This window comes from Aeromonas sp. S16(2024) (genome assembly GCF_041403065.1).
Lineage (GTDB): Bacteria > Pseudomonadota > Gammaproteobacteria > Enterobacterales > Aeromonadaceae > Aeromonas.
In genome coordinates this window covers 1-111,891 of the sequence record NZ_JBGLQX010000011.1, presented here as the reverse complement: position 1 = coordinate 111,891, position 111,891 = coordinate 1, and the positions used below count along the sequence as shown (strand labels likewise).

111 protein-coding genes, 2 tRNA genes, 1 pseudogene and 1 other annotated feature (1 of these 115 only partly in view) are annotated in these 111,891 nt (G+C 61.1%); of the genes and pseudogenes, 78 read left to right on the top strand and 36 right to left on the bottom strand.

What is annotated here, in order from left to right:
• From ACB030_RS10540 to ACB030_RS10530, 3 genes are all read right to left on the bottom strand, one after another.
• A protein-coding gene (locus tag ACB030_RS10540; RefSeq protein ID WP_335847461.1) for a DUF932 domain-containing protein crosses the window boundary here: on the bottom strand, positions 1-273 show its 5' portion. It extends 678 nt beyond the left edge of the window; only the first 273 of its 951 coding nucleotides appear in the window; the start codon lies at positions 271-273; its stop codon lies off the left edge, out of view.
• 235 nt (positions 274-508) lie between these two features.
• Positions 509-585 (bottom strand) — tRNA-Arg (locus ACB030_RS10535).
• Positions 586-635: 50 nt separating this feature from the next.
• Positions 636-1,790, bottom strand: coding sequence for a flagellar assembly protein FlgT (locus ACB030_RS10530; RefSeq protein ID WP_025328012.1), 1,155 nt, complete (start codon positions 1,788-1,790; stop codon positions 636-638).
• Positions 1,791-2,075: 285 nt separating this feature from the next.
• On the opposite strand from ACB030_RS10530, the gene ACB030_RS10525 reads away from it, so the two are divergent.
• Both ACB030_RS10525 and ACB030_RS10520 read left to right on the top strand, forming a co-directional pair.
• A complete protein-coding gene (locus ACB030_RS10525) occupies positions 2,076-2,696 on the top strand; it encodes a FlgO family outer membrane protein (protein WP_371159599.1) in 621 nt (206 codons plus the stop codon).
• 20 nt (positions 2,697-2,716) lie between these two features.
• Positions 2,717-3,142, top strand: coding sequence for an LPP20 family lipoprotein (locus ACB030_RS10520; protein WP_139434191.1), 426 nt, complete (start codon positions 2,717-2,719; stop codon positions 3,140-3,142).
• A 491-nt stretch (positions 3,143-3,633) separates the two neighbouring features.
• Here ACB030_RS10520 and pheA read toward each other — a convergent pair whose 3' ends face one another.
• Positions 3,634-4,806 (bottom strand): prephenate dehydratase, encoded by a 1,173-nt coding sequence (gene pheA / locus ACB030_RS10515; RefSeq protein ID WP_319917122.1) that lies wholly within the window; start codon positions 4,804-4,806, stop codon positions 3,634-3,636.
• A gap of 38 nt (positions 4,807-4,844) precedes the next feature.
• Positions 4,845-4,967: a sequence feature (Phe leader region), on the bottom strand.
• A gap of 164 nt (positions 4,968-5,131) precedes the next feature.
• On the opposite strand from pheA, the gene ACB030_RS10510 reads away from it, so the two are divergent.
• The 20 genes from ACB030_RS10510 (at position 5,132) to galE (ending at position 22,702) form a co-directional block, all read left to right on the top strand.
• Positions 5,132-5,728, top strand: coding sequence for an HAD family hydrolase (locus tag ACB030_RS10510; RefSeq protein ID WP_371159596.1), 597 nt, complete (start codon positions 5,132-5,134; stop codon positions 5,726-5,728).
• Between the two features lie 149 nt (positions 5,729-5,877).
• On the top strand, positions 5,878-6,708 hold the full coding sequence (locus ACB030_RS10505; protein WP_106886016.1) for a hypothetical protein: 831 nt from the start codon (positions 5,878-5,880) through the stop codon (positions 6,706-6,708).
• A gap of 94 nt (positions 6,709-6,802) precedes the next feature.
• Positions 6,803-7,357, top strand: a complete 555-nt coding sequence (locus ACB030_RS10500) for a DUF3157 family protein (RefSeq protein ID WP_205641183.1) — start codon at positions 6,803-6,805, stop codon at positions 7,355-7,357.
• Positions 7,358-7,540: 183 nt separating this feature from the next.
• Complete coding sequence (locus ACB030_RS10495) at positions 7,541-8,170, top strand: outer membrane beta-barrel protein (protein WP_371159593.1); 630 nt, start codon at positions 7,541-7,543, stop codon at positions 8,168-8,170.
• 173 nt (positions 8,171-8,343) lie between these two features.
• Positions 8,344-9,288, top strand: coding sequence for a YbgA family protein (locus tag ACB030_RS10490; RefSeq protein ID WP_371159591.1), 945 nt, complete (start codon positions 8,344-8,346; stop codon positions 9,286-9,288).
• Between the two features lie 132 nt (positions 9,289-9,420).
• Positions 9,421-10,308, top strand: coding sequence for a MerR family transcriptional regulator (locus ACB030_RS10485; RefSeq protein WP_371159589.1), 888 nt, complete (start codon positions 9,421-9,423; stop codon positions 10,306-10,308).
• On the top strand, positions 10,305-11,729 hold the full coding sequence (gene phrB, locus ACB030_RS10480) for a deoxyribodipyrimidine photo-lyase (protein WP_371159587.1): 1,425 nt from the start codon (positions 10,305-10,307) through the stop codon (positions 11,727-11,729). Before ACB030_RS10485 ends, phrB begins: the two co-directional genes overlap by 4 nt.
• Before the next feature lies 1 nt (position 11,730).
• Positions 11,731-12,159 (top strand): nuclear transport factor 2 family protein, encoded by a 429-nt coding sequence (locus ACB030_RS10475; RefSeq protein WP_371159585.1) that lies wholly within the window; start codon positions 11,731-11,733, stop codon positions 12,157-12,159.
• Positions 12,156-12,890, top strand: coding sequence for an SDR family NAD(P)-dependent oxidoreductase (locus ACB030_RS10470; protein WP_371159583.1), 735 nt, complete (start codon positions 12,156-12,158; stop codon positions 12,888-12,890). Before ACB030_RS10475 ends, ACB030_RS10470 begins: the two co-directional genes overlap by 4 nt.
• Positions 12,887-14,146, top strand: a complete 1,260-nt coding sequence (locus ACB030_RS10465) for an NAD(P)/FAD-dependent oxidoreductase (RefSeq protein ID WP_371159581.1) — start codon at positions 12,887-12,889, stop codon at positions 14,144-14,146. The genes ACB030_RS10470 and ACB030_RS10465 overlap by 4 nt, the downstream gene beginning before the upstream one ends.
• A gap of 17 nt (positions 14,147-14,163) precedes the next feature.
• Positions 14,164-14,898, top strand: coding sequence for a DUF1365 domain-containing protein (locus ACB030_RS10460; protein ID WP_371159579.1), 735 nt, complete (start codon positions 14,164-14,166; stop codon positions 14,896-14,898).
• Positions 14,899-15,007: 109 nt separating this feature from the next.
• Positions 15,008-16,264, top strand: coding sequence for a class I SAM-dependent methyltransferase (locus tag ACB030_RS10455; RefSeq protein ID WP_371159577.1), 1,257 nt, complete (start codon positions 15,008-15,010; stop codon positions 16,262-16,264).
• Between the two features lie 2 nt (positions 16,265-16,266).
• Positions 16,267-16,746 (top strand): DUF2878 domain-containing protein, encoded by a 480-nt coding sequence (locus ACB030_RS10450; protein WP_371159575.1) that lies wholly within the window; start codon positions 16,267-16,269, stop codon positions 16,744-16,746.
• On the top strand, positions 16,743-16,961 hold the full coding sequence (locus tag ACB030_RS10445; protein ID WP_025327995.1) for a TIGR02450 family Trp-rich protein: 219 nt from the start codon (positions 16,743-16,745) through the stop codon (positions 16,959-16,961). Before ACB030_RS10450 ends, ACB030_RS10445 begins: the two co-directional genes overlap by 4 nt.
• Positions 16,918-17,460, top strand: a complete 543-nt coding sequence (locus tag ACB030_RS10440) for a chalcone isomerase family protein (protein ID WP_371159573.1) — start codon at positions 16,918-16,920, stop codon at positions 17,458-17,460. The genes ACB030_RS10445 and ACB030_RS10440 overlap by 44 nt, the downstream gene beginning before the upstream one ends.
• A gap of 14 nt (positions 17,461-17,474) precedes the next feature.
• Positions 17,475-18,017: a DUF3833 domain-containing protein gene (locus tag ACB030_RS10435; protein ID WP_371159571.1), complete on the top strand. Its 543-nt coding sequence runs from the start codon at positions 17,475-17,477 to the stop codon at positions 18,015-18,017.
• A gap of 130 nt (positions 18,018-18,147) precedes the next feature.
• Positions 18,148-18,615 (top strand): Dps family protein, encoded by a 468-nt coding sequence (locus ACB030_RS10430; protein WP_371159569.1) that lies wholly within the window; start codon positions 18,148-18,150, stop codon positions 18,613-18,615.
• 243 nt (positions 18,616-18,858) lie between these two features.
• A complete protein-coding gene (hcp, locus tag ACB030_RS10425) occupies positions 18,859-20,508 on the top strand; it encodes a hydroxylamine reductase (protein WP_371159565.1) in 1,650 nt (549 codons plus the stop codon).
• Between the two features lie 87 nt (positions 20,509-20,595).
• Positions 20,596-21,603, top strand: a complete 1,008-nt coding sequence (locus tag ACB030_RS10420) for an FAD-binding oxidoreductase (protein WP_371159563.1) — start codon at positions 20,596-20,598, stop codon at positions 21,601-21,603.
• A gap of 85 nt (positions 21,604-21,688) precedes the next feature.
• Positions 21,689-22,702 (top strand): UDP-glucose 4-epimerase GalE, encoded by a 1,014-nt coding sequence (galE, locus tag ACB030_RS10415; protein ID WP_371159561.1) that lies wholly within the window; start codon positions 21,689-21,691, stop codon positions 22,700-22,702.
• Positions 22,703-22,771: 69 nt separating this feature from the next.
• Here galE and ACB030_RS10410 read toward each other — a convergent pair whose 3' ends face one another.
• Positions 22,772-23,521, bottom strand: coding sequence for a DsbA family protein (locus ACB030_RS10410; protein WP_371159559.1), 750 nt, complete (start codon positions 23,519-23,521; stop codon positions 22,772-22,774).
• A 198-nt stretch (positions 23,522-23,719) separates the two neighbouring features.
• Between ACB030_RS10410 and ACB030_RS10405 the strand changes: the two genes are divergently transcribed.
• Positions 23,720-23,807 (top strand) — tRNA-Ser (locus ACB030_RS10405).
• A gap of 118 nt (positions 23,808-23,925) precedes the next feature.
• On the opposite strand, the gene ACB030_RS10400 is transcribed toward ACB030_RS10405, so the two are convergent.
• Complete coding sequence (locus tag ACB030_RS10400; protein ID WP_371159557.1) at positions 23,926-25,008, bottom strand: permease; 1,083 nt, start codon at positions 25,006-25,008, stop codon at positions 23,926-23,928.
• Positions 25,009-25,115: 107 nt separating this feature from the next.
• Between ACB030_RS10400 and ACB030_RS10395 the strand changes: the two genes are divergently transcribed.
• From ACB030_RS10395 to ACB030_RS10335, 13 genes are all read left to right on the top strand, one after another.
• Positions 25,116-25,412, top strand: coding sequence for a helix-turn-helix transcriptional regulator (locus tag ACB030_RS10395; protein WP_265435744.1), 297 nt, complete (start codon positions 25,116-25,118; stop codon positions 25,410-25,412).
• 87 nt (positions 25,413-25,499) lie between these two features.
• Entirely contained in the window at positions 25,500-25,868 is a 369-nt protein-coding gene (locus ACB030_RS10390) for a helix-turn-helix transcriptional regulator (RefSeq protein WP_025327981.1), read from the top strand.
• A gap of 3 nt (positions 25,869-25,871) precedes the next feature.
• A complete protein-coding gene (gene arsD, locus ACB030_RS10385; protein ID WP_371159554.1) occupies positions 25,872-26,300 on the top strand; it encodes an arsenite efflux transporter metallochaperone ArsD in 429 nt (142 codons plus the stop codon).
• Between the two features lie 68 nt (positions 26,301-26,368).
• Entirely contained in the window at positions 26,369-28,216 is a 1,848-nt protein-coding gene (gene arsA, locus ACB030_RS10380; RefSeq protein WP_371159552.1) for an arsenical pump-driving ATPase, read from the top strand.
• A 120-nt stretch (positions 28,217-28,336) separates the two neighbouring features.
• On the top strand, positions 28,337-28,834 hold the full coding sequence (locus tag ACB030_RS10375) for a tyrosine-protein phosphatase (protein ID WP_371159550.1): 498 nt from the start codon (positions 28,337-28,339) through the stop codon (positions 28,832-28,834).
• Positions 28,835-28,844: 10 nt separating this feature from the next.
• A complete protein-coding gene (locus ACB030_RS10370; RefSeq protein WP_371159548.1) occupies positions 28,845-29,861 on the top strand; it encodes an ArsJ-associated glyceraldehyde-3-phosphate dehydrogenase in 1,017 nt (338 codons plus the stop codon).
• A gap of 6 nt (positions 29,862-29,867) precedes the next feature.
• A complete protein-coding gene (arsJ, locus tag ACB030_RS10365; RefSeq protein WP_371159546.1) occupies positions 29,868-31,106 on the top strand; it encodes an organoarsenical effux MFS transporter ArsJ in 1,239 nt (412 codons plus the stop codon).
• A complete protein-coding gene (arsB, locus tag ACB030_RS10360; RefSeq protein WP_371159545.1) occupies positions 31,106-32,182 on the top strand; it encodes an ACR3 family arsenite efflux transporter in 1,077 nt (358 codons plus the stop codon). Before arsJ ends, arsB begins: the two co-directional genes overlap by 1 nt.
• Positions 32,179-32,610, top strand: a complete 432-nt coding sequence (arsC, locus tag ACB030_RS10355; RefSeq protein WP_371159543.1) for a glutaredoxin-dependent arsenate reductase — start codon at positions 32,179-32,181, stop codon at positions 32,608-32,610. The genes arsB and arsC overlap by 4 nt, the downstream gene beginning before the upstream one ends.
• Complete coding sequence (locus ACB030_RS10350) at positions 32,607-33,155, top strand: sigma-70 family RNA polymerase sigma factor (RefSeq protein ID WP_371159541.1); 549 nt, start codon at positions 32,607-32,609, stop codon at positions 33,153-33,155. Before arsC ends, ACB030_RS10350 begins: the two co-directional genes overlap by 4 nt.
• Before the next feature lie 172 nt (positions 33,156-33,327).
• Positions 33,328-34,764, top strand: coding sequence for a glutathione synthase (locus ACB030_RS10345; RefSeq protein ID WP_371159538.1), 1,437 nt, complete (start codon positions 33,328-33,330; stop codon positions 34,762-34,764).
• Positions 34,765-34,879: 115 nt separating this feature from the next.
• Positions 34,880-35,881, top strand: a complete 1,002-nt coding sequence (locus ACB030_RS10340; protein WP_371159536.1) for a permease — start codon at positions 34,880-34,882, stop codon at positions 35,879-35,881.
• Positions 35,882-35,894: 13 nt separating this feature from the next.
• Entirely contained in the window at positions 35,895-36,125 is a 231-nt protein-coding gene (locus ACB030_RS10335; protein WP_058051857.1) for a thioredoxin family protein, read from the top strand.
• A 38-nt stretch (positions 36,126-36,163) separates the two neighbouring features.
• Here the strand turns inward: ACB030_RS10335 and ACB030_RS10330 are convergent, their stop codons facing one another.
• The 4 genes from ACB030_RS10330 to ACB030_RS10315 form a co-directional block, all read right to left on the bottom strand.
• Complete coding sequence (locus ACB030_RS10330; protein ID WP_371159534.1) at positions 36,164-37,009, bottom strand: universal stress protein; 846 nt, start codon at positions 37,007-37,009, stop codon at positions 36,164-36,166.
• 19 nt (positions 37,010-37,028) lie between these two features.
• Positions 37,029-38,519 (bottom strand): SulP family inorganic anion transporter, encoded by a 1,491-nt coding sequence (locus ACB030_RS10325; RefSeq protein ID WP_371159532.1) that lies wholly within the window; start codon positions 38,517-38,519, stop codon positions 37,029-37,031.
• Positions 38,520-38,839: 320 nt separating this feature from the next.
• Positions 38,840-39,415 (bottom strand): DJ-1 family glyoxalase III, encoded by a 576-nt coding sequence (locus ACB030_RS10320; RefSeq protein ID WP_371159530.1) that lies wholly within the window; start codon positions 39,413-39,415, stop codon positions 38,840-38,842.
• A gap of 36 nt (positions 39,416-39,451) precedes the next feature.
• Positions 39,452-40,399 (bottom strand): ketopantoate reductase family protein, encoded by a 948-nt coding sequence (locus ACB030_RS10315; RefSeq protein WP_371159528.1) that lies wholly within the window; start codon positions 40,397-40,399, stop codon positions 39,452-39,454.
• Positions 40,400-40,612: 213 nt separating this feature from the next.
• Here ACB030_RS10315 and ACB030_RS10310 point away from each other — a divergent pair, with 213 nt between their 5' ends.
• The gene (locus ACB030_RS10310; protein WP_025327959.1) at positions 40,613-41,095 is read left to right on the top strand and encodes a YajQ family cyclic di-GMP-binding protein; all 483 of its coding nucleotides are present in this window, start codon (positions 40,613-40,615) and stop codon (positions 41,093-41,095) included.
• A gap of 102 nt (positions 41,096-41,197) precedes the next feature.
• Here the strand turns inward: ACB030_RS10310 and ACB030_RS10305 are convergent, their stop codons facing one another.
• The 6 genes from ACB030_RS10305 to ACB030_RS10280 all read right to left on the bottom strand — a co-directional run bounded on the left by ACB030_RS10305 (position 41,198) and on the right by ACB030_RS10280 (position 46,387).
• Positions 41,198-42,016 carry an outer membrane protein OmpK gene (locus tag ACB030_RS10305; protein WP_371159526.1) on the bottom strand — a complete coding sequence of 273 codons (819 nt, stop codon included), beginning with the start codon at positions 42,014-42,016 and terminating at the stop codon, positions 41,198-41,200.
• 156 nt (positions 42,017-42,172) lie between these two features.
• The gene (locus ACB030_RS10300) at positions 42,173-43,474 is read right to left on the bottom strand and encodes an MFS transporter (RefSeq protein WP_371159619.1); all 1,302 of its coding nucleotides are present in this window, start codon (positions 43,472-43,474) and stop codon (positions 42,173-42,175) included.
• Between the two features lie 187 nt (positions 43,475-43,661).
• Positions 43,662-43,991, bottom strand: coding sequence for a hypothetical protein (locus ACB030_RS10295; RefSeq protein WP_371159524.1), 330 nt, complete (start codon positions 43,989-43,991; stop codon positions 43,662-43,664).
• A gap of 110 nt (positions 43,992-44,101) precedes the next feature.
• Positions 44,102-44,653 carry a peptidylprolyl isomerase gene (locus tag ACB030_RS10290; RefSeq protein WP_106886050.1) on the bottom strand — a complete coding sequence of 184 codons (552 nt, stop codon included), beginning with the start codon at positions 44,651-44,653 and terminating at the stop codon, positions 44,102-44,104.
• Positions 44,654-44,668: 15 nt separating this feature from the next.
• Positions 44,669-45,241: a YajG family lipoprotein gene (locus ACB030_RS10285; RefSeq protein ID WP_371159521.1), complete on the bottom strand. Its 573-nt coding sequence runs from the start codon at positions 45,239-45,241 to the stop codon at positions 44,669-44,671.
• A gap of 12 nt (positions 45,242-45,253) precedes the next feature.
• On the bottom strand, positions 45,254-46,387 hold the full coding sequence (locus ACB030_RS10280) for a methyltransferase (protein ID WP_371159519.1): 1,134 nt from the start codon (positions 46,385-46,387) through the stop codon (positions 45,254-45,256).
• 219 nt (positions 46,388-46,606) lie between these two features.
• On the opposite strand from ACB030_RS10280, the gene ACB030_RS10275 reads away from it, so the two are divergent.
• The 9 genes from ACB030_RS10275 to nqrM all read left to right on the top strand — a co-directional run bounded on the left by ACB030_RS10275 (position 46,607) and on the right by nqrM (position 54,542).
• Complete coding sequence (locus tag ACB030_RS10275; RefSeq protein WP_041204526.1) at positions 46,607-46,915, top strand: BolA family transcriptional regulator; 309 nt, start codon at positions 46,607-46,609, stop codon at positions 46,913-46,915.
• A 440-nt stretch (positions 46,916-47,355) separates the two neighbouring features.
• On the top strand, positions 47,356-48,699 hold the full coding sequence (locus ACB030_RS10270) for a Na(+)-translocating NADH-quinone reductase subunit A (RefSeq protein ID WP_371159517.1): 1,344 nt from the start codon (positions 47,356-47,358) through the stop codon (positions 48,697-48,699).
• Positions 48,700-48,702: 3 nt separating this feature from the next.
• Positions 48,703-49,932: an NADH:ubiquinone reductase (Na(+)-transporting) subunit B gene (locus tag ACB030_RS10265; protein WP_371159516.1), complete on the top strand. Its 1,230-nt coding sequence runs from the start codon at positions 48,703-48,705 to the stop codon at positions 49,930-49,932.
• Positions 49,922-50,710: a Na(+)-translocating NADH-quinone reductase subunit C gene (locus ACB030_RS10260; RefSeq protein WP_371159514.1), complete on the top strand. Its 789-nt coding sequence runs from the start codon at positions 49,922-49,924 to the stop codon at positions 50,708-50,710. Before ACB030_RS10265 ends, ACB030_RS10260 begins: the two co-directional genes overlap by 11 nt.
• Complete coding sequence (locus tag ACB030_RS10255) at positions 50,703-51,335, top strand: NADH:ubiquinone reductase (Na(+)-transporting) subunit D (RefSeq protein WP_042654098.1); 633 nt, start codon at positions 50,703-50,705, stop codon at positions 51,333-51,335. The genes ACB030_RS10260 and ACB030_RS10255 overlap by 8 nt, the downstream gene beginning before the upstream one ends.
• 3 nt (positions 51,336-51,338) lie before the next feature.
• A complete protein-coding gene (gene nqrE / locus ACB030_RS10250) occupies positions 51,339-51,935 on the top strand; it encodes an NADH:ubiquinone reductase (Na(+)-transporting) subunit E (RefSeq protein ID WP_005330713.1) in 597 nt (198 codons plus the stop codon).
• 17 nt (positions 51,936-51,952) lie between these two features.
• A complete protein-coding gene (gene nqrF / locus ACB030_RS10245; RefSeq protein WP_025327948.1) occupies positions 51,953-53,176 on the top strand; it encodes an NADH:ubiquinone reductase (Na(+)-transporting) subunit F in 1,224 nt (407 codons plus the stop codon).
• Between the two features lie 3 nt (positions 53,177-53,179).
• A complete protein-coding gene (locus tag ACB030_RS10240) occupies positions 53,180-54,223 on the top strand; it encodes an FAD:protein FMN transferase (RefSeq protein WP_205641213.1) in 1,044 nt (347 codons plus the stop codon).
• Positions 54,224-54,317: 94 nt separating this feature from the next.
• Positions 54,318-54,542 (top strand): (Na+)-NQR maturation NqrM, encoded by a 225-nt coding sequence (gene nqrM / locus ACB030_RS10235; RefSeq protein WP_005330718.1) that lies wholly within the window; start codon positions 54,318-54,320, stop codon positions 54,540-54,542.
• A 73-nt stretch (positions 54,543-54,615) separates the two neighbouring features.
• On the opposite strand, the gene ACB030_RS10230 is transcribed toward nqrM, so the two are convergent.
• On the bottom strand, positions 54,616-54,828 hold the full coding sequence (locus tag ACB030_RS10230) for a hypothetical protein (protein WP_342058067.1): 213 nt from the start codon (positions 54,826-54,828) through the stop codon (positions 54,616-54,618).
• A gap of 200 nt (positions 54,829-55,028) precedes the next feature.
• Here ACB030_RS10230 and dinB point away from each other — a divergent pair, with 200 nt between their 5' ends.
• The 6 genes from dinB (at position 55,029) to rlmM (ending at position 61,638) form a co-directional block, all read left to right on the top strand.
• The gene (gene dinB / locus ACB030_RS10225; protein WP_139436603.1) at positions 55,029-56,081 is read left to right on the top strand and encodes a DNA polymerase IV; all 1,053 of its coding nucleotides are present in this window, start codon (positions 55,029-55,031) and stop codon (positions 56,079-56,081) included.
• Positions 56,082-56,148: 67 nt separating this feature from the next.
• Positions 56,149-58,284 (top strand): methyl-accepting chemotaxis protein, encoded by a 2,136-nt coding sequence (locus ACB030_RS10220; protein WP_371159508.1) that lies wholly within the window; start codon positions 56,149-56,151, stop codon positions 58,282-58,284.
• A gap of 282 nt (positions 58,285-58,566) precedes the next feature.
• Entirely contained in the window at positions 58,567-59,487 is a 921-nt protein-coding gene (locus ACB030_RS10215; protein WP_205641216.1) for a transcriptional regulator GcvA, read from the top strand.
• A gap of 4 nt (positions 59,488-59,491) precedes the next feature.
• Positions 59,492-60,130, top strand: coding sequence for an alpha/beta family hydrolase (locus ACB030_RS10210; RefSeq protein WP_371159506.1), 639 nt, complete (start codon positions 59,492-59,494; stop codon positions 60,128-60,130).
• Positions 60,131-60,164: 34 nt separating this feature from the next.
• Complete coding sequence (locus ACB030_RS10205) at positions 60,165-60,551, top strand: DUF423 domain-containing protein (protein ID WP_043130931.1); 387 nt, start codon at positions 60,165-60,167, stop codon at positions 60,549-60,551.
• Positions 60,544-61,638, top strand: coding sequence for a 23S rRNA (cytidine(2498)-2'-O)-methyltransferase RlmM (gene rlmM / locus ACB030_RS10200; RefSeq protein ID WP_025327941.1), 1,095 nt, complete (start codon positions 60,544-60,546; stop codon positions 61,636-61,638). The genes ACB030_RS10205 and rlmM overlap by 8 nt, the downstream gene beginning before the upstream one ends.
• A gap of 82 nt (positions 61,639-61,720) precedes the next feature.
• Here the strand turns inward: rlmM and ACB030_RS10195 are convergent, their stop codons facing one another.
• The 7 genes from ACB030_RS10195 to queF all read right to left on the bottom strand — a co-directional run bounded on the left by ACB030_RS10195 (position 61,721) and on the right by queF (position 70,804).
• A complete protein-coding gene (locus tag ACB030_RS10195) occupies positions 61,721-62,164 on the bottom strand; it encodes a hypothetical protein (RefSeq protein WP_371159503.1) in 444 nt (147 codons plus the stop codon).
• Between the two features lie 119 nt (positions 62,165-62,283).
• Positions 62,284-63,291 (bottom strand): isocitrate dehydrogenase, encoded by a 1,008-nt coding sequence (locus tag ACB030_RS10190; RefSeq protein WP_025327939.1) that lies wholly within the window; start codon positions 63,289-63,291, stop codon positions 62,284-62,286.
• A gap of 142 nt (positions 63,292-63,433) precedes the next feature.
• A complete protein-coding gene (gene xni, locus ACB030_RS10185) occupies positions 63,434-64,243 on the bottom strand; it encodes a flap endonuclease Xni (RefSeq protein WP_371159501.1) in 810 nt (269 codons plus the stop codon).
• A 132-nt stretch (positions 64,244-64,375) separates the two neighbouring features.
• Positions 64,376-65,731, bottom strand: coding sequence for a nucleotide 5'-monophosphate nucleosidase PpnN (gene ppnN, locus ACB030_RS10180; protein WP_106886059.1), 1,356 nt, complete (start codon positions 65,729-65,731; stop codon positions 64,376-64,378).
• Between the two features lie 158 nt (positions 65,732-65,889).
• Positions 65,890-67,485: a diguanylate cyclase gene (locus ACB030_RS10175; RefSeq protein WP_371159499.1), complete on the bottom strand. Its 1,596-nt coding sequence runs from the start codon at positions 67,483-67,485 to the stop codon at positions 65,890-65,892.
• An 85-nt stretch (positions 67,486-67,570) separates the two neighbouring features.
• The gene (locus ACB030_RS10170) at positions 67,571-69,841 is read right to left on the bottom strand and encodes a hypothetical protein (protein ID WP_371159497.1); all 2,271 of its coding nucleotides are present in this window, start codon (positions 69,839-69,841) and stop codon (positions 67,571-67,573) included.
• A gap of 114 nt (positions 69,842-69,955) precedes the next feature.
• Positions 69,956-70,804 (bottom strand): NADPH-dependent 7-cyano-7-deazaguanine reductase QueF, encoded by an 849-nt coding sequence (gene queF / locus ACB030_RS10165; protein ID WP_290030446.1) that lies wholly within the window; start codon positions 70,802-70,804, stop codon positions 69,956-69,958.
• A gap of 105 nt (positions 70,805-70,909) precedes the next feature.
• Between queF and syd the strand changes: the two genes are divergently transcribed.
• A complete protein-coding gene (gene syd / locus ACB030_RS10160; protein WP_202046948.1) occupies positions 70,910-71,458 on the top strand; it encodes a SecY-interacting protein in 549 nt (182 codons plus the stop codon).
• Positions 71,459-71,548: 90 nt separating this feature from the next.
• Here the strand turns inward: syd and ACB030_RS10155 are convergent, their stop codons facing one another.
• From ACB030_RS10155 to ACB030_RS10135, 5 genes are all read right to left on the bottom strand, one after another.
• Positions 71,549-72,334 (bottom strand): Zn-ribbon-containing protein, encoded by a 786-nt coding sequence (locus ACB030_RS10155; RefSeq protein WP_371159494.1) that lies wholly within the window; start codon positions 72,332-72,334, stop codon positions 71,549-71,551.
• Positions 72,335-72,343: 9 nt separating this feature from the next.
• The gene (locus ACB030_RS10150) at positions 72,344-72,640 is read right to left on the bottom strand and encodes a hypothetical protein (RefSeq protein ID WP_139745747.1); all 297 of its coding nucleotides are present in this window, start codon (positions 72,638-72,640) and stop codon (positions 72,344-72,346) included.
• Positions 72,641-72,840: 200 nt separating this feature from the next.
• Positions 72,841-73,077: a DUF2789 domain-containing protein gene (locus ACB030_RS10145; protein ID WP_025327930.1), complete on the bottom strand. Its 237-nt coding sequence runs from the start codon at positions 73,075-73,077 to the stop codon at positions 72,841-72,843.
• Between the two features lie 65 nt (positions 73,078-73,142).
• Positions 73,143-73,439: a DUF3301 domain-containing protein gene (locus tag ACB030_RS10140; protein WP_371159491.1), complete on the bottom strand. Its 297-nt coding sequence runs from the start codon at positions 73,437-73,439 to the stop codon at positions 73,143-73,145.
• 72 nt (positions 73,440-73,511) lie between these two features.
• Positions 73,512-74,540, bottom strand: coding sequence for a DUF3549 family protein (locus ACB030_RS10135; protein ID WP_163147691.1), 1,029 nt, complete (start codon positions 74,538-74,540; stop codon positions 73,512-73,514).
• Between the two features lie 212 nt (positions 74,541-74,752).
• On the opposite strand from ACB030_RS10135, the gene ACB030_RS10130 reads away from it, so the two are divergent.
• From ACB030_RS10130 to ptsG, 6 genes are all read left to right on the top strand, one after another.
• A complete protein-coding gene (locus tag ACB030_RS10130; RefSeq protein ID WP_025327927.1) occupies positions 74,753-75,088 on the top strand; it encodes a YqcC family protein in 336 nt (111 codons plus the stop codon).
• 58 nt (positions 75,089-75,146) lie between these two features.
• Positions 75,147-75,893, top strand: a complete 747-nt coding sequence (gene truC, locus ACB030_RS10125) for a tRNA pseudouridine(65) synthase TruC (protein ID WP_139745750.1) — start codon at positions 75,147-75,149, stop codon at positions 75,891-75,893.
• Between the two features lie 167 nt (positions 75,894-76,060).
• The gene (locus tag ACB030_RS10120; RefSeq protein ID WP_371159488.1) at positions 76,061-76,501 is read left to right on the top strand and encodes a flavodoxin; all 441 of its coding nucleotides are present in this window, start codon (positions 76,061-76,063) and stop codon (positions 76,499-76,501) included.
• A gap of 519 nt (positions 76,502-77,020) precedes the next feature.
• Positions 77,021-78,352: a maltoporin gene (locus ACB030_RS10115; RefSeq protein ID WP_371159486.1), complete on the top strand. Its 1,332-nt coding sequence runs from the start codon at positions 77,021-77,023 to the stop codon at positions 78,350-78,352.
• Positions 78,353-78,442: 90 nt separating this feature from the next.
• Positions 78,443-79,417, top strand: coding sequence for a MalM family protein (locus ACB030_RS10110; RefSeq protein WP_371159484.1), 975 nt, complete (start codon positions 78,443-78,445; stop codon positions 79,415-79,417).
• Positions 79,418-79,848: 431 nt separating this feature from the next.
• On the top strand, positions 79,849-81,279 hold the full coding sequence (gene ptsG, locus ACB030_RS10105) for a PTS glucose transporter subunit IIBC (RefSeq protein ID WP_371159482.1): 1,431 nt from the start codon (positions 79,849-79,851) through the stop codon (positions 81,277-81,279).
• A 181-nt stretch (positions 81,280-81,460) separates the two neighbouring features.
• On the opposite strand, the gene ACB030_RS10100 is transcribed toward ptsG, so the two are convergent.
• The 4 genes from ACB030_RS10100 to map all read right to left on the bottom strand — a co-directional run bounded on the left by ACB030_RS10100 (position 81,461) and on the right by map (position 86,507).
• Positions 81,461-81,844, bottom strand: a complete 384-nt coding sequence (locus ACB030_RS10100; protein WP_005330793.1) for a DUF3461 family protein — start codon at positions 81,842-81,844, stop codon at positions 81,461-81,463.
• 127 nt (positions 81,845-81,971) lie between these two features.
• Entirely contained in the window at positions 81,972-82,799 is an 828-nt protein-coding gene (dapD, locus tag ACB030_RS10095; protein WP_005330795.1) for a 2,3,4,5-tetrahydropyridine-2,6-dicarboxylate N-succinyltransferase, read from the bottom strand.
• 176 nt (positions 82,800-82,975) lie between these two features.
• Entirely contained in the window at positions 82,976-85,633 is a 2,658-nt protein-coding gene (gene glnD / locus ACB030_RS10090; RefSeq protein ID WP_371159480.1) for a bifunctional uridylyltransferase/uridylyl-removing protein GlnD, read from the bottom strand.
• 85 nt (positions 85,634-85,718) lie between these two features.
• Positions 85,719-86,507, bottom strand: coding sequence for a type I methionyl aminopeptidase (gene map, locus ACB030_RS10085; protein WP_106886071.1), 789 nt, complete (start codon positions 86,505-86,507; stop codon positions 85,719-85,721).
• Between the two features lie 358 nt (positions 86,508-86,865).
• Between map and rpsB the strand changes: the two genes are divergently transcribed.
• The 17 genes from rpsB to accA all read left to right on the top strand — a co-directional run bounded on the left by rpsB (position 86,866) and on the right by accA (position 106,070).
• Positions 86,866-87,594 carry a 30S ribosomal protein S2 gene (rpsB, locus tag ACB030_RS10080; RefSeq protein ID WP_025327917.1) on the top strand — a complete coding sequence of 243 codons (729 nt, stop codon included), beginning with the start codon at positions 86,866-86,868 and terminating at the stop codon, positions 87,592-87,594.
• 104 nt (positions 87,595-87,698) lie between these two features.
• Positions 87,699-88,580, top strand: a complete 882-nt coding sequence (gene tsf / locus ACB030_RS10075; protein ID WP_205641228.1) for a translation elongation factor Ts — start codon at positions 87,699-87,701, stop codon at positions 88,578-88,580.
• A 71-nt stretch (positions 88,581-88,651) separates the two neighbouring features.
• The gene (gene pyrH, locus ACB030_RS10070; RefSeq protein WP_025327915.1) at positions 88,652-89,386 is read left to right on the top strand and encodes a UMP kinase; all 735 of its coding nucleotides are present in this window, start codon (positions 88,652-88,654) and stop codon (positions 89,384-89,386) included.
• 96 nt (positions 89,387-89,482) lie between these two features.
• Positions 89,483-90,040, top strand: coding sequence for a ribosome recycling factor (frr, locus tag ACB030_RS10065; RefSeq protein ID WP_106886072.1), 558 nt, complete (start codon positions 89,483-89,485; stop codon positions 90,038-90,040).
• Between the two features lie 72 nt (positions 90,041-90,112).
• Positions 90,113-90,889, top strand: coding sequence for a polyprenyl diphosphate synthase (uppS, locus tag ACB030_RS10060; protein ID WP_205641229.1), 777 nt, complete (start codon positions 90,113-90,115; stop codon positions 90,887-90,889).
• A 27-nt stretch (positions 90,890-90,916) separates the two neighbouring features.
• Positions 90,917-91,774 (top strand): phosphatidate cytidylyltransferase, encoded by an 858-nt coding sequence (locus ACB030_RS10055; RefSeq protein ID WP_041206258.1) that lies wholly within the window; start codon positions 90,917-90,919, stop codon positions 91,772-91,774.
• Positions 91,774-92,970, top strand: coding sequence for a 1-deoxy-D-xylulose-5-phosphate reductoisomerase (gene ispC / locus ACB030_RS10050; protein ID WP_371159475.1), 1,197 nt, complete (start codon positions 91,774-91,776; stop codon positions 92,968-92,970). The genes ACB030_RS10055 and ispC overlap by 1 nt, the downstream gene beginning before the upstream one ends.
• A gap of 76 nt (positions 92,971-93,046) precedes the next feature.
• The gene (rseP, locus tag ACB030_RS10045; protein ID WP_371159473.1) at positions 93,047-94,399 is read left to right on the top strand and encodes a sigma E protease regulator RseP; all 1,353 of its coding nucleotides are present in this window, start codon (positions 93,047-93,049) and stop codon (positions 94,397-94,399) included.
• Between the two features lie 34 nt (positions 94,400-94,433).
• Complete coding sequence (gene bamA, locus ACB030_RS10040) at positions 94,434-96,857, top strand: outer membrane protein assembly factor BamA (protein WP_371159471.1); 2,424 nt, start codon at positions 94,434-94,436, stop codon at positions 96,855-96,857.
• A 147-nt stretch (positions 96,858-97,004) separates the two neighbouring features.
• Positions 97,005-97,517 (top strand): OmpH family outer membrane protein, encoded by a 513-nt coding sequence (locus ACB030_RS10035; RefSeq protein WP_205641234.1) that lies wholly within the window; start codon positions 97,005-97,007, stop codon positions 97,515-97,517.
• A gap of 3 nt (positions 97,518-97,520) precedes the next feature.
• The gene (lpxD, locus tag ACB030_RS10030) at positions 97,521-98,540 is read left to right on the top strand and encodes a UDP-3-O-(3-hydroxymyristoyl)glucosamine N-acyltransferase (RefSeq protein ID WP_106887881.1); all 1,020 of its coding nucleotides are present in this window, start codon (positions 97,521-97,523) and stop codon (positions 98,538-98,540) included.
• A 24-nt stretch (positions 98,541-98,564) separates the two neighbouring features.
• The gene (gene fabZ / locus ACB030_RS10025; RefSeq protein WP_010673414.1) at positions 98,565-99,026 is read left to right on the top strand and encodes a 3-hydroxyacyl-ACP dehydratase FabZ; all 462 of its coding nucleotides are present in this window, start codon (positions 98,565-98,567) and stop codon (positions 99,024-99,026) included.
• Between the two features lie 2 nt (positions 99,027-99,028).
• Positions 99,029-99,820, top strand: a complete 792-nt coding sequence (gene lpxA / locus ACB030_RS10020) for an acyl-ACP--UDP-N-acetylglucosamine O-acyltransferase (RefSeq protein WP_371159467.1) — start codon at positions 99,029-99,031, stop codon at positions 99,818-99,820.
• Positions 99,813-100,952 (top strand): lipid-A-disaccharide synthase, encoded by a 1,140-nt coding sequence (gene lpxB, locus ACB030_RS10015; RefSeq protein WP_371159465.1) that lies wholly within the window; start codon positions 99,813-99,815, stop codon positions 100,950-100,952. The genes lpxA and lpxB overlap by 8 nt, the downstream gene beginning before the upstream one ends.
• 80 nt (positions 100,953-101,032) lie before the next feature.
• A complete protein-coding gene (gene rnhB / locus ACB030_RS10010; protein ID WP_371159463.1) occupies positions 101,033-101,623 on the top strand; it encodes a ribonuclease HII in 591 nt (196 codons plus the stop codon).
• Positions 101,624-105,103 (top strand): DNA polymerase III subunit alpha, encoded by a 3,480-nt coding sequence (dnaE, locus tag ACB030_RS10005; protein ID WP_371159461.1) that lies wholly within the window; start codon positions 101,624-101,626, stop codon positions 105,101-105,103.
• Positions 105,104-105,119: 16 nt separating this feature from the next.
• Positions 105,120-106,070, top strand: coding sequence for an acetyl-CoA carboxylase carboxyl transferase subunit alpha (gene accA, locus ACB030_RS10000; protein ID WP_025327902.1), 951 nt, complete (start codon positions 105,120-105,122; stop codon positions 106,068-106,070).
• A 76-nt stretch (positions 106,071-106,146) separates the two neighbouring features.
• On the opposite strand, the gene ACB030_RS09995 is transcribed toward accA, so the two are convergent.
• Together ACB030_RS09995 and ACB030_RS09990 are read right to left on the bottom strand one after the other, a co-directional pair.
• Positions 106,147-107,553, bottom strand: coding sequence for an MATE family efflux transporter (locus ACB030_RS09995; protein WP_371159459.1), 1,407 nt, complete (start codon positions 107,551-107,553; stop codon positions 106,147-106,149).
• Positions 107,554-107,658: 105 nt separating this feature from the next.
• A complete protein-coding gene (locus tag ACB030_RS09990) occupies positions 107,659-108,561 on the bottom strand; it encodes a LysR family transcriptional regulator (protein ID WP_371159457.1) in 903 nt (300 codons plus the stop codon).
• Between the two features lie 497 nt (positions 108,562-109,058).
• On the opposite strand from ACB030_RS09990, the gene ACB030_RS09985 reads away from it, so the two are divergent.
• Both ACB030_RS09985 and yjeH read left to right on the top strand, forming a co-directional pair.
• Positions 109,059-110,351, top strand: a complete 1,293-nt coding sequence (locus tag ACB030_RS09985; protein WP_371159455.1) for an HAAAP family serine/threonine permease — start codon at positions 109,059-109,061, stop codon at positions 110,349-110,351.
• Positions 110,352-110,485: 134 nt separating this feature from the next.
• Positions 110,486-111,766: an L-methionine/branched-chain amino acid transporter gene (gene yjeH, locus ACB030_RS09980; protein WP_371159453.1), complete on the top strand. Its 1,281-nt coding sequence runs from the start codon at positions 110,486-110,488 to the stop codon at positions 111,764-111,766.
• 16 nt (positions 111,767-111,782) lie between these two features.
• Here yjeH and ACB030_RS09975 read toward each other — a convergent pair.
• Positions 111,783-111,891: pseudogene (locus tag ACB030_RS09975) on the bottom strand (IS1595 family transposase); the annotation flags it as partial.

The following is a 111,891-nucleotide window of genomic DNA, read 5'->3' as shown; positions in this document are numbered from 1 at the left end:
CACCTCGTGAGGCTGTACCACGTTGTAGCGACTTGAGACCACCGACAGGGGGGCGAGGGTATCGGAGCGGTAAAGTACCTTGCTGTCGCTGTAGGGTCGGATATGCAGTGCATCGGAGGCGACGTTAAACATCACGTCGCTCTGCTCGATGGTCCAATTCATCCCGGCTGCTTGCAGCCAGATATCGAGGGATTGTTGTGGGGGCAAGACATTGCCAAGGCCATGCCAAGGGGTTTGGCCGGTGTAGGCCATGGTGTCAATCAGGTGAGCCATATCTCCTCCAAGAATTGTGAAATGCAGACATTCAGCCTGCTAACTCATGGGGGGGATGTAGGTTTGAAAGTTTATTGAATAGGATTTATTTGCTATTGAATTCTCATTATTTTAAGGGGCTTTACAGCATGATGGTGTTGTGCAATGAACTGCACTGGAGGGGTACGGAGAGGGGTACGAGGCCAAAAACGACCAAGGGGTTAGCACCATGAAGATGCTAACCCCTTGTTTTATATGGCGCTCCCGACTGGATTCGAACCAGTGGCCTGTCCCTTAGGAGGGGACCGCTCTATCCTGCTGAGCTACGGGAACCTTGTGGCGGGCATTATACAAGAAGCATTGTGCTTTTAAACCCTTGATTCCTATTCCAATACGGCCAGATCGCCGATTTGGACATTAAACGGCGAATATTTGTTCTGACTGCTGATGATGGCGCCATCCTCGAACACCTGCACCACCTCGAACAGGCCGTCGGCGGGGTTGCGCATCACCCTGGACTTGCCGTAGGGATCGATGAAGTCGGCGCTGTGCTGGACCCGGAACTGATCCCCGAGCTTGACCCCGTTGCGACGACCCAGGCTGATGTGGGGGCCCCGTTCGTGCTGGGCGACGATGCGGGCGGTGACGGGGGCGCAGGCGAGCTCGGCGATGATGTCCTGGGCCGCCTCCTTCAGTTGGTAGCTCACCTCCTGGCCGTAGCTGGACTGCCAGAACTGGCCGCTGTTGCTGCCCACCTGCTCCCGCTTGGAGAAGGTCCAGTTGGCGCGGCCCTGATACTCCTTGCGCCCGAGCAGGCTGCCGTTGATGCCGTCGAACAGGTAGAGCTGCATGCGGAAGTTGCGGATCGGATCCTTATACCAGCTGGTCAGCTGGTTGCCCTGGGGCTCGAGGGAGAGATCGTCGATGCTGCCGAGCACCAGATACTGGCTGTCGGTGCGCAGGCTCAGGGCCTTGATCTCCTCGAGGGCGCTGCGATCTCCCTGCTGCAGGTGGAGCGGGTCTATGCGCAGGTTCTCGTCCAGCCACTGGCGAGCGACCACCCCCTGAGGCGCCGCCGCCAGGGTCTCGAACAGGCGGCGGGAGAGATCCGCCGGCATGTCGTCGAGGGCGCCCGTGCTCGCCTGATCCGGGTAGCGCATGCGCAACCGTACCAGCGTCAAATCCTTGGCGTAGTGCTGGGTCTGGCAGATCTGGCGTTCGGCCTGGATGTCGGCCACCAGCGTGATGTACATGCGGCCGTTGCGCACCTCTTCCCGCTTGAGGCGGTACTGGCGAATGTCGCCGCCGGAGCGGATCTGGATCTGCTCCGAGCGCAGGCTGCCGTTCTCCAGGCGCTGGATGCTGGAGACGGACGCGCCGCTGGCCAGCAGGGCCTGACGCAGCGCATCCCGGGTCGCCTGCTCGCGGGCATAGACCTCGTCGCCTCCCAGAATGGCGGCACTGCCCTGGGCCTCTATGAGCTCGGCGCGGGCCGACAGACTGGCCAGCAACAGGGTTGACAGCAGCACAACTTTCATAACGTACACCTTGAATAGATGAACCCCTCTTGCGCCCCAGGGGACGGATGAGCGGCTTCATGGACACTGGCCTGGTTTGCACCGGGTGCGCAAATAAAAGCAAGATCCATGCCTTGTTCCGGTGAAAGAGTGCGCGGCTCGCCGCATTTCCCGGTCCCAGCCCCTTTATTGGCGCCGCCCAAGGCCCTCTGGCGGATCATCGGGCGATCCTTCGCGCATTCCCGTCTCAAGTGTTGGCCGCTGCGACCGATAACAAGTCAGGTGTAGATACAGGAACAGGTATCCATGAACAGAATTATCACGGCGCTGGCGGTTGCGCTGGCGCTGGCCGGCTGCGGCTCGGCCGACCCCATCAACCGGGATCAAGGGGATCCCAGGCAGGCGGCCAAGGGGATGGAGCTCAACTGGCTGGTGGCCCGCATGACGGATCAGCTGATGGAGCGCAAGTCCCTCACCACCCTGACGGAGCCCATCGCCGTCGCCTCCTTCGTCGATCTCGACACCCTGAAAGACACCAACTGGATGGGGTTGCAGATCGAGGAGAGCTTCATCTACGAGCTGAACCGGCGCGGTGAGGTAGTGGTGGACTTCAAGACCACGGGCAGCATTCAAGTGACCCCCAGTGGCGACTTCGTGATGAGCCGCAACTACAAGGATCTCTCCGCCCGCCTGCCCATCTCCCGGATCCTGACCGGCACCTTCAGCCGCAATTCGCAGGGGATCCTGGTCAATGCCAGGATCATCGATCTGCGTACCAAGATGGTGGAGACCACGGCCCAGAGCCTGATCCCGCAACAATATCTGTCCGGCGCCAGCAACTCGTTTGGCCGGGCATCGGTCAACCGGGGTTACCTGATGCGGGGCGGCCAGAGCGCGTCCGGCCATCTGGTCAACCTGACCCCTTGATTTCTGAGGAGTAGAAAGCGATGAAAATCTTGTTGGGTTGCCTGATGGCCATGTTGCTGACGGCGTGCAGTGGCAACCGGGTCGTAAACTACGACGTGGCCGAGAAGCCGGATGACTTCCCGGTGCTCAAGGCGGTGGGCTACGCGGTGATCGACATCCAGCCCGGCCCCTCCCAGTCGGAGAAGATGCTGCAGGCGATCCGGGCGTCCAAGATGGATGCCTACCGGGAGCTGGCGGAGCAGCTCAACGGCCAGCAGGTGCGTGGCCAGAGCAGCTACAAGGACCTGACCCAGACCTCCAACTCCCTGGATGTGTCTGTGGCCGGCATGGTGCGCGGTGCCCGTGTGGTGGCGACCTATCCCCGCGGCAACACCTATGCCACCGAGCTGGAGCTCGACACCCGCAACCTCTATCACCTCAATCAGCTGATGGCGGGCCAGTTCTAGGGCGAGAAGCGGGACGACACTCTCCGTCACCTGAACCAGCCGATGGCGGGCCAGTTCTAGGGCGAGAAGCGGGACGACACTCTCCGTCACCTGAACCAGCCGATGTCGGGTCAGTTCCAGGGCGAGAAGCGGGACGTTATCCTCCGTCACCTGAACTAGCCGATGGCGGGTCAGTTCCAGGGCGGGTCCGAGCGGACGCCGGCATGAGCCCGGCGGTCGTCACAGCACAGACAAAGGCGAGCGCAGGCTCGCCTTTTTGTTGTACGGGGATCGGGTTGGCAGGGGGCAGAACCGGGATTGGCGCCCCGCCGGCGTGAGTCTGGGGCCCGGTTGGCGGCCCAGGTCGTATACCTGGAGTGAATGGTGGGGATGTGTCGTTCAGTTTTTCCGAACGCAAAATCGGGGGACTGGAGGCTGCGGCGCCGCCAGCGGGGGTGGGGAGACAGCAAAGAGAGAGGCGAGCCTGATGCTCGCCTCTTGCCGTTCGGGGCTTAGCTGCCCATCAGCACCGGCGGCACTGCGGTCGGCTTGACGTCTTCGCTCGGGTAGCAGCCCAGCACCTTGACGTAGCGGGTGATCTTGGTCAGCTCCAGCAGGGCGGCCTGCATCTGGGGGGTCTGCAGGTTGGCGGAGACATCCAGATAGAACATCTCCTCCCAGGGGTTGCCCTGCACCGGACGGGATTCCAGCTTGGTCATGTTGATCTCGTGGCTGCGCAGCACCAGCAGCGCCTCCACCAGGGAGCCTGGCTTCTGGGAGGTGGACATGATGAGGGTGGTCTTGGCCGGGATCTGGGGCGCCACGTCGATGGGCTTGCGCGCCACTACGATGAAGCGGCTGTAGTTCTCCTTCTGGTTCGCGAGCTGCTCGGCCAGCACGTCGAGGCCATACAGCTCGCCGCCGGCGGCGCTGCCGATGGCCGCCGCCTCCGGGCTCCCCAGCTCTTTCACCTTCATCATGGCGCTGGAGGAGGAGTCGCAGATCTCGTGGCGCGCCCCTTCCAGCTTGCTGAGGTAGTGGGAGCACTGCTGGAACACCTGGGGGTGGGCGTAGAAGGTCTTGATGCGGGACAGCTCGGTGGGCACGGCGGTGAGGATGCAGTGCTCTATGGGGTAGGTCAGCTCACCCACGATGGAGAGGGTGGTGTGCTGCATCACGTCGTACACCTCGTTGATGGAGCCCGAGCTGGTGTTCTCGATGGGCAGCACCCCGAAGGCGGCGCGACCCGACTCCACCGTGTCCAGCACCTCGCGGAAGTTCTGGCAGTTCACCTCGATGACCTGATCCTTGTAGCGCGCCAGGTACTTGCGGGCGGCCAGGCTGGAGTAAGAGCCGCGCGGGCCCAGGTAGGCGACGCTGGTCATGGGCTCCTGCTGCTGGGGGTTGAGCAGGCTCTGCAGGTAGGCCTGCTGGGAGAGCACGGAATCTTCGATGATGGTGTGGTAGATGCGGGTGATGTACTGGGCATCCAGTCCGAGGGCACGCCCCTTCTGGATCAGGGCAACCAGCAGGTCCTGCTCCCGCTGGGTGTCGCGGATGGGACGGGGATTGGCCTGCTTGGCGCGGGCAACCTCGATGCTGAGGGTCTTGCGTTTGGCCAGCAGGGCGAGCAGCTCCTGATCCAACTGGGTGATGTCTTGTCTGATCTCGTCGAGCGTTGCCATGGTGGTTCCCTATCCAAATCTTCTGTGGTGGTTGCTGCAAAAAAAAGCCTCCGCTGGGGGAGGCTCGATTCGTCTTTGCTTTCTGTTGATGCGACGACAGGGCCTTCCCTCATGAGGGCCGGATAAACGAGAAAGCAAAGAAGAATGGTGTGTGCATGATGTTGTCCTGAAGGTAACGCCATAACCATTAAGGGATTTGGCACGCCGATGCAAGTAAAACTTGCCCCGGTGCGTTGAACGGGGCAGGGTAGGTGGTCGGGATCCATGGCCAAATGAGTGCCACACCGGTCCCGTTTTTCTGGTCAATGAGAGAGGAGGCGAGAGGATGGCGATTATCTTCGATCTGGGACGGGTGGTGGTGAGCTGGGACCCGGTTGGCATAGTGCGCTCGGTGCGGGGACCGGATGGCGCCGAGGCCCTGGCGGAGCTGCTGTTCAACCACCCGGACTGGCTGGAGGTGGACAGGGGCACCCTCTCCCTGCACACCATGGCCCGCCAGGCAGAGGAGCGCACCGGCTTGCCGGCGGCAGAGAACCTCGCCATCTTGCAGGCGGTGCCCGCTTCTTTATTGCCGGATCCCGCCATGGTGGCGCTTATCGAGGCGCTGCACAGTGCCGGTCACCGGCTCTACGCCCTCTCCAACATGGGCCATGCCAGCATCGACTGGCTGGAGCAGCAGGAGTTCTGGCGCTTTTTCAGCGGCAAGGTGGTGTCGGCCCGGGTGCGGATGCTCAAGCCCGAGCCCGACATCTACCGCTATCTGCTGGTGTCGTTCGACCTTAAGGCTGGGGAGTGCTTCTTCATCGACGACAGCCCGGCCAATGTGGCGGCGGCCCGGGCGCTCGGCCTGCAGGGCATGGTGTTCACCGACGCCCCCGCATGCCGTCGGCAGCTGGTCGAGCAAGGATACTTGCCCGCCTGAGGGGGATGGGGCCCTTCGCCGGGCCCGGATAAAAGGGATCTGATTTGCATCTTGAGCGAATAAAGAACAACTTTGTCCCCATTCTTTAAGTGTCTATTCAGCTTTGTCATCGCAAAATAACATCCTATTCATCATCCGGAGCCGTTGTTATGGATGCCAATGTAGTCGCGCTGAATCGGGGATACGATCAGCTTTTTCAGGCCAGGGAACAGAGGCTCATCAATACCCTGGCCGGTTACGGCGAACTGCTTGTCTCCTTCTCCGGCCGACTGGAGTCCTGCTACAGCATGGATCTGTGCCGGGCCAGCGGGGTCCGCTTTCGGGCCATCACCCTGGACAACCCGACCCTCAGCCGCAAGGCGGTGGCCCGGGCCAAGCGCTATTGCAAGCACTACGGCATCGCCCATCAGGTGATCAAGACCGACGAGATGATCTTCAGCGTGCACCTCGGCCACCTCGCCGAGGTGACGGATCCGGTGCGCTACCTCTGTCAGCAGCTCGAACACGATGACGGCCCCCCTATCCTGATGTCGGCCTCGGCGGAGGAGATGCGGGAGTATCTGCGGCGTTTTGACAGCGTGCCGGCCAATACCCTCTGGATCTTTGCCGAGCAGGGCATGACCAACCGGGACTTTCGCTATGGCTTCCACAAGCGCCAGCTGGCCCTGTGGGGGGCGGGGGGAGAGGCTTGCCTGAGCCAGCGCTTCTCCGATATCGAATCCCTGGACCGGCGTCACCTGCGCATGGTCGATATGGCCGAGCAGATGCTGTTCGACATGGGACTGGACGGAGCCCAGGTCTTCTTCCATACCCTGGCGGACAGGGTCACTACCCTGGCAAGGGTGCGGGTGCCCCAGCGCATGCGGGCCCTGGTGTTCGACATGCAGCCGAGCATCCAGAAGGCGCTGCAGAGCGCCCAGTTCGATCTGGTGACCCTGGACATGGTATCGGGGGAAGATCCCCAGCTGCTGGTCATCTGATCCCGGCCTGGCCCGTAACGTGAGTCGGGTCATAGGCAAGGGCAGCCCGACTCTTTATACTGCTCTCTCTGCATCCCTATCGAGTCATCTGCCCATGAAACCCTTGTCCAGACTGCTGCTTGCCCTCTGCCTCTCCCCCCTGCTGGCCCAGGCCGCGCCCCTGACCCAGGTCACCCTGGCCGATGGCCGTCAGGTGCAGCTCAACGATGATTTCACCTGGGAATACCTGCTGGTGAAGCCCGCCGAGACGGTGGCCGGCAAGACGGTGACGACGAGCGTGGCGGCGCCCGTGCTGACCGAGCAGGCCCTGGCCAATCCCGACCTGCTCGCCCAGGCGACCCGGGACGGCATCACGGTGACCCTGAACCAGGTGGAGGGCGAGGATCCGCTGCGCCTGCAATTCATGGTGAGCAACACCGGCAGCCGCAACGTGGTGCGGGTCAACGGCAGCCTGACCCTGTTCAGCGCCGAGGGGGTGCAGCTGGCGACCCAGCCGGTGCGCTTCTGGGTCGGGGAGAATCGTCTGCCGGAATCCTATCTGCGCAAGGGCGAGCAGCGTCCCTCGCGGGCCATCGAGCTGGCCCGTCCGGCCAATCTGACCGGCAAGCCGCTGGTGCGGGTGCAGATCGACGAGGTGGAATTCCGCTAGGGGTTGCATGGGGGATGGGCAGGCCCGTCCCCCATGGAGTGTTGCGCCGGTAACCGCCAGCAATATCTGCTTACATCTGACATGGTTTGGCAACAGCTTGCCGCTCGGCGCTTTCCCCTTTGCCCGTCACAATGACTCCATTCCAGTTAGGTTCCGCCTAACGCAACAATCGGAGTCAACAAAATGCAAAAACTCGCACTGTCTGTTCTGGTTCTGGCCGGCCTCTCTTCCACTTCCGTCCTGGCGCAAGATGCGTTCAGCTACGCCAAGGGATCTGCCACCTGGGCACACACCAAGTCCGACTACGTCGGTGGCAAGGACAGCAACAACCGCGATTTCGGTGGTCTGAGCCTGGATCTCTCCAAGAGCTTCGGCTCCAACTTCTATGGCCGTCTCGGCAGCGAATACACTTCCCGCAACAGCGGCAATGACAGCATGGCCATCTCCAATCTGGGGATGGGGGTGTTCACTCCCCTCAGCACCGGCCTGAACCTGTACGGTGAAGCGGGTCTGATGGGCTACAGCATGGAGCGCGAGCTCGCCTCCAACGTGAACGACAGCGGCTGGGACAACATCACCCGCAAGCAGAGCGGCAGCCTCTACGGTGAAGTGGGCCTGCGCTACGACATCGGCGCCGTCGAGCTCTCCACCGGCTATCGCTACGCCAACATGACCGACGACATGCACGACTTCAAGGCGGGTGCCGCCTACAAGCTGAGCCAGAACCTGGCCCTCACCGCCGATTACACCTATCGCAACTGGGATCTGCAGAAAGGATCCATCTCCAGTCTGGGTGTGAAATACAGCTTCTGATTTCCCTGTCTGTCGTGACGTCCATTTTGCCCATGACCCCGGTCATGGGCTTTTTCATTTTCCGGTGATCCTGTTTTCCCCCTTGTGTCGTATCGGTCCGTAATAGTTATACAACTTTCATTTCTTTGTATAACTGCTATAACTGAGTCAATGCTTATACAAGGGGCGTCATCATGTACAAGATCAAGGTCGGTATCAGTGCCTGTCTGCTGGGGCAGGAAGTGCGGTTCGACGGGGGCCACAAGCGCTCCAGCTTCTGTGAACGGGATCTTGGCGCTCACTTCGAGTATCACCCCGTCTGCCCCGAGATGGCCATCGGCCTCGGCGCCCCCCGCGCCGCCATTCGGCTGGTCAAGCGTCACGGCGAGATCCGCGCCGAGGCGAGCAATGGCAGCTTCGATGTCACCGAGCGGCTCATCGCCTTCAGCGAGCAGAAGGCTCGCCAGCTCGACTTCATCTCCGGCTATATCCTCTGCGCCAAGTCTCCCAGCTGCGGCATGGAGCGGGTGCGCATCTATGGCGCCAACAACGAGGGGAGCGCCAAGGAGGGGATTGGGATCTTTGCCAAGGCCTTGATGGAGGCCAACCCCCTGCTGCCGGTGGAGGAAGACGGCCGCCTGTGCGATCCCATACTGCGGGAGAACTTCGTGCTGCGGGTCTTCGCCTATCACGACTGGCAGCAGCTCTGCGCCAGCGGGATCACCGCCGCCGCCCTCATTCGCTTTCATTCCCGCTACAAGTATCTGGTGCTCTCCCACGCCACCACCCACTATCGCACCCTCGGCCAGCTGCTCGGCAACCTCGGCAAGGCCAACCTGCAGGAGGTGGCCCAGAGCTACATCAAGGGCTTGATGGCGGCGCTGACCCTGCGTGCCAACCGCCGCAGCCACACCAATGTGCTGATGCACCTGCAGGGCTATTTCAAGCGGGTGCTGACCCCGGCCCAGAAGCAGGAGCTTGCCGACACCATAGACAAGTACCGCACCGGCATCTTCCCGCTGCTGGTGCCCCTCACCCTGATCCGCCACTACCTGCGGGAATACCCGAACCCCTATCTCGCGGATCAGGTCTATCTCAACCCGCACCCCGATACGCTGAAATTGCGTTACGGGCTTTGAGAATGGCCAGATCAGCTCTATCCAGAGCCACACCCCGATACGCGCAAGCTGCGTGACGGGCTCTGAATTCGCTTGTGCCCCGACGCAGCCTCTGGGCTCGGGGCGCCCATACCCTGTTGAATGGAAGTCACCATGTCTGATGTACCACAAGATGATGCCGCCAAGCCGGACGAGGGGATCTACCCCATTCGCGAGGTCTCCCGCCTCACCGGCGTCAATGCCGTTACCCTGCGCGCCTGGCAGCGCCGCTACGGGCTGGTGCAACCGGCTCGCACCGACAAGGGGCACCGCCTCTACAGCGAGCAGGATATCCGCCAGATAGGCGAGATCCTGAGCTGGCTGGAGCGGGGGGTGAGCATAGGCCAGGTGAAGGGGCTGTTGAGCGAGCCCCAGTCCCAGCCGGTGAGCGATCACTGGCAGCAGACCCTGGAGCAGTTCAGCCAGGCGCTGCTCGCCTTCAACCAGCGCAAGGCGGAGGCCGAGCTTAACGACCTGCTGGCGAGCTACCCCTTCGAGCTGGTGCGCAGCCGGGTGCTGCAGCCGCTGGTGGAGCGGCTGCTGGGACTGTGGCGCGAGCGGCCGGATGGCGAGCTGCTGCAACAGGTGTGGCTGGGCTGGCTCCACACCCGCTTCGCCCGCCACCTCATCGAGCAGGAGAAGGGCGTGCCGGTCACCCTGGCGAGTTGGGGCCAGGTCGGCCCACTCGATCTGGTCTGGGCGGCCTACGAGCTGATAGGTCAGGGCTATGAGGTGCAGTTGCTGGGGGCGGTTGAGCCGCGCCACGTCGCCCTGCTGGAGGGGCGAGCCCTCACCCCCTGGCGGGTGCTGCTGGGGGCCGGTCTTGGCAAGCCGGCGCTGGCCGCCGACTGGCCTGCCGGTACCCGGCTCTTTGGCGAGCTGGGGCGACTCTATGACACTGACTGGCTGGCCGCTCATGGCTGGCGGGCGACCCTGGCCGAGGTGATGGCGGACAGGCCTGCCGCCCGTGGCTTGGGCGGGCGCGGGAGCAAGAGATCATGAGGCTGGTCTGGTTTCGCAATGACTTGCGCCTTTCCGACAACCCGGCGCTGCGTCATGGCTGCGCCAGCGATGAGCCGGTCGCCGCACTCTTCATCATCTCCCCCACCCAGTGGCGGCAGCACAAGATGGCCCCCATCCGCCAGCGCTTCATCCTGGCCCAGGTGGATGCGCTGGGCCGGGAGCTGGCGGCCCTCGGCATCCAACTCCATCTGCTGCGGGTCGAGACCTTTGCCGAGGTGCCTGCGGCGCTGACGGACCTCTGCCGCGAGCTCGGGGTGAGCCAGCTCTACGCCAATCAGGCCATCGAACTTGACGAACAGCGCCGGGACCATGCGGTCACCGCCGCGCTGGCAGAGCAGGAGGTGGGTTGCCACTGGCTCAACGGCTGCTGCGTGCTGCCCCCCGGGCGGGTGCTGACCGGCGGGAGGGAGATGTTCAAGGTCTTCACCCCCTTCAGCCGCGCCTGGCTCAAGGCGCTGGATGAGGATGGCTTCGTCATCCACAGAGCCCCGGCGCCGCGGGGCGAGCCTCTGCCTTGGCAGCCGCTCGCCGAGCGGGCCTTTGTCGATGCGGCGCTCGGGGAGACGACCCCGGATCCCCGCTGGCCGGTGGGGGAGGCCGAGGCCCTGCGGCGGCTGCACGCCTTCCTGGAGCAGGGGGTGCTGGACTACGGCGAGACCCGGGATTTTCCGGCGCTGGCGGGTACCTCCGTGCTCTCCCCCTATCTGGCGGCGGGCATCGTCAGCCCCCGTCAGTGCGTGGCGGCCTTACAGCAGCGGCTCGGCGGCCGGCCCCAGTCCAAGGCGCAGCCCGGTTTCGTCTGGCTCAATGAACTCATCTGGCGCGAGTTCTATCGCCACCTGCTGGTACTGATCCCGACCCTCTCGATGAATCGGCCCTTCAAACCGGAGACGGCGGCCCTGCCCTGGAGCTGGGACCCGGATGCCTTTGCCGCCTGGTGCGAGGGGCGCACCGGTTATCCCATAGTCGACGCGGCGATGCGCTGCCTCAATGCCACCGGCTGGATGCACAACCGGCTGCGGATGATAGTGGCGAGCTTCCTGACCAAGGATCTGCATATCCACTGGCGGCTCGGGGAGGATTACTTCATGAGCCGGCTCATCGACGGGGATCTGGCGGCCAACAACGGTGGCTGGCAGTGGGCGGCGGGCACAGGTGCCGATGCGGCCCCCTATTTTAGGGTGTTCAACCCGACAACTCAGGGGCAACGATTTGATCCACAAGGAGACTTTATCCGTACCTGGGTATCTGAGCTTGCCGATCTGCCTGCCACCTATGTGCACCAGCCCCACGACTGGTTGCGGCTCAAGGGGCGGCAGGACTACCCGGCGCCCATGGTGGATCATGCCGTTGCACGGGTGAGGGCCATCGAGATGTTCCGTGACCTGGAGAAGACATAACATGAACGACGCGCTGGCCCATTTCATCGTCCTCTACCTGCAGCTGGACAAGCATCAGCTGCACCGCCTGCCGGAGATCTATGCCGATCAGGTGGTGTTCATCGATCCGGCCCACCGCATCGAAGGGCTGGCCGCGCTCACCCGCTATTTCTCCTCCCTCTACGGGCGGCTCAAGGAGTGCCGCTTCGAGATCACCAGCCAGCAGCAGCAGGGCAATGAAGCCTGGCTCAGCTGGGTCATGATCTTTGCCCATCCCAGGATCGCCGGCGGCCGACCCGTGCGGGTCGAGGGGGCCACCCGGCTGCAGTTCGATGCCTGGGGCAAGGTCTGCCTGCACCGGGACTACTTCGATCTCGGCGCCATGCTCTACGAGCAGTTGCCGCTGCTGGGCCCCGTGGTGCGCGCCATCAAGGGGAGGCTGGGAGCATGAGCGGACGAGTGTTGATCACCGGGGCCACCTCCGGCATAGGTCGCCAGCTGGCGCTCGATTATCGGCGTGCTGGCTGGCAGGTGTGGGGCTGTGGCCGCGACGGCGAGCGGTTGCAGGCATTGGCCGATGAGGGGATCACTCCCCTGCAGTTCGATGCACGGGACAGCGCCGCCATGACAGAGGTCGCCGCCGGTCTGCCCACGCTGGATCTGCTGATCCTCAACGCAGGCAACTGCGAATACATGGATTTGGCAGAGGGATTTGATAGCGCGCTGTTTGCCCGGGTGATCGAGACCAACCTGATCGCCACCGGCCACGCCCTGGCCGCCTTCCTGCCGCGGCTGGCGGCCGGGTCACGGCTCGCCATCGTCAGCTCCTCTGTCAGCTGGCTGCCTCTGCCAAGGGCCGAGGCCTATGGCGCCTCCAAGGCCGCCCTCGACTATCTGGCCGCCACCCTGCGCCTCGATCTCGCGGCCCGGGGCATAGGGGTGACCCTGATCCGCCCGGGCTTCGTGCAGACGCCGCTCACCGCGAAGAATGATTTTCCCATGCCCTGTCTGGTGACGGTGGAGGAGGCATCCCGCGCCATCATGGGCGGGCTGGCTGCCGGTCGCCATCAGATCCACTTCCCCCGTCGCTTCATCTGGCTGCTGCGCCTGCTGGGCGCACTGCCGACGGGGCTCTGGCTGCGCCTCGGTCGCACTCTCATATCGAAAGGATCTCCTTCATGAAGAAAAAGATCGCCATCATAGGTTCCGGGATCTCGGGGCTCAGCGCCGGTTTTCTGCTCCACAAGCTGCACGACATCACCTTGTTCGAGGCGGCCCCCCTGCTCGGCGGACATACCGCCACCGTGGATGTCAGCCTGGCCGGTCGCAGCTACGCCATCGATACCGGCTTCATCGTCTTCAACGATCGCACCTACCCGAATTTCCTGAAATTGCTGGAGCGGATCGGGGTGGCGCGTCAGCCCACCGAGATGAGCTTCTCGGTCAAGAGCCCCCAGGGGCTGGAGTACAACGGTCACAACCTGGACACCCTGTTTGCCCAGCGCAGCAACCTGTTGAACCCGCGCTTCTACCGCTTCGTCGCCGAGATACTTCGCTTCAACCGGGAGGCCCGCGCCTGGCTGGCGGAGCTTGGGCGCCACGGCGGTGGCAGCGAACCTACCCTGGGGGATTTTCTGCAACTTGGGGAGTTCAGCGACTACTTCGCCCGTCACTACATACTGCCCATGGGGGCGGCCATCTGGTCCTCCACCCTGGCGGACATGCGCGCCTTTCCGCTGGGTTTCTTCCTGCGCTTCTTTGCCAACCACGGCCTGCTGGATGTGGCCAATCGTCCCCAGTGGTATGTCATTCCGGGCGGCTCGCGGGAATACATAGGCCCGCTCACCGCAGGCTGGCTGCCGCGGATCCGGCTGGCCTGCCCGGTGCAGGGGATAAGGCGCACGGCCGAGGGGGTGCTGGTCCAGAGCGGCTACGGGGAGGAGCAGTTTGACGAGGTGATCCTCGCCTGTCACAGCGATCAGGCGCTGGCCCTGCTGGCGGATGCAAGCGAAGGGGAGCAGGCCATTCTCGGCGCCATGGCCTATCAGGCCAACGACGTCTGGCTTCACACCGATGTGAGCTGCCTGCCGCTCCGGCCAAAGGCTTGGGCCAGCTGGAACTATCAGCTCGGGGACGACGACGAGGCGCGCCCCCTGGTGAGCTACAACATGAACATCCTGCAGGGGATAAGCTCGCCGCAGCCCTTCTGCGTCAGCCTCAATCCCCAGGGCCGGGTGGACGAGAGCAAGGTGCTGCGCCGCTTCGTCTATCATCATCCGGTGTTCAATCAGGCCTCCATCGCCGCCCAGCAGCGGCGAGCCGAGATCTGCGGCCGGCAGCACACCCACTTCTGTGGCGCCTACTGGTACAACGGCTTTCACGAGGACGGGGTGCGCAGCGCCCTGGACGTGGCCAGTCGCTTCGGAGCCAGCCTGTGAAGGGCGCCGGCGACACCATGGACACCATCAGCGCCATTTGGCAGGGCTCGGTGCGCCACCGCCGCTTTGCGCCGCGCAACCACGCCTTCTCTTACGGCCTCTTCATGCTGGGGCTGGATCTGGACGAGCTGCCCCGACTCGATCAGGGGCGCTGGTTTGGCGTGGAGCGGGCGGGGCTGCTCTCCTTTCGCCGCCGCGACTATCTGAGTGGCAGCGAAGGGTCCCTCAAGCAGGCGGTGTGGGACAAGGTGACCGCCCTTGGCGGCAGTGCCGAGCCGGACGGCCGGGTGCTGCTGCTTGGCAACGTGCGCTGCCTGGGCTTCTACTTCAGCCCGGTCAACTTCTACTTCTGCTACCGGGAGGGGGAGGCGCGCTATCTGCTGGCGGAGGTGTCGAACACCCCCTGGAACGAGCGTCACTACTACCTGCTGGATCTGGCGGCCCTGGCGCCCCATGACAAGGATTTTCACGTCTCCCCCTTCATGGGGTTGGCCATGCGTTACCACTGGCGCATTCGCCCGCCCGAAGAGGAGACGCTGATCCATATCGAGAGTCATCCCAGGTCCGGCGAGGCCAAGCTGTTCGACGCCACCCTGGCCCTGCGCCGCGAGCCGCTGTCGCGCCGGGGGCTGGCGGCTCTGCTCGCCCGCTGGCCCTGGATGACCCTCAAGGTGCTGCTCGGTATCTACTGGCAGGCCCTGCGTCTTTTTATCAAACGAACACCTATATTCACCCATCCGGAGAGCCGCTAATGAAGCCGATTTTCTCGCGTTGTTCAGCTTCCAGTCGTTGTCCGCAGCCCATGATGCGGGTTCGTATCAAACGAACCTCTTTTGTCTTTAGTCACCCGGAGAGCCGCTAATGGAACTTGCTCAATCAACCCTCTCTGCCTCCTTCATCGACAAGGGGGCCAGGCAACTGCTGCTCAGTCTGCTGGGCCGCCTCGAACAGGGTCAGCTGCTGCTGCGGGACGGCAGCGAGCGCCACAGCTTCGGGGTGGCGGGCACAGATCTCCATGCCGAGGTGATAGTGCAGGATCCCGCCTTCTATCGCCGCCTGTTGCTGGGAGGCAGCATAGCCGCCGGAGAAACCTGGGTGGAGGGACTCTGGACCAGCCCGGATCCGGTGGCTCTGGTACGGCTGCTGGCCCGCAACCTGACCCTGCTCGACACCCTGGAGCGGCGGCTCGGCTGGCTCAGCTTCCCCTTCAACAAGGTGCGACACTGGCTCAATCGAAATACTTTGACCGGCTCGCGCTCCAACATCGCCGCTCACTATGATCTCGGCAATACCCTCTATCAGGGCTTCCTCGACAGCCACATGCAGTATTCGAGCGCCATCTACCCGAGCGCCGAGGCCACCCTGGAGCAGGGGCAGCAGGCCAAGCTGCGCACCATCTGCGAGCGGCTCGAGCTGGGGCCGGACGATCACCTGCTGGAGATAGGCACCGGCTGGGGCGGCCTGGCCGTCTATGCCGCCCGCCATTACGGCTGCCGGGTGACCACTACGACTATCTCCCAGGCCCAGCATGACTACGCAAAAGAGTGGATTGCCCGGGAGGGGCTGGAGGATCGCATCACCCTGCTGCTGGAGGATTACCGCAAGCTGGAGGGGAGCTTCGACAAGCTGGTCTCCATCGAGATGATAGAGGCGGTGGGGCACGCCTTCCTGCCGGACTACTTCCGCCAGCTGTCGCGCCTGCTCAGACCCGGCGGTCGCCTGCTCATTCAGGCCATCACCATAGCCGATCAGCGCCACGCCCAGTATGTGCGCGGTGTCGACTTCATCCAGCGCTACATCTTCCCCGGCGGCTGTCTGCCGAGCGTCTCCCAGATGGCGGGGCTGCTCGCCCGGGAGACCGACATGCAGCTGGTGCGGCTGCACGATCACGGCCACCACTACGCCCGCACCCTGGCCCACTGGTGCGAACGCTTCCTGGCGCTGGCCCCCGAGCTGCCGAGGCTCGGCTACAGCCAGGACTTTATCCGGCTGTGGCACTTCTATTTCGCCTACTGCGAGGGGGGCTTCTGGGAGCGGGCCATCAGCCTGGTGCAGCTGGAGGCGGCCAAGCCGGGCCCGCTCGGCTGGTCCGGTGATCTGCCAGTGAGCGGTCACTGACCATGTGGCAGTGGGCCCACCTGCTGGGGTTCAACCTCTACTGGTTGCTGGCGGTGAAATGGCAGCAACCGGGCCCGCTGCTGCTGATGCTGTTGCTTCATTTCCTCTTCTCCCCCCGCCGTCGGCAAGACTGGCGGCTCATTCCCGTCGCCCTGGCAGGCTGTCTGCTCGACATCCTGCTCTGGGGGCTCGGCCTGTTCCAGTTTCCGTCCGGTTTTCCGCTCTGGCTGTTGCTGCTCTGGTGCGGTTTTGCCCTGACCCTCTCCCACGGTCTGCGCTGGCTTCGGCCCTTGCCGCGCTGGCAGCAGGCGCTGTTTGGCATGGTGGGGGGCGCGAGCTCCTATGTGGCGGGGGCTGCCATGGGGGCCGTACACTTACCCTGGGGCATCTGGATCAGCACGGCGCTGCTGGCGGTGATCTGGATGGGGTGGTTACCCGTACTGCTGTGGGTAACGGTGACGCTGGAGGGTGAGCCGAGATGAACACCTTTTCGACCGACGCCTTGTTGTTTTCCAAATGGACCAAGGAGAGCCAGTACGAGCTGGCCGACCGCTTCTACCTGGTGGTGGCGTGCCAGCGGGATGCGCGAGGTCAACTGGCGAGCGTGGTGATGCAGGATATCAATACCCTGCAGGAACAGGAGATGGACTGGCATGAACTGGAAGATCCCGCCCATTGGCACATGGGGTGGAACTAGCTCCTTGCTGGCGGCGCTGACACTGCTTGTGGCCACTGCCGTGCAGGGCTCCGCTGCCCCCTGGCAACAACTGCGCCCGGTCGGGCAGGGGGAGATGAGCTGGCTCTGGTTCAAGCTCTATGACGCCACCCTCTACAGCGCGAGCGGACGCTACGAGCCCGGTCGCTATCCGCAGGCCCTGACCCTCACCTATGCCAGAGCCATAGACAGGGAAGATCTGCTGAGCGCCACCGCAGCCGAATGGCAACGGCTTGGCCTTGGCAGCAAGACGGATCGCGAGCGCTGGCTCGGTCGGCTCGCTGCCCTCTGGCCCGATGTAGGGGTGGGGGACAGACTCACCTTCTATGTGGACAGTGCGGGTGCCGGTCACTTCTGGTGGCAGGACAAGCCCCTGGGTTCCCTTGCCGATCCGCAGTTTTCTGCCGCCTTTCTGGCCATCTGGCTCGCCGACAACAGTCGCGATCCCGCCCTTACCCGCCGCCTGCGCGGCCAACCCTGATACTGGAGTCCCTCATGCCTCTCTACCGCACATGGCGCCTTCTGCTGCTGTGGCCACTGCTGTTTCTGGCTGGTTGTGGCGCCAGCCTCGATGACTACAGAGGGCAGGGCCCGAACTGGGATCTCGCCCGTTTCTTCAATGGCAAGCTGGTGGCCCATGGCCTGGTGACGGACCGTAGCGGCGAAGTGACCAGTCGCTTTCGGGTCGAGATGCAGGGGCGCTGGCGAGAGGGCAAGGGGGAGCTGTTCGAGCAGTTCTATTTCGATGATGGTCGCCAGCAGACCCGCACCTGGTTTTTGAGCAAGGGGGCGGATGGTCACTGGCGCGGCACCGCCTCGGACGTGGTGGGGGAGGCGGTGGGCAAGACGGCAGGCTTTGCCCTGAACTGGCGCTATCAACTCGATCTGGCCTTGCCGGACGGAGAGGTGGTGCGGGTAAGCTTCGATGACTGGATGTATCTGCTGGATGAAGATCGCCTGATCAATCGCGCCGAGATCAGCAAGTTCGGCATTCACCTGGGGGAGGTGATCCTCTATATAGAGCGGCTTGAGCGATGAGAGCGGGTGTTTTTCCCGCTGACGATAGCCAGTCGCTATCAATGAGCAAGGTACAAGCAATTGTCCTTTGAGTCTGTGCGGGGATATGCTGACTCCGTTCCCGATAATGTTTACCACCTGGAGGTGAATGATGAAGAGCCCCATTGGTCTTGATACCGTTCAATCACAAGCCCTGGCCGCCGAGCTGAACAAGTTGCTGGCCAGCTACCAGATCCTCTACATGAACGTTCGTGGTTTCCACTGGAACATCCGCGGCAACCAGTTCTTCGAGCTGCACCTCAAATTCGAAGAGATTTACAACGATCTGCTGTTGAAGGTCGATGCCCTGGCCGAGCGCATCCTCACCCTGGATGGGGTGCCCCTGCACAGCTTCAGCGACTACATCAAGGTCTCCGCCATCCCCGAGCAGAAGGGGCTGCACGACGGCCGCGCCTGCGTCGAATCCCTGCTGGAGAGTTTCCGCGAATTGCTGGTAGCACAGCGCCGCATCCTGGCGCAGGCTGCCGAAGCCGGTGACGAGGGTACCGCCTCCATCCTCTCTGACTATGTGCAGCAGCAGGAGAAACTGGTCTGGATGCTGCGGGCTTATCTGGCCTGATGAAGTCAGGGCCGGATGCCACGAGTGGCGCCGGCCCGGTCGTTCCGCTCCCCCCTGTTGCTGCCATCCTGAATTGTCTTTGATGTTATCCACCCGCTTGCCGCCCTGTCTGGGCGGCTTTTTTGTTTTTGATCTGCATCAATGAAAACTTAATTGGTAAATTGAATGCCTATTAAGTTTTTCCCGAGGGGAATAGAATCGCCACAAAACAAGCAACTGAAATGTCCAATTAGGAGAGGCATGATGTTTTGTGTGCAATGTGAACAGACAATTCGTACCCCCGCAGGCAATGGCTGCGCTTATGCACAAGGCATGTGCGGCAAGACGGCCGAGACCTCGGATCTGCAGGATGTGCTGATTTATACGCTGCAAGGCCTCAGCGCCTGGGCCCTGGTCGCCCGTGAGCACGACATCGTCGATGACGAGGTAGACGCCTTCGTGCCCAAGGCCTTCTTCGCCACCCTCACCAACGTCAACTTTGACTCCGCGCGCATCGTCGACTATGTGAATCAGGCGCTGGCCTATCGGCAGCAACTGGCCGATCGTCTGGCCGCGCTGGCGGTGCAGGTCAGCGAGCTGCCCGCCGCCGCCCGCTTCGAACCGGGTGCCGAACTGCTGGAACAGCTAGCTCATGCGCCCCAGACCGCAGTCAATCGCGGCAAGAGCGAGGTCAACGAAGACATCATGGGGCTGCGTCTGCTCTGCCTCTACGGCCTCAAGGGCGCTGCCGCCTATATGGAGCACGCCCGGGTGCTGAGTCAGCAAGACAGCGCCGTGGCGGCCGAATTCCACCGCATCATGAGCTGGCTCGGCACGGATCCCAGCGATCTGGATCCGCTGTTCAAGTGCGCCATGGACATAGGCCTGCTCAACTTCCGTATCATGGAGATGCTGGATCTCGGCGAAACCACTGCGTTTGGCCACCCCGAGCCGACTCAAGCAAGAGTCACTCCGGTGCCGGGCAAGTGCATCCTGGTCTCCGGCCACGACATGGTGGATCTCAAGCTCATCCTGGAGCAGACCATGGGCAGCGGCATCAAGGTCTACACCCATGGCGAGATGCTGCCGGCGCTGGCCTACCCCTTCTTCAAGCAGTACCCGCACCTGGTGGGCAACTATGGCTCCGCCTGGCAGAACCAGCAGAAGGAGTTCGCCAACTTCCCCGGCGCCGTGGTGATGACCTCCAACTGCATCATCGACCCTAACGTGGGCAACTACTCAGATCGCATCTTCACCCGCTCCATCGTCGGCTGGCCGGGCGTGACCCACCTGGAAGGGGAAGATTTCTCCGCCGTGATCGCCAAGGCGCAAGCGCTGGACGGCTTCAAGCACACAGAACTCGAGCACTTCATCACCATAGGCTTTGCCCGCAATGCCCTGATGCAGGCCGCCCCCGCGGTGATCGAGAAGGTCAAGGCTGGCGAGATCAGCCACTTCTTCCTGGTGGGGGGCTGTGACGGCGACCGTGCCGAGCGCGCCTACTACACCGAGTTCGCCAAGGGGATACCGCAGGACAGCCTGCTGCTCACCCTGGGCTGCGGCAAGTACAAGTTCAACAAGCTCGATTTTGGTGACATCGGCGGCATTCCGCGCCTGCTGGATGTGGGTCAGTGCAACGATGCCTACTCCGCCATCCAGCTCGCCCTGGCGCTCTCCGAGGCATTCGAGTGCGGCGTCAACGATCTGCCGCTGACCCTGGTGCTCTCCTGGTTCGAGCAAAAAGCCATCGTCATCCTGCTCACCCTGCTGGCGCTCGGGGTGAAGGACATCCGCACCGGCCCGACCGCTCCGGCCTTCCTCACCCCGGCCCTGCTCAAGGTGCTGGAGGAGCAGTTCGGCCTGAAAGGGACCACCACGGCCGAGGCCGACTTGGCCGAGATACTGGCGGCCTGATCCATTCAGCATGTTGTAAGCCTTTGGCGAGCCTGATGGCTCGCCTTTTTTTCAAGACGATCGCTTCAAGACAAGAGGAGCCTTGCGATGACCTCCACCTCTCTCACCCTGCGCTGCATCGGCCGTCGTGCGGAGACCCACGACGTGACCAGCTGGCAGTTTGTCGCCGCCGAGGGCACGCTGCCCCCCGTGCTCGCCGGTCAGTGCGTGACCCTGCACACCGAGATAGGCGGCGAGCCCCTGTGCCGCGCCTACACCCTCTCTTCCAGCCCGCAGGATCCTTGCTGGCAGGTCACCATCAAGGACGTGGGACGGGTCTCTCATCATCTGCATCAGACCCTGCAGCTGGGGGACGAGATCCGGGCCGACGGCCCCTTCGGTGACTTCAACCTGACGGCGCTGCCCTGCGAACGGCCGCTGCTACTGAGCGCCGGCTCCGGCATCACCCCCATGTGGGCCATGCTGCGGGATGAGCTCGCCAAGCGGCCGGACGCGGATATCCGCTTTATTCACAGCGCCAGAACCCCTGAGGATGTGATCTTCGCAGATGAGCTGGCCGCGCTGGCCGAGGCCCATGCCGGGCTGCGCCAGGCCCTGGTACTGGAACAGGCGCCGGCGGCTCATCCCTGGGTGGGCCGACTCAGCCCGGAGATGCTGAGGGAACTGGCGCCGGATCTCTTGAGCCGCCACGTCTACCTGTGCGGACCTGCCCCCTATATGGCGGTGGTGAGCGCCATGCTGGCAGAGCTGGGGTTGCCGGCGGCGCAGCTGCATCAGGAGTCCTTCGGTCTGCCTGCGGCGACATCGAGTGCGGCGCCAGTTGCAGCCGACAGCGAGCACTTCTGGCTGACCCTGAAAAAGAGCGGCAAGAAGGTGAAGATACTGCCGGGCCAGACCCTGCTGGCGGCGCTGGAGGGGGCGGGGGAGATCATGATGGCCGCCTGCCGCGCCGGGGTGTGCGGGGCCTGTCGCTGCACCACGGAAGGGGAGATCGAGCGCCAGAGCGTGATGACATTGAGCGCGCAGGATCTCGAGGGCGGGGTGGCGCTCGCCTGCTCCTGCACCGCCAGGGGGGATGTCGGCCTCGACTACTGAGGGGCGTCATAGGTATCCCGAGCTTTTCCCGCGCGGGCAGGGCGGGTAGACTCAGCTTCAGTTTCAGCAAAGCACGGGATAAAAAATGACAATTCTGGTCACGGGCGGCGCCGGCTATATCGGCTCCCATACACTGGTTGAGCTGCTGGGCGCCGGCCAGCAGGTGGTGGTACTGGACAATCTCTCCAACTCCTCCCCCGAGTCCCTCAAGCGGGTCGAGCGGATCACCGGCAAGCCGGTCACCTTCGTCGAGGGGGACATTCTGGACAGGGCATGCCTGCAGCGGCTGTTCGCCGCCCACAAGATTGAGTCGGTGATCCATTTCGCCGGGCTCAAGGCAGTGGGGGAGTCCAGCCAGATCCCGCTCACCTACTACCAGAACAACGTGACCGGCACCCTGGTGCTGTGCGAAGAGATGGCAAAAGCCGGCGTGTTCCGCCTGGTGTTCAGCTCCTCGGCCACCGTCTACGGGGATCCCGCCTCTGTGCCGCTGAGGGAAGACTTCCCCACCAGTGCCACCAACCCCTATGGCCGCTCCAAGCTGATGGTCGAAGAGATATTGCGGGATCTCTCCAAATCCGATCCCCGTTGGGCCATAGTGCTGCTGCGCTACTTCAACCCTGTCGGTGCCCACGAGAGCGGCCTCATCGGTGAAGATCCCAACGGCATTCCCAACAACCTGCTGCCTTACATCAGTCAGGTCGGTGTCGGCAAGCTCAAGGAGCTGGGGGTATTCGGCAACGACTATCCGACGCCGGATGGCACCGGCGTGCGCGACTACATCCACGTGGTGGATCTCGCCATCGGTCACCTCAAGGCGTTGGCCCGCATCGAGAGCGACACCGGTGTCTTTACCTACAACCTGGGCACAGGCCAGGGTTACTCCGTGCTGGAGATGATCCGTGCGTTCGAAACCGCCAGCGGTCGCCCTATTCCCTACCAGATCAAGCCCCGTCGCCCCGGCGACATCGCCGAATGCTGGGCCGAGCCCACCCTGGCCCGGGACGAGCTGGGCTGGCAGGCCGAGCGGGGTCTGGCGCAGATGATGGTGGATACCTGGCGCTGGCAAAGCCAGAATCCGAACGGCTATCAGGCCTGATAATACCTCGGATAGCAAAACGCCCCGGCATCGAGATGCCGGGGCGTTTTTTTACGAGCGAAGAGCGGGTTACTGAATGCTCTTGCCGGCTCGCACATCCTTGATGATGGCCTTGAGGCTTGCCAGATCGCGCGGCGCTCCGCGCAGGATCTGATCACCGATGATGAAGGCCGGGGTGCCGGAGATGCTCATGGCTTCGGCCAGGGCACGGTTGGTACCCAGGTTCTGATCTATGCTGCCGTCCTTGAACTTGGCCTCTACCTTGCTCCAGTCCACCCCGGCGGCCTTGGCGACTTCTTTCACCTGAGCCTCGTCTGACAGGGGGCCCTGGTGGGCATAGAGCTTGTCGTGGAAGGCCTGGTACTTGTCGGGCTGACCCAGCTGCACCGCCAGCGCGGCGCGGGCGGCATGGTAGGAGGTCTCGCTCAGTATGGGGAACTGCTTGTAGATGTAGCGGATGTCCTTGTCCTCAGAGAGCAGTTGCTGAATGAGGGGATGAGCCCGCTTGCAGTAGCCGCAGTTGTAGTCGAAGAACTCGACCACGGTCAGGCTGCCCTTGGGGTTGCCACTCTCGGGATCCTGGTTGGCGAAGAGCTGCTTGGCATGGGCCTCGATCAGCGTCTTGTCGTTCTCGGCCTGCTGGCTCTCCTGCTTGGCGCGCAGGGCATTGGACATCTCTACCAGTATTTCCGGATTCTTGACCAGATAGTCGCGCACGATCTGCTCGACATCGCTCTTGGTCAGCTCGCTCGCCTGCACCGGCGCCGCAAGCAGGGTCGCGCCGGTCAGGGCGGCGAACAGGGCATGTTTGATTCTCATAAGTCCATCTTGCTGGGAATATCGTGGAGGCCACTATAGTGGGTGAGTCTGTTTTCAAGTCAAGCCATCCGGTTGAAAAAGCACGGTTTGGGGCGAGTCTGCGGGTTTTGTTGGCCATTTAGCCCAATAAATCGGCAAACGAACAGAGCGGGGATTTACAAGGGGGATCGTCATGGGTAATATGCGTCGCACTGCTGCGGAGGGGTGGCAGAGCGGCTGAATGCACCGGTCTTGAAAACCGGCGATGGGCGACCATCCGTGGGTTCAAATCCCACCTCCTCCGCCATCTATACGGCCCATCTCATTGATTGAGATGGGCTTTTTCGTATCTGTGAGTTTTCAGTTGCCGTCCCTTCGCCCACGCCATTCTCTTCTTCCATACCATTGCGTCGGTGCGGTCGATCTCAGACCGGGGTTGCAAACACTCCTTGTGCCAAGTAACCCATCAGGATGGCCATTCCCAGGATCACGGTGAGGAATGCCACCATCATGGGGGTTCTGAACATCGACTTGAGCAGGATCACCTCGGTCAGGCTGGCCCCCGCACTGCCGATGATGAGTGCCATCACAGCCCCCATGCCCATCCCTTTGCCCAGCAATACAGATGCCAGAGGGATCACGGCTTCTGCCCGGATATAAAGCGGAATGCCCACAACGGCGCTCAATGGGATCGCCAGCGGGTTGTCAGCCCCGGCGTGGGCGGCTATCCACTCTGCCGGAATAAAGCCGTAGATAAATGACCCGACGAGTACCCCCAGCAGCAGGTAGGGCAGCACCTCCTTGAATTGTTGCCAGGCATCCGCCCGTGCCTTGGCGAAGGCCGTGGGAATGACTGGGGCCTGAGTCTGGGCCGCAGTGCCGTTTGCGCAGCAAGAGATGGCTGGCGTGGCCTCGGGTTGTGAGGGCCGGCAAGATGCCTGAGCCTTTAGCGGTGTGACTGACTTGATAGCCTTGTTTGAGCAGCAAGCTGTTGCGCTCACGCTGGCAGGTTCACTCGTCGTGGTGCCACAACCTGTGCCGCAGCTGCTTTGCTTGGCCTCTTTGGGGTCAATCACATGACGCTCAAATCCCAGCATGTCCAGCAGCATGCTCGCCAGTACAGAGACGCCGGCGGCGATAACGGCATACAGGACCGTCAGTTTCCAGCCGAAGGTGACCCACATCAGGCCGACGATGATCGGATTGAGCAGCGGCGAGACGAACAGGAAGGTCAGGGTTGGCCCGAAACCGGCTTTGGCGGACAGGAGTCCGCGCAGCATGGGGATGGTCGAGCAACTGCAAAAGGGGGTCAGGGCACCCAGTACAGCCGAAATCAAATAGCCTCTGCCTTTTCTAGCACCCAGCATGGCCTGGATCTTGGCATCGGGGATCTTCTGGCGGATCAAGCTGACCCCAGCACTGATCACCAGGAACAGCACCGAGAGTTCGACGGCCAGGAACACAAACATCCGAGATGCATCCGTCAGCATGGTTAACCAGTCATTCATCTTCATATCCTCTTGAGTTTGACTATATTTCTAAAATAATCGAAGTGTGTGAGCGGTCAAGATATTTCTGGTATTATCGAAATGTCATCTGTGAAGAGGGTTGGATCATGGAGTTGGAAGAGGTCGCCAAGGCATTGAAAGAGTTGGGTCATCCGACTCGTTTGTTCATTTTCAAGCACCTGGTCAAGGCCGGGGAGCAAGGCCTGCCCGTGGGAGACTTGCAAAAGCAGCTCGCCATTCCCGCCTCGACCCTGAGCCATCATATTGCGGCCCTGGTCTCGGTTGGTCTGGTCAAGCAGAACCGGGAGAGCCGTACCCTGCTGTGCGTCTCTCAATACGAGGTGCTGGAAGAGATCATCGCGTTTTTCCGCGAGGAGTGCTGTGTGAACGACAAGAGGGATTGACGGGATCGACAATGAGTTGTGGTCATGTTGATCATTTCAATGTTTCTTGTATAGTTGAATCCATGAAATGAATTAAGGGAAAGTCCCATGAACAAAGAGATAGCCACCAAGGTATTCGAGTCTCTCGCATCCGGCATTCGCCTCGATGTGTGGCGCCTGCTGGTCAAGGCCGGGCTGGAGGGGCAGGTTGCCGGCCAGCTGGCCAGCGAGCTCGACATAGCTCCCAACACCCTGTCGTTTCACCTCAAGGCCATGCTGCACGCGGGCCTGCTCTCGGTGGAGCAGGAGGGACGTTTCTTGCGCTATCGCGCCAACATTCCCCTGATGCTGAGTCTTATCGGCTACCTCACCGAGGAGTGCTGCGCCGGCCATCCGGAAGCCTGCGGGGTGATGAGAGCCGAATCCGGCTGCTCGCCCCATGTATTGCCTGCGCAGCCTTGCTGCAACGAGGAGTAGATCATGAGATTGATACAAGTATTCGACCCGGCCCTGTGCTGTTCCAGCGGCGTATGTGGCGCAGAGGTTGACCAGGCACTGGTGACCTTTGCCGGTGACGCCGAATGGATCAAGCAACAAGGGGCTTCACTGTTTCGGTTCAATCTGGCTCAGCAACCTCTGGTATTCGCCGAGACCCCGGCAGTGGCTTCCTTCCTGGAACTGACTGGGGAAGACGGATTGCCGGTGACCCTGGTTGATGGCCAGGTGGTGCTCACCGGTCGCTATCCCAGCCGCGCTGAACTGATCCGTTATGCCGGACTTGAGTCACCGAAAGCGGCTGACGTCGATGGCGAAGAAGGTGAACAGCCAGCAGCCGAGCCCAACAAAGCCGGTGCCATCAAAGGGATCGTCAAGAGTGGATGCTGCTCCGGCAGCAGTGGTTGCTGCTAAGCGCCATCGTTTGGTTGGCAAGATCTCTGTTTGCTTTATTGCCTCGTTCTTCCTGATAGGAGTCTCTCATGTCCCCGTTGCTGAACTACTCGTTTCTCCATGATGCGCCGCCGTTTCTCTTTTTCACCGGCAAGGGCGGGGTGGGTAAGACCTCGCTGGCCTGTGCCAGTGCGGTTGCCTTGTGTGACAGTGGCAAACGGGTACTGCTGGTCAGCACGGATCCGGCATCAAACGTAGGTCAGGTGTTCGACACCCAGATAGGTAACAGCATTACCGCCATCGCGGCAGTCAGTGGGTTATCAGCACTGGAGATTGACCCGCAAGCCGCCGCAAAGGCTTATCGCGAACGTATCGTTGGCCCGGTGCGCGGCAAATTGCCCGAGAGCGTGGTGCGCAGCATTGAAGAGCAGCTCTCCGGTGCCTGTACCACAGAGATCGCCGCCTTTGACGAATTCACCGCGCTCTTGACCGACAGCCGCCTGGTGGGGGAATACGACCACATCGTGTTCGATACGGCACCGACCGGCCACACCATTCGTCTGTTGCAACTGCCAGGGGCATGGAGCGAGTTTCTGGAGCAGGGCAAGGGCGATGCTTCCTGTCTGGGGCCATTGGCGGGACTGGAAAAACAGCGTAGCCAATACGCAGAGGCTGTTGCAGCTCTCTCAGATGCGGGGAAAACCCGGCTTATTCTGGTGGCCCGGGCGCAAGCCTCAACCCTGCGGGAAGTAACGCGAACCCATGACGAACTGGCCGCTATCGGCCTTGCCAATCAGCAACTGGTTATCAATGGCATCTTCCCGCAAAGCGAGCTGGCGGATGACCCCCTGGCGACAGCCGTCTGGCAACGTGAGCAGCAGGCGATGGCTGATATGCCAGCGCTGCTGGCTAGTTTGCCACAAGACAGAGTGCCGCTGTTGGCGACCAACTTGGTGGGCGTGGAGAGCCTGCGCCAGTTACTGGGTGCAGCACCGGTCACTGGGACTGATGAGGTTGAGAGCACAACTACTGAACCACATCCTGGCTTGAAGCAACTGGTCGATGAATTGGCCACAGATGGCCATGGGCTCATCATGCTGATGGGCAAGGGCGGTGTGGGTAAAACGACCCTGGCTGCGGCAGTGGCGGTAGAGCTCGCCAGTCGGGGCTTACCGGTTCATCTCACTACGTCAGATCCCGCAGCCCATCTGGGAGAGACACTGGCTGGGGCACTGCCCAGCCTGGAGGTCAGCCGCATCGATCCTCACGCCGAGACAGAGCGTTATCGAGCCCAGGTGCTGGCCACCAAGGGGGCGAGTCTGGATGCCCAAGGTCGTGCCCTGCTGGAAGAAGATTTGCGTTCCCCCTGCACCGAAGAAATTGCCGTGTTTCAGGCCTTCTCGCGGATCATTCGCGAGGCGGGCAAGCGCTTCGTGGTGATGGATACGGCACCGACCGGCCACACCCTCTTGCTGCTTGATGCGACCGGTGCCTACCACAGAGAGATTGCCCGTCAGATGGGGGGCAAGGGTATGTCATTTCAAGACACCCTATCTCAAAGGGAGATTGCCTCTCAAGCCGGGGGGAAAGGAATGCACTTCACCACCCCCATGATGCAGTTGCAAGACCCGAAACAGACCAAGGTGATGATAGTCACCCTGCCCGAGCCCACCCCGGTGCAGGAGGCAGCCAACCTGCAAGCCGACCTGCGCCGTGCCGGTATCGAACCCTGGGCCTGGGTGGTCAATCACATGCTTTCTCCGGCCAGTGTCACCTCACCACTGCTGGCCCAGCGAGCGTATCGCCAGCAGCCCCATATCGACGCGGTCAAGCAGGAGCATGCGAAGCGTTATGCCGTGGTGCCCTTGCAGGCGGTCGAGCCGGTTGGCGTCAAGGCCCTGCAAGACTTATGTCACCCTGCCCACAAAGAGGGGTGAGACAGAGCGCCCTATGATGCTTGCGTGGTCGCGGCTTGCGGCCACCAGCACTGGGTACCAACAACCTATTTTCACCAACCAATCTGACGTTCTCAACGAGACATGGAGCCGCTGTTTATCATGCACCCGTTTGACATCCTGAACCTGGATAATGGCGCCCGCCTTATCTTCACCCCCTGCCCCGGCACCAAGGAGGCTTCCTTGCAAGCGTCCCTCAAGACCCTGAAAGAAGCAGGGGCAGAGGCTGTGGTCACCATGATGCCCGATGCCGAGCTTAGCGAATTCAAGGCTGATAGCTTGCCCGCCGAGTGCGAGGCGTTGGGGCTGGCCTGGTTCCAGCTGCCGGTGGAGGACGATTGCGCCCCCGAGGCGCCGTTCGCCGAAACCTTTGCCAACCACAAGGCGGATCTGCTGGCGCGTCTGGCGGCAGGTCAGACCCTGGCCATTCATTGCCGTGGCGGTTCGGGTCGTACCGGACTGATGGTGGCCATCTTGCTGCTGGAGGCGGGCTACGCCCCCGCCGCTGTCAAGACGCTGGTGCAAGGGCTGCGTCCCAAGGCGCTGACATTGGCAGCGCACGTCAACTACCTCAACACCCACCATGCATTCGCCGGTTAAGGAAAACAGCATGACGATTAAAGTTGGTATCAACGGGTTTGGCCGCATGGGCCGTCTCTCATTTCGCGCCGCCTTTGACTGGGCGGATGTGGAGTTTGTACGCATCAATGACCCGGCTGGGGATGCTGCTTCGCTGGCACACCTCATCACCTTCGATTCGGTCCATGGCCGCTGGCATCATGAAGCCAGCGCCGAGGGAGACGAGATGGTGATAGGCAACCATCGCATCCTCTGCACTCGCAACAAAGAGATAGCTCAGACCGACTGGTCTGGTTGTGATGTGGTGATCGAGGCTTCCGGCAAGATGAAAACCAAGGCGCTGCTCAATGCCTATCTGGCGCAAGGGGTGAAGCGGGTCGTGGTGACTGCTCCGGTCAAGGAGGAGGGTGTGCTCAACGTCGTCATGGGGGTCAACCACCACCTCTACGACAAGGCGCAGCACCCCATAGTGACGGCTGCCTCCTGTACCACCAACTGTCTGGCGCCAGTGGTGAAGGTGATCCACGAACAGCTCGGCATCAAGCACGGCTCCATGACCACCATTCATGACATCACCAACACCCAGACCATTCTGGATGCCCCCCATGCTGACCTGCGCCGTGCCCGCGCCTGCGGCCTGAGCCTGATCCCCACCACCACGGGGTCTGCCACCGCCATCACCCACATCTTCCCCGAGCTCAAGGGCAAGCTGAACGGTCATGCGGTGCGGGTGCCGCTGGCCAACGCCTCCCTCACCGACTGCGTGTTCGAGGTGAACCGTCCCACCACCGAAGCCGAGGTCAATGGCTTGCTCAAGGCGGCTGCGATGAGTGAGCTCAAGGGGATCATGGGCTATGAAGAGCGCCCGCTGGTGTCGGTGGACTACAAGACGGATCCGCGCTCCTGCACCATAGATGCGCTCTCCACCATGGTGGTGGGCGGCACTCAGGTGAAGATCTACGCCTGGTATGACAACGAGTGGGGCTATGCCAACCGCACCGCCGAGCTGATGCGCATGGTCGGTCAAATGGACAAGGCGCAAGGATAACCCGCCATGGCACTGACCCGACTCTCCCCCGAGGCTCGCCAGTATCTGCTGGTGACCGGCAACTACTGGGCCTTTACCCTGACCGATGGCGCCCTGCGCATGTTGGTGGTGCTCTACTTCCATGGGCTCGGTTACAGCCCGCTGGCCATCGCCTCCCTGTTTCTCTTCTACGAGATCTTCGGGGTGGTGACCAATCTGGTGGGGGGCTGGCTCGGTGCTCGCCTCGGGCTCAACCGCACCATGAACATCGGCCTCGCCCTCCAGGTGCTGGCGCTCGGCATGTTGCTGGTGCCGCCGCTCTGGCTGACAGTGCCTTGGGTGATGGGGGCCCAGGCGCTCTCGGGAGTGGCCAAAGACCTCAACAAGATGAGTGCCAAAAGCTCCATCAAGTTGCTGGTGCCGGGAGAGGCGCAGGGTCAGCTCTACAAGTGGGTAGCACTCCTGACCGGCTCGAAGAATGCCTTGAAAGGGATGGGCTTTTTCCTTGGTGGCGCCCTGTTGACCCTGCTCGGGTTTCAGGGTGCCGTGCTGGTTATGGCACTGGCGTTGGCGCTGGTGTGGTGCATCAGCATGCTGACCCTGAAACGGGATCTCGGCAAAGCCAAAAACAAGCCCAAGTTCAGCGAGATCTTCTCCAAGAGCCGCGCCATCAATTACCTCTCCGCCGCCCGCCTGTTCCTGTTCGGTGCCCGGGATGTCTGGTTTGTGGTGGCACTGCCTGTCTACCTCGCATCCAGCTTTGGCTGGGATCACTGGTATGTGGGGGGCTTCCTGGCGCTCTGGATCATCGCCTATGGCGTGGTTCAGACCCAGGCGCCCCGTTTTACCGGCAAACGAGAGGGTCGCGTACCCGATGGCAAGGCTGCGATGCGCTGGGCACTGCTACTCGCACTGATACCGGCCCTGATTGCCCTGGCGCTGCATTTCGATCTGCATCCGGCCATTAGCCTGGTAGGCGGCTTGATGGTGTTTGGCGCCCTGTTTGCCATCAACTCCTCCCTGCACAGCTACCTCATCGTCAGCTACGCCGGCGCTGACGGTGTGTCGCTGGATGTGGGCTTCTACTACATGGCCAATGCCCTGGGGCGCCTGCTCGGCACCCTGCTCTCCGGGCTGGTTTTCCAGCTCTATGGTCTCGAGGCCTGCCTCTGGATCTCCACCCTCTTTATCCTGTTGGCGGCGTTGATTTCAATCGGCTTGCCCCGCCACCAGCCGCCCCTTTCATCCTCTCAGGGAGTCTCGTGATGAGTACAACAGCCTGCGGCGATCTGCCCGTCAGCAAAAAAATGAGTTTTCTCGACCGCAATCTCACCCTCTGGATCTTCGCTGCCATGGGCATAGGGGTGGGGATAGGTTATCTGTTCCCCCAGGTGGCCCAGTGGAATGAGGCCATGTCGGTGGGCACCACCAATGTGCCGCTGGCCATCGGTCTCATCCTGATGATGTATCCGCCGCTCGCCAAGGTGAACTACACCACCATGGGCACCATGACCCGTGACCGTCAGGCCATCACCCTCTCACTGGTGATGAACTGGTTGGTGGGCCCGATCCTGATGTTCGTCATCGCCCTGATCTTCCTGCATGATCAGCCGGGCTACATGGTGGGCCTCATTCTGATAGGTCTGGCGCGCTGCATCGCCATGGTGCTGGTGTGGAACGATCTCGGCGGCGGCAGCAAGGAGTACGGTGCTGGCCTGGTGGCGCTCAACAGCGGTTTTCAGATCCTCACCTACAGCTTTATGGCCTGGTTGTTTATTACCGTGCTGCCGCCGCTGTTCGGCCTGCAGGGCTTCGCGGTGGATATCACCATGCTGGATATCGCCGAAAGCGTGCTGATCTATCTGGGCATTCCCTTCCTGGCAGGCTTCCTGAGCCGTCACTATCTGGTCAAGGCGAAAGGGGAGAAGTGGTACACCGAGCGCTTCATTCCGGCTATTTCTCCCATCACCCTGATCGCCTTGCTGGCCACTATCGTGCTGATGTTCAGCCTCAAGGGCGAGATGATAGTCGAGCTGCCCATGGATGTGCTGCGGGTCGCCGTGCCCCTGGTGGTCTACTTCGTGCTGATGTTCTTCACCAGCTTCCTGGTCGGCAAGAAGCTGGGTATTCCCTATGACAAGAACGCCTCCATCGCCTTTACCGCCACCGGCAACAACTTCGAGCTGGCCATTGCGGTCTCCATCGCCGTGTTTGGCTTGAGTTCGGATCAGGCCTTCGCCGGCGTCATCGGCCCGCTGGTGGAAGTGCCCGTGCTGATCGGTCTGGTCAATGTGGCCCTGCGCATGAAGCGCAACTATGGCAAAGCGGAGGTCCAGGCATGAGTGACACCACTATCACCATCTACCACAACCCGGCCTGCGGCACCTCCCGCAATACGCTGGCGCTGATCCGCAACTCCGGCGTTGAGCCGACCGTCATCCACTATCTGGAGACACCGCCGAGCCGCGAGACGCTGATGGCACTTATCGCGGCCATGGAGATGCCGGTGCGCGATCTGCTGCGCAAGAATGTGCCCCCCTACGAGGTGCTGGGGCTGGCCGAGGAGAGGTTCAGCGATGATCAGCTGATCGATGCCATGCTGGCCCATCCCATCCTGATCAACCGCCCCATAGTGGTGACGCCGCTTGGCACCAGGTTGTGCCGTCCGTCTGAGGTGGTGCTGGAGATACTGCCGAGCCCCCAGCAAGGGGCCTTCACCAAGGAAGACGGAGAGCAGGTGGTGGATGCGCAAGGCAGGCGCATCAAGTGACCCAAAGGAGCGGCGCGCCACCTTGCCTGATGACGGCATGGCAGCAGCATGAGCACGAGCTCTACGGTTGGCTGCTCAAGCAGTCTGGCAGCCCGATGGATGCCGATGACTTGCTGCAAGAGACCTTCTTGCGGGCTATCCGTCAGCAGGGAAAGTTTTGCGCCATCGAGAATGCACGGGCCTGGCTGTTTGAAGTCGCCAGACATCTGGTGATTGATAGAAGCCGAAGATTACGCCCGATGCTGCCACTATCTGACGAGTTGGCCATGGCGCAGGGTGAGCTCGATGCGGTCGATTCCTTGGCGGGCTGTTTGCCCAGGGTGCTGGAGAGGATGGCCCGGAGTGACAGTGAGATCCTGAGGCACTGCGACCTGGAAGGGATGAAGCAGGCGGAGTATGCCGCCCGATCCGGCTTGACCCTTGCCGCCGCCAAGTCCCGTCTGTTGCGAGCCAGAGATCGCTTGCGTCAGCAGCTCTCTCTGGACTGTCAGGTCAGGTTGGACAGCTCGGGGCGAGTCTGCTGCTTCACCCCGGCGGTGAAGTAAGCCATGAACTCTACTCAGCAAAAAGGCCAAGGTGTTCTCCTTGGCCTTTTTTTATTTTTTCTTGGCTTCGGCCAGGCATTCATCCAGGGTTTCCTGGTTGGCCGCCTTGATGGTCATGCCATTGGGGCCAGCCCGATATGGCGGTTCGTGAGTCAATAATCAGGAGCAAGTGATGAGTTCTCTTGGCATTCAGAAAATCAGGGATGATGCAGTCGAATGGGCATTAACCCAGGGGGTCGCCTTTAAAGAGTCGCTCTGTTCTGCCGTGCATACCCCGTTTACCCTGACGCCGACACCGATCAGCCGGGGAGATTATCAGCATTTGAAAGGCGTGGCGCAGACTTTGAGCAAGCTGATCTATGCCGTCTCTGAGGATCATGGTTTTTTATACGATGCCATTCATCCCATCGCGGCGGGAGATCCCTTCTTCTCAGCCCTGCTCAGCATGCATCAACACATACATTCATCACCCGGCAGCGCGCCCAGGCTGCCCTTGCTCATCATGCGCAGCGATTTTATGGACGATAGGCGCGATGGCCACAAGCTGGTCGAGTTCAATGGCATCGCCGCTGGCATGGGGCCATTTGGTCAGCGAATACATGAACTGCACCACTATCTGCAACGGCAATGGCCTGCTGAATATGCGCAGCTGTCACCCGAGGCGATGGGTGAGCTTGTCGGCAATGAGGCCATTGAAGGGTTGTCAGCAGGTATTGCCGAGGCCACGTTCAAGATCAAGCAGGAGTTTGGCGACACTGGCCCGGCAAGGTTTCTGATGATTGTGCAGGAGCATGAAAACAATGTGTTTGATCAACATCTGCTTGAGCTTGCTCTCCAGCAGAGAGGGATAGAGACACAGCGCAGAACCTTTCGCGAACTGCATAATCAACTGAGCACGGGCGCCAACGACAGGCTGATCCTCAATGGGATCGGTCCACTCGATACCGTCTACCTGCGGGCCGGATACCAATATTCTGATTATGAGGCGACCGATCTCAACGAGCAGAGATGCTGCCAGGCGCTGATGGCGACCCGTGTGTTGATTGAGCGACACAGAGTCGCCGTCAATGCCACGGTCGCTCAGCAATTGGCGACCAGCAAGCGAGTACAAATGCTGCTGTCGCGTCTGGGAGAAGAGGGATTCGCTGCATTTGGCTTGACCCCGCAAGAGGCCGACACCGTGAGACACCGGCTGGGTGAGATGCACCCTGTGACCCCTGATAGCATCCAGGTTGTAAAAGCGGCGCCCTCCGATAGCTGGGTACTTAAAAACCAGGGAGAAGGGGGTGGGCATTGTCTGTTTGGGGCGGACATCCAGGTAAAACTGGCAACGCTTGACCCACTCCAATATCAGGCCTGGTCGTTGATGCGCCGTTTGCATCCTGTCCCCAGAGCGATGCCTGCCTGGGTAGTGCGCAAAGGGGAGCTGCATCGGGTGACGGATTTGATCAGCGAACTGGGGATCTTCACCGCTCAGATCGATGGCAATCCAGCCAGTGCGGAGCAGAGCTTTGCGGGATATCTGATCCGTAGCAAATCGGCCGAATCGACAGAAGGAGGCGTTCATAGCGGGCAAGGTGTCCTTGACTCGCTGGTATTCAGTGATTGAGGGAGGGGGGGCGAAAACCATGAGAGCGCGGCGCTAGCAAGAAAAACGAAAAATATAAGCATCCTTTGGTGACATGCAACGTCTTCTGGATATCACCGATGTTGATGGAGCCATTATGTTTCAGATTTTCACCGATCTCGCCAGCTGGCTGGTCTATCAGCAGTTGGGCCTGAGCCCACAAACCAGGCTGGGGGATGCGCTGCATTTCTTCGTGGAGGATGTGAGCAAGATCTTTGCCCTGCTGCTGGTGATGATCTACATCGTGGCCATGCTGCGGGCCTCCCTGAATGTCGAACGGGTGAGGGATTATCTGGCGGGCAAGCACAGAGGGTTGGGCTATCTTCTCGGCTCCGGCTTTGGTGCCATCACTCCCTTCTGCTCCTGTTCAAGCATCCCTGTGTTCCTCGGCTTTACCTCGGCCGGTATCCCGCTTGGGATCACCATGGCCTTTCTCATTACCTCACCGCTTATCAACGAAGTGGCCGTCCTGTTGCTGGTCAGTCTGCTGGGCTGGAAGTTCACCCTGATTTACGTGGTGGTCGGCATGGCGGTTGGCATGTTGGGTGGGGCCTTTCTGGACAAGATCAAGGCCGAGCGCTGGCTGGCCGATTTTGCCGCCGAGGCCCTCAAGCAGGGGCAGCATCAGCAAGGTGATATCGTCCAGCAGCACGCCGATGCCCCTAGCCTCTCGCTGGCCAGGCGTCATGCCTTTGCCAAAGCTGAAACCCTCACCATCTTCAAACGGGTATGGCTCTGGGTCATCGTCGGCGTGGGGCTCGGCGCCGCACTCCATGGCTTTGTGCCTGAGGGCTGGATTGCCTCACACCTTGGTGCCGGTCAATGGTGGTCAGTGCCGGCTGCCGTGCTGATCGGCATTCCCCTCTATTCCAATGCGACCGGGGTGATCCCGGTCATGGAGAGCCTGATCGTCAATGGTTTGCCCATCGGCACCACACTGGCGTTTTGCATGAGCACGGTGGCGGCCAGTTTTCCCGAGTTTGTTTTGCTCAAACAAGTGATGAAGTGGCCATTGCTGGGCACCTTGCTGCTGGTGCTGCTGGTCTCCTTCACCTTGGTTGGGTGGGTGTTTAACTTCGTATCGCCATTAATTTCTTGATGAGGAGTGTGAGATGAAACAGGTAAAAGTGCTGGGCATGGGCTGCGCCAACTGCAAGAACACCGTCCAGCTTATCCAGCAGGTGGTGGATGAGCTGGGGGTCGAGATCCAGCTTGAGAAAGTGGAGTCCTTGCCCGAGATCATGAAGTACAAGGTGATGTCTACGCCAGCTGTCGTCATCGATGACAAGGTGGTACATGCAGGCGGGATCCCGGCCAGAGAGGCGGTGCAAAGCTGGTTCTGATGCACGCAGGGGCGGGTTATCCCGCCCCTGATGAATGATTATCTCAGCAACGACAGAGAGGCTTTGGTCGTTTTCAGTATCCCGGTGGTGGTGCTGCCCACGATAAACTGCCTTATCCGTGAGTGGCCATAGGCCCCCATGACGATGAGATTGATCCCCGCCTCGGCGGCATATTGGCAGATACTCGGGGCGACCTCCCCCTGAAGCAGGCGGGCATCGACCTCGATCCCCGCACTTTTCAACACCTGTTTGGCCTGTGCCAGCTGGCGTTCGTGCTCGTCGCCCGGTTCGGCAACCATCACCAGCTCACACTCCATCCCCTTGAGCAGTGGGCTGCTTGCGATCAACTCCAGCATCTTCTTGGCGGTCGGGCTGGCATCATAGGCGAACAGGAAGCGGCTCGGTGCCTGAAAGCCCGGCTGCACCACCATGATGGGGTTGGGCAGGGTGCGGATGACGCTCTCGATATGGCTGCCAATCAGGTCGCGGGCATGGGCGGTGCCCTGCTTGCCCATGATCAACATCCGCATACCGGATGAGAGCTCCTGGGTCGTCTCTACCAGCTGGCCGTGGCGTTGCAGGATCTCGATCGCTGTCATGCCCAAGTCAGCAAGATAGCCTTGGGCGCTCTCAAGCAGCAGGCGACCCTGCTCCTGGGCCAGACGGCTGCGTTGGTGATCCAGCTCGGCCAGCTCCTTGAGCAGCAGTTCTCGGCTGCCCAGACCTATGGTGCCGGAGAGATCGCGCTCCCCCTCAAACTCGTTCTTTTCCAGTACGTGCAGCAGGGTGACGGGTAACCCGGTGTTGGCTGCGGCCCAAGCCGCCGCATCGCACACCGCTGTCATGGCCGGGGAGCCATCGATACAGGCAACAATGTTTGTCATGATAAATTCCTTTTTGTGATCAGTGGCCAGCCAGCAGCTTTTCAACTTCTTCCGGTTTGTCGTGGACTCCGAAGCGGTCAACGATAGTGGCACTCGCTTCGTTCAGGCCGATGATCTCCACCTCGGTTCCCTCGCGGCGGAACTTGATGACCACCTTGTCCAGCGCAGTGACGGCCGTGATGTCCCAGAAGTGGGCGTGGGTGAGGTCAATCACTACTTTCTCTACCACCTCCTTGAAGTCGAAGCTGGCAAAGAACTGCTCCGCGCTGGCGAAGAATACCTGTCCCCGTACCTGATAGGTGCGCACCTCGCCTCTGCGCTCGCTGTCGCTCTTGACCAGCATGAAGCGGGCGACCTTGTTGGCGAAGAACAGGGACGCGAGCAGTACCCCGACAAATACCCCGAGTGCCAGGTTATGGGTAGCCACCACCACGGCGACTGTGGCCACCATCACGATGCTGGTGGAGAGGGGGTGGGTTTTCAGGTTGCGCACCGACTCCCAGGAGAAAGTCCCGATAGAGACCATGATCATCACGGCGACCAGGGCCGCCATGGGGATCTGGCGGATCCACTCATCCATGAAGACCACCATCAGGATGAGCAATGTGCCCGCCACAAAGGTCGAGAGGCGACCGCGGCCGCCGGATTTGATGTTGATGATGGACTGGCCAATCATGGCGCACCCCGCCATGCCGCCCATCAGGCCGGCGCCGATATTGGCGATCCCCTGGCCCTTGCACTCGCGATTGCGATCGCTCTGGGTATCGGTCAGGTCATCGACGATGGCCGCCGTCATCATGGATTCGAGCAGTCCCACCACTGCCAGACCGGCAGAGTAGGGGAAGATGATGGCCAGTGTCTCGAGATTGAGTGGCACTTCCGGCCACAGGAAGATAGGCAGGGTATCGGGCAGTTCGCCCATGTCGCCCACGGTGCGAATATCTATGCCCATGGTGATGGCGACTGCCGTCAGGATCACGATGCAGAGCAGCGGAGAAGGCACCAGCTTGCCCACCACCGGGATCAGCGGGAACAGATAGATGATGCCAAGGCCCGCCGCCGTCATGGCATAGACCTGCCAGGTGACGTTGGTGAGCTCAGGCAGCTGGGCCATGAAGATGAGGATCGCCAACGCATTGACGAAGCCGGTGACCACGGAGCGGGAGACGAACCGCATCAGGCTGCCGAGCTTGAGGTAACCCGCCGCTATCTGCAGTACCCCGGTGAGCAGGGTCGCCGCCAGCAGATATTGCAGGCCATGCTCCTTGACCAGGGTCACCATCAGGAGCGCCATGGCGCCGGTGGCGGCAGAGATCATGCCGGGGCGACCGCCGACGAAGGCGATGACCACGGCGATACAGAAGGAGGCATAGAGGCCGACCTTGGGGTCGACGCCTGCGATGATGGAGAAGGCGATGGCCTCAGGGATCAGCGCCAGGGCGACCACGATACCGGCCAGCAGGTCACCACGGATGTTGGAGAACCACTCTTGTCTTGCACGTTCCAGCATGGGGGATTTTCTCGCTTGTTGAGGATCCATAGCGCAACGCATCCACCGACTTGGGGGTCAGATGGAGTTCGGGCAGGATCAGATTGTTGTATTGGGATCTAATGGGTGTACAAAAGCGCTCCGGTTGTGGCAACCAGAGTCAGGCGGCAGGAGCCGCAGAGGGAGGGTTAGGGCGGCGTTACAGTCACGCCAGAGCGTAAAACAGGCATAGGGAGCGCATGTTAGCAGCCAGGGCGGCGGAAGGAAAGCCCAAGGGTTTTCTCCGTGTATCTACACCGGAAAACAAGAAGGCCCCCCTGCAACGCATGGGGCCTTGTTGTTTATCCAGCGTAGGCTTCTGGCAACACCATGGGGCCTGCTACCGCGCGGGCGGTCTCGTCACCGCGCAGCACCCGCACCAGTTCGAGGGCAAACTCGATGGCGGTGCCGGGGCCCTGGCTGGTGATGAGACGATGGGCATCATCCCGCACCACCCGGGCCGTACTCAGTTGTGCGGCGGGCAGGCGGGCTTGAAAACCCGGGTGACAGGTGGCGCTGGCATCGCCAAGCAAGCCGTGATGGTGCAGCACCACGGCGGGGGCGGCGCAGATGGCCGCGCGCCATCGGCCGAGTGCCGCCTGCTCCCTCAGCAGGTCGATGGCGAGGGGAGTGTCGCGGATAGCTTCGCTGCCGGGCAGACCGCCAGGCACGACCATGGCATCGAAGTCACGGGTGGTCAGTTCGCCGAGATGGCAATCTGCCACCAGCTGTACCCCGCGGGAGGCGCGGATCTGGCGCGCTCCGGTGGGGCAGCAGGAGGCCAGCACTACCTCTATGCCGCCGCGCACCAGGGTGTCGACGATGGCGACCGTTTCGATCTCTTCCGACCCGGGGGCGACCAATACCAGTACTGTCATTTTGCACTCCTTAGTCTGCCGCCCGCGATCCCGGGCTCAGCGCTTCTCTTTGATGGCCTGATAGAGGCCCTGATTGACCGGCACTGCTATGCCGTGGGCGGCGGCCTTGCCGAGCAGGAAGCCGGTGATGGCCTCGATCTCGGTCTCACGCCCCTGCTCCATGTCCTGATACATGGAAGAGTAATTGTCGGCGGTGAGCTCCACCACCATCATCACCCGGCGCAGCAGCTCGTCGCTGCCGGTCGGCTGGCCTTCGGCCTGCATCACGTCAGCCACTTCCACGCAGATCTGTTGCAGCACATCGGCAAAGCGTGGGCCGGCCAGCTCGCCATTCTTGAGCTTGTAAAGCGCCGTGAGCGGATTGATGGCGCAGTTGATGGCGAGCTTCTGCCACTGGTGGGTCAGGATCTGCTCATCCCAGCCCACCTGGCCGAGGGCGCGAGCGAGCTCGTCGGCCAGGTGGGCATGGGCTTTGGCCGCGTCGTTGATAGGGCCCAGCCAGGTTTCGCCCTTGCCGGTGTGGCGGAACACGAAGTGGCCATTTTGCATTGCGCCGTGGCTGATGACCCCTGCGATGACAGGATTGTGGGGGAAAAGGGCAGCCACCTGTTCGGCTATGCCCATGCCGTTGTGCAACAGCACTATGGGAATCCCCGCCGCCAGTTTGCCTACCAGGGGCGTCAGGGCCGAAATCATCTGGCCGGCCTTGGTCATCACCAGCAAGCGTCGGATGGGGCCAGGCTTGTCGATGAAGGCGCGCTCTATGGTGAGCAACTGGGTGTGTCCCTCCAGCGAGGTGAAGTCGATGCCGGGGTGCAGGGTGGCGCGGTGCCGCTCGCTCAGCAGGATGCGGGTCGATTGGCCGCTCATGGTCAGCAGGGAGGCGAAGACGCCGCCCAAGGCGCCACAGCCCAGTAAGGTCCACTCGGGAGAGACGGGGTGACGGCGGGTTTTCAGGTTGTTGTCGCGTAATCCGCTTGGCATGGAGAGGCTCGATCAGGGTAAGGGTTGCAATCCGGTCAACCGCCTACCGGGATAAGGGAAGATGTCGCTTGGTGGACACTAACGGGTCTCACCATTCCTGTGCGCAGGGGATTCTAGCAGAGCAGTCCCATCGAAATCAGCAAATTTGCCGGTTTTCTGGTAGATTTGCCCCTTTGTCAGCACAACCTGAAGTACAGCATGAGGAGCCCGGCTATGCCGTCATTCGATATTGTCTCTGAAGTCAAAATGAACGAGGTGTTGAACGCCGTCGATAACGCCAATCGTGAACTGGCGACCCGTTTCGATTTTCGTGGTGTGGAAGCCAGCTTCGAATTGAACAAGGAAGAGGTGAAGCTGGAGGCCGATGCGGATTTCCAGCTCAAGCAGATGGTCGAGATCCTGCGCGCAGCCCTGCTCAAGCGCAACATCGAAAACAGCTCAATGGATGTGGGTGACAGCGTTCACTCCGGCAAGCGTTTCCACCTGACGGTGAAATTCAAGCAGGGGATCGAGAAAGAGATCGCCAAGAAGCTGGTGAAGCTCATCAAGGATTCCAAGATCAAGGTGCAGGTCGCCATCCAGGGCGACGAGGTACGGGTTACCGGCAAGAAGCGTGACGATCTGCAGGAGACCATGGCACTGGTGCGTGGCGCCGAGCTTGGCCAGCCGATGCAGTTCCAGAACTTCCGCGATTGATGATGAAGGGGGGAGGGCCCTGGCCACTCCCCTCATCGACGAAGCGCCATAAAAAAACCGGAGCAGTTGCTCCGGTTTTTTGTGTCCGTGTGACGAGTTCGATTAGAACTTGTAGGTCACGGAGAAGTAGTGGCCGAAACCAGTGGACTTGAAACCATCAGAGTTTTGGATGCCATACACATCATTAAAGTACTTCAGGCCATAACCGACGGCGTAGCGGTCGGAGTGCCAGTACAGGCCGTTGAACATGGCTGTACCGTCAGTCGACTGGGAGGCTACATCATAAGTATCAGCGCCAAACAAGTGATCCAAATAACCTTGATAGGCGATGAAGCTACCGTTGGAGAAGGTATAGAAGGGTTTGAACCAGTTCATCGAGAATTGATAGCCGTTCCAATGGCCTTCTTCTTCCTTGAAGAAATTATTCTGCAGAGAATGACGAGCATACAAGTTCATGCCCACCTTGCCAAACCAAGGAACCATCACATCTGAGCCCAGACCAATCATGGTATCGAACTGGTCATCACTAACGTTGCTGAGGCTTGCAATGTAGAGTTCTTGTACCGGACCAAAGGAAAGATCTTTACCCGTCAGTGCGTCCAGAGACAGGCGTGGAGCGAACTTCATGAAGATATTTTGACCATCATGCTTATCGCTCTTGCTGGTGTTGAAGATATCAAAAACATCAACATAGCCATAAAGGTCAAACATACCTGAACGACCACCAAATTCCATTTCGAAGTAGGTATCGTCGTAACCAGAGCCGCTGTAGGGCATCTGATCGATGGTGTGCATCAGGTTGAACTGCATCCACTTGTAGTCGTTCTTGTGGATGTCGCCGCTGTAATCGGCAGCAAGGGCCGGAGTGGCAGATGCAGCCAGCAGACCGGCAGCGATCAGAGTCTTGGTAAATTTGGCCATTTTATTGGTCTCTTGTGCGTTAGTTGAGGTTTTCCGTAGCCTGCCCACAAGGAGCGGAAGGGATTCTAGCCAAATAAATTCATCGGATAAACAAGAGCCAGGGAACTTTGTCCGGTTTTGTGAATCTAATCACCCCCAAAATGGCGCAAACGCTTGCTATTTGTCCGCTTGTGGTAACAAAGCATCGCCTCGTTTGGCAACCATGATGATCAGTATCATCACCGGAATGCCGAGCAGACTGGTGCCGACGAAGAAGCTGCTGTAGCCGATCTGCTCGACCACCTGACCGGAGAAACCCGCCAGCAACTTGGGCATCAGCAACATGATGGAGCTGAACAGGGCGTACTGGGTCGCCGAGAAGGCGACGTTGGTCAGGCTCGACAGATAGGTTACGAAGGCCGCCGTCGCAATGCCGGCGCTGAGGTTGTCCAGGGAGATGATCAGGGTCAGCAGCTCCAGGTTGTGACCCACTTCGTTGAGCAGGGCGAACAGCAGATTGGTGCTGGCGGTGAGCACGGCGCCGAGAAACAGGATGCGCAGGGTGCCGAAGCGCATCACCAGCACCCCCCCTAGGGCCGCCCCCACCAGCGTCATGATGACGCCATACACCTTGGTGATGGTGGCCACCTCCGTCTTGCTGAACTGCAGATCCACATAGAAGCTGTTGGACATCACCCCCATCACCACATCCGAGATGCGATAGCAGGCGATGAGCCCCAGGATCAGCAGGGCTGAGCCGCCGTAGCGGCGGAAGAAATCGGCAAAGGGGCACCAGATGGCCTCATAGGTCCAGGCGCCCAGCCCGGCCAGGGTTCGGGGCCAGCCTCGCTCGAGCAACAGCGCCTTGCGCTCCATCTGTTGCTCGTTCTGGCGATGGAGGTCGATATCCGGCTCGTGGCTGAGCAGTGTGGTAATGACGCCGAGGGACATGAGTCCCGCCATCAGCAGGTAGGTGAGCTGCCAGCCGCGGTAGTCGTAGCTGTCGTTGCTGCCAAGCCAGGCCGCCAGCGCCAGCGCCCCCGCCCCCGCCATGATCATGGCGAGCCGGTAACCCGTCATGTAGGAGGCCGCCATGGCCGCCTGCAGGCGTTCAGGCGCCGACTCGATGCGGTAGGCGTCGATGACGATGTCCTGGGTCGCGGAGCAAAATGCCACCAGCAGGGCGAACAGGGCGAGCTGGGCGAGCTGGGTCTTGGGATCGCAATAGGCCATGCCCACCAGGGAGAGGGCGATCAGCACCTGGGAGAGCAGCATCCAGCTGCGTCGCCGCCCCAGCAGCCGGGAGAGCAGCGGCAGCGGCAGTCGATCCACCAGGGGAGACCACAGCCACTTGAAGCCATAGGCCAGCGCCACCCAGCTCATGTAGCCGATGTCGGTCAGGCTGACATCGGCTTCGCGCAGCCAGAAGGAGAGGGTGCCGAACACCAGCAGCAAGGGCAGGCCGGAGGAGAAGCCCATGGCAAACAGCGTGAGTACCCGCGCTTCCAGATAGACGGCGAGGGCGTCTCGCCAGCTTGTGGCGCGGTCCGGGGTATGACTGGGCGGGCGGAGATTGTTCAACTGCCTGACTCCTCAGAGAAAAGGGGGTCATTTTGTCAGGTTCGAGGGGGATAGCCAAGGCAAGCCGAGCGGGGCGGCCCGGGATTCAGGGTCGTGAGCCGATGCAGTGGTGCGGACAGGGCCCCTCGGCCAAGAGGAAGGTGGCGCAGGCCATCAGTCGCTGACGCAGCCAGGTGTCGGTGACGAGCTGATGCTGGTCCCACAGGTGCAGGCTGTGGAGCAGGTGCCAGAACACCCCCTCCTGCTCGGTGGCGGGTTCTTTGTCAATCGGGATGGTGGGCAGCGCCTGCCAGCGGGAGAGGAGTTGCCAGCTCAGATCCTCGAGCTGCCGATAGGGCATTTCCCGTGCCAGGAAGTGACGAACCGCCTGAGCCAGCTCAATGGCGTGTTGGGCAATGTAATCGTGACAAGTCACCGGAACCTCCTCTCTCTGCCTGGCCATGTCCCGCATCGGACAAGGCCAGAGTATAGAAAGGGGCGCCGGTGACCCGGGCCAGGTCGCGGCGGAATGTGATCCGCCCCCCGTTATTTGTCCGCCAGCAGCACCACTTTTTTCAGGATGATGGGGCTGGTCGGCACGTCATTGGCACGCAGTATGGAGCTGTAGCCGGTCTGCACCTGAGCCAGCTTGTCCAGCACTTCCATGCCCTGCACTACCTGGCCGAACACCGTATAACCGGCGCCGGCATTGGCGTTGAGGTTGTCGTTGTCCACCAGGTTGAAGTAGAACTGGCGGGTGGCGCTGTCGACCGCCTGGGTGCGGGCCATGGCGATGCTGCCACGCTTGTTGGGCAGGCCGCCCCTGGATTCGTTGACCACGGGGTCGAAGGTCGGCAGTGGCTGGAACTGCTGATTGTAGCCCCCGCCCTGCACCACGAAGTTCTGGATCACCCGGTGGAACAGGCTGCCGTCATAGCTGCCATCCGCCACATAGCGCAGGAAGTTCTTCACCGTCTGCGGTGCCTGCTTGGGGGCCAGCTCCACCACTATGTTGCCGTGGTTGGTCTCCATCTGGACTTTTTGTCCGGCGAACGCCAGGGGGGCGATCAGGGTGGCCAGTAACCAGAGTTTCTTCATTTATATGCTCCTTGCTCAGCTCGGCTGGCCTTTGAGATAACCGCGCAGCGCCTGGTCGGCCATGATCTGTTGCAATAAACTGCCAAGCTGCTGGTTCAGGGTGGACTCCAGATCGGCCATGGTCGGCTCACCCGGCTCTTCCTTGCTGGAAGACATGTTGAACTGCTTGGTCAGTCTGTTGCCCTGGAAGTCGGCGATCACCTGCAGGCTGACCTTGGACTTGGTGACATAGGTGAAGGTCTTCTCTTCGACCGTGACCGCGGCGGTGGAGATGGCCAGGGTCAGGTTGGTTGTGCCGCTGTTACCCACTTCGAGGCCCTGGCTGCGCAGCCCTTCCGCCAGTTTTTCCGCCAGCAGGTTGTTGAGGGGCTGGCTGCTGTTGACCAGCACGGGAGCCTTCTCTTTCTTCTTGATGGAGAAGACATAGGCGGCCTCGCGCTTGTCCACCCCTTCCATGGTGATGCGGTTGCCGGAGTAGTACTGCTGGTTGGAGGGAATGACTTGCGGATTGAGCAGCGCCGTCTCCGGCCAGTGGGTGGCACAACCGCCCAGCACCAGAGCGGCCAGCAGCAAGAGTGACTTTTTCATCATGGGTTTCCTTTAGCGTTTGATGGCTTTCAAAATAACGAATTTGCTGTTCGACGCAACGACTTGTGCGTTGGCAAACAAGCGCTTGAGTTTGTTGTGATAGTCCAGATGACGGTTGCCTACTATCCAGAGTTCCCCCCCCTGAGGCAACACCCGGTGTGCATCGGTGAACATCTGCCAGGCGATGTGATCGGTGATCGCCTGCAACTGATGGAAGGGGGGATTGCAGAGGATCCGATCCGCTGCCCCGACCGCCACGCCGTCGAGACAGTTGTTGACCAGGAAGTGGGCCCGCGGCAGGGCGTCCGGCAGGTTGTGCTCGACGTTGAGCCGCGCCGAGGCGACCGCCATGTGGGATTCGTCGATGAAGGTCACCTCCACCTCGCTGTCCTTTGCCAGCAGCGAGAGACCCAGCACCCCGTTGCCGCAGCCAAGGTCTATCACCCTGCGGGCGCTGTGGATCGGCAAATTGTCCAGCATGAAGCGGGCGCCGATATCCAGGCTGGTGCGTGAAAACACGTTGGCATGGTTATGGATGAGCATGTCAGTGCCCTCCAGCGGCCAGACGGTCGGGAAGGGGTTGGCCAGGGCAGGGCGCTCGGCCTGCGGATCGCAGTGAATGAGGCGCGCCTTCTTCCAGGCCAGCGAGGTGCGGGTCTGGCCCAGATACTTCTCGAACAGCTTGAGGGTGGAGCTGTGGATGTCTTTCGCCTTGCCGGCGGCCAGGATGCGGGTGGCCGGGGTGACCACCTCGCGCAATGCCAGCAGTTGCTGCTCCAGCAGCGCCTGATACTTGGAGACCTTGATCACCACCAGCGCAGGGGCAAGGGGCAGCGGCGCCAGGGCATCCTGCAGGGTGATCTGTGCGGGATCCAGCCCGTTCTCCGCCAGATTGGCCAGAGTGGCCCGCTCGCTGATATGGGAGTCGCTCACGCAGACGGGGGCATGGCCGTGCAGATAGGCGGCCAGGGCGCCGAAGCCGTCGTTCATGATGATGACGGGGCCGGTCTGTTCAAGAGGGGACTCCGCCAACGTGTTGATCAGGTATTCGTCCGCCGCATCCCAGGCCTGCAGGGGATCCTGGCTCTGCCGTGGGTAGCGATACAGGGTCAGACGACAATGGGCCGTGTCGAGCAGGGTTTGCATAAGAGAGAGTCCAAGGTGTTGCTGATAGATGACGCCCGCCCGCGCCGTGTTGCCCGGCTGGCAGGGAAAGTGGCGCTATTCTAGCGGCGACGGAGAATTTCACCAGCCCGCAGCGAGGAGGCGCCCGGCCTCCTTCTATTTAAAGCGGGCCTGATGCATCCGGCATGCAACCCTGGCTACAATGGCCGGATATCCAACGAGGGAGTCTTGCCCGTGAGCATGCAACAACAGATAGAGGCCAAACTGGCCGCCGCCTTGTCCCCCAGTCATCTGGAAGTGATCAACGAGAGCTACATGCACAGGGTGGAGCCGGGATCCGAGAGCCACTTCAAGGTCATAGTGGTGAGCCAGGCGTTCGAGGGGCAGCGCCTGCTGGGGCGCCATCGTCAGGTCAACGGCGTGCTGGCAGAGGAACTGGCAGGAGCTATCCATGCGCTGGCACTGCATACCTATACCGAGGCGGAGTGGCAGGCCCGGGAGCAGGCTCCCAAGACGCCGGGTTGCGTCAGCAAGTCCCCCTTTGCCTGAGCCGTTGACCTTTTCATTACCCAACCGTCGACTAATTAACGAAATTGTCACGGCGTGCCCGGAGCGCGAGCCTCAGGCACCGAGAGCATAGCGGCAGGGTGGGGGGATTACTTTTTCTAATCAACCTCTGGGGGAGGTGAAAATACCTCCATATGGGTAGTAAAACAAAAAATCCTTTAAAACCACGGGTTGCAGGGAGGGAAGGGAAATATTCAGTAGAGGTTAATTTTGTGATAGGACGGGGATTTTCCCTATTTGGCGTGGCGACTGGCTTGTCTAAGGTGGTAAACTCAGGCGCTTTTGAATGATCCTGTATGTTGCTGATTTGTTTGTTTCTTCGACAGTTTTCCGTGATGTTGACGGGCTCATTCAACAACTCGTCGTGATGTATTTCTCGGCGCTAACCAACCTGTCTTCCCTTAACGGTAGTGCAAGTGAGTATGATTACAATTAAAAGAGGACTGGACATCCCCGTGCTGGGTGCTCCGGAGCAAGTAATCTACGATGGCCCGGCCATCACCCGTGTTGCTACACTCGGCGAAGAGTTCGTGGGGATGCGTCCTACTATGTTCGTCAAAGTAGGTGATCGCGTCATTAAAGGTCAGGAGCTCTTCGAAGATAAGAAGAATCCCGGCGTTAAATTCACGGCCCCTGCCACCGGTGTGGTTTCTGAGATCAACCGTGGTGCCAAGCGTGTTCTGCAATCCGTTGTCATCGACATCGATGGTTCTGACGAGCAGGTGACCTTTGAACACTTTGCGTCTGCCGAGCTGGCACAGCTCGAGCGCAGCAAGGTGCAGGAGATCCTGGTCGCATCAGGCCAATGGACCGCATTGCGTACCCGTCCATTCAGCAAGGTGCCGGCAGTGGGCTCTGTCCCGCGTGCCATCTTCGTCACCGCGATGGACACCAACCCGCTGGCCGCCAACGCCGAGCTCATCATCAAGGAACAGGCTCAGGCCTTCCTCGACGGTCTGGCCGTGCTGAGCCGCCTGACCGATGGCACTGTCCACGTCTGCAAGGGCGAGGCGAGCCTGCCGCACGCCTCCCTGGCTCAGGTCAAGGAAGCCGTGTTTGTCGGTCCGCACCCTGCCGGCCTGCCTGGCACCCACATCCATTTCCTGGATCCGGTCGGTGCCAAGAAGGTGCAGTGGCACATCAACTACCAGGATGTGATCGCCTACGGCAAGCTGTTCACCACAGGCCAGATCTTCACCGACAAGGTGATCGCCCTGGCCGGCCCGAACGTGATCAAGCCGCGTCTGCTGCGCACCCGTCTGGGCGCCTGCATCAGCCAGCTGACCAACAACGAGCTGCGTGCTGACGAGAATCGCATCATCTCCGGTTCCCTGCTGAGCGGTGCCAAGGCCGAAGGGGTCCATGACTACCTGGGTCGCTACCACAATCAGGTGAGCGTACTGGGTGAAGGTCGTGAGAAAGAGTTCCTGGGCTGGGTCAAACCCAGTGCCGACAAGTTCTCCATCACTCGTACCACCCTCTCTCATCTGATGAAGGGCAAACTCATCAACTTTACTACCACCACCAACGGTAGTGATCGCTCCATGGTGCCTATCGGCAACTATGAGCGTGTGATGCCGCTCGACATCCTGCCGACCCTGCTGCTGCGGGATCTGGTCTCCGGCGACACCGACAGCGCACAAGCGCTCGGCTGCCTGGAGCTGGATGAGGAAGATCTGGCGCTCTGTACCTTCGTCTGCCCCGGCAAGACAGAGTACGGCCCAGTCTTGCGTGAGTGCCTGACCAAGATAGAACTGGAAGGTTAAGCGATGAGTTTCAAGCAACTTCTTGAAAATATGGAACATCACTTCGAGCCGGGTGGCAAGTACGCCAAGTACTATGCCCTGTTCGAAGCGGCGTACACCCTGTTTTATACCCCTGGGTCCGTGACCCGCAATGCCGCCCACGTTCGTGATGCGATCGATCTGAAACGCATGATGATCATGGTGTGGCTGGCCGTGTTCCCGGCCATGTTCTGGGGCATGTACAACGTCGGCAACCAGTCCATCGCCGCCATCGCCCATCTGGGCAGCGCGGCCGGTGCCGATACCTGGCAATACACCATAGCGACCCTGCTGGGTGCCTCGCTGGATCCGGCCGTGGCCGGCATCGGCAGCAAGATGCTGATCGGTGCGGCGCACTTCCTGCCCATCTACCTGACCGTGTTCCTGGTCGGTGGCTTCTGGGAAGTGCTGTTCGCCATGGTGCGCAAGCACGAGATCAACGAAGGCTTCTTCGTGACCTCCATCCTGTTCGCCCTGATCGTGCCGCCCGAGCTGCCACTGTGGCAAGCCGCGCTCGGCATCACCTTCGGTGTGGTGATGGCCAAGGAAGTGTTCGGTGGTACCGGCAAGAACTTCCTGAACCCGGCCCTGGCGGGTCGTGCGTTCCTGTTCTTCGCCTACCCCGGTCAGATCTCCGGCGATGCCGTCTGGGTCGCCGTTGACGGCTTCTCCGGCGCAACCGCCCTGAGCCAGTGGGCCCAGGGTGGCCAGATGGCGTTGATCAACGGTGCAACCGGCCAGGCTATCAGCTGGATGGATGCCTTCCTCGGCAACCTGCCAGGTTCCATCGGTGAAGTCTCCACCCTGATGATCCTCATCGGTGCGGCCATGATCGTCTACATGCGGATCGCCTCCTGGCGCATCATCGCAGGCGTCATGGTGGGCATGGTGGCGACCTCCCTGCTGTTCAACGTCATCGGCTCCGATACCAACCCCATGTTCAGCATGCCGTGGCACTGGCATCTGGTGCTGGGCGGCTTCGCCTTCGGTATGGCCTTCATGGCGACCGATCCTGTCTCCGCCGCCTTTACCAACAAGGGCAAGTGGTGGTACGGCGCCCTCATCGGCGTCATGGTCGTGCTGATCCGTGTGGTGAACCCCGCGTTCCCGGAAGGCATGATGCTGGCCATTCTGTTTGCCAACCTGTTTGCCCCCTTGTTTGACCATTTCGTGGCGCAGGCGAACATCAAGCGGAGGATCGCACGTGGCGTTTAATAAAGACTCTACTATCGGCACTCTCGCCGTAGTGACCGGTCTGTGTCTGGTCTGCTCCATCGTGGTCTCCGTGGCTGCGGTGGGCCTGCGTCCGGCCCAGCTGGAAAACAAGGCGCTGGACAAGCAAAGCAACATACTGTCCGTTGCCGGTGTCGATGTCAGCTCGGTGGCCAAGCGTGACCTGGCCCAGCTGTATGGCGACAAGATTGAGGCGCGTCTGGTGGATCTGGCCACCGGTGAGTTCGTTGACGGCGATGCCGACAACTTCGACACCAAGCTGGCGGCCAAAGATCCGGCCAAGAGTGTTCGTCTGGCCCCGGCCGATGACAAGGCCAGTCTGCGTCAGATCTCCAAGCTGATCCCGGTGTTCTTTGCGAAAGATGCACAAGGCAAGGTCGACAACATCATACTGCCGATCTACGGCCAGGGTCTGTGGTCCACCATGTATGCCTTCGTGGCGGTCGCGGCCGACGGCCAGACCATCAAGGGCATCACCTACTATGACCACGGTGAAACCCCGGGTCTGGGCGGCGAGATCGAGAATCCGGCCTGGCGCGAGCTGTTCGTCGGCAAGAAGCTGTTCGATCAGGACGGTCAGCCTGCGCTGCGGGTGATCAAGGGCCATGCTCCGGCTGGTTCCGAGCATGAAATCGACGGCCTGTCTGGCGCAACCCTGACCGGTAATGGCGTACAGCACACCTTCGACTTCTGGATGGGCCCCAAGGGCTTCGGTCCCTTCCTGGCCAAGGTACGTGCAGGAGAAATCAACAATGGCTGACAAGAGCGAAATGAAAAAATTGCTGTTGACGCCTGTGCTCGGCAACAACCCCATCGCACTGCAGGTGCTGGGTGTCTGTTCCGCGCTGGCCGTTACCAGCCAGATGAAGACGGCGTTCGTGATGACGCTGGCCGTTACTGCGGTCACCGCCTTCTCCAACCTGTTCATCTCCCTGATCCGCAACCAGATCCCGAACAGCGTGCGGATCATCGCCCAGATGGCGGTGATTGCCTCGCTGGTTATCGTGGTTGACCAGGTGCTCAAGGCCTATGCCTATGACATCTCCAAGCAACTGTCGGTGTTCGTCGGCCTCATCATCACCAACTGTATCGTGATGGGTCGTGCCGAAGCCTATGCCATGAAGAGCGCCCCGCTGCCCTCCTTCCTGGACGGCATCGGCAACGGTCTGGGCTATGGTGCCGTGCTGCTGGCCGTGGCGACTGTGCGCGAGATCCTGGGGTCTGGCACCTGGTTCGGCATCGAACTGCTGCCGCTGGTGAACAATGGTGGCTGGTATGTGCCGAACGGCCTGCTGCTGCTGCCGCCGAGTGCATTCTTCATCATTGGTCTGATCATCTGGGGCGTACGCACCAAGGATCCCAAGCAGGTGGAGGCAAAGGATTAAGGTATGGAACACTATCTGAGTCTGTTGATTCGTTCGATCTTCATCGAAAACCTGGCGCTCTCCTTCTTCCTGGGGATGTGTACCTTCCTGGCGGTGTCCAAGAAGGTCAAGACCGCCATGGGCCTGGGTATTGCCGTTATCGTGGTTCAGACCGTTGCCGTTCCGGCCAACAACCTGATCTACAACTACGTGCTCAAAGACGGTGCCCTGGTCTCCGGCCTGGATCTCAGCTTCCTGAGCTTCATCACCTTCATCGGGGTGATTGCGGCCCTGGTGCAGATCCTGGAGATGGCGCTGGACAAGTACTTCCCGGCGCTCTACAACGCCCTCGGCATCTTCCTGCCGCTCATCACGGTGAACTGCGCCATCTTCGGTGGCGTCTCCTTCATGGTGCAGCGTGACTACAACTTCGTGGAGTCTGTGGTCTATGGCGTGGGGTCGGGTGCAGGCTGGATGCTGGCCATAGTCGCGATGGCGGGGATCCGCGAGAAGATGAAGTATTCCGATGTTCCGGAAGGCCTGCGTGGCCTCGGCATCACCTTCATCACCGCGGGTCTGATGGCGCTGGGCTTCATGTCCTTCTCTGGTATTTCCCTGTAATCGGAAAGGAAATATAGATGGAAATTATTCTGGGTGTGGTCATGTTCACCGTGATCCTGCTGGCCCTGGTGGCAGTCATTCTGTTCGCCAAGTCCAAGCTGGTGACCGCAGGTGACGTGACAATCAGCATCAACGGCGACCCGGCCAAGGCTGTGACCAGCCCGGCGGGTGGCAAGCTGCTCGGCGTGCTCGCCGGCAGCGGTATCTTCGTCTCCTCCGCCTGTGGCGGCGGTGGCTCCTGTGGTCAGTGCAAGGTGCGGGTGAAAGCCGGCGGCGGCGACATACTGCCGACCGAGCTGGATCACATCAGCAAGGGCGAAGCCCGTCATGGCGAGCGTCTGGCCTGTCAGGTCACAGTGCGTTCCGACATGGACATCGAGCTGCCGGAAGAGATCTTCGGCGTGAAGAAGTGGGACTGTACCGTCATCTCCAATGACAACAAGGCCACCTTCATCAAGGAGCTCAAGCTGCAGATCCCCGATGGCGAGAGCGTGCCGTTCCGCGCCGGTGGTTATATCCAGATCGAAGCCCCTGCCCACCACGTGCAGTACAAGAACTTCGACATTCCCGAGGAGTATCGCGGGGACTGGGATCGCTTCAAGATCTTCGAGCTGGAGTCCAAGGTCAACGAGCCTATTATCCGTGCCTACTCCATGGCGAACTATCCGGAAGAGTTCGGCATCATCATGCTGAACGTGCGGATCGCGACCCCGCCGCCCAGCAACTGGACTGCCCCTCCCGGCCAGATGTCCTCCTACATTTTCAGCCTGAAGGCTGGGGACAAGGTGACCATCTCGGGTCCGTTCGGTGAGTTCTTCGCCAAGGACACCGACGCCGAAATGGTGTTCATCGGTGGTGGTGCCGGCATGGCGCCGATGCGTTCCCACATCTTCGACCAGCTGCGTCGCCTGAAGTCCAAGCGCAAGATGAGCTTCTGGTACGGTGCCCGTTCCAAGCGCGAGATGTTCTATGTCGAGGACTTCGACATGCTGGCCGCCGAGAACGACAACTTCCAGTGGCACGTCGCCCTGTCGGATCCGCAACCGGAAGACAACTGGGATGGCTACACCGGCTTCATCCACAACGTCTTGTTCGAGAACTACCTCAAGAACCACGAGGCGCCGGAAGATTGCGAGTTCTACATGTGTGGACCTCCCGTGATGAACGCTGCCGTCATCAACATGCTGAAAAACCTCGGCGTTGAAGACGAAAACATCCTCCTGGATGACTTTGGTGGTTAATCCATGCACAGTGTTGTAAAGACCTGGCTAGCCTTCGGGCTAGCCTTTTTCTTGACTGGGTGCGGTCAGGAATCGGTCCAATCCAAACCGGAGATCCACATCACCGGCAGCACCATGGGGACCTACTACTCCATCAAGGTGGCAGATGCCGCCGTCACGGATGCCGCCAAGCTTCAGGCCGAGGTGGATGTCCTGCTGGAGCGGGTCAACGATCAGATGTCCACCTACCGCCCGGATTCCGAACTGTCGCGCTTCAACCAGCACAAGGACAATACCCCGCTGGTGGTCTCCCGTGACACAGCCCGGGTGGTGACCGAGGCCATTCACATTGGCCGCGAGAGCCGCGGGGCGCTGGACGTCACCGTGGGCCCCCTGGTCAATCTGTGGGGCTTTGGGCCGGATGCCAAACCGACCAAGGTGCCATCCGACGAGCTTATTACCCAGACCCGGCAGAAGACGGGCCTCGGCAATCTGCATGTGGTAACCTCGGTCGACGCCGACACCCTGCAAAAGGACATCCCGGATCTCTACGTGGATCTCTCCGCCATCGCCAAGGGTTTCGGGGTGGACAAGGTGGCCGAGTACCTGGAATCCCTGGGGGCGCGCAACTACCTGGTGGAGATCGGCGGCGAGCTGCGGATCAATGGCGTCAACGGCAAGGGTCACCCCTGGCGCGTCGCCATCGAGAAGCCGACCGCCAATGCCGGCTCGGTGCAGGAAGTGATAGTGCCAGGGGACAACGGCGTCGCCACCTCGGGGGACTATCGCAACTACTACGAGCTGGATGGCAAGCGCTTCTCCCACACCATGGATCCGCTGACGGGCAAGCCCATCACCCATCGCATGGTGTCGGTCACCGTGATCCACCCCTCCTGCATGACGGCAGACGGGCTGGCTACGGCGCTGACGGTCATGGGAACGCAGAAGAGCCTGGCCTATGCCAAGGAGCGGGGTCTGGCCATCTTCGTCATCACCAAGACGGACGAGGGCTTCGAGGAGGCTTACTCGGATGCCTTCAAGCCCTACCTGGCCAAGCAGCCCGGTTAACCGTGAAGGCGTCGCCATCACTCGGCGGCGCCTGGGAATCTTGTCGCCGGATGCCGTCGAGCCGTATCTGGTTAAACAGTAAAGGGGTAATACCATGCAGATCTTTCTGATCACCTTCGGGGTGTTTCTGGTGGTGGTGGTGGCCATGGCCATCGGCTACATCTTCCAGAAGAAGACCATCTCCGGCTCCTGTGGCGGCCTTGGCACCATAGGGATCGAGAAGGAGTGCGACTGCCCGGAGCCCTGCGACAATCGCAAGAAGAAGATGGCCAAGGAAGAGGCCCGTCGCAAGATGCTGGTGGACAACCGCATCCTCTGAGGGCGAGCACCCGCGTGCGGGTGCATCGAATGCACGCGAGCCGACCCTGGGTCGGCTCGCGTCTTCATGGCGCTCAGTAGTCGTACTGGCTGCAGGCCTTGTTGTGAAACTCCGCCTTTCGCTTTGCCAGCTCCTCCCTTGTGCCCAGCTTGTCCCCCTGCTTGATGGCCTTCTCCAGTATCTCTATGCGCTCAAACAGCCAGCTGCACTCGGCGGTCGGATGGTCCTTGGTCATGCCCGTCAGCGGCAACAGCAGCAGGCAGAGTCCCGGCCAGATTGCTCTCATCTCTCTCCTCCTTGAGTCTGATGTGGATGGTGCCTTGAGAGTCTATCCGTCCCTCTCCTCCCGTGCGCTGGCAGAAATGACAGGGCTGGGGTAGCATGGGGCCTTGACTGGTTATTCATACAGTGGTGTCGCCGCCTCATCACGACAGCGGCGGTGCACCCAACCATGCGGCAGGCGCCGACGGCTCAACAGACTCTGGCATGCGCAAGATCATTCACATCGACATGGACTGCTTCTTCGCCGCGGTGGAGATGCGGGATAACCCGGCCCTGCGGGAGGTGCCGCTGGCCATCGGCGGCTCGGCCGACAGGCGCGGCGTCATCTCCACCTGCAACTATGTGGCGCGCCGCTTCGGGGTACGCTCCGCCATGCCGAGCGCCTTGGCCAGGAAACTCTGCCCGCCGCTGGTGCTGATCCCCGGGCGGATGGCCGTCTACAAGGAGACCTCCCGCCAGTTGCAGGCCATCTTCCTGCGCTACACGGAGCAGGTGGAGCCGCTCTCCCTCGATGAAGCCTACCTGGATGTCACCGACAGCCCCCACTGCGGCGGCAGCGCCACCCTGATGGCGGCCGAGATCCGCGCCGCCATCGTCCTCGAACTGGGGTTGACCGCCTCGGCCGGGGTGGCGCCGAACAAGTTTCTGGCCAAGCTTGCCTCCGAGCAGCGCAAGCCGGACGGCCTGTTCGTCATCCGCCCCCAGGAGGTGGACGAGTTCGTGCGCCAGCTGCCCCTCGGCAAGCTGCCCGGCATAGGCCGCAAGACGGCGGAGCGGCTGGAGTCCCTCGGGCTCTACTCCTGCGAGGATGCCCGCCAGCTCGGCAACGAGGAGCTGGTGAGCCGTTTCGGCAAGCTCGGGGAGATGCTGGCTGGCCGTATCTGGGGGCATGACGATCAGCCGGTGCAGGCCCGGCGGATACGCAAGAGCATAGGGGTGGAGACGACCCTCGCCAGCGACGTGCTGGATGAAGCCGCCTGCCGGGAGGTGCTCGGCCGGCTCATTCCCGAGCTGGAGCTGCGCTTTGCCAGGGCTTGCCCTGCGGAGGCGCTGATGGGGCAGGGGATCAAGCTGAAGTTTGCCGATTTCCACCAGACCACCGTCTATCGCAAGGGGAGCTACCAGGCGAGCCGTTTCCACGATCTGCTGCACGAGGGGCTGCAACGGTCTCAAGGAAAACCCATTCGCCTGCTCGGTCTGGTGGTCGGTCTGCCAGGGGCGGGGGAGATCAACCAATTGAGCCTGGATCTCAGCTGATTTAGTTAAGTTTTTGTGTCCAAAACCGATACAGTGTTCACATCTGTAGACGTTAGGAAATCGTGGCATGAGTTCTCTTTCTGTTCAGGGACGGATCACCCTGATTGCCGGTTGTTGCCTGTTGGCCAGTGCCGCCGCACTGGTCGCCTCTTCCCTCTTCAATGCGGCCCGTATGCAGGAGCAGGTGCTCACCTCCACCACCCTGGAGGGGCAGCACGCGGCAGAAAACTGGATGAAGGCCATGGGGTCCACCCAGGCGGCCAGAGTGACCAGCTACCTCGACGAGGCCTATTTCAGAGCCACCCTGCTGGCCCAGGGCATTTTGTTCCAGCGCAAGAACGCGGCCGACAACTTCGTTCACTCCGAGGCGCTGCGCAGTGCCGTGAACCAGCAGTTGCAGGACGCGGCGGAGTCATCGGCCAATCTGCTCGGGGTCTATGCGGTATTCGAACCCAATCAGCTCGACGGCGAAGACGACAACTATCAGGGCTCGACCGCGCTCGGGGCCAACGACAAGGGGCGCTTCTCCAGCTACTGGGCCAGAGTCGACGGCAAGGTGACCCTGGAGGTGATGGACGAGGCGCTGCTGGCCAACGACAAGCCGTCCGAGCACGGTGGCCTGGAGAATGACTGGTACAGCTGCAGCATTCGCAGCCGTGCCCTCTGCCTGCTCGAACCCTATGTGGACGAGGTGGGCACCCGGCAGGTGCTGATGACCTCGGTGACGGCCCCCTTGCTGGAAGAGGGCACTCTGCTCGGCATGGTCGGGGTCGATATCTCGCTGGCCACCTTGCAGAGCCTGGTGGAGGAGATGGACAAGACGCTCTATGACGGGCAGGGCAAGGTGCTGCTGCTCAGTCACGAGGGCCGGGTAGCCGGGGTCGAAGGGTTCCAGGTCGCCCTTGGGGATCCTCTGGATCAGCAGGGGCTGTCGGCGGATCTCAACGGCTGGCTCGCCAAGGGGGAGGTGGTCACGCGCTGGAGCCCGGACGGCGCCTTGCTGCAGACCTTCGTGCCGGTCAGCATGCGCGGGACGGATCGCCAGTGGGGCATCTACATCGAACTGCCCCGCGCCGTGGTGCTCGCCTCTGCCCTGCAACTGCAGGGGGAGCTGGAGGGCCAGTCCCAGCGTAGCGTCGCCACCCAGCTGCTGATCGGCGGGGCCATCTCGGCCCTTGCCCTGCTCTGCATCTGGCTGATGGCCCAGCGCATCGTCGCCCCCATCCGCACCGTGGTAGCCCGCCTCAAGGACATCGCCAGCGGCGAGGGGGATCTGACCCAGCGCATCGACCTGCGCCGTGATGACGAAATAGGCGAGCTGGCGAAGTGGTTCAACAACTTCCTGGACAAGCTGCAGTCCACCATCAGCCAGGTGATCGACACGGTGGCCGGCACCCGGGCCAGCGCGGCGCTGGCGGCGCAAGGGGCCGAGCGCACCAGTGCCGGCATGCAGTCCCAATATCAGGAGGTGGATCTGGTGGCCACGGCGTTCGAGGAGCTGAGCGCCACCGCCCTGCAGGTCGCGGGCAATGCCAGCTCGGCGGTGAGCGCGGCCAACCAGGCGGACATGGCGGCCCAGGAGGGCAAGTCCGTGGTCGCCGATACCCAGCAGGCGATGTCCAGGCTGATGGCGGTGATCAGCGACGCCAAGCCCGTGGTGGAGCGGCTGGCCGCCAACAGCGACAACATCAACGACATCCTCATCGTCATCCAGGGGATAGCCGAACAGACCAACCTGCTGGCGCTCAATGCCGCCATCGAGGCGGCGCGGGCCGGTGAACAGGGTCGCGGCTTCGCCGTGGTGGCCGACGAGGTGCGCAACCTGGCCGGTCGTACCCAGAATGCCATCGTCGAGATCCAGAACCTGATCACCGAGCTGCAGTCGGGCACAGAGGCCGTGGTCAAGGCGATCATGACGGGCCACAGCCAGGCGGATCTGACCCTTGGCAAGGTGGAGCTGTCGGTCAGCGTGCTGGAGCAGATCATCCATGCGGTGGCCACCATCCATCAGATGAACGAGCAGATAGCCAGGGCGGCCCAGGAGCAGAGCGGGGTGGCGGACGAGATCAACCGTAATGTCAGCAATATCCGCGATGTGAGCCATACCATCAGGGCCGAGGCGGCGACCTCGGCCGACAACGGACGGGAGTTGTCGCAACTGGCGGACAAACAGCAGCAACTGGTGGGGCAGTTCAGGGTATAGAGATAAGAAAAAAGGCGCCATCCAACCGGAGGCGCCAAACACATTCAGATGACAGACTGGGTTAAATCGGTCCGATTTAGCCCTTCTTCCCGCAGAGGAAGAAACACAACACCACAATCGCTGTCGGCCCACTCACAAAAACCACATGTAAACCAACATGGAAGAGAAGGTGTGAGCCATATGGCAACGGATTGCGTGGCGAATTATGTTTATTCACTGGTCGACCCGCAACCGACAATTTATAATGCGCCCCATTAGAAAAACTCATCGTCGGCTGGTGTCATGTCTCGTCGTTTACCCCCGCTCAATGCCCTGAAAGCATTCGAAGCAGCGGCTCGCCACTTAAGCTTTACCCGCGCAGCAGAAGAGTTGTTTGTGACTCAGGCCGCCATCAGTCACCAGATCAAGGCGCTGGAAGAGTACCTCGGCATCAAGCTGTTCCGTCGCAAGAACCGCTCCCTGCTGCTGACCGAGGAGGGGCAGAGCTACTTCCTCGACATCAAGGACATCTTCGCCTCCATCTCAGAGGCCACCGACAAGCTGCTGGCCCGCAGTGCCAAGGGGGCGCTCACCGTCTCCCTGCAGCCGAGTTTCGCCATCCAGTGGCTGGTGCCCAGGCTGGTGAAGTTCAGCGAGCGTCACCCCGACATCGATGTGCGGATCAAGGCGGTGGACATGGACGAGGGTTCCCTGACCGACGACGTGGATGTGGCCATCTACTACGGCCGTGGCAACTGGCCCGGGCTGCGCTCTGACAAATTGCACACCGAGTACCTGATCCCGGTCTGCTCGCCGCTCTTGCTGACCGGCCCCAAGCCCCTGCGCACCCCGGAGGATCTGACCAGGCACACCCTGCTGCACGACACCTCCCGACGCGACTGGAAGGCCTGGTTTCGCCAGCTCGACATCGATGCCCCGAACGTCAACCAGGGGCCCATCTTCAGCCACTCCACCATGGTGATCCAGGCGGCGATCCACGGTCAGGGGGTGGCGCTCGGTCACAGCGTGCTGGCCCAGCCCGAAATTGAGGCGGGCCGCCTCATCTGCCCGTTCGAGCAGGTGCTGGTGAGCAAGAATGCCTTCTACCTGGTGTGCCAGGAGCAGCAGTCCGATCAGGGCAAGATAGTGGCCTTCCGCGACTGGATGCTGGAGCTGGTGGAGCAGGAGGAGGCCCGTCGCCGGGCCCGTCTCGGCGAGGGGTGAGGAGATGGATGTGACAAGAGAGGGGGCGAGCGACGCCCCCGTTCGTATTCTGCTGGCCCACGGTGCGGGCGCCGGCATGGATCATGCCTTTCTCGCCGAGCTGTCGCGGCTGCTGGCGGGGCCGGATATCGAGGTGGTGCGCTTCAACTTCCCCTACATGAGCAAGCGGGCCCTGGACGGCAAGCGCAGGCCGCCGGACCGGCAGCCCGTGCTGCTCGCCCACTGGCGCGAGATGGTGCGCGCGTTTGCCCACCCCAGGTTGTTTCTGGCGGGCAAGTCCATGGGGGGGCGGATGGCGGCCGAGCTCTATCACGAAGGGAGCGACGAGATGAATGCTGCAGGATTGCTCATTCTCGGGTATCCTTTCCACCCCCCGGCCAGCCCCGACCGCTGGCGGGGTGAGGTGCTCAAGCAGATCACGACGCCGACCCTGCTGCTGCAGGGGGAGCGCGATACCTTTGGCTCTCGCGCCGAGCTGGCCGATTTCCCCTTCTCCCCCGCCGTATCGGTCCACTGGCTGACCGATGGGGATCATGGCTTCAAGCCGAGGAAGGCCAGCGGCGTGAGCGAGCAGGAGAACCTGCGACAGGCTGCGGAGCGGATCAAGGGGTTTATCGCGGCGACCCCGTCCCGGTGCGTCTGAAGGGATGGCCGCGCGCAGAGAACGAGGAGAGAGGATGCAAGTCCATCGACATTGGCTGGTGCTGGCGGGTTGTTTCGGCCTGACGGCCACCATGCTGGGAGCCTATGGGGCTCACGGGCTGGCGGCGACCGGCATAGCCCCTTCACTGCTGGCGGCGTTCAACACCGCGGTGCAGTATCAGTTTTTTCACGCCCTGGCCCTGCTGGTGCTGGGGTGGTGCGGCGTGCGCAGCAAGGTGATCACCTTCGCGGGCACGGCCTTTGTGCTGGGGATCCTGGGATTCTCCGGCAGTATTTACGCCATGGTGCTGCTTGGCAGCAAGGGGCTGGGGCTCATCACCCCGGCCGGTGGCCTCTGTTTTATGTTGGGATGGGCGGCTCTGATATGGGCCGGCTGTCGTCTTGGAGGAAAAAATGAATAATCTGCTGCTTTATTGCCGCCCGGGTTTTGAGAAAGAGGCGGCGGCAGAGATCACCGAACGAGCCAGCAACATGCAGTGCTACGGCTTCGCCCGGGTCAAGGACGACAGCGGTTACGTGATTTTCGAGCTGTATGACGAGGAGCAGGCGGATCTGCTGGCCCGCAAGCTGCCGTTCCGAGAGCTCATCTTCATCCGCCAGATGCTGGTGGTGACCCATGAGCTGAAGGATCTGGACCTCTCCGATCGGGTTTCCCCCATCATAGAGGCGACCCGTGACTATGCCATCTGTGGCGATCTGCGGGTGGAAACGGCTGATACCAACGAGGCGAAGGAGCTGTCTGCCTTCTGCCGCAAGTTCACGGTGCCGCTGCGCCAGGCGCTGCGTGGCAACGAGATCCTGACCAAGAAGGAGACGCCGCACCGTCCGGTGTTCCACGCCTTCTTCATGGCCAATGATCACCTGTTGCTGGGGTACTCCTACTCCTTCAACAACTCCGAATTCCACATGGGCATTCCGCGTCTGCGCTGCCCGCCTGACGCCCCGAGCCGCTCCAGCCTCAAGCTGGAAGAGGCCTTCTATGTGTTTGTGCCGCGGGAAGAGTGGGAGCTGCGACTCACCTCCGGCATGAAGGCCGTCGATCTGGGCGCCTGCCCGGGCGGCTGGACCTATCAGCTGGTGCGCCGTGGCATGATGGTGACCGCGGTGGACAACGGCTCCATGGCCCAGTCCCTGATGGATACCGGCCAGGTCAAGCACATTCGCGACGATGGCTTCGTCTGGCGGCCAGGCAAGAAGAACACCTACTGGCTGGTGTGCGACATGGTGGACAAGCCGGCGCGGGTGGTGCACATGATCGCCGACTGGTTCCGCGAGAACGACTGCCAGGAAGCCATGTTCAACCTCAAGCTGCCGATGAAGAAGCGCTATGCCGAGGCGGTGCACAACATAGAGGTGCTGCGGGAGATGCTCAAGGAGATCGACAATGCGTTCGTGATCCAGGCCAAGCAGCTCTACCACGATCGCGAAGAGATCACCGTGCACGTCTACAACAAGTTCTGGGTCTCCAAGCTCGAACCCAAGTCCTGAGCAGGGCACCCGCGTCACCCGGTATGACGCCAAATAAAAACCGGACGGCTGACCCCGTCCGGTTTTTTGTTTTCTGACGCCCTCAGAAGCGGTAGTCGACGCGCATCATGGACTCGTCATCGGTGATCTTGAGCTCTATTTGAAGCGGAATGGTCTTGTCGATGGGGTTGAACTGCATCTTGACGCCGTCCCCCCGCAGCTTGACCGAGGTATGGAGGCCACCGGCGTTGAACTTGATCCTGGGTTTGTGCTTCTCGAAGGAGAGGCTCACGCTCTTCTCGGCGGTCAGATTGAGTTTCTGGTAGGGGGTGACCCGCTGGGTGCCATTGCTGTCGGTCATGATGTCCACGCCGAGGGAGAGCGGCTTGGGGCTCTTGAGCAGGTCGTTGGTATCTATGGTGGACTGCCAGGTCTGCTTGGCCGGCGGCTCGTACTGAGGGGGCGGTGTCAACCAGGCGTTGTCGATGGGCCTGTCCAATGCCATGGCACTGCTGCTGACGATCAGCAAGATGAAGGTAGCACGCATGATGGATCTCCTTATCCCTCATATGAACATAGTATTCATCCGACAAGGGAGATAGGGGGATCCGGTATAAAACGAAGGGAGCCGAAGCTCCCTTTTTAAATCAATCAGTTAGATATGATTTATAGACGGTCTATGATGGCCTGGGTGAATTCGCTGGTGGAGGCCGTGCCCCCCAGATCCCGGGTCACCCGATCGCCGGACTCGATGGTCGCCCGCACTGCCTCGCGGATGCGCTCGGCCTTGTCCTGCATGCCCAGGTACTCCAGCATCTGGATGGAGGCGAGGATCACCGAGGTCGGGTTGGCGATGTTCTTGCCTGCGATGTCCGGCGCAGAGCCGTGCACCGCCTCAAAGATGGCGGCGCCCTCACCTATGTTGGCACCTGGGGCCATGCCTAAGCCCCCCACCAGACCGGCGCAGAGATCCGAGAGGATGTCGCCGAACAGGTTGGTGGTGACCATGACATCGAACCGCTCCGGGTACATCACCAGGTTCATGCAGGCGGCGTCGACGATCATCTCTTCGTTCTGGATATCCGGATAGCGGGCAGCCACCTCGCGCGCCACCTCCAGGAACAGGCCCGAAGTGGACTTGAGGATGTTGGCCTTGTGGATGATGGTGACCTTCTTGCGCCCTTCCTGGCGCGCCAGCTCGAAGGCGAAGGTGACGATGCGTTCGGCCCCGTCGCGGGTGATGATGCTCATCGCCTCGGCGCTCTGGTTGTCATCGCTGCGCTTCTGGCCGGCGCCCGAATACATGCCCTCGGTGTTTTCACGCACCGTGATGATGTCGATGTTGTCGTAACGGCTCCTGGTGCCCTTGAAGGAGATCACCGGGCGCACGTTGGCGTAGAGGTTGAACTTCTTGCGCAGGGAGACGTTGATGGAGGTGAAGCCGCCGCCGACCGGTGTGGTGAGGGGGCCCTTGAGGCTGACCTTGTTCTTCTCAATCAAATCGAGGGTGGACTGGGGCAGCAGCTCGCCGTGCTTCTCCAGCGCGACCAGACCGGCATCGGCATAGTCGTAGTCAAAATCACAGCCGGCGTGGGTCAGGATCTGGATGGCGGATTCGATGATGCTGGGGCCTATGCCGTCGCCCGGAATGACGGTAATTTTTCTTTTTGACATGAGACGTATCCACTTCTAGGGAACAGAGGGGGAGGATTCGGCGGTTTTATACCATTTTTGCACCACTTCCTCCATGTTTCTTTACATTTTTCCCATTTATGTCAACAGGTACGGCCTGTTTCGGGGAATAGTGTGCCGGGGATCACGCCTCCGAGTCGGGCTCGGGCGGGTAGCGGATCTCCCTCAGGTTGAAACCGAGGGGGATGTCTTGCTGCAGCCGCACCAGCCGCTGGGCCAGCAGGGCCTCATCCTTGTGCTGGCGCAGCTTGAGCAGAGGCTTGCCCGCGTCTTCTTGCAAGCAGGCATCCAGCATGGCGGCCAGATCGCCATATTGTTGCAGCAGCTGGGTTGCCGTCTTTGGCCCTATGCCCGGCACCCCCTTGATATGGGAGCCGCCGATGCCGGTCAGGGCCCAGAAGTCCACCAGCTGCTCGGGAGCCACGCCATATTGCTGCCGGACGAAGGCCTCATCCAGCCAGCGCTTGTTGAAGTAATCCCGCACCCGGATCTGCGGGCAGATGAGCTGGCAGAAGCCCTTGTCGGTGGAGATGATGGTGGCCCTGGCGCCGTGCTGGGCAATTCCACTGGCTAACGTGGCGATAAGATCGTCCGCCTCGTCGGTCTGGGAGAGCAGGGCATCCACACCGCACTCCCAGAAGGCGTCCTGCAAGTCGGCCAGCCCCTCCCTCAGCTCCTGTGGCATGGGGGTGCGCCCCTCCTTGTAGGCCGGATAGATCTCCTTGCGCCAGCTGTGCACCTCGCCGTCAAACACGGCGATGACGTGGGTCGGCTCGCTGGCGGCCAGCAGCTTCTTGCAGGTATTGATGAGGTTGGCGCGGGTGGCGATCAGGGCCTGGGCCGGGGTCAGCGCCTGCTGGGCCTGCACCGCGTGCAGTCGGCGGATGAGGTTGAGGGCATCGATGATGAGCAGGTGTGGCCTGAGGTGTTGCATGGCAGGGAGCACTCTTGGCGGTCGGGACGGCCCATTGTAACAAGGGATGGGCGTCATGCTAACCCCGGACGCCAGGGCCGGGAAGTGAAGGAGGGGCACCGGGCCCCTCCTGTCATCACGGGCGCTGCGCCCTTATTTCACGATTTCGTAGCAGGGAATGTACTGGCTGCCGGGCAGCTTCATCCGCTGCTGCCTGACGAAGCTCTCCAGCAGTCTGTCCATCAGATGCATCAGCTCCTTGTCGCCGTGCAGCTTGAAGGGGCCCTTCTTCTCGATGGCGCGAATGCCCCCTTCCTTGACGTTGCCGGCGACGATGCCGGAGAAGGCGCGCCTCAGGTTGGCCGCCAGCAGCTGGGGCGGCTGGTTGCGATGCAGATCCAGGCTCGCCATGCTGGCGTGATCCGGCTCGAACGGCAGTTGGAACTCCGGCTCTATGCGCAAGGACCAGTTGAAGGAGTAGGCATCTCCCACCGATTTTCGGTATTCGCGGATCTTCGGCATCGCCTCCTTCATCACCCGCGCCACTTCCGGGGCATCCCCGACGATGATGCGGTAGAGACTGGTGGCCGGCTCACCCAGGGTGGCCTTGACGAAGTCGTCGATGGCGCGGAAGTAGTCGGCGCTCTCCTTCGGACCGGTCAGTATGATGGGCATGGGCTGCCGCTCGTTGGCCGGGTGCATCATGATGCCGAGCAGATAGAGCAGCTCCTCGGCGGTGCCGACCCCGCCCGGGAAGATGATGATGCCGTGGCCCAGGCGCACGAAGGCCTCCAGCCGCTTCTCGATGTCCGGCAGTATCACCAACTCGTTGACGATGGGGTTCGGTGGTTCGGCGGCGATGATGGAGGGCTCGGTGAGGCCGATATAGCGGCCGTTGCGCACCCGCTGCTTGGCGTGGCCGACGGCGGCCCCCTTCATGGGGCCCTCCATGGCACCCGGGCCGCAGCCGGTGCAGATGTTGAGCTCCCGCAGGCCCAGCTCGCTGCCCACGGCGCGGGTGTACTGGTACTCCACCTCGTTGATGGAGTGACCCCCCCAGCAGACCACCAGGTTGGGATCGGCGCCGGGCAGGATCGCCTTGGCGTTGCGTAGTATGGCGAACACCACGTTGGAGATGTGGGTGGAGCTGGTCAGGTTGACCAGGCGATTGGACTCCAGCTGGGTCGAGACATAGAGGATGTCGCGCAGCACGGAGAACAGGTGCTCCTGGATGCCGCGGATGATCTCGCCATCGACGAAGGCGTGCTCGGGGGCGTTGAACAGCTCGAGTTTGACCCCGCGCTCGCGCCGGATCACATGAATGTCGAAGGACTTGAAGCGCTCCAGTATCTCTTTGGAGCTGTCGGTGTGGCTGCCGGAGTTGAGCACCGCCAGCGAGCAGTTGCGAAACAGTTGATAGATATCGCTGGAGGCGGTCTGCTTGAGGCGATCCACCTCAAGTTGGGACAGCAGGTCCATGCTGCCCACGGGATTGATGTGTGTAATCATAATTTCCCCTTTCACTCGCTTGTTATCGTTGTGCTTTCCCTGGGGAGAAAACGGGATGCCATGGCATCCCTCGATTTCGATAGTAGAGGCAAGGGGTGGGGCAGGGGAATAGGGGGTCGGTGCGTTTGCCTGTTTTTTAGCCGCAGTTCAACCCGGGTTCAGGCCAGATTGACCTGATCCCGGCCCAGATTCTTGGAGCTGTAGAGTGCCTTGTCTGCGCGCTCGAATGCGTCCGTGGTGTGGTCCCCTTCGCGAAACAGGGTGGCGCCGATGGAGATGGTGATCTCGACCCTGGCGTCTCTGAACCTGAACGGAATGCTCTTGACCGTCTGACGCAGGTTCTCCAGGGGTTTCTGGTACTTGTCCGGATTGATGTTGGGCAGCAATACCACGAACTCCTCCCCCCCGAAGCGGGCGATGAAGTCGGTGTCACGCAAGGCGTTCTGCAGGGCCTTGGCGACCACTTTCAAGGCCTTGTCCCCGGCCATGTGGCCGTAGTTGTCATTGATGTTCTTGAAGTGGTCGATGTCGATGATGGCCAGACACAGGGGGGTGCCATAGCGCAGCCAGCGCTTGTACTCGAGCTCGAGCCGCTCGTCGAGGGCCGCCCGGTTGTGCACCTGGGTCAGGCTGTCGAGGAACAGCTTGTGCTTCTGGATGGTGAGCCGCTTCTTGTACTCGGCCGTCTCCTCCTTCATCAGTCGCAGCTTGGCTTCCATGTTGGAGAGGTGGGTGAGCAGGTGACGCTCGCGACTGGCCATGGCCTCCCGCTCCTGCTGCAGGCGACGTATGGTGTCCAGATGGCTGGAGATGGCTCCCTTGAGGGACTGGGGGGAGTTGTGGGTCGCCATGGTGTGATCGATGGCCGCGAGTTCCCGCTCCAGCGCCTGGCCGCTGAGGTGGGCGGCATTTTGCAGCGCCCGCCCCTCGTCCAGGGATTCGGTAAAGTTGAAATGTACCGCGGAGAGGCTCTCGTTGAGGGAGCTGAGGAAGGCCTGGGAGGACTTACGTTCTTCCCGGGTCCCCTCAATGATGAGCTCGATGATCTGCAGGCAGATCTCCGCCAGCAGGGGCGGGGTGATCCCCCCCAGCAGCTGGCGGCGGATGTCCGCCAGGCTCTCCCCCACGGCGCCGGCAAAGTCGAGCTCGGTGATGAGCCGCTGCAGCTCATCGGAGATCTGGGCGTGTGCCTTGATATCGAAGGAGTCGGTGGGAGCCGGGTTGGAGAGCTCGGTGGCCACCTCGGGGGCGAGCAGGGGCTGACGTGGCAGCAGCTGGATCTTGATGGCCTGCTGGTAGAACTCCAGCAAGCGGATCACCTTCTTTTGGTGATCGCCTATGCCATAGCCCTCGGGGCTCGCGAGAAACTCCTTGAGGGAGCGACGGGTATCTTCCGGAAAGCCCTTCAATGACTTGAGCTGCTTGCTGCCCAGTTCGATGGCGGCCCGGGTCAGACTGATGGACTCCTCCATGGCGTGGCCATGTTGCTGCAACAGCTTCTCGATGACGGCAAGATCGGCGTCGAGCGAGGAGAGGGGAGGGTTGCCATCGAGCTTCTGCTTTAGCTTGGCGAGCCGGCTGTCCAGTTCACGATCGTGACCACGGCAGGCCTGCATCAGCTTGCCGATGAACTGGATGCTGCGGGTGCGTTCGGCCTCGGAGAACGTGGCCATGCCATCGAGCTCCTGCTGTTTTTGCTGAAGGGATTCCCTGAGTCTTGCCAGTTGTCCTGTTACGGCAGCGATATCATTCATTGTTCAGGTCGCCCTGTTGTCATTATCGTTTTTGTGTTGTCCAGCAACAGTAAGCCAATGAAAGACCCCGTTGAGTACCTTGTTGTTATGGGTTATCCGGCACTTTCGTCCGTGAAAGCAAAAGCCAATTAACCCATTGCTTTTCATGAGAAGAATTTACTTTTACCAGCCCCTTGTCAATTGCCATCAAGCAGCATTGCCACACATCGCCATTAAAAAATGCGGCCTGCTGGCAATCGATGGCCGCCAGCTCCAGCCAGACGCTCTGCCGGTATTTGTCACTGAGTTGCATGGCCCCCGAGAGCGCCAGATAACAGAGGTCGAACAGGCCGTGATGATCGAGGGCCATCGCCGCCTTGGGCAGGAAGGGGTGGCTGACGATGCCGAGGCTGATGTGCCTGTCCAGCGGGTATTCGCAGGGGAAGGCGGCCAGGGTCTCCAGCAGCTCCTGTGCCAGCTGGTGCAGCTGGGCCACGTGGCGTTGGGGCACCACATAGAGCAGGTGTCCCTCGCGCAGGTCGTAGATGCGGCCATCCTGGGGAGTCAGCTGATTGATGTAGTGGCCGAAGGCCTGTTCAATCTCGCGGCTGACCTGGTATCCATGCTGCTCCAGGTTGTTGACTAGGAAGGGCACCCGGAACAGCAGGTAGTGGAGCTTGTCGTCAAACTCGCTGGTGGGGCGCTCGCTCAGGTACCAGCGATCGGATTTTTGCTGGCGCTTGGCCATCTCGCGCGGCCAGCGGCTCATCAGTCGCTGCCAGTTGGCCAGGCCGCTGCGCGGTTCGATGAGCAGGGCTTCGCCCAGCTGTCTGGCATTGAGGCGGGCGACCCGCAGCTTGAGCCAGAGGGTGAAGAAGAGGTAGATGAACAGGACCAGTAGCAGGCCAGTGCTGACGCTGGTCCAGAGATAGCGCTCCTGCTGATGCTGGCTCTGGTCGAGGCGCTGCTCCAGCTCCTTGACCTGCTGGGCGCGCTCTACCTGGGCGTAGTTGTCGCGGACCGCCTCCTGCTCCAGATCGAGCTGCTGCTGGCGAACCAGCTCGCTGCGCTGGTGATAGTTCTTGTAGCTCTCGAGGGCCTGCTGGAGATAGCCCTTCTGCTCGTAGGCGATGGCGAGCAACCGGAAGATTTCAAACTGGCGGCGGATGTCGCCAATCCGGTTGGCCAGGGTCAGGGCATTCTCCAGCTGCAGGATGGCGATGCCCGCCTCCTGCTGCTTGAGGTGCAGCTCCCCCAGCAGCAACAGGGTGTCGATCAGCGACTCCTTGTCGTCCCCCAGCTCGTGGGACTGACGCGCCGCATTGAGGTAGTTGCGGGCCAGGGTCAGGTTGCCGGTCTGCAGATAGGTCTTGCCTATCTCGAACTTGAGGTGGGCGATGCGGGTGCGGCTGTTGCTCTCGTCCAGCAGATCCAGGGCGTTGAAGAAGTAGACCAGCGCCATGTTCATCTCCCCTTGCTCACGGTTGAGCCGGGCGAGCACTATCAGGGCGTCGCTGAGCAGGGAGGGGTTGCCGAGGGCATGGAAGTAGTTGGCCGCCTCGTTGGCATACTGCAGTGCTTTTTGCGGCTCCTGCTCCGCCTGATAGAGGCTGATCATCTGGTTCGACAGCAGGCCGAGGAAGAGGGGATCCTGCAGATTCTTGGCCTGCTGCTGGGCGTCGATGTACTCCCCGAGGGCGAGTTGGGGCTGCCCGAGCGCCTGATAGAGATCCCCTCCCACTGCGCTGACCCAGGCCCTGGCCAGGGGATTCTTGGTTTGCTCCGCCCATTGGCGCGCCTCGGTCAGCTGCTGCTTGGCCAGATCGAACTGCCGCCCCGCCATGCTGGCGTTGACGTGCAGCAGGCGGCTGTAGACCTGCAGCTGACTCTCTTTGAGGCCGGGGTTGGTCAGCAGCTTGTCCAGCTGTTCGAGCGCCATCGTGCTGGCGCCAGGGGCATGCTCCTGCATCTCCCGGCTGCGGATCTTGAGATAGAGGCCATGGGCCTGCAGCTCGAACTGCTGCTCCTTCTCGGCCATGGCGATGCCCTTGTCGAAGGAGTCCTGGGCCGGCTGGGACTGCCCCAGCTGTTGCAGGCACTCGCCCTTGATCAGGTAGGCGCCCGTGGTCTGGGTCGCAGTGCCATAGCTCAGGATCGGCTCCCGATAGCCGTATTCCTGGCGGTTGCTGATGATTTGCTTGGGATTATTGGCCGTGCGTTCGAGGAAGGAGGTGGCAATCTGGACACATCTGGCGGGATCGGTCAGCACCAGGGTCTGTGCCTGCTGCAGATCGATAGACAACTGCTCCTTGGCCAGATCCAGATCCGGAGCCGACAGGGAGGACATCATCATTGCCAGAAAAAACAGTTGATTCATTGGATTAAGAACGGCACGGAGGTGCAGGCATGTTATCCAAGCCCACCCCCGCCCGTCCAGAGTTCATTGCTGACATGGGTGATGGGCCTGATCCTCCGGCTTGTGGCGCCGGGTTTACTGGCGGATGAGGCGCAGGTTGGCGGGCACCGGCTCCCAGTCACTGCGGAAGGGGTTGATGTCCAGGCCCCCGCGGCGGGTATAGCGGGCATAGACGGTCAGCTGCTGCGGGGCGCAGAAGTGCTTGAGATCGATGAAGATGCGCTCTATGCACTGCTCGTGGAACTCGTTGTGCTGGCGGAAGGAGATAAGATAGCGCAGCAGCTTCTCCCGATTGAGGCGCGGGCCGCGGTAGTGGATCACCAGGGATCCCCAGTCCGGCTGGCTGGTGACCAGGCAGTTGGACTTGAGCAGATGGCTGTGCAGTGTCTCTTCCACTATGTCCGCCTCTGCGGCCCCTTGCAGCAGGGTCTGGTCAAACTCGTAGCTGTCGATCTCGATGTCCTGCTCGTCGATGCACTCGCCCGGCAGCAGCGCTATCTGGTGAGGGGCCTGATCGAGGGGGAAGAGGGTGACGCTCACATCCGCCCCGGCACAGGCGCTCAGGTCTTTGGCCAGCAGTGCCTGCACCGCCGCCAGGGAGTCGCAGCGGGTCTGGTTGAAGGAGTTGAGGTAGAGCTTGAACGACTTGGATTCGATGAGGTTAGGGCTGGTGGCGGGCACGGCCACTTCGCCGAGCGCGACCACGGGCTTGCCCTTGGCATTGAGCCAGGAGAGTTCGTACAGGGTCCAGACGTCACAACCCTGGAAGGGCAGCGTCTCGCCAAGGCCGAGATCGTCGCGATTCAGACTGCGTGGCACGGGTTGCAGCAGGGACGGGGTGTACTGGCTGATGTAGGCAGACTGCTGCCCCAGGCTCAGGCCCTGCAACGCGCTGGCGCCTGCGTATCTCTCTTGTTTGCTCATGCTTGTTTGCTCACGCTTGTCTGATAAAGGGTTTGATGGTGCAATGCCCGGATTTTTCGGTCAGGTTCTTGCGGCGATCAGAGGCCGCTATTGTGGGGAATATCGATGTCGGATCAAGTCCTGTCTGCCCTGGAGCAGTTCTTTTTACGCTGGCAGCGCGATGGCGAGGCGAGGCGGGGGCTGCCTCTGTGCGAGTGGGAGGCCGACTGGCGCTCTCCTTGCGAGCTGGATGAGCCCAGAGAGGGGCGGGTAGCCTGGCGTCCGCACCGGCGCCCTGTACCCGCCGACTTTGCGGCCATGGCAGATGCCCTTGAGCTGACCCTGCACCCGAGCGCCCTTGCCCTGTTTGGCCACTGGTTCAGCCGCCCGCTTCCCTGCTCCTACAAGGGGCTGCGCATCGAACTCATACTGCCGTGGAACGAGGCGGATCTGGACTTGCTCAAGGAGAACCTCATCGGCCACCTGCTGATGCTGCGCAAACTCAAGCGCACGCCGTCGCTCTTCATCGCCACCACCCGCAACGAGATGACGCTGGTATCGCTCGATAACGAGAGCGGCCAGGTGTGGCTGGAGTGGCTGGACTCCGGTCGCCGTCTGGTGCTGGCCCCCTCCCTGCCGGCCTTCCTCGCACGGTTGGAGACCTTGCCGCAGTAAGCGACCCGTTTTCGCTCGCCCCGTATTAAAGAGAAGGGCCTTGCCATCTGGCAAGGCCCTTCTTTCATGGGGGGAACGGCGCGGGCGGAGCTAGTCCTTGAAGTCCCAGGAGAGGTTGGAGACCAGCCGGCAGGGATCGCACTTGAAGTCGAAGATCTCGTGCAGTGGCGCTGCCAGTGCCCAGTCGCCGCCACAACCTGGGCAGGGGCGTGCCAACTCCGCCGCCTTGCTCAGGCCGCCGACCCTGTAGAGGTAGTAGTAGGTCGGGATCCCGCAGAGCCCCTCCAGTCGTCTGGCCAGATCGCTGCCCCGGCGCTGCAGGCGGCTGCCCACCTCGCTGATTTCGTGCAACACGGCGTGCTCGGCGATGGAGCCGTTCATCTGCAACTGATCGCAGGCCTCCCAATCCTCCTGCCACTTGATGATCTGCTTGTGGTCGCCGTTGGCGATGGCTGGCAGGCGGTAGAGCGGAATGGGGGCGAAATGATCGCCGCAGCGCAAGGGAGAGCAAGTGTGCACAAAGCTGGTGTAGAGCAGCATCCAGCTCGGCCGTTCTCCCTGCTCGCCGCAAGGATCCGTACTGTCGGAGAGCAGATCCATGCCGAGCAGATGGGGCTTGGGAGCCAGCAGCCCCGCCTGGTGCAGGCCCTGTTCGGCCAGCGCGACCTGCTCGCTCTGGTTGTCCGGGTGCAGGCTGTCCTGCTCCGGGCAGACCACCCGAGTGACAAAGCCGCCATCCTGCATGCTGGTGGGAAACTCCCGTCCCAGGATCTGCCCCTGGTAGCGCAGCATGTCGAGGTAGTTGACTATGGCCGGCTCGGCCTCGCCAAGCGACGTGTCGCGGTAGCATTCAAAGTTGAGTTCGAGGATATACATGGGGAGGCATCAATCCTGCTGCTGTTTGAGCAGCAGGGCGGTCAGGCGATCGACCTTCTGCTCGAGGCGATTGAGCTGCTCGCTCAGCTGTTGCAAATCGATGGCCTGGGCCGGGGCGGCAGCGGCGGGGGCGCTGGCCGGGGCTGGGTCTGCCGACTGGGGTTGTTGCTTCCACTGGCTCAACACCTTGAGCAACTCCGCCATGGGCACGGGGTGACTGAGGCGGGCCTTGACCATGGCGGTGGAGGGGGTGATCCCCCTGGCACTCAGTTCGTTGGCTATCTGGATGATCTCTTGGGCTGACATCTTGGCTCCTGCGCTCCTGCGCTGCTGTCTTGCTGCTTGCGGATGGTGGCACAGAGCTTAATCAAAGCCTGCCCATCAGGAAAGCGGCGCCAAGGGGAGGCTCAGTTTGTTGAGGTGGGGGAAGCCAGGGCGATTGAGATCTGAATCAGTGGTACAGAGCTCAAACCCCGGCCCTCGGGAAAGCGGGGGACGCGGGCCGCTCAGTTTGCCTGGCGCAGCATCACGTCCAGTTGATCGATGGCTTCGGACCAGTCGGAGTCGTTCCAGAGTGCGTCGCGCAGGAATACGGCCTGGGAGGGGCTCCAGAAGCTGGCCTCTGGCAACAGGGTCTGATTGTCCAGATGGTGCTCGCGGATGAAGCGATGCAGGCTTATCTCGTCATTGGCCAGGCCCAGCTGGGCGAAGAGGGCAGGCATGTCATGGGTCAGCAATTCCATCTCGTGTCTCCTTGAAGGGCGATTGTCGAGAATTATAGCCAGCCGCCACGGCCTTGCCCCATGGGCTAGGAGGGGAGGCGATGGGGCGGCAGCTCGACCCCGGCGACATGCAAGCCCTGCATGCAGAGCTGACCCTGGTAATGACTATCCCCGTCGCTGGAGAACTCGAACTGGTAATAGGTCAGCAGGCGCAGGGGCTTGTGCCCCAGGGCGCGATGGGTACGAGCCAGCGATAGCAGTTGCAGATCGTGATGCTGGCAGTAGCGCCGCATATATTGCCAGGCCAGCTCCGCCTGGCGGCGCTGTTGCCAGAAGGCCCAGCCGATGGCTCCAAGCAGCAAGATTCCAAGCATTTCTCCCATCAGCGGGTTCCTTCTGTGATGTATGGTCTGGGCCGTGCTTCCCAGAGGAAAGCACGGCCGCACCTAGAGTGGTTATACCGAGGCGAACAGTCGGCCTATGGCCTGGCCGAGGGCCTCGCTGCGCTCGGGGTCACGCAGTCTTGCCAGCATATCATTGCGCAGGGCGGGCAGTGTCACCAGCTCGGCAAAGACCTGATTGAAGAACTGGGTGGGCTGCAGGGCTAGCTGCTCCAGAAACAGTCCGAGCAGCTCGGGGTTTTTCAGATCGGGCCAGAGACGGCCTGCGATGGCGAGCAGCAGGGCCGGGCTCGGCCGGGTGTGCAGCAGGGTCAGCAGCTTGTTGCTGCGCAAGGCATTGCCTGAGCAGGAGGCCAGTGCCCGGCACAGGTAGGCCAGGGTCTCGGCACTGGGGTCGGCGCACTCCTGCTCCTTGCCGATGCGCTCGAGCAGGGCACCTTGCAGCGCCGGGGGCAGGGGGGCGTTTTCCAGGCTCTGGCACAGGGCGTAGAGCGGCTCCTGAGGCAGCCTTGGCAGCGCCTTGCACACCAGGGCCAGATTGCGTTCATCCTGCAGCCGCTCCGCCAGATCGGCGAAGCCTTGCAGCCCCAGGGCCTGCCACCCCTCTTCCCCCGGCGCCGCCAGGTAGTGGCAGAGGGCCTCGTAGTAGGCGGAAGGCGCCTGCTCCAGCTGACGGGCCAGCTTGGCATGCAGGCTGGCCATCTTGGCCTCGGCCGGCCGGAAGGTGTAGGGGTTGTCGGCCAGTCGCTGCGCCTTCTCCTCATCCAGATCGCCGGTGAGCTTGTAGCCCAGGGTCTCGACCACCTGATCCATGAAGTGCTTGGGGCCGCTGGCGATGAGCAGGCCATGCTCGTCGAGGGCAAACTTGAGGAACCAGAGGTAGTGCCTGGATTCGGCTGGCTGGAAGAAGTGCACGCCGAGCCAGGCATGCTGTTGCAGTGGCCAGGGGTAGGGCTCCTGCTGCTGTTCGATGCGAACGAAGAGATCGCTCGCCAGCGGGCGCACCTGGCGGCCCATGTCGAACAGCTGGAACTGGGTCTCGGCCTGGGTCAGGAATTCGGTCAGGGTATTGATGGCAGACATGAAGGCATCCGGCTAAATGTGATGCGGGCGATTATAAGGAGGCTGCATCAGATAGCCAGTGGTGCAGGTGCGGGCCATGAAAGTGATGGCAGCATGGCAGCCACCCCGGGGGCGGTGTATAGTAACGCCCCTTTTTGGCACGCGTGTTTAAAGAAGACGGGATCCCTGCCCTCTGGCAGCGGGATGATCGTCGAGACGAGGAAGAGGACGAGATGAATCAATATTTGCTGGTCGCCGGTCTGCTGGGTGAACTCACCGCCGAGTTGCAACGCCTCGAACGCTGGCAAGCCGAACATCCGGGGGCCGAGGCGCTGGCGAGCGAGCTGCCGTTTTGCGTCGATACCCTGAGCTTCGATCAATGGTTGCAGTTCGTGCTGATACCGCGCATGGAGCAACTGGTGCTGCTGCAGGCGCCGCTGCCCACCAGCGTATCCCTCTATCCCATGGCGAGCGAAGCCTACAAGGACGAGCTGGCCGAGGTGGCCGGGCTGCTGCGCCTCATCGGTCGTTTCGATCTGCTGCTGACCGGAAAAGTGGTGGAGCAATGATCAATCCCCTGCCTGCCCTGGCCGCGGCGCGCTTCATTGGTGATACCCGGGTGGCGGCATGAAACTGACCCTGCTCTACCAGGATGAGTGGCTGGTGGCGGTCAACAAGCCGTCGGGCCTGCTGGTGCATCGCAGCTGGCTCGACAAGGCCGAGACCCGTTTCGCCATGCAGATGACCCGGGATCTTATCGGGGGGCGTCATGTCTACCCCGTGCACCGGCTCGACAGGCCCACCTCAGGGGTGTTGCTGTTTGCCCTCGATCCCGCCGTGGCCCGGACCCTGACCGAGGCGTTTGCCGCCCGTCGGGTACACAAGGAGTACCTGGCGCTGGTGCGGGGCTGGGCCCCCGAGCAGGGGCTGATCGACTATCCCCTCAAGGAGCAGCTGGACAAGATAGCCGATGCCATGAGCAGCCCCGATCGCCCCGCCCAGGAGGCGGTGACGACGTTCCGTCGTCTGCATCAGGTCGAGCTGCCCCACGCCGTCTCCAAGAAGCATCCTACCAGCCGCTACAGTCTGGTTCGGCTCTTCCCCAAGACGGGCCGCAAGCATCAGCTGCGTCGTCATCTGGATCACCTGTTCCATCCCATAGTCGGTGACACCACCCATGGTGATGGTCGGCATAATCGCTTCTTTCGCGAGCACTATGGTTGCGAGCGGCTGCTGCTGGTCGCCCACCGCTTGAGCTTCGAGCACCCGGTGCTCAAGGTGCCGATGCGGATCCAGGCGCCACTCGGCCCGGAAGTGCTGGGCTTGTTCGCCAGGCTGGGGTGGCCCGCCAGCGAGAGCGACTACGGCGCCTGATACCCGTCATCATTTGTGGCCTCTGACCGGGCTGTGGCATGCTGTAGGCCACGCCTGTCAGAGGAACCACTTATGGCTCAACGAGATACCCCGCCAGCAACCCCGCGCACCCAGACTCAGAACTCTGTGCCAGAGTCGGGCCCTCTCCTTCGTTCGAGGAGTCGCTGATGACCGACATCGATATCCTGGTCGGCACCGTCTATGGCTCGGCCATGCTGGTGGCCGAGACACTGCGGGATCACCTGCAAGCCCAGGGGCATGTCTGCCAGCTCTTCGACGAAGCCGAGCTGACTGACATAGACCCATCCCGCTTCTTGCTGATCGTCAGTGCCACCACGGGGCAGGGGGATATTCCTCCCAATCTGCAACCCTTCGCCACTGCCCTGGCCGATCGCGCTCCTTATATGAAGGGATGGCGTTATGCCCTCATCGCCATGGGGGACAGCAGCTATGAACACTTCTGCGGGGCCGGACGCAGGCTCGATGAACTGCTGCAGGAGCTGGCCGCCGACGCCCTGGTACCGCGCCTTGAGATAGACGCGACACTGGAGGATGAGCCTGAGGTCGCGGCGCTGGCCTGGTTGAAAAGCTGGGAAAATAGGCTCTAGCCGGATTGCCTTCGTATTTTAAATTTCTCCCCCGTGAGCGTGCTGACGGGGGAGTGTTATTTTGGGACTCACTTAACCTTTCTTGAAATATATCCCGCACTTTATCCGGTTACTTTCCCCCGCCAGATCGGATTCCTCAGACCCATATTCATCAGAACGGCGACACATCAGAAAATTAAAAGTTCCGCACTGAAAGCGATTTCAATCATGTTTTCGTCACGGCGCGACTGTTTATTCACTTAATCTTCATCGCAAATTAATAGTTGAAAGCGCTTTCTTTGGCGTTGTTTTTCTTTTTGTGGGTGATTGTTGGTGTTTTATTGCTTATTTTTGCTTTTTTTGTCTTGATGTGCGTCCTCTGGGGTGGGGGCGCGCGATTTGTCACCGTTTTGTGAATCAGCTCATGTTTGTCGCGAAATTGGCTACATATAATCGACCCCGGTTATCGCTGAAACGTTTTTCAGTGATAAGAACTTGAATATCAGGATCACACTCCCAGCGGGAATAAGGAAAATGAAAATGAAAGCAAAGTGGCTCCCGATTGCAGCAGCAGTAACCGCTGCCCTGGCTTCTCAAGCCGCCTTCGCCGTTGATTTCCACGGCTACTTCCGTTCCGGTGTCGGTGTTTCCGAGGATGGAAGCATGCAGACTGGTCTGTCAGATAATGCAAAACAGAAAGTTGGTCGTCTGGGTAATGAAGCGGATACCTATGGCGAAATCCAGCTGGGTTCTGAGGTTTTCAACAAAGATGGTAAAACCTTCTATGTAGACTCCATGGTTGCAATGACATCCAATGGGTCTAATGACTGGGAGTCTACAGAGTCTCGTTTCCAATGCACCTCTGCCGATGGCTCTACATTGGACGGATGTGAAAACAAGGAAGACGCTACTTTTGCTCTCCGTCAGTTCAACGTACAAGCCAAGGGCCTGCTGGGCTTTGCACCGGAAGCCACCCTCTGGGCCGGTAAGCGCTACTACCAACGCCATGACGTCCATATCTCAGATTTCTACTACTGGAACATCTCCGGTGCCGGTGCTGGTATCGAAGGCATCGAAGCCGGCCCTGGTAAGGTTTCCTTCGCCTGGGTTCGCAACGACCGCAGTGGTACCAGTGATGGTTGGACATACAATGATGAAATGAATGTCAACACGTTGGATCTGCGTTATGCCGGAATTCCTTTGTGGCAAGACGGTTCACTGGAAGTCGGCGTAGATTATGCGATTGCGAATCCATCCGATGCCCAAAAAGATTCGGCCAATCCACAGTATAAGAATGCCAAAGATGGTGTCATGCTCACCGCCGAGCTGACCCAGGGCATCTTCGGTGGCTTCAACAAGACAGTGCTGCAGTACGGTACAGAAGGCTATTCCAAGGCGTTTGCCTTCTGGGGTGACGGCTCCTGGTACGGTGCTGAAGCCAAAGACGGTGCCGATGGTTTCCGCTTCATCAACCATGGTGTAATCCCGATGGGCAACTCCTGGGAGATGGGTCACCAGCTGGTCTACGGGGTAGGCAACGAGATGTGGGTTGGCAATGACAAATGGGAAACCATGTCCGTCGTTGCTCGCCCGATGTACAAGTGGGATGACTTCAACAAGACCATCTTTGAAGGCGGCTACTTCAAGGACAAGAACAAGTCCACCAATGGCTCTTCCCTTGAGGATTCTGGTTACAAGCTGACTCTGGCTCAGGCCTGGTCCGCCGGCTCCAGCTTCTGGGCCCGCCCGGAGATCCGCGTGTTTGCCTCTTACCTTGCGCAAGACAAGCAAGATATGAAGGGTAATGCGTTCAATGGCGGTACATCCGATGATACTTGGAACTTCGGCGTCCAAGCAGAAGCCTGGTGGTAAGCAATCTCTTCAGTTAAGTTAGTCACTGCCCCCTGATGGGGGCAGTTTTGTTTAGCAGGATTTGGCAACCGGGTTATGGAGATAAGAAGAATGAAACTGGTAAAGATGTCTATCGCGGCCGTGGTTACCGCGCTGTTGGCCGGTTGTTCCGGTAGCATGGTGGTGCCCGTACAGGAGCACGCCTCCATCCTGAGTAATGCCGATCAGGCCAAGCAGGCGCTCGCTCAGACGACGAGCTGCTGCAAGGCATTCAACGAATTCAGTTATGTTTCCTTGCCGGAAGGCGAGACGCTGCTGGCCATCGATGGCAAGCAGCCCAGTTTTCAGTTTGACGAGGGGATGAGTTATTTCGCCGCTTATCGCCTGCCGGTCAATACCGGCAACCTGGCCATCACCCTGGCCTCCCAGGTGAGCAAGACGGTGCTCGTGCCCAAGGTGGTCATGCTGGATGCCCAGTTCAAGGTAACCCGTGTGCTGGGTGAATCTGTCTTCACGTATCAGCCCGCCCACCTGCTCGACAATGACAGGATCGAAGGCAAGGTGTTCGTGGATCGCAGCATGCCGGGCAACCCGGCGACCGAAACCTATATGGTGGTCTACGCCCCGGCCGACGAGCTGTCCGGCAGCACCACCATCTTGCACCCCGCGAAGGCCTTTGCCCGTGCCAATGGCACTGTCGAGCCGGATATCAAGGATCCCGTGATCCCCCATTCCCCCTGGGGTCTGCTGCAAATCAAGGTCGTCGACATGGCCAAGGGGCAGGGTCTGGAAGCCGTGTTCAAGCCCGAGTATTCGGACAAGGTTGCGATGAGTCAGGCCAAACCGGCCACGACGGCCGTGGCGGCGACGGTGGCGACCACTGCCGCTGTTGCCACGCCCCCCAGCACACCAGCTCCCGCCATGCTGAGCGAGACAGAGACCTTCTACAACAGCCAGATCGAGAAGGCGGTCAAGGCCGGGGATATCGACAAGGCGATGCAGCTCGTGAATGAAGCCGAGCGGGCCGGTTCAACCAAGGCGAAATCCGTCTTTATTGATGCGGTGAAGCGTTCACAGAAAAACTGAATAACCGGATTTATTCAAAGTAATATTTAATTCAGGCCTCCCTTGTTGGAGGCCTTTTTAATCGGTAGACTGAATAATATAAAACCGCAATAAGTTACATGTCGTTACAATTGGTTTCATTAGGTATTCATTGGTTTCTTTTTGAGTTATTTTGAAGTGGTTTTTTTCTTTTTGCGGCGAAGCTATAACAATACGAAATAATATTCAAGGCTGCCCCCTTCCTGCTTATTTATTATCTTGTGATCTCTCCTCCAAATTTATTATTACCTTGGTCTCGGTGGAGGCATTTCCAACCCTGCTGGGTTATATTCTGTAGGTCAAAAATAAACACCCCCGGAAAACGCATTCGATGCAGCCATGGATGAAGTACACCGTCATCAATAAACTGCACTGAGTCGTTGTCGGAAAAAAATCCATTCAGGAGCGCACACATGTTAAAGAATGCTTTCTCTAATCTGCAAAAGGTCGGTAAGGCGCTGATGCTGCCCGTATCGGTCTTGCCCGTTGCAGGTATTCTGCTGGGGGTGGGCGCTGCTCACTTCAGCTGGTTGCCGGAAATTGTCTCCCAGCTGATGGAGCAGGCCGGTGGTTCAGTGTTTGGCCAGATGGCCCTGCTGTTCGCCGTCGGCGTGGCACTTGGCTTTACCAATAACGACGGTGTATCCGGTCTGTCTGCCATCGTCGGCTACGGCATCATGGTCGCGACCCTGAAGGTCATGGCACCTGTGATGGGCGTCGAGAGCATAGATACCGGTGTGCTGGGGGGTATCCTCGCCGGTGGTGTCGCTGCTTGGGCGTTCAACCGCTTCTACAAGATCCAGCTGCCCGAGTACCTTGGCTTCTTCGCCGGTAAGCGTGCCGTGCCCATCATCACCGGCTTCGTCTCCATCGGCCTGGGTGTTGTGCTCTCCTTCATCTGGCCGCCGATCGGTGGTGCCATCGGTGCCTTCTCCGACTGGGCTGCCAACCAGAACCCGGTACTGGCCTTCGGTATCTACGGCGTGGTTGAGCGCTCCCTGATCCCGTTCGGTCTGCACCACATCTGGAACGTCCCCTTCTTCTATCAGGCGGGTACCTGTGTCAATGCCGCTGGCGAAACCGTACACGGCATCATGACCTGCTTCCTGACTGCTGATGACGCTTCCCGCGCTGCCGGTAACGGCTTCGGTCAGCTGGCCGGTGGTTACCTGTTCAAGATGTTCGGTCTGCCTGCCGCTGCGTTTGCCATCGCTCACGCTGCCAAGCCGGAAAACCGCGCCAAGATTGTTGGTATCATGGCCTCCGCTGCCCTGACCTCCTTCCTGACCGGTATCACCGAGCCTATCGAATTCTCCTTCCTGTTCGTCGCACCTGTGCTGTATGCGATTCACGCCCTGCTGGCCGGTCTGGCTTACGTGCTGACCAACATGCTGGGTGTCGTGCACGGTCACACCTTCTCCAATGGCTTCATCGACTTCGTGGTGCAATCACCCCGTGCCGACAACATGCTGCTGCTGGTTGGTCTGGGTCTGGTCTACGCCGTCATCTACTACGTGGTCTTCACCGTGGTGATCCGTGCCATGAACCTGAAAACCCCGGGTCGCGAAGACGAAGCTGCCGAAGAGACCGTTGGTCAAAGCAAAGACGAGATGTCTGCTGCCCTGGTGTCTGCCTTCGGTGGTAAAGATAACATCGCCTCCCTGGACGCCTGCATCACCCGTCTGCGTGTCGGCGTGAAGGATGTGGCCAAGGTTGACCAGGCTGGTCTGAAGAAGCTGGGCGCCGCCGGTGTGGTGGTTGCTGGCTCCGGTGTACAGGCCATCTTCGGTACCAAGTCCGACAACCTGAAAACCGACATGGACATCTGGATGAAGAGCAACTAATCCTGTTGCCTGACTATCAGAGTGTTTGAAGAGGGAGGCGCAAGCCTCCCTTTTTGCTGGGCGCTTGTCAGCCAGCTGGGCGAAGGGCCGAGCAGATCCGGGGGGAGGGTGCTGGCAGCTTCCCTGTGGAGCGGCATTTAAAAAGGCGCCTGATGGCGCCTTGTGCAGGATGGGGAGCAGTCTAGAGTTTTTCCAGATCCCGCTCGATTTCGCTGATCTTGTTCTGCACTACTTTTTCCAGGTGGCGCAGGTCACGCAGGATTTTCTGCTTGATGTCCTGATCGATCTCGACGTGCACGCCCTGGGTCAGGTTATCCAGCTCATCCACCACGTACTTGAGGTTGGCGTTGATCTCGGTGACATCCTTGTACTCATGGGTGCCCGAGTCTATCAGCATGGTCTTGCGCTGGCGGGGATACTTGAACTTGACGCTCTTGGCGAAGAACTCCCCCTTCTGTTTCTTGAAATAGATCTTGAGGATGTCGTGGTTGGCTTCCTGGCGCAGGGTATAGCTGTCCACTGAGGTGGGCTCCTGGATCCCCAGGCTCTTCAGATTCTCGTACATCGGGCTTCCTCGGTTTGAAACGATCCTGACCCATCTATCTTAACCGAGTCACGGTGGCTTGCCTGTGACAGGAGCGCCAAAATCAAAAGGGGCCCAAAAGGCCCCTTTTTCCATGATAGCTGGTCGATTACTCGTCGATGGAGCGCAGCAGGGCGTTGATGCCGACCTTGGCACGGGTCTTGGCATCCACCTTCTTGACGATGACGGCGGCATAGAGGCTGTACTTGCCGCACTTGGAGGGCAGGGAGCCGGAGACCACCACTGAACCGGCCGGCACGCGGCCATAGTGGATCTCGCCGGTTTCGCGGTCATAGATGCGGGTGGACTGGCCGATGAAGACGCCCATGGAGATGACGGAGCCTTCCTCGACGATCACCCCTTCAACCACTTCGGAGCGGGCACCGATGAAGCAGTTGTCCTCGATGATGGTCGGGTTGGCCTGCAGCGGCTCCAGTACGCCGCCGATGCCGACGCCGCCGGAGAGGTGCACGTTCTTGCCGATCTGGGCGCAGGAGCCCACTGTGGCCCAGGTATCGACCATGGTGCCTTCATCGACGAAGGCGCCGATGTTGACATAGGAGGGCATCAGCACGGTATTGGGGGCGATGAAGGAGCCCTTGCGAGCGGTGGCCGGCGGCACCACGCGCACGCCCGCCGCCTTGAACTGCTCGGCGGTGTAGTCGGAGAACTTGAGGGGAACCTTGTCGTAGTATTGGGCGTCGTCGCCCTTGATGATGCCGTTGTCATTGATGCGGAAATAGAGCAGCACGGCCTTCTTCAGCCACTGGTGGACGACCCACTCACCGGCAATCTTCTCGGCGACCCGGGCCTTGCCGGAGTCCAGCAGATCGATGGCCTCCAGGATGGCGGCCTTGGTGGCGGCATCGACGGAGCCGGGGGTGATGGAATCACGGCGCTCGAAGGCCGCTTCGATGGTCTGTTGCAACTGGGTCATGACAGGTTTCCTTTAAAAAATTCTGTTTGTTGTATCACACTTTTCCAATCGTTTTTAAGGGCTCTGGCCGATTTCTTCAAAAGAAAGGCGGTTTATTGTACTTGAGTGGCCCAACCACTTGTTCTGATTGATAAATCAGAACGATAAACGGCGTCTTGTGAAGCCTTGCCCGGGCCTTATCGCCCCTCTTCGTCCCCCTGCTCCTGGGGGTTGAGCTGATTGACCAGCCGCTCCTCCAGCGCCTGCTGTTCGGCCTGGTTCAGCGGCTCGCCGGCCAGAGTGGTGAGGCTGAAGAAGTCTTCCACCCGCTCGCCTATGGTGGTGATCTTGGCGGCATGCAATTCGATGCCGCACTGCTGGAAGACGGCACCGATACGGGCCAGCAGGCCCGGGGTATCCAGGGCGGTCAGCTCCAGCAGGGTGTGGCGGCTCTCCCCCTTCGTGGGTGAAGAGCGGGGCAGGAACACCACCCGGGTCGGCACGCTGAACTGGCGGTGGCGCCTGGACAGGGGCTTGTTGCGCAGCACCAGCTTGCCCGGCTCCTGCAACGCCTTCTCCAGCGCCTTCTTGATGGTGGCGGTGCGGTTGGGGCTGATGGGCTCGCCATTGGGTTCGAGCACGATGAAGGTGTCCAGCACATAGTCGTTGCGCGAGTTCATGATCTGGGCGTCGTGGATGTTGAGGTTCTTCTGATCCAGCGCCGAGGCCACGGTGGCGAACAGATTCGGGGTGTCGCGGCAATAGATGAACACCTCGCTGCCACCCCGGATGGGGTGCTTGCCGATGAGCACCAGGGGGGCCGGATTGTCGCCGTGCGCGATGATCTTGCGGCAGTGCCAGGCGATCTGCTCCGGGCTGTGGCGCAGGAAATAGTCGGCCTTGAAGTCATTCCAGAGGGCGTTGACCGCTTCCTCGGGCACCTCGCGCTGGGCCAGGATCTGCCTGGCCTGGCGCTGGTTCTCGCGGATCTTGAGGCGCATGTCCGGCGGGTTTTCCAGCCCCTGGCGCAGCGCCTTCTGGGTGGCGAAGTAGAGCTCCCGCAGCAGGGTGCCCTTCCAGTCGTTCCACAGGGTGTCGTTGGTGGCGCAGATATCGGCCACGGTCAGGCAATAGAGCAGATCCAGGTGCAGTTCGTCGCGCACCTTGTGAGCGAAGTCGGTGACCACTTCGGGATCGTAGATGTCGCGGCGCTGGGCGGTGACCGACATCAGCAGGTGATGGCGCACCAGCCAGGCCACCAGGCGGCTCTCGTAGCGATCCAGCCCGTGCAACTGGCAGAACTCCAGTGCATCGACGGCGCCGAGCTCGGAGTGATCCCCCCGCCGTCCCTTGGCGATGTCGTGGAACAGGGCGGCGATGCTGAGCAGCTCCGGCTTGCGCAACTGGGTGAACACCTCGTGGCAGAGCGGGTGGGTCTGGCGGCTGGCCGGATTGGGGAAGCGATGGATGTTCTGGAGCAGGCGATGGGTGTGCTCATCCACCGTGTAGGCGTGGAACATGTCGAACTGCATCTGGCCGACGATGAGGTTCCACTGGGGCAGATAGGCCGCGAGGATCCCGTACTTATGCATAAGAGTGAGGGGCTGGCCGATGCCGTTGGGGTGGCGCAGCAGCGCCATGAACAGACGACGGCATTCGGGCAGGTCCTGCAGCCAGCAGCTGAGGGTGCGTCTGGCTTCGCGCAGCTGGCGCAGGGTGGCGGAGTGGATGCCGGCGATGTCCGGGTGCTGGGCTATCTGGTAGAAGAGCCGCAGTATGGCGGCGGGGTCGCGGCCAAACAGCTCGGAATCCACCGCATCGATGAGGCGGCCACGGAGCTGGAACTCGTCGCTGATGCGGCGCACATCCATGGCGGTGTTGCCGAGAATGGCCTCGTCAAACAGCTGCAGCAGCATCTCGTTGAGCTCGGCGACCCGCCGTACCGTCTGATAGAAACGCTTCATCATCTGCTCGACCGGGCCGTTGCCTTCCCCCTCGAACCCCAGCATCTGGGCCACTGTGCGCTGGCGATCGAACAGCAGACGGTTGTCTCCCTTGTTGATGGCCATGTGCAGGGCGAAGCGCACCTTCCACAGGAAGTTCTGGCAGTCGAGCAGTTCGCGGTACTCGGCCCGGTTGAGGAAACCGTGGCTGGTCATCTCGAACAGGGTAGTGGCGCCGAAGTGGCGGCGGGCGACCCAGGCCAGGGTCTGGATGTCGCGAAGGCCCCCGGGATTGTTCTTGAGATCCGGCTCCAGCTTGTAGGCGGTGCCGAGAAACTGCTGGTGGCGCAGGCTCTGCTCCTCGCGCTTGGCGCGAAAGAAGGCCTCGCTCGGCCAGAAGTGCTGGGGCTGGGTGGCGGCCTGCAACTGCTCGAACCCCGCCAGGCGTCCGGTGATGTAGCGCGCCTCGATGAGGTTGGTGGCGACCGTGATATCGCTGCGGCCCTGCTCGATGCACTCGCTCACGTTGCGCACCGATTGCCCGACCTCCAGCTTGAGATCCCACAGCAAGGTGATGAACTCGCCGATGCGCAGCCCCAATACTTCGTCCAGCTCGTCCCCTTCATAGAGGATGAGCAGGTCGATGTCGGAGTGGGGGTGCAACTCGCCCCGGCCATAGCCGCCCACCGCGATCAGGGTCAGGCTGGTCTTGTCGAAGCCGAATTTATACCAAAGCCGGGTCAGCAGCGCGTCCATGTACTCGGAGCGGGTGGCCACCAGTTCGATGATGTTGTCACCGGCATCGAAACGGGCGTGCAGCCAGACAAGGAAGCGGCTCAGATACTCCTTGCAGTTGTCACGGGTGAGCTGGTCGTCGGGTAACAGGTGGGGGGAAAGCAGACTGGCATCCATGGCATCTCACACACAAGTAGCAGGCAAACGGCTGGAACGGGCAGTAAAAACCCCGGCGCTTTGAGGTCAGGGCCGGGGTTCGATGTTAGCTGTGTTTGATGACGCGGTCGATAGTGTCGTCGGGGCGCAGGGTGAGCACCTCGCAGCCATCCTCGGTGACCAGCAGGGTGTGTTCCCACTGGGCGGAGTCGCCGCCGTCCTTGGTGGTGACAGTCCAGCCATCCTTGGGATTGATGCGGCAGTGGTACTTCTTGCTGTTGACCATGGGCTCTATGGTGAAGCACATGCCCGGTTTGAGCTCCAGCTTGCCGCCATTGCGGTAGTGCAGGATCTGCGGCTCTTCGTGGAACTCGCTGCCGATGCCGTGGCCGCAGTAGTCACGTACCACGGAGAAGCCGGCCTGCTCGACGATGGGCTGGATCACGGCGCCGATCTCGGTGATGCACATGCCGGGACGCACCTGCTTGATGGCGGCGTAGAGGCTCTCTTGCGCCACCTTGCACAGCTGGCGGCGCAGGGGGGTGGTCTGGCCCACGATGAACATGGCGGAGGTGTCGCCGTGGTAGCCATCCTTGATGACGGTGATGTCCAGGTTGATGATGTCCCCTTCCCGCAGCTTCTTGTGATTGGGGATGCCGTGGCAGATCACATCATTGACCGAGGTGCAGATGGACTTGGGGAAGCCGTGATAGTTGAGCGGCGCGGGAATGGCCTGCTGTACCTCGACGATATGGTTGTGGCACAGGGTGTTCAGCTCGTCAGTGGTGACGCCAGCCTTGACATGGGGGGCGATCATGACCAGCACATCGGCGGCCAGCTGGCCGGCAATGCGCATCTTTTCAATCTCTTCCGGTGTCTTGATTTTAATGGACATGGGATCTCTCTTGGGGCCTGACTGCGCATCCTGCCGATGCCCAACAATCAGGTAATGAAAAATAGATGCGTTTGCAATCAGGGCAAAATTTTATCCCCAACCCCCGTTTACTTCCAGTGTGATCGTCATCGCAACGTCATCCAGCGGTCGCAGCCCTCGCCGGGATCCATTTTTAGCGGCCCAGCTGGTGGTGTCCTGACCAAAGTTATGGTATAAAGCGCGCCGGAATGGGGAACTTGTGCCCCCTTCCATCACCCTTACTCAATAACACACACACATCGACACCTGTACCGGGGTGCCCCTTTGGGGTCGGTTACATGGGATGTGTGGAGGCCTAACCCCAATACAGAGGTATAAAATGGCTAAAGTTTCTATGCGCGACATGCTGCAAGCCGGCGTTCACTTCGGTCACCAGACTCGTTACTGGAACCCGAAAATGAAGTCCTACATCTTCGGCGCCCGCAGCAAGGTTCACATCATCAACTTGGAAAAAACCGTTCCGATGTTTGACGATGCCATGAACTTCATCAGCTCCGTAGCTGCCAAGAAGGGCAAGGTCCTGTTTGTAGGTACCAAGCGTGCCGCGTCTGAAGCCGTAAAAGAAGCCGCTGAGCGTTGCGACCAGTTCTATGTTAACCACCGCTGGCTGGGCGGCATGCTGACCAACTGGAAAACCGTTCGTCAGTCCATCAAGCGCCTGAAAGATCTGGAAACCCAGAGCCAAGACGGTACCTTCGACAAGCTGACCAAGAAAGAGGCGCTGATGCGTACTCGCGAAATGGACAAGCTGGAGAAGAGCCTGGGTGGTATCAAGAACATGGGCGGCCTGCCTGACGTTCTGTTCGTTGTCGATGCCGACCACGAGCACATCGCTATCAAAGAAGCCAATAACCTGGGTATCCCGGTAGTTTCCATCGTTGATACCAACTCCAACCCGGACGGCGTTGACTATGTCATCCCGGGTAACGACGATGCTATCCGTGCCGTACAGCTGTACCTGAATGCTGCTGCTGACACCGTACTGGAAGCTCGCGCTCAGGACATCGTTGTTCAAGCCGAACAAGATGGCTTCGTTGAAGCTGAGTAATTGATAAGGACTGTAAAGCCCTTATTAACCAAGCTGATGTAATTGGTTAGCAGGGGCCCTTGTGGCCCCTGTTTCTTGTCAATTCAAGACCGAGGATACTGGACATGGCTAACGTTACTGCCGCCCTGGTAAAAGAACTGCGCGAGCGCACCGCCGCTGGCATGATGGATTGCAAAAAAGCGCTGGAAGAAGCCGCTGGTGACATCGAGCTGGCCATCGAGAACATGCGCAAATCCGGTCAGGCCAAGGCCGCCAAGAAAGCGGGCCGTATCGCCGCTGAAGGCGTGATCTTCGCCCGTACCGAAGGCAACATTGCTGCCATGATCGAGCTGAACAGCGAAACCGACTTCGTCGCCAAAGACGCCAGCTTCATGGCCATGGGCCAGAAGATCGCCGACATCGCCGCGACCCAGAAAATTGCTGACATCGACGCCCTGAAGGCCGCCGATTTCGGTAACGGTGAGTCCGTCGAGCTGACCATCACCAACCTGATCGCCAAGATCGGTGAGAACATGAACCTGCGTCGCGTGATGCTGGTTGAAGGTGACAACCTGGGTACCTACGTACACGGTTCCCGCATCGGTGTTATCACCAAGCTGACCGGTGGTACTGCCGACCTGGCCAAAGATCTGGCCATGCACGTCGCTGCCAACAGCCCGCAGTTCGTCAAGCCTGAAGACGTGTCTGCTGAAGTCGTTGCCAAAGAGCGCGAAATTCAGATCGACATCGCCATCAACTCCGGCAAGCCGAAAGAGATCGCCGAGAAGATGGTTGAAGGCCGCATGAAGAAGTTCACCGGTGAGGTTTCCCTGACTGGTCAACCCTTCGTGAAAGATCCTTCCATGACCGTTGCCGAGCTGCTGAAGAAAGAAGGCGCTGACGTTGTCTCCTTCACCCGTTTCGAAGTGGGCGAAGGCATCGAGAAGCAAGAGACCGATTTCGCGGCTGAAGTAGCAGCCCAGATCGCGGCCGCTCAGAAGGCTTAATCGAACCGGTTTTTCCGTTTCCCCAGACCGCGACTTATGTCGCGGTCTTTATATGACCAGGAATCAGTGACATGAGTACCAATCCCAAGCCTGCATACAGACGTGTTCTTCTGAAGTTGAGTGGTGAAGCCCTGCAAGGATCCGAGGGTTTTGGCATTGATCCGGCGGTGCTGGAGCGGATGGCCCAAGAGATCAAAGAGCTGGTTGAGCTGGGTGTTCAGGTCGGTCTGGTCATCGGCGGCGGCAACCTGTTCCGTGGCGCCGGTCTTGCCAAGGCGGGCATGAACCGCGTGGTGGGTGACCACATGGGCATGCTGGCGACCGTCATGAACGGCCTGGCCATGCGTGATGCCCTGCATCGTGCTTATGTGAATGCCCGTCTGATGTCTGCCATCTCCCTGCAGGGTGTCTGCGATTCCTACAGCTGGGCCGAGGCCATCAGCCAGCTGCGCGCCGGCAAGGTAGTGATCTTCTCCGCCGGTACCGGTAACCCCTTCTTCACCACCGACTCTGCAGCCTGCCTGCGCGGCATCGAGATCGAAGCCGACGTGGTGCTCAAGGCCACCAAGGTCGATGGTGTGTTCACCGATGATCCGGTCAAGAACCCGGATGCAGTGCTCTATCAAGAACTGAGTTATGATGAAGTTCTTGAAAAAGAACTCAAAGTGATGGATCTTGCTGCTTTTACCCTGGCCCGCGACCACGATCTGCCGATCCGGGTGTTCAACATGAACAAACCGGGCGCCTTGCGTCGGGTTATCATGGGTGAGCCGGAAGGTACCCTGATCCACCACGTCAGCAAGTAAGACAAGCCTGAGCCGCCTGGCGCGCTTGTCCATTACGCCAGTAAACAAGATAGATACGGGCCGCATGCCGGCTCGTTCGCCAAAAGGAAAACCACTGTGATCAACGAGATTAAAAACGACGCCAAGGACCGCATGGCCAAGAGCGTAGAATCGCTCAAGACCCAGATGTCCAAGATCCGTACCGGCCGTGCTCACCCGAGCCTGCTCGACGGTATCCAGGTGGAGTATTACGGTGCCGCCACTCCTCTGAAACAGTTGGCTAACGTAGTGGCAGAAGATGCCCGCACCCTGTCCATCTCCATCTTCGATCGCTCCATGATCCAGGCGGTGGAAAAAGCCATCCTGACCTCCGATCTGGGCCTGAACCCGTCCAGCAATGGCCAGACTCTGCGCGTCCCCTTGCCTGCGCTGACCGAAGAGCGTCGCCGCGATCTGACCAAGATAGTCCGTGCCGAAGCCGAAGGTGCCCGGGTTGCCGTGCGCAACATTCGTCGCGATGCCAACGCCGATCTGAAGGCGCTGCTGAAGGACAAGGAGATCTCCGAGGACGACGACCGTCGCGCCCAGGAAGAGATCCAGAAACTGACCGACGCCTTCGTCAAGCTGGTGGATGACGCCCTGGCCGCGAAGGAAAAGGAGCTAATGGAAATCTAAGCCTCCGACAGGTATATTACGAGCGCCGTGTAGTGCCCCTGCACGGCGCTTTTGTCTTTGTGGGAGAAATGAATGTCGCTTTTGGCAGCGCTAGGCGATAGCGCCAGCTCGTCCTTACCTCGTCACGTCGCCATCATCATGGATGGCAATGGTCGCTGGGCTCAGAACCGTGGCAAGATGCGGGTCTCTGGCCACAAGGCGGGCGTGAAATCCGTGCGTGAGGCCGTGGCCTTTGCCGCCCGTGCCAAGATGGAGGCGCTGACCCTGTTCGCGTTCTCCAGTGAGAACTGGCGCCGCCCGGAAGGGGAGGTTAATGCCCTGATGGAGCTGTTCATGACGGTGCTTGGCCGTGAGGTGAACAAGCTGCACAGCAATGGCATCCGGCTCAAGGTGATAGGCGATACCGCCCGTTTCAGTGAACGGCTGCAGGCCAAGATCGCCAAGGCAGAGGCCCTGACCGCCGGCAACCAGGGACTGACCCTCAACATCGCCGCCAACTATGGCGGTCAGTGGGACATCGCCCAGGCGGCCCGCAAGCTGGCTCGCGCCGTGGCTGCGGGCGAGCTGGATGCCGAGGCGATCGATGAAGAGGCGCTGGGACGTCAGGTCTGCATGGCCGATTTGCCTCCGGTGGATCTGCTGATCCGCACCGGCGGGGATCATCGCATCAGCAATTTTGTGTTATGGCAGCTTGCTTATGCCGAGCTCTATTTTACCCCGGTCTTGTGGCCCGACTTTGACGAGGCCGAGTTCAGCGGGGCAGTTGCCTCCTTCGTTGCTCGCGAGCGTCGCTTCGGGTGTACGGGTGAACAGATACGGGAATTGATCGCCGCGCAACAGACCGGCTAAACCCCGCTCCCAAGAGAGAGGTTTCTTTTGCTAAAACAACGAATTATTACCGCATTACTGTTAGTACCCCTGGTGTTGGGGGCACTGTTTTTCCTGCCATTGAAATTCTTTGCCCTGCTCGCTGCCCTGGTCTTTCTGCTGGCCAGCCGTGAGTGGAGCGCCTTCGTCTCTGCCCAGCCGCAACAATGGTTGCCGCTGGTGTTCTGCCTGTTGCTCGGTGCCAGCCTGTTCTGGGTGCCGGTAGAGCAACTCTGGATCCCCCAGCTGCATCCGCTGGTGATGGGCGTGCTCTGGACTGCCATCAGCTGGTGGCTGCTCGGGCTGCTGCTGGTGCTGCGCTACCCCCGCAGCGCCAGGCTGTGGAAAGAGTCCGTCTGGCTCAAGTCCCTGTTCGGTCTGGTGACCCTGGTGCCCTTCTTCTGGTCCCTGGTGGCCATCCGTGGGTACAACTTCTATCACGACCCCATGATGGGGGCCTGGATCCTGCTGTTCGTCATGGGCCTGGTCTGGGCGGCAGATTCTGGCGCGTATTTTTTCGGCAAGGCGTTCGGCAAGCACAAGCTGGCGCCGGCCGTCAGCCCGGGTAAAACCATAGAGGGCATGCTGGGTGGGCTCTTTACCGCCAGCGTGCTGGCCATAGGCGTGACCTGGTTCATGGGCTTCGTGCCGGCCAAGATGGGGGTGGTGCTGCTCTGCTCCCTGCTGGCGGTGCTGGCGTCCGTGCTCGGCGATTTGACCGAAAGCATGTTCAAGCGGGAGGCCGGCATCAAGGATTCCGGTACCCTGCTGCCGGGCCACGGCGGCATCCTCGATCGCATCGACAGCCTGACGGCGGCGCTGCCCGTCTTCCTGCTCAGCTATCTGCTACTCGGTCAGGAGTTCTGATGCGCAATCTGGTTATTCTGGGGGCCTCAGGCTCCATCGGTCAGAGCACCCTCAAGGTGCTGCGGCAGAATCCGGGACGCTGGCAGGTGCTGGCGCTGACTGCGGCTCGCAGCGTGGACGCCATGGTGCGGGACTGTCTCGAATTCTCCCCCCGTTTCGCCGTCATGGTGGATGAGAACGCCGCCAGCGATCTGGCCGGTCGGCTCAAGACCCACGGCTGCGCCACCCGGGTGCTCTGTGGTCAGGCTGCCCTGTGCGAAGTGGCCGCTCACCCCGATGCCCACAGCGTCATGGCGGCCATCGTCGGTGCAGCGGGTCTGGCACCCACCATGGCCGCCGTGCGTGCCGGCAAGCGGATCCTGCTGGCCAACAAGGAGGCCCTGGTGATGTCCGGCGCCTTCTTCATGGAGGCGGTGCGCCACCATGGCGCCGAGCTGCTGCCCATCGACAGCGAACACAATGCGATTTTCCAGTGTCTGCCCGAGGCGATCCAGCGCGAGCCTGGCTTCTGCGATCTGGCAGGGGCGGGCATCAGCAAGATACTGCTGACCGGCTCAGGCGGCCCCTTCCGCTATACCGACATCGACGAGCTGGCCAGGGTCACGCCGGCCCAGGCGGTGGCGCACCCCAACTGGTCCATGGGGGCCAAGATCTCGGTGGACTCCGCCACCATGATCAACAAGGGGCTGGAGTACATAGAGGCGCGCTGGCTGTTCAACGCCCTCCCGGAGCAGATCCAGGTGGTGATCCACCCCCAGTCGGTGATCCACTCCATGGTGCAGTACAAGGACGGTTCAGTGCTGGCCCAGCTCGGCAACCCGGACATGTGTACCCCCATCGCCCACGCCCTGGCTTACCCGGCCAGGATTGAGTCCGGCGTGGAACCTTTGGATTTCTTCAGTGTCGGAGAGTTCAGCTTTATCCGCCCCGACTACGCCCGTTATCCCTGCCTGGCACTGGCCATGGCGGCCTGCCAGCAAGGGCAGGCGGCGACTACTTCTCTCAATGCCGCCAATGAGGAGGCCGTCGCGGCTTTTCTTGCAGAGCGCATTGGATTTATGGATATTGCCAGAGTCAACGAATCCATCATGACGAGACTGGGCACCAGTGCCGCAGGTTCGCTGGAGGATCTGATTGCGCTGGATGGCAGGGCCCGTGCCCATGCCCAGCAACTGATAGAGGAGCTTGCCGTATGAACGGACTGTGGTGGACTGGTGCCGCTCTCTACGCCCTCGAGCGCAGAACTGGACATGACTCCGAGGTGATCGGCTGATGGGCACCTTGTTATGGAATATTGGCGCCTTCATCGTGGCCCTGGGGCTGCTGGTGGCGGTGCATGAATTTGGCCACTTCTGGGTTGCCCGCCGCTGTGGCGTCAAGGTCGAGCGTTTCTCCATCGGTTTTGGCAAGGCTATCTGGCGCCGCATCGGCAAGGATGGCACCGAATATGTGCTGGCCCTGATCCCACTGGGTGGCTATGTCAAGATGCTGGACGGCCGGGTCGATGAACTCAAGCCGGGGGAGGAGGCACAGGCCTTCAACCACAAGAGCGTCTGGGCGCGGATGGCCATAGTCGCGGCCGGCCCCATGGCGAACTTCGTGTTCGCCCTGTTCGCTTTCTGGCTGATGTTCATGATAGGGGTGCCGAGCGTCAAGCCGGTGGTCGGTGAGGTGCGCCCTGCGTCCATCGTGGCCCAGGCCGGCATAGAGCCTGGCATGGAGATCGTCGGCGTCGGCGACGAGGCCACCGGGGACTGGGAGAGCGTGACCTATGCCCTCATCAGCCACCTGGGTGACAAGTCGGTACAGCTCAAGCTGAAGGCGCCAGGGGCCAGCTACGCCGTCGACAAGACGCTGATGCTGGACAGCTGGAGTTTCGATCCGGACAAAGAGTCCCCCATCGGCAGCCTGGGGATAGTCCCTCTCGGCGGCAAGGTGCTGCCGGTGGTACAGGCCATAGTGCCCTCGAGCGCCAGCGAGAAGGCGGGTCTGCAGGTGGGCGATCGCATCAAGGGCGTGGGTGAGCAGGCGATCACCGAATGGACCGAGTTTGTCGAGCGAGTGCAGCAATCGCCGGAGCAGCCACTGCAGGTGACGGTGGAGCGCGAGGGCAGCGATCTGACCCTGACCCTGACCCCGGATGTGAAAAAAGTACGGGGCCAGCTGGTCGGTTTCGTCGGCCTGTCGCCGCAACTGGTTCCATTACCGGATGAGTATCGAGTTCTGTTACAGTATGGGCCTTTGCAAGCCCTGTGGCATGGGGTCCAGAAGACCTGGAGCCTGATCACGCTGACCTTTGACATGATCGGCAAGCTGATCGGTGGCATCGTCTCCCTGGACAACCTGAGCGGCCCCATCTCCATCGCCAAGGGGGCTGGCAGCAGCGCAGATTACGGGTTGGTCTATTTCCTCGGGTTCCTGGCGCTCATCAGCGTCAACCTGGGGATCATCAATCTGTTCCCCCTGCCGGTGCTGGATGGGGGCCATTTGGTCTACTTCCTCATCGAGGCAGTCACCGGCAAGCCGGTACCAGAAAAAATTCAGGAAATTGGGTTCAGGATAGGCGCCGCCATTCTGATGTTACTGATGGGCATTGCGCTGTTTAATGATTTCGCTCGCCTCTGAGGCTAGAGCATCAACAAGGACACATAAGAACAAAATGGCTGTTAAAAAAGCATTGGTGTTGAGTTGCCTGCTGGGAGCCAGCTTCCTGGCTCAGGCGGCCCCTGCCTCTTTTGTGGTGCAAGACATTCAGGTCGAGGGTCTGCAGCGGGTGACCCTGGGCGCCGCCCTGTTGAATCTGCCGGTCCGGGTCGGTGACTCCGTGGACTCGGTGGCCCTGGCCAACGCCATCAAGAAGCTCTATGCCTCCGGCAACTTCGAGGACGTCAAGGTCTATCGTGACGGCCAGGTGCTGCAAGTCGTGGTGAAGGAACGCCCGACCATCTCCAGCATCGAGTTTTCCGGCAACAAGGACATCAAGGAGGAGCAGCTGACCCAGAGCCTGGAGTCCTCCGGTATCCGCGTCGGTGATCCCCTGGATCGTACCGTGCTGAGTTCCCTCGAGAAGGGACTGGAAGATTTCTACTACGGCGTGGGCAAGTACTCCGCCAAGGTCAAGGCCATCGTCACCCCGCTGCCCCGCAACCGGGTCGACCTCAAGTTCACCTTCGTGGAAGGGGAAGCGGCCAAGATCCAGCAGATCAACATCGTCGGCAACCAGGTGTTCCCGGAAGAGAAACTGCTGGCCCAGCTCTCCTTGAAGGACGATGTGCCCTGGTGGAACTTCACCGGCGATCAGCGCTATCAGAAGCAGAAGCTGGCCGGTGACATCGAAGTGCTGCGCTCCTACTACATGGACCGCGGCTACATACGTTTCGCTCAGGAGTCCACCCAGGTCTCCATGACCCCGGACAAGAAGGGCGTCTACGTCACCCTGAACATCAAGGAAGGGGATCAGTACAAGGTCTCCGGCGTGCAGCTCAAGGGGGACATGATCGACCGTGGCGGCGAGATGAAGGGGCTGATCCCCATAGAGGCAGGCAGCGTCTACTCCGCCAGCCAGGTGACCCACACCGAAGAGGTGCTCTCCAAGTTCCTCGGCCGCTATGGCTACGCCTATCCCAAAGTGGTCACCTTCCCCCAGGTCAATGACCAGACCAAGGAAGTGGAGCTCATCGTCAACATAGAGCCGGGCCCCCGTGTCTATGTGCGCAACATCAACTTCAGCGGCAACGTCACCACCAAGGACGAAGTGCTGCGTCGCGAGATGCGTCAGATGGAAGGCACCTGGCTCTCCTCCGACAACGTCGAGCAGTCCAAGACCCGTCTCAACCGCCTCGGCTTCTTCGAGACCGCGGAAGTGGACACCAAGCGGGTGGCGGGCAGCGACGATCAGGTCGATCTGGACTTCAAGGTCAAGGAGCAGCCGGCAGGTTCCATCAACGCCGGCATCGGCTACGGTACCGAGTCGGGTCTGAGTCTGCAGGCGGGCCTGCAGCAAGACAACTTCATGGGCACCGGCAAGAAGATCGGCATCAACGCCAGCACCAACGACTACTCGAAGAACATCGATCTCAGCTACAACGATCCCTACTTCACCGTCGATGGCGTCAGCCTGGGCGGCCGCCTCTACTACAACAAGTTCAGCGCGGCCGATGCCAACATCGTCGACTACGAAAACACCACCATAGGCTTCCGCCTCTCCAGCGGCTTCCCGGTCAACGAGAATAACCGCCTCGACTTCAGCCTGGGCTACGAGAACAACAAGCTCTCCCAGCCCAACCCCTATGTGCAGGTGGATGAGTTCTGGAAGGTGTACCAGGCCAACCTGGACGGCGACAACCGCATGGTGTTCAACACAGTGGACGTCACCGCCGGCTGGACCCGCTCTACCCTCAACAAGGGCCAGTTCCCGACCGCCGGTGACCGTCAGCGGGTGAACGCCAAGGTGACGGTGCCGGGCATGGATCTGCAGTACTTCAAGCTCAACGCCGAAGACTCCCACTACTTCCCGTTCGATGCCGACCACCAGTGGGTCATGCTGGCCAAGGCCCGTGCCTCCTACGGTAACGGCTACGGCAGCAACGGCGATTACGACCACGTGCTGCCCTTCTTCGAGAACTACTACGCCGGTGGCTTCGACACCCTGCGCGGCTTCAAGAGCAACACAGTGGGTCCGAAGGCGCTCTACTACTACAACCTGGGCGGTAACGACGTGATCCAGGGCACCGACAGCTCGGTGGGGGGCAATGCCCTGGCGGTGGCCTCCCTCGAGATGATAGTGCCGACGCCGTTTGCGTCAGAGACCTATCAGCCCCAGCTGCGGACCAGCTTCTTCGTCGATGCCGGTACCGTGTGGGATACCACCTTCGAATATGGCCAGTACCAGAACCGTTGCTTCAGTGGTTGCAACTATCTGATGGACTACTCCGACCCCACCAATATCCGGATGTCGGCGGGTCTGTCGCTGCAGTGGCTCTCTCCCATGGGGCCCCTGGTGTTCGTGCTGGCGAAACCGGTCAAGAAATACGAAGGGGACGATACCGAAGTCTTCTCCTTCAACATCGGCCGTACCTTCTAATCGGGTCGGACGACCCCGCTGCGGCGGGGGAGAAGTATGATGGGTCGCGCGGTTTGCGTGCCTCACCAGGTAACAAGACGGTCTTGTGGATCGCTTGCACAATCAGGTAAATCAGGTAGCCCTCGACCGAGGGACCAAGGAGTAAGTGTGAATAAAGCGTTGAAAGTAGCTGGTTTGAGTTTTGCACTGATGGCTGCCGGTATGGGCTCCGCCTGGGCTGAGACCAAGATCGCCGTGGTCGACATGGGCGAAGTCTTCCAAAAGCTGCCCCAGCGTGAAGCCGTGGCCAAGAAGCTGAAGGGTGAGTTCGAGCCGCGCATGCGCGAGCTGCAGAAACTGGAATCCGACGGTCAGGCTCTGGTCGAGAAGTTCAAGAAGGACGAAGCCTTCATGAGCGCCGAACAGAAGAAGCAGAACCAGGAGAAGCTGGCCAAGCTGCAGATGGAGTTCAACCAGAAGCGTCAGGCGTTTGAGCAGGACAACGGCCGTCGTCAGGCTGAAGAGCGCAACAAGATCCTGACCAAGGTGCAGGCTGCCATCGACGCCATCGCCAAGAGCAATGGCTATGATCTGGTGCTGGAGCGCAATGCTGCGCCCTATGCCGCCAGCAAGCTGGACATCTCCGGCCAGGTTATCTCTCAGGTAAGCAAGAGCAACTAATTGATGGCATTCACTCTCGCACAGCTGGCCCAGCAACTGGGGGCCGAGGTCCATGGGGATGGGACCCGGGAAATCCGCAAGGTAGCGACACTGGAAAAAGCCGGGGAGGGGGAGATTGCCTTCCTGTCCAACAAGAAGTACCGGCATTTCCTGGAGCAGAGCAAGGCGACTGCCGTGCTCATCACTGAGGCGGACCTGCCGTTTTGCCCCACCAATGCCCTGGTGCTCAAAGACCCCTATGTGGGGTTTGCCCGGGTAGCCCAACTGCTGGACACCACACCGCAGCCGGCCACGGATATCCATCCGAGTGCCGTCATCGCGGCGGATGTGCAACTGGGCGAGAGAGTGGCCATCGGCGCCAATGCGGTCATCGAATCCGGCGTGGTGCTGGGGGATGATGTCCGCATCGGCCCGGGCTGTTTCGTTGGCAAGAATACCCGACTGGGAGCACGCTCCCGGTTGTGGGCCAACGTCACCCTGTATCATAACGTGACCCTGGGCACGGACTGTCTGGTGCAAGCCGGCACCGTGATCGGGGCCGACGGCTTCGGTTATGCCAACGAGCGTGGCGAGTGGATCAAGATCCCCCAGCTCGGCGGCGTGACCATAGGCAACCGGGTGGAAATCGGTGCCTGCACCACCATAGACCGCGGTGCCCTGGAAGACACCCGCATCGCGGACAACGTCATCATCGACAACCAGTGCCAGATCGCCCACAACGTCGAGATTGGCTACGGCACCGCCGTGGCGGGCTCGACCGTGATGGCCGGTAGTCTCAAGGTCGGCAAATACTGTATCATTGGCGGCGCCTCCGTCTTTAACGGGCACATGGAGATCTGCGACCAGGCCACCGTCACCGGCATGGCCATGGTGATGCGACCCATTACCGAGCCCGGTATCTACTCTTCCGGCATCCCCCTGCAAACCAATAAAGAGTGGCGCAAGACCGCCGCCCGGGTGATGCGTATCGAAGAGATGCACAAGCGGTTGAGCCGACTTGAGAAAAAGCTGGATCAAGAATAATCACGATTGGTATAGGGTACTGTTTTGACTACTGAAAAGAAAAGCCTGGGGATCCAGGAAATCATGGATCTGCTGCCCCACCGTTATCCGTTCCTGATGGTGGACAAGGTGGAAAATTATGAGATCAGCGATGAGCGCAAGACCCTGCGCGCCATCAAGAACGTCTCGTTCAACGAGCCGATCTTCCAGGGGCACTTCCCGGCCAAGCCGGTGTTCCCGGGTGTGCTGATCCTGGAGGCCATGGCCCAGGCGACCGGTATCCTGGCCTTTACCATGGTGGGCAAGCCGTCCCCCAACGAACTCTATTACTTCGCCTCCATCGACAACGCCCGCTTCAAGCGTCCGGTCGGCCCCGGTGATCAGCTGGTGCTGGACGTGGAGTTCCTGAAGGAGCGTCGCGGCATCGCCAAGTTCACCGGCGTTGCCACCGTCGACGGTGAAGTGGTCTGTACCGCCGAACTGATGTGCGCCAAACGCGAGGTGTAACCGTGATTGACCAGACTGCCATCATCCACGATACCGCCATCGTCCATGAGTCTGCCGTGATCGGCAAAGGGGTGGAAATCGGCCCCTTTACCGTCATCGGTGCCGAGGTGGAGATAGGTGACGACACCTGGGTGGGTTCCCATGTGGTGATCAAGGGCCCGACCAAGATAGGCCGTGGCAACAAGATCTTCCAGCACACCTCCATCGGTGAGGATTGCCAGGACAAGAAGTACGCCGGTGAGCGTACCTTCCTCGAGATCGGCGACAACAACGTGTTTCGCGAGAACTGCACAGTGCACCGCGGCACCACCCAGGATCAGAGCCTGACCAAGGTCGGCAGCGGCAACCTCTTCATGGTCAACGTTCACGTGGCCCACGACTGCATGATTGGTGACAACTGCATCTTCGCCAACAACGCGACCCTCGCGGGCCACGTTCACATCGGCGACTTCGTGATCTTCGGCGGTCTGTCTGCCATTCATCAGTTCGGCCGCGTCGGCTCCCACGCCTTCGTCGGAGGCTGCGCCGCCCTGAACAAGGACGTGCCGCCCTACGTGATGGCCGCCGGCAACTACGCCAAGCCGTTCGGGGTCAACTCCGAAGGGCTGCGTCGTCGTGGCTTCACGCCCGAGGCTATCTCGGCCGTCAAGCGTGCCTACAAGGAGATCTTCCGCTCCGGCAAGACCATCGAAGAGGTGTTGCCGGTGCTGAGCGAGATGGCGGCCACCGAGCCGGCCGTCCAGCTCTATGTGGATTTCCTCAAGGGCAACGAGCGCGGGATCATCCGTGCCTAAGCCCATCCGCATCGGCATAGTCGCCGGAGAGACCTCCGGCGACATCCTGGCTGCCGGTCTGGTGCGCGAGCTGATGGTTCGCTATCCGGATGCCCAGTTCGAAGGGATCGCCGGGCCGCGCATGCAGGCCCTGGGCGTCAAGGCCCTGTTCGAGATGGAAGAGCTTTCCGTCATGGGCATCAGCGAGGTGCTGGGACGTCTGCCCCGGATCCTCCAGGTACGCCGCGAGCTGCTGCGTCACTTCATTGCCAATCCGCCCGACATCTTCGTCGGGGTGGATGCACCGGATTTCAATATCGGGGTGGAGCTGAAACTGCGCCGCGCCGGTATCAAGACGGTCCACTACGTCAGCCCCTCGGTCTGGGCCTGGCGTCAGGGCCGCATTCACAAGATCAAGGCCGCCACCGACATGGTGCTCGCCTTCCTGCCGTTCGAGAAAGCCTTCTACGACCGTTTCGATGCCCCCTGTCGTTTCGTCGGCCACACCATGGCGGACGACATCCCCCTGGTGCCGGATCAGCGGGAGATGCGCGAGGCACTCGGCCTCGAGCCTGGCCGCCGCTGGCTGGCAGTGTTGCCGGGCAGCCGCAGCGCCGAGGTCGGCTTCATGTCTCCCGTCTTCCTCGAGGCGTGCAAGCACCTCACCGTGCACTGCCCGGATCTCGGCTTCATAGTGCCGCTAGTGAACGAGACGCGGCGCGAGCAGTTCCTCGCCATCAAGGCCGAAGTGGCGCCGGATCTCGACATGGTGCTGCTGGATGGCCAGGGCCGTGAGGCCATGATCGCCGCCGACGTGGTGATGCTGGCGTCCGGCACGGCCGCGCTGGAAGCCATGCTGGTAAAGCGGCCCATGGTGGTGGGTTACAAGCTCAAGCCGCTGAGCTACTGGCTGGCCCAGTGGCTGGTGAAGACGGAGTACGTCTCCCTGCCGAATCTGCTGGCAGACAGGATGCTGGTGCCCGAGCTCATTCAGCATGAGTGCACTCCGGCCAATCTGGTGGAAGAGGTCAGCAAGTTGCTGGAGCACGACAACAGCGAGCTCATCGCCACCTTCACCAAGTTGCACCAGAAGATCCGTTGCAACGCCGATGTGCAGGCCGCCGAGGCGGTGGCCGAGCTGCTCGACAGCTAGGGTGGCTGACGGCGCGCTTTTGGCGTTATGTTGTGCTGATACTGGCCCTGCGGGGCCGGTTTTGATTCAAGGCCTGTGATATGACGATCGATATTCCACAAGACAAGCTGGTTGCCGGGGTTGACGAGGTGGGCCGTGGTCCCCTGGTGGGGGATGTGGTCACCGCCGCCGTGATCCTGGATCCCGCCAATCCCATTGAAGGCCTCGCCGACTCCAAGAAGCTCTCCGAGAAGAAGCGCCTCGCCCTATTTGACGAGATCAAGGCAAAGGCCCTGGCCTGGTCCATCGGCCGCGCCACCCCCGAAGAGATCGACCAGCTCAACATACTGCACGCCACCATGCTGGCCATGCAGCGGGCCGTGGCGGGCCTCTCCATCACCCCCGAGCTGGTCTTTATCGACGGCAACCGCTGCCCGGCTCTGCCGATGGAGGCCCGTGCCGTGGTCAAGGGGGACAGCCTGGTGGCCGCCATCAGCGCCGCCTCCATCCTCGCCAAGGTGACCCGGGACGCCGAGATGACCGAGCTGGACAGCCGTCATCCCGAGTACGGCTTCGCCCGTCACAAGGGTTATCCCACCGCCGAACACCTCGCCATATTGGCCGAGCGCGGCCCCCTGCCCGAATATCGGCAGAGCTTCAAACCGGTGCGCCGGGCGCTGGGGATCGAATAGATGGCCGATCCTCGCTTCGTCCACCTGCGGGTCCACTCCGACTTCTCCATGGTCGATGGCCTGCAGAAGATTGGCCCCATCGTCGGGGCCGCCGCGGCCAACAACATGCCGGCCCTGGCTCTGACCGACCAGATGAACATGTGCGGCCTGGTGCGCTTCTATGGCTCGGCCCACGGCAAGGGGATCAAGCCCATCGTCGGGGCGGATTTCTGGGTGCAGAGCGATGAGCTCGGCGACGAGCAGTTCCGCCTCACCCTGCTCGCCATGGACAACGACGGCTACCAGAACATCACCCTGCTCATCTCCCGCGGCTACCAGCGCGGTCACGTACAGGGGCGCCCCGTCATCGACAAGGGCTGGCTGGTCGAACATGCCAAGGGGGTGATAGTGCTTTCCGGTGGTCGCGAGGGGGATGTCGGCAAGTTTCTGCTCAAGGGCAACCGCCAGATGGTGGAGCAGAGCCTCGCCTTCTACCGGACTCACTTCCCGGATGCCTACTACCTCGAACTGCTGCGTACCGGCCGCCCCGACGAGGAGGTCTATCTGCACATGGCGGTGGCCATCGCCGCCGAGTTCGAGCTGCCTGTGGTGGCCACCAACGAGGTGGTGTTCCTCGGTGCCGACGACTTCGATGCCCACGAGATCCGGGTCGCCATCCACGACGGCTACACCCTGATGGACAAACGCCGTCCGCGCCGCTACAGCCCGCAGCAGTACCTGCGCAGTCAGGAAGAGATGTGCGAGTTGTTTGCCGACATCCCGGAGGCGCTGGAAAACACCGTGGAGATCGCCAAGCGCTGCAACGTGACGGTGCGTCTGGGGGAGTACTTCCTGCCGAACTTCCCGACCGGCGACATGACCACCGAAGACTTCCTGGTGATGAAGTCCAAGGAGGGTCTGGAAGACCGCCTGGCCTTCCTGTTCCCGGATCCCGAGGTCCGCGCCGCCAAGCGTGGCGAGTATGACGAGCGCCTCGACATAGAGCTCAAGGTGATCAACCAGATGGGCTTCCCGGGTTACTTCCTCATCGTGATGGAGTTTATCCAGTGGTCCAAGGACAACGGCATCCCCGTTGGCCCGGGCCGGGGCTCGGGGGCGGGCTCCTTGGTGGCCTATGCCCTCAAGATCACCGATCTGGATCCCCTCGAGTTTGATCTGCTGTTCGAGCGTTTTTTGAACCCCGAGCGGGTCTCCATGCCCGACTTCGACGTCGATTTTTGCATGGACAGACGGGACGAGGTGATAGAGCACGTCTCCGAGATGTATGGCCGGGAGGCGGTGTCCCAGATCATCACCTTCGGCAGCATGGCCGCCAAGGCGGTGGTGCGGGACGTGGGCCGGGTGCTGGGCCACGCCTACGGGTTCGTGGATCGCATCTCCAAGCTCATTCCGCCGGATCCGGGCATGACGCTCGCCAAGGCGTTCGAGGCCGAGCCCAAGCTGCCGGAGCTCTACGAGCAGGACGAGGAGGTCAAGGATCTCATCGACATGGCGCGCCGGCTGGAAGGTGTGGTGCGCAACGCCGGCAAACACGCCGGTGGCGTGGTAATAGCCCCCACCAAGATCACCGACTTCGCCCCGCTCTATTGCGACGATTCCGGCCATCACCCAGTCACCCAGTTCGACAAGAACGACGTGGAATACGCCGGCCTGGTGAAGTTCGACTTCCTGGGGCTGCGGACTCTGACCATCATCGACTGGGCGCTCGGCATGATCAACCCGCGCCTCGCCAAGGAGGGCAAGCCGCCGGTCGACATCGCCGCCATCCCCATCGACGACAAGAAGTCGTTCGCGCTGTTGCAGCGCTTCGAGACCACGGCGGTGTTCCAGCTCGAATCCCGCGGCATGAAGGATCTGATCAAACGGCTGCAGCCCGACTGCTTCGAAGACATGATCGCCCTGGTGGCCCTGTTCCGTCCGGGCCCGCTGCAGTCCGGCATGGTGGACAACTTCATCGAGCGCAAGCACGGCAAGGAGGCCATCTCCTACCCGGACGAGAAGTGGCAGCACGAGAGCCTCAAACCCATACTGGAGCCCACCTACGGCATCATCCTCTACCAGGAGCAGGTGATGCAGATAGCCCAGGTGCTGGCGGGTTATACCCTGGGTGGCGCGGACATGCTGCGCCGGGCCATGGGCAAGAAGAACCCCGCCGAGATGGCCAAGCAGCGTTCCGGTTTCGAGGAAGGGGCGGTCAAGAACGGCGTCGACGGCGAGCTGGCGATCAAGATCTTCGATCTGGTGGAGAAGTTTGCGGGCTACGGCTTCAACAAGTCCCACTCCGCCGCCTATGCGCTGGTCTCCTACCAGACCCTCTGGCTCAAGACCCACTTCCCGGCCGAGTTCATGGCGGCGGTGATGACCGCCGACATGGACAACACCGACAAGATAGTGACGCTGGTGGACGAGTGTCAGCGCATGGGGCTCACCGTGATACCGCCGGATGTGAACACCGGTCGCTATCGTTTCTCGGTCAACGAAGATGGCCACATCGTCTACGGCATAGGTGCGGTGAAGGGGGTGGGCGAGGGCCCCATCGACGCCATTCTCAGCGCCCGGGATCAGGACGGCCCCTTCCGGGACCTATTCGACTTCTGCAACCGGGTCGACATCAAGAAGCTCAACAAGCGGGTGATGGAAAAACTCATCCTCTCCGGCGCCATGGACCGCCTCGGCCCCCACCGCGCCGCCCTGATGGCGACACTGGAAGAGGCCATGCGCGCCGCCGAGCAGCACGCCAAGGCGCAGGCGGTGGGGCAGGTCGACATGTTCGGGGTGCTCACCGAGGAGATTGACGACGTCAAGAAGGCGTTCGCCAACGTGCCGCACTGGCCCGACAAGGTGTGGCTGGAAGGTGAGCGCGAGACCCTCGGGCTCTACCTCACCGGCCACCCCATCAACCAGTACAGCAGCGAGCTGCGTCGCTACACCTCGGGCCGTCTGTGCGATCTGCATCCCACCTCCCGGGATACGGTGACCACGGCGGCCGGGCTGGTGATCGCGGCCCGCAGCATGGTGACCAAGCGCGGCAACAAGATGGGGATCTTCACCCTGGACGACAGATCCGGCCGTCTGGATGTGACCCTCTTCAGTGAAGCGCTGGAAAAATACGAAGAATTGATGCAAAAAGACCGTATTTTAGTGGTTTCTGGACAGGTCAGCTTTGATGACTTCTCCGGTGGCCTTAAAATGTCGGCCCGCGAATTGCTGGATATCAACGACGCGAGGGAGCGTTTCGCCAGGGCGATCCGCATTTCCCTCGATGAACAACGCATTGACGAGCGCTTTTTCCCGCGTTTGTGCGAGATTTTGGAGCCCGCCCGTGCCGGAGTCTGTCCGGTTCAGGTAAACTATCGTCGGCCCGGCTCCCGGGCGCGATTGACGCTCGGTACCGAGTGGCGGGTGACGCCCACCGATCAACTGATAGATGACTTGCGAGTCCTGCTTGGACGAGAGCGGGTTGAATTGGTTTTTGATTAGAGGATCTATTGTCCCTATGAGTCTTTTTCTGGATTTTGAACAGCCGATCGCCGAATTGCAGGCTCAGATCGATGAACTTCGCCATGTGAGCGAGCACAACAGTGCCGTGGATCTCAGCGAAGATATCCGTCGGCTGGAGAAGAAAAACGAAGAGCTGACCAAGAAGATCTTCGGCGATCTGGGTGCCTGGCAGGTGTCCCAGATGGCGCGTCATCCCCAGCGCCCCTACACCCTCGACTACATCGAGCAGATCTTCACCGACTTCGACGAGCTGGCCGGTGATCGCGCCTACGCCGATGACAAGGCCATCGTCGGCGGCATCGCCCGCCTGGACGGCGAGCCCGTCATGGTGATTGGTCAGCAGAAGGGTCGCGAAACCAAGGAGAAGATCCGTCGCAACTTCGGCATGCCGCGCCCGGAAGGGTACCGCAAGGCCCTGCGCCTGATGCAGATGGCCGAGCGCTTCAAGATGCCGATCATCACCTTCATCGACACCCCGGGCGCCTACCCCGGCGTGGGTGCCGAGGAGCGTGGCCAGTCCGAGGCCATTGCCCGCAACCTGAAAGTCATGGCCGGTCTGACCGTGCCTGTTGTCTGCACCGTGATAGGTGAAGGCGGCTCCGGCGGCGCCCTCGCCATCGGCGTCGGCGATCGCGTCAACATGCTGCAGTACTCCACCTACTCCGTCATCTCGCCGGAAGGTTGCGCCTCCATCCTGTGGAAGAGCGCCGACAAGGCGCCGGTGGCCGCCGATGCCATGGGCATCACGGCCCAGCGTCTGAAGGAGCTCAAACTTATCGACAGCATCGTCGAAGAGCCCCTCGGCGGCGCCCACCGCAACGTGGAGTTGATGGCCCAGCGCCTGAAGGATCGCATCAAGCAAGACCTGGCGGCCTTGCGTCCGCTCGACAGCGACCAGTTGCTGGAGCAGCGCTACCAGCGCCTGCTGGGTTACGGCTACTGCTGATGCCCGGCGATCATCTCTTGTGAAAAGTCCCCGCATTGCGGGGACTTTTTTTATGGACGGCAGAAAACTTGAGATCTCATCTCGTCATCACCTCCTCCCTTACCTGTACCAGGGGGCGACGCGGGTGGCGCGGGGCATCGGTCTGCGCAAGGCGACGCCACTCCCGCCACAGCAGCCAGCAGAGCGGCGGTGTCAGCAGCAGCACGGTGGCGGGCTGGGCCAGCAGCACGCCGTCGCGCCCCCACCAGAGTGGCAGCAGGAAGATGAGCGGCAGCAGCAGGGTCGTCTTGGCGGCCGAGATGACCAGGGCCTGGCGGGTGCGCGCCATGGATTGCAGCAGCACTATGCCGAATACGATGATCCCCTCCAGTGGAATGGCACCGAGGTTGAGGGTCAGGCTGCTGATGGCAGCGGCCAGCAGTTCGGGATCGTTATTGCCGGTGTAGAGCATGGCGACCTGGCTTGGCAGCAGCTGGATGGTGAGCCACACCCCCATGCCGTATATAAAGGTGATCTTAAGCCCCATCTCCATCAGGAATTTGAGGTCGCGGTGGCGCCTGGCCCCCGCCGCCTTGCTGATCAGCGGCTGGATGCCGAAGGCCAGTCCCTGCAGGATCACGATGAACACCGCCTCTGTGTAACCCGCCACCGTGAAGCCCGCCAGATCTTTCACGTTGCCGTACACCATCAGCTGGCTGTTGTGCAGCATCAGTAACAGCCCCAGATTGAACTGGGCGATCAGGCTCGGCAGACCGGTAAAGAGCAGGTTCGGCATGGCGGGGAAGCTGGGTACCAGCTGGTGCCAGCCAAGGCGCAACCTGGCGTGGGAGGTAAAGAAATAGCCAAGGCCAAGCAGGCTGACCACACCTTCCGAGATGAGGGTGGCCTGGGCCGTGCCCACCAGCCCCAGTCCGAGTCGGCCAACCATGATGTAGTTGAGCAGTATGTTGAGCAGGGCGCCGCCGCTCACCAGCACCATGGCGAGGCGGGGGCGACCGTCGTTGCGCAGCAGATAGGGCACCGCCAGGTTGCTGGCCAGCAGCAGGGTGCCACCCCCAATCCAGGTGAGGTAGTCGCTGGCCTGTTGCCAGGTCTCGGAGCCTTGGGCAATGCCCAGGGCCAGCAGGATGTCGACGTGCCAGTGGTGCAGCAGCAGCGGGGCCAGGGCCCCCAGCAGCGCCAGCAGCCAGAACGCATTGACCAGCGCCTGGCGGGCCAGGGCGGGGTTTCTGGCCCCCTGCTGGAGGGAGATGGCGGTCGCCGCCCCCATGGCGATCATGGCGGCGAGGCCGATCAGCACCATGATGACCGGGTAGACCAGGTTGATGCCTGCGAGACCGGCGGCCCCCACATAGTGGCCGACGAAGATGCCATCCACCAGGTAATAGGCGCCGGAGACCAGCATGGCCATGACGGAGGGGAGGGCATAGCCCCAGAAACGGCGGGTCATGGCCCGCTGGCGACGAATGAAATAGGCTGACATAGCTGTGCTTCTTGCCGGGTCGGGATCGAAGCCACAGTGTAGATTCTTAGCTTTCCGTTGATAATCCTGTGTTTATTTGATGCATTGATGAATCTGACTCATCTGTCATGGGCGATGATAGGCCTTCAGCATGTCTATCAGGGCGCGCAGGCCCTGGCCCAACTGGTGGCGGCTGGGGTAGTAGAGATTGAACCCGGCAAAGGTGGGACTCCAGTCGGCCAGCACAGTCACCAGCCGACCCGCCATCAGGGCCTCGCTCACCTCCTCTTCATAGCAGTAGGCCAGCCCCAGGCCCGCCTCGGCCGCCCCCAGGTAGAGGGCCGGGGTGCTGGTGGTCAGCGGCCCGCTCACCTCTATTTCCAGCAGCTCGCCGTCGGCGGCAAAGGCCCAGCGATAGTGGTGATGGGGGGTCAGGCGATAGCCGATGCAGTCGTGCTGGCTGAGCTCGGATGGGTGCATGGGGATGCCGCGTCTTGCCAGGTAGTCGGGGGAGCCCACCACCAGGTAGCGCTGCAGCAGGCCCAGGGGCACGGCTATCATCTCCTTGGGCAGCAGATCGCCGTAGAAGAGGGCGGCGTCATAGCCATCCTCGATGAGACGGGGCATCAGCTCCTGCTCCACCACCTCCACCTGCATGCGGGGATAGCGCACCAGGTAGTCGATAAGCACTGGGGCCAGCACCTCCTGGATGGCGGCCCTGGGCGCACAGATCTTCAACCTGCCGACCGGCTCATCGCCGTGGCGAGTCAACTCTTCCAGCGCCTCTTCCAGCTGACCCAGGGTCGGCAGCAACTGCGTCAGCAGGCGCTCCCCCGCATCGGTCGGCACCACGGCCCGGGTGCTGCGATTGAGCAGCCTGACCCCCAGACGACGCTCCAGCCCCTTGAGGGAATGGCTCAGGGCCGAGGCCGAGACCCCGAGTTCGAGGGCGGCCCTGCTGAAACTGCGGTGGCGGGCGACGGCGGCAAATACCGCCAGTTCGGCGAGATCGGTGCGGGTGATGGTCATGTTCAGCAAGGGGCAGTGGGGGAAAACCAAGGGTACGCCAAGGGGAGACGGGAGACAATCGGCACGCTGTTGCGGGAATTGTAACTGTTTTGTTGTCTGTTTCATGGTGCTGACAATCACCACGAATTTTTAATTTGTTAAAAAAATTTCGCAACGCGGGGCCTGTAATGTGATCTTGCTCGTTTGAAAGGCGACTGAAGTCAAACTTTGGTTGATTAATTCAAAAAAACGCTGTGATTAATAGGGCCTTTTCACTAGAGTCAGCTCATCGGATGAGGTGGCCGTTACCCCATTGTTAACGGGAGCGCGCGACACCCTCAGCATCACGATCTCATGCCTTCGTTTGTTGCGATTTGGTTGTCACATGGAGTGATCGCCTTATGGCCGGGGCCTGAGAATAAAAGAAGGACGAACAGCAGGTGTTCCAGGGAGAGGGAACCGGGCCCATGCCCACCGACTAGTAAGAATCCACTTTCCTTGATGACAGGAACATCCCTATGTCTGACATGAATATTGCAATTGAAGGCAGCTTGAGCAAAGCCTCCTCCCGTGGCATCAACAAGGCCGATGTGGTCTGGATGCTGGGTCTGTACGGTACCGCCATCGGTGCCGGTGTGCTCTTCCTGCCGATCAACGCCGGTGTAGGTGGTCTCTGGCCGCTGGTGGCCATGTTGATCCTGGCCCTGCCGCTGACTTTCTTTGCTCACCGTGGTCTGGCCCGCTTCGTGCTGTCCGGCTCTACCCGTGATGGCGATATCACCGAAGTCGTAGAAGAGCACTTCGGCAAGACCGCAGGCAAATTCATCACCCTGCTCTACTTCTTTGCCATCTACCCGATCGTACTGATGTATTCAGTCGCCATCACCAACACCGTCGAGAGCGTGATTGTTCACCAGCTGGGCATGTCTGCACCTCCCCGTGCCGTCCTGTCACTGGCGCTGATCCTGGGTCTGATGGCCGTAGTTCGCCTCGGCGGCCAGGTTATCGTCAAAGCGATGAGCGTGCTGGTCTTCCCCTTCGTGATCACCCTGATGGGCCTGGCGTTCTACCTGATCCCGCATTGGAATGGTGCCATCATCACCGAAGCTCCGGCTCTGTCCGACGCCTTCAACGGTGACTTCGTCAAGACCCTGTGGCTGGCCATTCCGGTCATGGTGTTCTCCTTCAACCACTCCCCGATCATCTCCTCCTTCGCGGTGGACAACAAGGGTCGTTACGGTGAAGGTGCCGAGAAGAAGTGCAGCAACATACTGCTGGGCGCCCACGTCATGATGGTGATGACAGTGATGTTCTTCGTATTCAGCTGCGTACTGAGCCTCTCCCCGGCTGATCTGGCGGCTGCGAAGGAACAGAACATCTCCATCCTCTCCTACCTGGCCAACCACTTCGACAACCCGGTGATCGCCACCGTGGCTCCGTTGATCGCCATGGTTGCCATCAGCAAATCCTTCCTGGGTCACTACCTGGGTGCGCAAGAGGGCATGAACGGCCTGATGGCCAAGGCGCTGCGCGAGAAGGGCAAGAACGTTGACACCAAGCAACTGAACAAAATCACTGCCGTGTTCATGATCCTGACCACCTGGGCCATCGCCACCATCAACCCGAGCATCCTCGGCATGATCGAAGACCTGGGCGGTCCCATCATCGCCATGCTGCTGTTCCTGATGCCGATGTACGCCATCGCCAAGGTTCCGGCCATGCGCAAATACGCCGGCAACCTCAGCAACGGCTTCGTGACCCTGATTGGCCTGATCGCCATGTCCGGCATCATCTACAAACTGATTGCCTGATAACGCCGGTTCGTTCTTGTGAAAAAGCCGCTTCAGCAATGAAGCGGCTTTTTTGTTTGCGGCGCTGAGTGCTTAACAAAGTGGCGGCAGCGGCCTAACATGGCGGGATGTTTTTCTAGACAGGACAAAAGGATATGTCTGGGTTGAAAAAGGATCTCGGGCTCTGGCAGGGGATGGGGCTGCTCGCCACCTCATTGCTCGGTACCGGGATCTTCGTGGTACCGGCGACCGCGGCCTCGCTGGCGGGAGGGGCGTCGCTGTGGGCCTGGGTGCTGCTCATCGTACTGGTGCTGCCCATCGCCTTCACCTTCGCCCGCCTCGGTCGCCGTTATCCCCATGCGGGCGGGGCGCCGCACCTCATCGGGCTCGCCTTTGGCAATGGCGCCGAGCGCTTCTCCGCCTTCCTGTTTCTGGCGGTGCTGCCGGTGGGGCTGCCTGCCGCCCTCACCATAGCCGCCGGTTTCTGGCATGCCTTGTTCGATCTGGGGGAGTGGACCCTGTGGGCCATCCAGCTGCTGACCCTGCTCGGGGTCTTCCTGCTCGGCTTGAGGGGGGCGCGATCCTCCGGCAACCTGCAACTGCTGATTGCCCTGGCCATATTGGGGCTGACCCTGCTCATCTGGTTCAAGGGGGATCTCAGCTGGCGTGACGGGGCCCAGCCGCTGCCGACGGCCGCCGAATGGCCCGCCATGGGCACGGCGCTGGCGGTGATGTTCTGGTGCTTCGTGGGGCTGGAAGCCTTCGCCCACATGGGGGAGGAGTTCAAGCGACCGGAGCGGGACTATCCCCTGGCCCTGCTCGGCGGCGTCTTGCTGGCGGGGCTCATCTACTGGGTCCACTCCCTGGTGGTGCTCAAATATGGTCTCTATGGGGACGAGGCGACCAATGCCACCGCCATCCCGGCCCTGCTCTCCCTGCTGTTCGGCCCCACCGCCAAGTGGCTGGTGGCGGTGCTTGGCTACCTCTCCTGCTTTGCCAGCATCAACATCTATCTGCAAGGGTTTGCGCGTCTTATCTGGAGCATGGCGCGGGAGGGCAAGCTGCCCGCCTCCCTTTCTCGCCTCTCGGCCCGGGGTGCGCCCCTCAATGCCCTGTGCTGGGTGCTCGCCATCTGCCTGGTCTCCATCACCTTGATCCTCTGGCTCAGGCTGCCGCTCGATGAGCTCATCCGCTACGCCAATGGCAACTTCGTGCTGGTCTATCTGCTCTGCATGGCGGCGGGCTGGCGCCTGCTTGGCGGCATGGGCAAGGGGCTGGCGGGGGTGAGCGTCTTGCTCTGCGCGGCCGTGCTGGTGGCGCTCGCCTCCCAGGTGCTCTACGCCGTGGTGCTGAGCCTGGGCTACGGCTGCTTCTCCCTGTGGCGACGCAGGCGCCGCCGCTTGGCATCAGGCGAGCGTGTCTGCGCCATCAAGTAGCCACCCAAAAGAAAGGCTATGTCCCAATTACGTGTTGCATGGGGCGCCCCAGCGCCTCATGCAAGCAACTTGGGATATTCACTTCCCGCCCGTAGCGCTCCAACATCCTTCGCCAACCCAGATAA

Coding starts and splice junctions, on each gene's coding strand:
- ACB030_RS10530 (WP_025328012.1), bottom strand. CDS start 1,790: ATGAAAGTTGTGCTGCTGTCAACCCTGTTGCTGGCCAGTCTGTCGGCC.
- ACB030_RS10525 (WP_371159599.1), top strand. CDS start 2,076: ATGAACAGAATTATCACGGCGCTGGCGGTTGCGCTGGCGCTGGCCGGC.
- ACB030_RS10520 (WP_139434191.1), top strand. CDS start 2,717: ATGAAAATCTTGTTGGGTTGCCTGATGGCCATGTTGCTGACGGCGTGC.
- pheA (WP_319917122.1), bottom strand. CDS start 4,806: ATGGCAACGCTCGACGAGATCAGACAAGACATCACCCAGTTGGATCAG.
- ACB030_RS10510 (WP_371159596.1), top strand. CDS start 5,132: ATGGCGATTATCTTCGATCTGGGACGGGTGGTGGTGAGCTGGGACCCG.
- ACB030_RS10505 (WP_106886016.1), top strand. CDS start 5,878: ATGGATGCCAATGTAGTCGCGCTGAATCGGGGATACGATCAGCTTTTT.
- ACB030_RS10500 (WP_205641183.1), top strand. CDS start 6,803: ATGAAACCCTTGTCCAGACTGCTGCTTGCCCTCTGCCTCTCCCCCCTG.
- ACB030_RS10495 (WP_371159593.1), top strand. CDS start 7,541: ATGCAAAAACTCGCACTGTCTGTTCTGGTTCTGGCCGGCCTCTCTTCC.
- ACB030_RS10490 (WP_371159591.1), top strand. CDS start 8,344: ATGTACAAGATCAAGGTCGGTATCAGTGCCTGTCTGCTGGGGCAGGAA.
- ACB030_RS10485 (WP_371159589.1), top strand. CDS start 9,421: ATGTCTGATGTACCACAAGATGATGCCGCCAAGCCGGACGAGGGGATC.
- phrB (WP_371159587.1), top strand. CDS start 10,305: ATGAGGCTGGTCTGGTTTCGCAATGACTTGCGCCTTTCCGACAACCCG.
- ACB030_RS10475 (WP_371159585.1), top strand. CDS start 11,731: ATGAACGACGCGCTGGCCCATTTCATCGTCCTCTACCTGCAGCTGGAC.
- ACB030_RS10470 (WP_371159583.1), top strand. CDS start 12,156: ATGAGCGGACGAGTGTTGATCACCGGGGCCACCTCCGGCATAGGTCGC.
- ACB030_RS10465 (WP_371159581.1), top strand. CDS start 12,887: ATGAAGAAAAAGATCGCCATCATAGGTTCCGGGATCTCGGGGCTCAGC.
- ACB030_RS10460 (WP_371159579.1), top strand. CDS start 14,164: ATGGACACCATCAGCGCCATTTGGCAGGGCTCGGTGCGCCACCGCCGC.
- ACB030_RS10455 (WP_371159577.1), top strand. CDS start 15,008: ATGGAACTTGCTCAATCAACCCTCTCTGCCTCCTTCATCGACAAGGGG.
- ACB030_RS10450 (WP_371159575.1), top strand. CDS start 16,267: ATGTGGCAGTGGGCCCACCTGCTGGGGTTCAACCTCTACTGGTTGCTG.
- ACB030_RS10445 (WP_025327995.1), top strand. CDS start 16,743: ATGAACACCTTTTCGACCGACGCCTTGTTGTTTTCCAAATGGACCAAG.
- ACB030_RS10440 (WP_371159573.1), top strand. CDS start 16,918: ATGAACTGGAAGATCCCGCCCATTGGCACATGGGGTGGAACTAGCTCC.
- ACB030_RS10435 (WP_371159571.1), top strand. CDS start 17,475: ATGCCTCTCTACCGCACATGGCGCCTTCTGCTGCTGTGGCCACTGCTG.
- ACB030_RS10430 (WP_371159569.1), top strand. CDS start 18,148: ATGAAGAGCCCCATTGGTCTTGATACCGTTCAATCACAAGCCCTGGCC.
- hcp (WP_371159565.1), top strand. CDS start 18,859: ATGTTTTGTGTGCAATGTGAACAGACAATTCGTACCCCCGCAGGCAAT.
- ACB030_RS10420 (WP_371159563.1), top strand. CDS start 20,596: ATGACCTCCACCTCTCTCACCCTGCGCTGCATCGGCCGTCGTGCGGAG.
- galE (WP_371159561.1), top strand. CDS start 21,689: ATGACAATTCTGGTCACGGGCGGCGCCGGCTATATCGGCTCCCATACA.
- ACB030_RS10410 (WP_371159559.1), bottom strand. CDS start 23,521: ATGAGAATCAAACATGCCCTGTTCGCCGCCCTGACCGGCGCGACCCTG.
- ACB030_RS10400 (WP_371159557.1), bottom strand. CDS start 25,008: ATGAATGACTGGTTAACCATGCTGACGGATGCATCTCGGATGTTTGTG.
- ACB030_RS10395 (WP_265435744.1), top strand. CDS start 25,116: ATGGAGTTGGAAGAGGTCGCCAAGGCATTGAAAGAGTTGGGTCATCCG.
- ACB030_RS10390 (WP_025327981.1), top strand. CDS start 25,500: ATGAACAAAGAGATAGCCACCAAGGTATTCGAGTCTCTCGCATCCGGC.
- arsD (WP_371159554.1), top strand. CDS start 25,872: ATGAGATTGATACAAGTATTCGACCCGGCCCTGTGCTGTTCCAGCGGC.
- arsA (WP_371159552.1), top strand. CDS start 26,369: ATGTCCCCGTTGCTGAACTACTCGTTTCTCCATGATGCGCCGCCGTTT.
- ACB030_RS10375 (WP_371159550.1), top strand. CDS start 28,337: ATGCACCCGTTTGACATCCTGAACCTGGATAATGGCGCCCGCCTTATC.
- ACB030_RS10370 (WP_371159548.1), top strand. CDS start 28,845: ATGACGATTAAAGTTGGTATCAACGGGTTTGGCCGCATGGGCCGTCTC.
- arsJ (WP_371159546.1), top strand. CDS start 29,868: ATGGCACTGACCCGACTCTCCCCCGAGGCTCGCCAGTATCTGCTGGTG.
- arsB (WP_371159545.1), top strand. CDS start 31,106: ATGAGTACAACAGCCTGCGGCGATCTGCCCGTCAGCAAAAAAATGAGT.
- arsC (WP_371159543.1), top strand. CDS start 32,179: ATGAGTGACACCACTATCACCATCTACCACAACCCGGCCTGCGGCACC.
- ACB030_RS10345 (WP_371159538.1), top strand. CDS start 33,328: ATGAGTTCTCTTGGCATTCAGAAAATCAGGGATGATGCAGTCGAATGG.
- ACB030_RS10340 (WP_371159536.1), top strand. CDS start 34,880: ATGTTTCAGATTTTCACCGATCTCGCCAGCTGGCTGGTCTATCAGCAG.
- ACB030_RS10335 (WP_058051857.1), top strand. CDS start 35,895: ATGAAACAGGTAAAAGTGCTGGGCATGGGCTGCGCCAACTGCAAGAAC.
- ACB030_RS10330 (WP_371159534.1), bottom strand. CDS start 37,009: ATGACAAACATTGTTGCCTGTATCGATGGCTCCCCGGCCATGACAGCG.
- ACB030_RS10325 (WP_371159532.1), bottom strand. CDS start 38,519: ATGCTGGAACGTGCAAGACAAGAGTGGTTCTCCAACATCCGTGGTGAC.
- ACB030_RS10320 (WP_371159530.1), bottom strand. CDS start 39,415: ATGACAGTACTGGTATTGGTCGCCCCCGGGTCGGAAGAGATCGAAACG.
- ACB030_RS10315 (WP_371159528.1), bottom strand. CDS start 40,399: ATGCCAAGCGGATTACGCGACAACAACCTGAAAACCCGCCGTCACCCC.
- ACB030_RS10310 (WP_025327959.1), top strand. CDS start 40,613: ATGCCGTCATTCGATATTGTCTCTGAAGTCAAAATGAACGAGGTGTTG.
- ACB030_RS10305 (WP_371159526.1), bottom strand. CDS start 42,016: ATGGCCAAATTTACCAAGACTCTGATCGCTGCCGGTCTGCTGGCTGCA.
- ACB030_RS10300 (WP_371159619.1), bottom strand. CDS start 43,474: ATGGGCTTCTCCTCCGGCCTGCCCTTGCTGCTGGTGTTCGGCACCCTC.
- ACB030_RS10290 (WP_106886050.1), bottom strand. CDS start 44,653: ATGAAGAAACTCTGGTTACTGGCCACCCTGATCGCCCCCCTGGCGTTC.
- ACB030_RS10285 (WP_371159521.1), bottom strand. CDS start 45,241: ATGAAAAAGTCACTCTTGCTGCTGGCCGCTCTGGTGCTGGGCGGTTGT.
- ACB030_RS10280 (WP_371159519.1), bottom strand. CDS start 46,387: ATGCAAACCCTGCTCGACACGGCCCATTGTCGTCTGACCCTGTATCGC.
- ACB030_RS10275 (WP_041204526.1), top strand. CDS start 46,607: ATGCAACAACAGATAGAGGCCAAACTGGCCGCCGCCTTGTCCCCCAGT.
- ACB030_RS10270 (WP_371159517.1), top strand. CDS start 47,356: ATGATTACAATTAAAAGAGGACTGGACATCCCCGTGCTGGGTGCTCCG.
- ACB030_RS10265 (WP_371159516.1), top strand. CDS start 48,703: ATGAGTTTCAAGCAACTTCTTGAAAATATGGAACATCACTTCGAGCCG.
- ACB030_RS10255 (WP_042654098.1), top strand. CDS start 50,703: ATGGCTGACAAGAGCGAAATGAAAAAATTGCTGTTGACGCCTGTGCTC.
- nqrE (WP_005330713.1), top strand. CDS start 51,339: ATGGAACACTATCTGAGTCTGTTGATTCGTTCGATCTTCATCGAAAAC.
- nqrF (WP_025327948.1), top strand. CDS start 51,953: ATGGAAATTATTCTGGGTGTGGTCATGTTCACCGTGATCCTGCTGGCC.
- ACB030_RS10240 (WP_205641213.1), top strand. CDS start 53,180: ATGCACAGTGTTGTAAAGACCTGGCTAGCCTTCGGGCTAGCCTTTTTC.
- nqrM (WP_005330718.1), top strand. CDS start 54,318: ATGCAGATCTTTCTGATCACCTTCGGGGTGTTTCTGGTGGTGGTGGTG.
- ACB030_RS10230 (WP_342058067.1), bottom strand. CDS start 54,828: ATGAGAGCAATCTGGCCGGGACTCTGCCTGCTGCTGTTGCCGCTGACG.
- dinB (WP_139436603.1), top strand. CDS start 55,029: ATGCGCAAGATCATTCACATCGACATGGACTGCTTCTTCGCCGCGGTG.
- ACB030_RS10220 (WP_371159508.1), top strand. CDS start 56,149: ATGAGTTCTCTTTCTGTTCAGGGACGGATCACCCTGATTGCCGGTTGT.
- ACB030_RS10215 (WP_205641216.1), top strand. CDS start 58,567: ATGTCTCGTCGTTTACCCCCGCTCAATGCCCTGAAAGCATTCGAAGCA.
- ACB030_RS10210 (WP_371159506.1), top strand. CDS start 59,492: ATGGATGTGACAAGAGAGGGGGCGAGCGACGCCCCCGTTCGTATTCTG.
- ACB030_RS10205 (WP_043130931.1), top strand. CDS start 60,165: ATGCAAGTCCATCGACATTGGCTGGTGCTGGCGGGTTGTTTCGGCCTG.
- rlmM (WP_025327941.1), top strand. CDS start 60,544: ATGAATAATCTGCTGCTTTATTGCCGCCCGGGTTTTGAGAAAGAGGCG.
- ACB030_RS10195 (WP_371159503.1), bottom strand. CDS start 62,164: ATGCGTGCTACCTTCATCTTGCTGATCGTCAGCAGCAGTGCCATGGCA.
- ACB030_RS10190 (WP_025327939.1), bottom strand. CDS start 63,291: ATGTCAAAAAGAAAAATTACCGTCATTCCGGGCGACGGCATAGGCCCC.
- xni (WP_371159501.1), bottom strand. CDS start 64,243: ATGCAACACCTCAGGCCACACCTGCTCATCATCGATGCCCTCAACCTC.
- ppnN (WP_106886059.1), bottom strand. CDS start 65,731: ATGATTACACACATCAATCCCGTGGGCAGCATGGACCTGCTGTCCCAA.
- ACB030_RS10175 (WP_371159499.1), bottom strand. CDS start 67,485: ATGAATGATATCGCTGCCGTAACAGGACAACTGGCAAGACTCAGGGAA.
- ACB030_RS10170 (WP_371159497.1), bottom strand. CDS start 69,841: ATGAATCAACTGTTTTTTCTGGCAATGATGATGTCCTCCCTGTCGGCT.
- queF (WP_290030446.1), bottom strand. CDS start 70,804: ATGAGCAAACAAGAGAGATACGCAGGCGCCAGCGCGTTGCAGGGCCTG.
- syd (WP_202046948.1), top strand. CDS start 70,910: ATGTCGGATCAAGTCCTGTCTGCCCTGGAGCAGTTCTTTTTACGCTGG.
- ACB030_RS10155 (WP_371159494.1), bottom strand. CDS start 72,334: ATGTATATCCTCGAACTCAACTTTGAATGCTACCGCGACACGTCGCTT.
- ACB030_RS10150 (WP_139745747.1), bottom strand. CDS start 72,640: ATGTCAGCCCAAGAGATCATCCAGATAGCCAACGAACTGAGTGCCAGG.
- ACB030_RS10145 (WP_025327930.1), bottom strand. CDS start 73,077: ATGGAATTGCTGACCCATGACATGCCTGCCCTCTTCGCCCAGCTGGGC.
- ACB030_RS10140 (WP_371159491.1), bottom strand. CDS start 73,439: ATGGGAGAAATGCTTGGAATCTTGCTGCTTGGAGCCATCGGCTGGGCC.
- ACB030_RS10135 (WP_163147691.1), bottom strand. CDS start 74,540: ATGTCTGCCATCAATACCCTGACCGAATTCCTGACCCAGGCCGAGACC.
- ACB030_RS10130 (WP_025327927.1), top strand. CDS start 74,753: ATGAATCAATATTTGCTGGTCGCCGGTCTGCTGGGTGAACTCACCGCC.
- truC (WP_139745750.1), top strand. CDS start 75,147: ATGAAACTGACCCTGCTCTACCAGGATGAGTGGCTGGTGGCGGTCAAC.
- ACB030_RS10120 (WP_371159488.1), top strand. CDS start 76,061: ATGACCGACATCGATATCCTGGTCGGCACCGTCTATGGCTCGGCCATG.
- ACB030_RS10115 (WP_371159486.1), top strand. CDS start 77,021: ATGAAAGCAAAGTGGCTCCCGATTGCAGCAGCAGTAACCGCTGCCCTG.
- ACB030_RS10110 (WP_371159484.1), top strand. CDS start 78,443: ATGAAACTGGTAAAGATGTCTATCGCGGCCGTGGTTACCGCGCTGTTG.
- ptsG (WP_371159482.1), top strand. CDS start 79,849: ATGTTAAAGAATGCTTTCTCTAATCTGCAAAAGGTCGGTAAGGCGCTG.
- ACB030_RS10100 (WP_005330793.1), bottom strand. CDS start 81,844: ATGTACGAGAATCTGAAGAGCCTGGGGATCCAGGAGCCCACCTCAGTG.
- dapD (WP_005330795.1), bottom strand. CDS start 82,799: ATGACCCAGTTGCAACAGACCATCGAAGCGGCCTTCGAGCGCCGTGAT.
- glnD (WP_371159480.1), bottom strand. CDS start 85,633: ATGGATGCCAGTCTGCTTTCCCCCCACCTGTTACCCGACGACCAGCTC.
- map (WP_106886071.1), bottom strand. CDS start 86,507: ATGTCCATTAAAATCAAGACACCGGAAGAGATTGAAAAGATGCGCATT.
- rpsB (WP_025327917.1), top strand. CDS start 86,866: ATGGCTAAAGTTTCTATGCGCGACATGCTGCAAGCCGGCGTTCACTTC.
- tsf (WP_205641228.1), top strand. CDS start 87,699: ATGGCTAACGTTACTGCCGCCCTGGTAAAAGAACTGCGCGAGCGCACC.
- pyrH (WP_025327915.1), top strand. CDS start 88,652: ATGAGTACCAATCCCAAGCCTGCATACAGACGTGTTCTTCTGAAGTTG.
- uppS (WP_205641229.1), top strand. CDS start 90,113: ATGTCGCTTTTGGCAGCGCTAGGCGATAGCGCCAGCTCGTCCTTACCT.
- ispC (WP_371159475.1), top strand. CDS start 91,774: ATGCGCAATCTGGTTATTCTGGGGGCCTCAGGCTCCATCGGTCAGAGC.
- rseP (WP_371159473.1), top strand. CDS start 93,047: ATGGGCACCTTGTTATGGAATATTGGCGCCTTCATCGTGGCCCTGGGG.
- bamA (WP_371159471.1), top strand. CDS start 94,434: ATGGCTGTTAAAAAAGCATTGGTGTTGAGTTGCCTGCTGGGAGCCAGC.
- lpxD (WP_106887881.1), top strand. CDS start 97,521: ATGGCATTCACTCTCGCACAGCTGGCCCAGCAACTGGGGGCCGAGGTC.
- rnhB (WP_371159463.1), top strand. CDS start 101,033: ATGACGATCGATATTCCACAAGACAAGCTGGTTGCCGGGGTTGACGAG.
- dnaE (WP_371159461.1), top strand. CDS start 101,624: ATGGCCGATCCTCGCTTCGTCCACCTGCGGGTCCACTCCGACTTCTCC.
- accA (WP_025327902.1), top strand. CDS start 105,120: ATGAGTCTTTTTCTGGATTTTGAACAGCCGATCGCCGAATTGCAGGCT.
- ACB030_RS09995 (WP_371159459.1), bottom strand. CDS start 107,553: ATGTCAGCCTATTTCATTCGTCGCCAGCGGGCCATGACCCGCCGTTTC.
- ACB030_RS09990 (WP_371159457.1), bottom strand. CDS start 108,561: ATGACCATCACCCGCACCGATCTCGCCGAACTGGCGGTATTTGCCGCC.
- ACB030_RS09985 (WP_371159455.1), top strand. CDS start 109,059: ATGTCTGACATGAATATTGCAATTGAAGGCAGCTTGAGCAAAGCCTCC.
- yjeH (WP_371159453.1), top strand. CDS start 110,486: ATGTCTGGGTTGAAAAAGGATCTCGGGCTCTGGCAGGGGATGGGGCTG.